At 71.4% G+C, this 111,511-nt stretch carries 108 protein-coding genes and 1 tRNA gene (2 of these 109 only partly in view); 51 read left to right on the top strand and 58 right to left on the bottom strand.

What is annotated here, in order from left to right; translation table 11 throughout:
* Together OG259_RS24260 and OG259_RS24255 are read left to right on the top strand one after the other, a co-directional pair.
* A protein-coding gene (locus tag OG259_RS24260; RefSeq protein WP_328944177.1) for a hypothetical protein crosses the window boundary here: on the top strand, positions 1 to 218 show its 3' end. The gene continues 568 nt to the left of window position 1, outside the view; the window shows 218 of its 786 coding nt (coding positions 569–786); its start codon lies off the left edge, out of view; it ends in the stop codon at positions 216 to 218.
* A 65-nt stretch (positions 219 to 283) separates the two neighbouring features.
* Positions 284 to 784: an AMIN-like domain-containing (lipo)protein gene (locus OG259_RS24255; protein ID WP_328944176.1), complete on the top strand. Its 501-nt coding sequence runs from the start codon at positions 284 to 286 to the stop codon at positions 782 to 784.
* Between the two features lie 153 nt (positions 785 to 937).
* On the opposite strand, the gene OG259_RS24250 is transcribed toward OG259_RS24255, so the two are convergent.
* The gene (locus tag OG259_RS24250; RefSeq protein WP_328944175.1) at positions 938 to 1,342 is read right to left on the bottom strand and encodes a peptidase inhibitor family I36 protein; all 405 of its coding nucleotides are present in this window, start codon (positions 1,340 to 1,342) and stop codon (positions 938 to 940) included.
* Positions 1,343 to 1,911: 569 nt separating this feature from the next.
* On the opposite strand from OG259_RS24250, the gene OG259_RS24245 reads away from it, so the two are divergent.
* Positions 1,912 to 1,984, top strand: a tRNA-Arg gene (locus OG259_RS24245).
* A 127-nt stretch (positions 1,985 to 2,111) separates the two neighbouring features.
* Here the strand turns inward: OG259_RS24245 and OG259_RS24240 are convergent.
* The 3 genes from OG259_RS24240 to OG259_RS24230 form a co-directional block, all read right to left on the bottom strand.
* Entirely contained in the window at positions 2,112 to 2,405 is a 294-nt protein-coding gene (locus tag OG259_RS24240; RefSeq protein WP_266892976.1) for a hypothetical protein, read from the bottom strand.
* 197 nt (positions 2,406 to 2,602) lie between these two features.
* Positions 2,603 to 4,288, bottom strand: coding sequence for an MFS transporter (locus OG259_RS24235; protein WP_328944174.1), 1,686 nt, complete (start codon positions 4,286 to 4,288; stop codon positions 2,603 to 2,605).
* A 386-nt stretch (positions 4,289 to 4,674) separates the two neighbouring features.
* On the bottom strand, positions 4,675 to 7,116 hold the full coding sequence (locus OG259_RS24230) for a D-alanyl-D-alanine carboxypeptidase family protein (protein ID WP_328944173.1): 2,442 nt from the start codon (positions 7,114 to 7,116) through the stop codon (positions 4,675 to 4,677).
* Positions 7,117 to 7,311: 195 nt separating this feature from the next.
* Between OG259_RS24230 and OG259_RS24225 the strand changes: the two genes are divergently transcribed.
* From OG259_RS24225 to OG259_RS24215, 3 genes are all read left to right on the top strand, one after another.
* Positions 7,312 to 8,010 carry a GOLPH3/VPS74 family protein gene (locus tag OG259_RS24225; protein WP_328944172.1) on the top strand — a complete coding sequence of 233 codons (699 nt, stop codon included), beginning with the start codon at positions 7,312 to 7,314 and terminating at the stop codon, positions 8,008 to 8,010.
* Between the two features lie 267 nt (positions 8,011 to 8,277).
* Positions 8,278 to 9,138, top strand: coding sequence for a helix-turn-helix domain-containing protein (locus tag OG259_RS24220; protein ID WP_328944171.1), 861 nt, complete (start codon positions 8,278 to 8,280; stop codon positions 9,136 to 9,138).
* Between the two features lie 200 nt (positions 9,139 to 9,338).
* Positions 9,339 to 9,539: a DUF397 domain-containing protein gene (locus OG259_RS24215; protein ID WP_266892984.1), complete on the top strand. Its 201-nt coding sequence runs from the start codon at positions 9,339 to 9,341 to the stop codon at positions 9,537 to 9,539.
* A gap of 162 nt (positions 9,540 to 9,701) precedes the next feature.
* Here OG259_RS24215 and OG259_RS24210 read toward each other — a convergent pair whose 3' ends face one another.
* The gene (locus OG259_RS24210) at positions 9,702 to 10,547 is read right to left on the bottom strand and encodes a hypothetical protein (RefSeq protein WP_328944170.1); all 846 of its coding nucleotides are present in this window, start codon (positions 10,545 to 10,547) and stop codon (positions 9,702 to 9,704) included.
* Positions 10,548 to 10,641: 94 nt separating this feature from the next.
* Here OG259_RS24210 and OG259_RS24205 point away from each other — a divergent pair, with 94 nt between their 5' ends.
* Positions 10,642 to 11,424: an SDR family oxidoreductase gene (locus OG259_RS24205; protein ID WP_328944169.1), complete on the top strand. Its 783-nt coding sequence runs from the start codon at positions 10,642 to 10,644 to the stop codon at positions 11,422 to 11,424.
* A 175-nt stretch (positions 11,425 to 11,599) separates the two neighbouring features.
* The gene (locus tag OG259_RS24200) at positions 11,600 to 13,156 is read left to right on the top strand and encodes a sodium:solute symporter family protein (RefSeq protein ID WP_328944168.1); all 1,557 of its coding nucleotides are present in this window, start codon (positions 11,600 to 11,602) and stop codon (positions 13,154 to 13,156) included.
* Here OG259_RS24200 and OG259_RS24195 read toward each other — a convergent pair.
* Positions 13,141 to 14,259, bottom strand: coding sequence for an ADP-ribosylglycohydrolase family protein (locus tag OG259_RS24195; protein ID WP_328944167.1), 1,119 nt, complete (start codon positions 14,257 to 14,259; stop codon positions 13,141 to 13,143). The two genes, OG259_RS24200 and OG259_RS24195, sit on opposite strands and share 16 nt — an antisense overlap.
* Before the next feature lie 266 nt (positions 14,260 to 14,525).
* Here OG259_RS24195 and OG259_RS24190 point away from each other — a divergent pair, with 266 nt between their 5' ends.
* Positions 14,526 to 15,149 carry a hypothetical protein gene (locus tag OG259_RS24190; protein ID WP_328944166.1) on the top strand — a complete coding sequence of 208 codons (624 nt, stop codon included), beginning with the start codon at positions 14,526 to 14,528 and terminating at the stop codon, positions 15,147 to 15,149.
* Positions 15,150 to 15,249: 100 nt separating this feature from the next.
* On the opposite strand, the gene OG259_RS24185 is transcribed toward OG259_RS24190, so the two are convergent.
* Together OG259_RS24185 and OG259_RS24180 are read right to left on the bottom strand one after the other, a co-directional pair.
* Positions 15,250 to 17,832 carry a bifunctional FO biosynthesis protein CofGH gene (locus OG259_RS24185; RefSeq protein ID WP_328944165.1) on the bottom strand — a complete coding sequence of 861 codons (2,583 nt, stop codon included), beginning with the start codon at positions 17,830 to 17,832 and terminating at the stop codon, positions 15,250 to 15,252.
* A 237-nt stretch (positions 17,833 to 18,069) separates the two neighbouring features.
* Positions 18,070 to 18,900: an LLM class F420-dependent oxidoreductase gene (locus OG259_RS24180; protein WP_328944164.1), complete on the bottom strand. Its 831-nt coding sequence runs from the start codon at positions 18,898 to 18,900 to the stop codon at positions 18,070 to 18,072.
* 163 nt (positions 18,901 to 19,063) lie between these two features.
* Here OG259_RS24180 and OG259_RS24175 point away from each other — a divergent pair, with 163 nt between their 5' ends.
* Positions 19,064 to 20,542, top strand: coding sequence for a CehA/McbA family metallohydrolase (locus OG259_RS24175; RefSeq protein ID WP_328944163.1), 1,479 nt, complete (start codon positions 19,064 to 19,066; stop codon positions 20,540 to 20,542).
* 13 nt (positions 20,543 to 20,555) lie between these two features.
* On the opposite strand, the gene OG259_RS24170 is transcribed toward OG259_RS24175, so the two are convergent.
* Positions 20,556 to 21,212: a hypothetical protein gene (locus OG259_RS24170; protein WP_328944162.1), complete on the bottom strand. Its 657-nt coding sequence runs from the start codon at positions 21,210 to 21,212 to the stop codon at positions 20,556 to 20,558.
* Positions 21,213 to 21,316: 104 nt separating this feature from the next.
* Between OG259_RS24170 and OG259_RS24165 the strand changes: the two genes are divergently transcribed.
* The gene (locus tag OG259_RS24165; RefSeq protein ID WP_328944161.1) at positions 21,317 to 22,066 is read left to right on the top strand and encodes a GNAT family N-acetyltransferase; all 750 of its coding nucleotides are present in this window, start codon (positions 21,317 to 21,319) and stop codon (positions 22,064 to 22,066) included.
* A 197-nt stretch (positions 22,067 to 22,263) separates the two neighbouring features.
* Positions 22,264 to 22,731 (top strand): carboxymuconolactone decarboxylase family protein, encoded by a 468-nt coding sequence (locus OG259_RS24160; protein WP_266893002.1) that lies wholly within the window; start codon positions 22,264 to 22,266, stop codon positions 22,729 to 22,731.
* On the opposite strand, the gene OG259_RS24155 is transcribed toward OG259_RS24160, so the two are convergent.
* Positions 22,697 to 23,209 carry a GNAT family N-acetyltransferase gene (locus OG259_RS24155; protein ID WP_328944160.1) on the bottom strand — a complete coding sequence of 171 codons (513 nt, stop codon included), beginning with the start codon at positions 23,207 to 23,209 and terminating at the stop codon, positions 22,697 to 22,699. The two genes, OG259_RS24160 and OG259_RS24155, sit on opposite strands and share 35 nt — an antisense overlap.
* 45 nt (positions 23,210 to 23,254) lie before the next feature.
* On the opposite strand from OG259_RS24155, the gene OG259_RS24150 reads away from it, so the two are divergent.
* Together OG259_RS24150 and OG259_RS24145 are read left to right on the top strand one after the other, a co-directional pair.
* Positions 23,255 to 23,701 carry a carboxymuconolactone decarboxylase family protein gene (locus tag OG259_RS24150; protein ID WP_328947161.1) on the top strand — a complete coding sequence of 149 codons (447 nt, stop codon included), beginning with the start codon at positions 23,255 to 23,257 and terminating at the stop codon, positions 23,699 to 23,701.
* Between the two features lie 96 nt (positions 23,702 to 23,797).
* A complete protein-coding gene (locus tag OG259_RS24145; protein WP_328944159.1) occupies positions 23,798 to 24,013 on the top strand; it encodes a hypothetical protein in 216 nt (71 codons plus the stop codon).
* A gap of 89 nt (positions 24,014 to 24,102) precedes the next feature.
* On the opposite strand, the gene OG259_RS24140 is transcribed toward OG259_RS24145, so the two are convergent.
* The 6 genes from OG259_RS24140 to OG259_RS24115 all read right to left on the bottom strand — a co-directional run bounded on the left by OG259_RS24140 (position 24,103) and on the right by OG259_RS24115 (position 32,168).
* Positions 24,103 to 25,668, bottom strand: a complete 1,566-nt coding sequence (locus OG259_RS24140) for an APC family permease (protein ID WP_328944158.1) — start codon at positions 25,666 to 25,668, stop codon at positions 24,103 to 24,105.
* A 238-nt stretch (positions 25,669 to 25,906) separates the two neighbouring features.
* Positions 25,907 to 27,358, bottom strand: coding sequence for an aldehyde dehydrogenase family protein (locus tag OG259_RS24135; protein WP_328944157.1), 1,452 nt, complete (start codon positions 27,356 to 27,358; stop codon positions 25,907 to 25,909).
* Entirely contained in the window at positions 27,355 to 29,082 is a 1,728-nt protein-coding gene (locus OG259_RS24130) for an N-acyl-D-amino-acid deacylase family protein (RefSeq protein ID WP_328944156.1), read from the bottom strand. Before OG259_RS24130 ends, OG259_RS24135 begins: the two co-directional genes overlap by 4 nt.
* Positions 29,083 to 29,231: 149 nt before the next feature.
* On the bottom strand, positions 29,232 to 30,356 hold the full coding sequence (locus OG259_RS24125) for an LLM class flavin-dependent oxidoreductase (RefSeq protein WP_328944155.1): 1,125 nt from the start codon (positions 30,354 to 30,356) through the stop codon (positions 29,232 to 29,234).
* Positions 30,357 to 30,477: 121 nt separating this feature from the next.
* Positions 30,478 to 31,239 (bottom strand): SDR family NAD(P)-dependent oxidoreductase, encoded by a 762-nt coding sequence (locus tag OG259_RS24120; RefSeq protein WP_328944154.1) that lies wholly within the window; start codon positions 31,237 to 31,239, stop codon positions 30,478 to 30,480.
* 11 nt (positions 31,240 to 31,250) lie between these two features.
* Positions 31,251 to 32,168 (bottom strand): LLM class F420-dependent oxidoreductase, encoded by a 918-nt coding sequence (locus tag OG259_RS24115; protein ID WP_328944153.1) that lies wholly within the window; start codon positions 32,166 to 32,168, stop codon positions 31,251 to 31,253.
* Between the two features lie 288 nt (positions 32,169 to 32,456).
* On the opposite strand from OG259_RS24115, the gene OG259_RS24110 reads away from it, so the two are divergent.
* A complete protein-coding gene (locus OG259_RS24110) occupies positions 32,457 to 32,996 on the top strand; it encodes an RICIN domain-containing protein (RefSeq protein ID WP_328944152.1) in 540 nt (179 codons plus the stop codon).
* A gap of 143 nt (positions 32,997 to 33,139) precedes the next feature.
* Here OG259_RS24110 and OG259_RS24105 read toward each other — a convergent pair whose 3' ends face one another.
* Positions 33,140 to 34,357, bottom strand: a complete 1,218-nt coding sequence (locus OG259_RS24105; protein WP_328944151.1) for an amidohydrolase family protein — start codon at positions 34,355 to 34,357, stop codon at positions 33,140 to 33,142.
* 184 nt (positions 34,358 to 34,541) lie between these two features.
* Between OG259_RS24105 and OG259_RS24100 the strand changes: the two genes are divergently transcribed.
* Complete coding sequence (locus OG259_RS24100; protein WP_328944150.1) at positions 34,542 to 37,730, top strand: AfsR/SARP family transcriptional regulator; 3,189 nt, start codon at positions 34,542 to 34,544, stop codon at positions 37,728 to 37,730.
* Positions 37,731 to 37,953: 223 nt separating this feature from the next.
* Entirely contained in the window at positions 37,954 to 38,142 is a 189-nt protein-coding gene (locus OG259_RS24095) for a hypothetical protein (protein ID WP_266893014.1), read from the top strand.
* A gap of 237 nt (positions 38,143 to 38,379) precedes the next feature.
* On the opposite strand, the gene OG259_RS24090 is transcribed toward OG259_RS24095, so the two are convergent.
* Together OG259_RS24090 and OG259_RS24085 are read right to left on the bottom strand one after the other, a co-directional pair.
* The gene (locus tag OG259_RS24090; protein WP_328944149.1) at positions 38,380 to 40,446 is read right to left on the bottom strand and encodes an ATP-binding protein; all 2,067 of its coding nucleotides are present in this window, start codon (positions 40,444 to 40,446) and stop codon (positions 38,380 to 38,382) included.
* On the bottom strand, positions 40,439 to 41,116 hold the full coding sequence (locus OG259_RS24085; RefSeq protein WP_328944148.1) for a response regulator transcription factor: 678 nt from the start codon (positions 41,114 to 41,116) through the stop codon (positions 40,439 to 40,441). The genes OG259_RS24090 and OG259_RS24085 overlap by 8 nt, the downstream gene beginning before the upstream one ends.
* Positions 41,117 to 41,210: 94 nt before the next feature.
* Here OG259_RS24085 and OG259_RS24080 point away from each other — a divergent pair, with 94 nt between their 5' ends.
* Positions 41,211 to 42,644, top strand: a complete 1,434-nt coding sequence (locus OG259_RS24080) for a DUF2079 domain-containing protein (protein ID WP_328944147.1) — start codon at positions 41,211 to 41,213, stop codon at positions 42,642 to 42,644.
* A gap of 175 nt (positions 42,645 to 42,819) precedes the next feature.
* Here the strand turns inward: OG259_RS24080 and OG259_RS24075 are convergent, their stop codons facing one another.
* On the bottom strand, positions 42,820 to 44,361 hold the full coding sequence (locus OG259_RS24075) for a FadD3 family acyl-CoA ligase (protein ID WP_328944146.1): 1,542 nt from the start codon (positions 44,359 to 44,361) through the stop codon (positions 42,820 to 42,822).
* 92 nt (positions 44,362 to 44,453) lie between these two features.
* On the opposite strand from OG259_RS24075, the gene OG259_RS24070 reads away from it, so the two are divergent.
* The 3 genes from OG259_RS24070 to OG259_RS24060 are packed head-to-tail and all read left to right on the top strand — an operon-like array spanning position 44,454 to position 46,800.
* Positions 44,454 to 45,596, top strand: coding sequence for a lipid-transfer protein (locus tag OG259_RS24070; protein WP_328944145.1), 1,143 nt, complete (start codon positions 44,454 to 44,456; stop codon positions 45,594 to 45,596).
* A 5-nt stretch (positions 45,597 to 45,601) separates the two neighbouring features.
* Positions 45,602 to 46,027, top strand: a complete 426-nt coding sequence (locus OG259_RS24065; RefSeq protein ID WP_328944144.1) for a Zn-ribbon domain-containing OB-fold protein — start codon at positions 45,602 to 45,604, stop codon at positions 46,025 to 46,027.
* On the top strand, positions 46,024 to 46,800 hold the full coding sequence (locus tag OG259_RS24060; protein WP_328944143.1) for an enoyl-CoA hydratase/isomerase family protein: 777 nt from the start codon (positions 46,024 to 46,026) through the stop codon (positions 46,798 to 46,800). The genes OG259_RS24065 and OG259_RS24060 overlap by 4 nt, the downstream gene beginning before the upstream one ends.
* Here OG259_RS24060 and OG259_RS24055 read toward each other — a convergent pair.
* Entirely contained in the window at positions 46,766 to 47,347 is a 582-nt protein-coding gene (locus tag OG259_RS24055) for a hypothetical protein (protein ID WP_328944142.1), read from the bottom strand. The genes OG259_RS24060 and OG259_RS24055 overlap by 35 nt on opposite strands.
* Positions 47,348 to 47,469: 122 nt before the next feature.
* Between OG259_RS24055 and OG259_RS24050 the strand changes: the two genes are divergently transcribed.
* On the top strand, positions 47,470 to 48,078 hold the full coding sequence (locus OG259_RS24050) for a hypothetical protein (protein ID WP_328944141.1): 609 nt from the start codon (positions 47,470 to 47,472) through the stop codon (positions 48,076 to 48,078).
* A 41-nt stretch (positions 48,079 to 48,119) separates the two neighbouring features.
* Here OG259_RS24050 and OG259_RS24045 read toward each other — a convergent pair whose 3' ends face one another.
* Both OG259_RS24045 and OG259_RS24040 read right to left on the bottom strand, forming a co-directional pair.
* Positions 48,120 to 50,540, bottom strand: coding sequence for an outer membrane protein assembly factor BamB family protein (locus tag OG259_RS24045; protein ID WP_328944140.1), 2,421 nt, complete (start codon positions 50,538 to 50,540; stop codon positions 48,120 to 48,122).
* Between the two features lie 137 nt (positions 50,541 to 50,677).
* Entirely contained in the window at positions 50,678 to 51,463 is a 786-nt protein-coding gene (locus tag OG259_RS24040; RefSeq protein ID WP_328944139.1) for a VOC family protein, read from the bottom strand.
* A gap of 319 nt (positions 51,464 to 51,782) precedes the next feature.
* On the opposite strand from OG259_RS24040, the gene OG259_RS24035 reads away from it, so the two are divergent.
* Complete coding sequence (locus tag OG259_RS24035) at positions 51,783 to 52,430, top strand: TetR family transcriptional regulator (protein WP_030315615.1); 648 nt, start codon at positions 51,783 to 51,785, stop codon at positions 52,428 to 52,430.
* Between the two features lie 104 nt (positions 52,431 to 52,534).
* Here OG259_RS24035 and OG259_RS24030 read toward each other — a convergent pair whose 3' ends face one another.
* The 3 genes from OG259_RS24030 to OG259_RS24020 form a co-directional block, all read right to left on the bottom strand.
* Positions 52,535 to 53,206 (bottom strand): DUF4097 family beta strand repeat-containing protein, encoded by a 672-nt coding sequence (locus OG259_RS24030; protein ID WP_328944138.1) that lies wholly within the window; start codon positions 53,204 to 53,206, stop codon positions 52,535 to 52,537.
* Positions 53,207 to 53,460: 254 nt separating this feature from the next.
* Entirely contained in the window at positions 53,461 to 53,931 is a 471-nt protein-coding gene (locus OG259_RS24025; protein WP_328944137.1) for a nitroreductase family deazaflavin-dependent oxidoreductase, read from the bottom strand.
* Positions 53,932 to 55,176, bottom strand: a complete 1,245-nt coding sequence (locus OG259_RS24020; RefSeq protein WP_328944136.1) for an acyl-CoA dehydrogenase family protein — start codon at positions 55,174 to 55,176, stop codon at positions 53,932 to 53,934.
* Positions 55,177 to 55,281: 105 nt separating this feature from the next.
* Between OG259_RS24020 and OG259_RS24015 the strand changes: the two genes are divergently transcribed.
* From OG259_RS24015 to OG259_RS24005, 3 genes are all read left to right on the top strand, one after another.
* Positions 55,282 to 56,457, top strand: a complete 1,176-nt coding sequence (locus tag OG259_RS24015) for a thiolase C-terminal domain-containing protein (RefSeq protein WP_328944135.1) — start codon at positions 55,282 to 55,284, stop codon at positions 56,455 to 56,457.
* Positions 56,458 to 56,566: 109 nt separating this feature from the next.
* Entirely contained in the window at positions 56,567 to 57,859 is a 1,293-nt protein-coding gene (locus tag OG259_RS24010) for an FAD-dependent monooxygenase (RefSeq protein WP_328944134.1), read from the top strand.
* On the top strand, positions 57,856 to 58,509 hold the full coding sequence (locus tag OG259_RS24005; RefSeq protein WP_328944133.1) for a pyridoxine/pyridoxamine 5'-phosphate oxidase: 654 nt from the start codon (positions 57,856 to 57,858) through the stop codon (positions 58,507 to 58,509). The genes OG259_RS24010 and OG259_RS24005 overlap by 4 nt, the downstream gene beginning before the upstream one ends.
* A 35-nt stretch (positions 58,510 to 58,544) precedes the next feature.
* On the opposite strand, the gene OG259_RS24000 is transcribed toward OG259_RS24005, so the two are convergent.
* The 5 genes from OG259_RS24000 to OG259_RS23980 all read right to left on the bottom strand — a co-directional run bounded on the left by OG259_RS24000 (position 58,545) and on the right by OG259_RS23980 (position 63,871).
* A complete protein-coding gene (locus OG259_RS24000; protein ID WP_328947160.1) occupies positions 58,545 to 60,422 on the bottom strand; it encodes an AMP-dependent synthetase/ligase in 1,878 nt (625 codons plus the stop codon).
* 162 nt (positions 60,423 to 60,584) lie between these two features.
* Entirely contained in the window at positions 60,585 to 61,229 is a 645-nt protein-coding gene (locus tag OG259_RS23995; protein ID WP_328944132.1) for a TetR/AcrR family transcriptional regulator, read from the bottom strand.
* A gap of 70 nt (positions 61,230 to 61,299) precedes the next feature.
* On the bottom strand, positions 61,300 to 61,698 hold the full coding sequence (locus OG259_RS23990) for a hypothetical protein (protein ID WP_328944131.1): 399 nt from the start codon (positions 61,696 to 61,698) through the stop codon (positions 61,300 to 61,302).
* 166 nt (positions 61,699 to 61,864) lie between these two features.
* Positions 61,865 to 63,184 (bottom strand): dicarboxylate/amino acid:cation symporter, encoded by a 1,320-nt coding sequence (locus OG259_RS23985; protein ID WP_443052003.1) that lies wholly within the window; start codon positions 63,182 to 63,184, stop codon positions 61,865 to 61,867.
* A gap of 420 nt (positions 63,185 to 63,604) precedes the next feature.
* The gene (locus tag OG259_RS23980; RefSeq protein WP_328944129.1) at positions 63,605 to 63,871 is read right to left on the bottom strand and encodes a DUF4229 domain-containing protein; all 267 of its coding nucleotides are present in this window, start codon (positions 63,869 to 63,871) and stop codon (positions 63,605 to 63,607) included.
* 144 nt (positions 63,872 to 64,015) lie between these two features.
* Between OG259_RS23980 and OG259_RS23975 the strand changes: the two genes are divergently transcribed.
* Positions 64,016 to 64,549: a GNAT family N-acetyltransferase gene (locus tag OG259_RS23975; protein WP_328944128.1), complete on the top strand. Its 534-nt coding sequence runs from the start codon at positions 64,016 to 64,018 to the stop codon at positions 64,547 to 64,549.
* Positions 64,550 to 64,630: 81 nt separating this feature from the next.
* Positions 64,631 to 65,512 carry an AraC family transcriptional regulator gene (locus OG259_RS23970; RefSeq protein ID WP_328944127.1) on the top strand — a complete coding sequence of 294 codons (882 nt, stop codon included), beginning with the start codon at positions 64,631 to 64,633 and terminating at the stop codon, positions 65,510 to 65,512.
* Between the two features lie 46 nt (positions 65,513 to 65,558).
* Here the strand turns inward: OG259_RS23970 and mqnE are convergent, their stop codons facing one another.
* Together mqnE and OG259_RS23960 are read right to left on the bottom strand one after the other, a co-directional pair.
* On the bottom strand, positions 65,559 to 66,737 hold the full coding sequence (mqnE, locus tag OG259_RS23965; RefSeq protein ID WP_266893045.1) for an aminofutalosine synthase MqnE: 1,179 nt from the start codon (positions 66,735 to 66,737) through the stop codon (positions 65,559 to 65,561).
* Between the two features lie 64 nt (positions 66,738 to 66,801).
* Positions 66,802 to 67,257, bottom strand: a complete 456-nt coding sequence (locus OG259_RS23960; RefSeq protein ID WP_266893047.1) for an Lrp/AsnC family transcriptional regulator — start codon at positions 67,255 to 67,257, stop codon at positions 66,802 to 66,804.
* Between the two features lie 125 nt (positions 67,258 to 67,382).
* On the opposite strand from OG259_RS23960, the gene OG259_RS23955 reads away from it, so the two are divergent.
* Positions 67,383 to 67,508: a hypothetical protein gene (locus tag OG259_RS23955; protein WP_327166736.1), complete on the top strand. Its 126-nt coding sequence runs from the start codon at positions 67,383 to 67,385 to the stop codon at positions 67,506 to 67,508.
* Here the strand turns inward: OG259_RS23955 and OG259_RS23950 are convergent.
* From OG259_RS23950 to OG259_RS23940, 3 genes are read right to left on the bottom strand one after another with little or no spacing between them, the layout of a single operon-like run.
* A complete protein-coding gene (locus tag OG259_RS23950; protein WP_328944126.1) occupies positions 67,505 to 68,182 on the bottom strand; it encodes a UbiX family flavin prenyltransferase in 678 nt (225 codons plus the stop codon). The two genes, OG259_RS23955 and OG259_RS23950, sit on opposite strands and share 4 nt — an antisense overlap.
* 31 nt (positions 68,183 to 68,213) lie before the next feature.
* Positions 68,214 to 69,116 carry a menaquinone biosynthesis prenyltransferase MqnP gene (gene mqnP / locus OG259_RS23945; RefSeq protein ID WP_328944125.1) on the bottom strand — a complete coding sequence of 301 codons (903 nt, stop codon included), beginning with the start codon at positions 69,114 to 69,116 and terminating at the stop codon, positions 68,214 to 68,216.
* Complete coding sequence (locus OG259_RS23940) at positions 69,113 to 70,570, bottom strand: menaquinone biosynthesis decarboxylase (protein ID WP_266893055.1); 1,458 nt, start codon at positions 70,568 to 70,570, stop codon at positions 69,113 to 69,115. The genes mqnP and OG259_RS23940 overlap by 4 nt, the downstream gene beginning before the upstream one ends.
* 90 nt (positions 70,571 to 70,660) lie before the next feature.
* Between OG259_RS23940 and OG259_RS23935 the strand changes: the two genes are divergently transcribed.
* Positions 70,661 to 71,044 carry a PLD nuclease N-terminal domain-containing protein gene (locus OG259_RS23935; RefSeq protein WP_328944124.1) on the top strand — a complete coding sequence of 128 codons (384 nt, stop codon included), beginning with the start codon at positions 70,661 to 70,663 and terminating at the stop codon, positions 71,042 to 71,044.
* A 1-nt stretch (position 71,045) separates the two neighbouring features.
* On the top strand, positions 71,046 to 71,930 hold the full coding sequence (locus OG259_RS23930) for a LysR family transcriptional regulator (protein WP_328944123.1): 885 nt from the start codon (positions 71,046 to 71,048) through the stop codon (positions 71,928 to 71,930).
* Here OG259_RS23930 and OG259_RS23925 read toward each other — a convergent pair.
* The 4 genes from OG259_RS23925 to OG259_RS23910 form a co-directional block, all read right to left on the bottom strand.
* Positions 71,833 to 72,762, bottom strand: a complete 930-nt coding sequence (locus OG259_RS23925) for a DMT family transporter (RefSeq protein WP_328944122.1) — start codon at positions 72,760 to 72,762, stop codon at positions 71,833 to 71,835. The two genes, OG259_RS23930 and OG259_RS23925, sit on opposite strands and share 98 nt — an antisense overlap.
* A gap of 140 nt (positions 72,763 to 72,902) precedes the next feature.
* Positions 72,903 to 73,094, bottom strand: coding sequence for a hypothetical protein (locus OG259_RS23920; RefSeq protein WP_266893061.1), 192 nt, complete (start codon positions 73,092 to 73,094; stop codon positions 72,903 to 72,905).
* A 158-nt stretch (positions 73,095 to 73,252) separates the two neighbouring features.
* Positions 73,253 to 73,597, bottom strand: coding sequence for a hypothetical protein (locus OG259_RS23915; RefSeq protein WP_328944121.1), 345 nt, complete (start codon positions 73,595 to 73,597; stop codon positions 73,253 to 73,255).
* Positions 73,594 to 73,929 carry a hypothetical protein gene (locus OG259_RS23910; RefSeq protein WP_328944120.1) on the bottom strand — a complete coding sequence of 112 codons (336 nt, stop codon included), beginning with the start codon at positions 73,927 to 73,929 and terminating at the stop codon, positions 73,594 to 73,596. Before OG259_RS23910 ends, OG259_RS23915 begins: the two co-directional genes overlap by 4 nt.
* Positions 73,930 to 74,091: 162 nt before the next feature.
* Between OG259_RS23910 and OG259_RS23905 the strand changes: the two genes are divergently transcribed.
* The 5 genes from OG259_RS23905 to OG259_RS23885 all read left to right on the top strand — a co-directional run bounded on the left by OG259_RS23905 (position 74,092) and on the right by OG259_RS23885 (position 79,565).
* Positions 74,092 to 74,355, top strand: coding sequence for a GntR family transcriptional regulator (locus tag OG259_RS23905; RefSeq protein WP_328944119.1), 264 nt, complete (start codon positions 74,092 to 74,094; stop codon positions 74,353 to 74,355).
* Positions 74,356 to 74,441: 86 nt separating this feature from the next.
* Entirely contained in the window at positions 74,442 to 74,894 is a 453-nt protein-coding gene (locus OG259_RS23900; protein ID WP_328944118.1) for a nucleoside deaminase, read from the top strand.
* On the top strand, positions 74,887 to 75,795 hold the full coding sequence (locus tag OG259_RS23895) for an isopenicillin N synthase family dioxygenase (RefSeq protein ID WP_328944117.1): 909 nt from the start codon (positions 74,887 to 74,889) through the stop codon (positions 75,793 to 75,795). The genes OG259_RS23900 and OG259_RS23895 overlap by 8 nt, the downstream gene beginning before the upstream one ends.
* A 134-nt stretch (positions 75,796 to 75,929) precedes the next feature.
* Complete coding sequence (locus OG259_RS23890; protein WP_328944116.1) at positions 75,930 to 77,990, top strand: hypothetical protein; 2,061 nt, start codon at positions 75,930 to 75,932, stop codon at positions 77,988 to 77,990.
* A gap of 3 nt (positions 77,991 to 77,993) precedes the next feature.
* Positions 77,994 to 79,565 carry an ABC transporter substrate-binding protein gene (locus tag OG259_RS23885; RefSeq protein ID WP_328944115.1) on the top strand — a complete coding sequence of 524 codons (1,572 nt, stop codon included), beginning with the start codon at positions 77,994 to 77,996 and terminating at the stop codon, positions 79,563 to 79,565.
* A 6-nt stretch (positions 79,566 to 79,571) separates the two neighbouring features.
* On the opposite strand, the gene OG259_RS23880 is transcribed toward OG259_RS23885, so the two are convergent.
* From OG259_RS23880 to hemL, 8 genes are all read right to left on the bottom strand, one after another.
* Positions 79,572 to 80,105 (bottom strand): SRPBCC domain-containing protein, encoded by a 534-nt coding sequence (locus tag OG259_RS23880; protein WP_328944114.1) that lies wholly within the window; start codon positions 80,103 to 80,105, stop codon positions 79,572 to 79,574.
* A 37-nt stretch (positions 80,106 to 80,142) separates the two neighbouring features.
* Positions 80,143 to 81,228: a c-type cytochrome biogenesis protein CcsB gene (ccsB, locus tag OG259_RS23875; RefSeq protein ID WP_328944113.1), complete on the bottom strand. Its 1,086-nt coding sequence runs from the start codon at positions 81,226 to 81,228 to the stop codon at positions 80,143 to 80,145.
* Complete coding sequence (gene resB / locus OG259_RS23870; protein ID WP_328944112.1) at positions 81,225 to 83,024, bottom strand: cytochrome c biogenesis protein ResB; 1,800 nt, start codon at positions 83,022 to 83,024, stop codon at positions 81,225 to 81,227. Before resB ends, ccsB begins: the two co-directional genes overlap by 4 nt.
* A 5-nt stretch (positions 83,025 to 83,029) precedes the next feature.
* A complete protein-coding gene (locus OG259_RS23865; RefSeq protein ID WP_328944111.1) occupies positions 83,030 to 83,767 on the bottom strand; it encodes a cytochrome c biogenesis CcdA family protein in 738 nt (245 codons plus the stop codon).
* Between the two features lie 4 nt (positions 83,768 to 83,771).
* Positions 83,772 to 84,377, bottom strand: a complete 606-nt coding sequence (locus OG259_RS23860) for a TlpA family protein disulfide reductase (RefSeq protein ID WP_328944110.1) — start codon at positions 84,375 to 84,377, stop codon at positions 83,772 to 83,774.
* A 77-nt stretch (positions 84,378 to 84,454) separates the two neighbouring features.
* Entirely contained in the window at positions 84,455 to 85,735 is a 1,281-nt protein-coding gene (locus OG259_RS23855) for a hypothetical protein (protein ID WP_328947159.1), read from the bottom strand.
* A 242-nt stretch (positions 85,736 to 85,977) separates the two neighbouring features.
* Positions 85,978 to 86,682 (bottom strand): histidine phosphatase family protein, encoded by a 705-nt coding sequence (locus OG259_RS23850; protein ID WP_328944109.1) that lies wholly within the window; start codon positions 86,680 to 86,682, stop codon positions 85,978 to 85,980.
* Complete coding sequence (gene hemL / locus OG259_RS23845; protein WP_328944108.1) at positions 86,679 to 88,025, bottom strand: glutamate-1-semialdehyde 2,1-aminomutase; 1,347 nt, start codon at positions 88,023 to 88,025, stop codon at positions 86,679 to 86,681. The genes OG259_RS23850 and hemL overlap by 4 nt, the downstream gene beginning before the upstream one ends.
* Positions 88,026 to 88,255: 230 nt before the next feature.
* Here hemL and OG259_RS23840 point away from each other — a divergent pair, with 230 nt between their 5' ends.
* Entirely contained in the window at positions 88,256 to 88,882 is a 627-nt protein-coding gene (locus tag OG259_RS23840; RefSeq protein ID WP_328944107.1) for a hypothetical protein, read from the top strand.
* A gap of 77 nt (positions 88,883 to 88,959) precedes the next feature.
* Here the strand turns inward: OG259_RS23840 and OG259_RS23835 are convergent, their stop codons facing one another.
* Positions 88,960 to 90,942, bottom strand: a complete 1,983-nt coding sequence (locus OG259_RS23835; protein WP_443052002.1) for an APC family permease — start codon at positions 90,940 to 90,942, stop codon at positions 88,960 to 88,962.
* Positions 90,943 to 91,078: 136 nt separating this feature from the next.
* Between OG259_RS23835 and OG259_RS23830 the strand changes: the two genes are divergently transcribed.
* Positions 91,079 to 91,498, top strand: a complete 420-nt coding sequence (locus OG259_RS23830; RefSeq protein ID WP_266893091.1) for a MerR family transcriptional regulator — start codon at positions 91,079 to 91,081, stop codon at positions 91,496 to 91,498.
* A 96-nt stretch (positions 91,499 to 91,594) separates the two neighbouring features.
* Here the strand turns inward: OG259_RS23830 and OG259_RS23825 are convergent, their stop codons facing one another.
* Entirely contained in the window at positions 91,595 to 92,491 is an 897-nt protein-coding gene (locus tag OG259_RS23825; RefSeq protein ID WP_328944105.1) for an ABC transporter substrate-binding protein, read from the bottom strand.
* Between the two features lie 270 nt (positions 92,492 to 92,761).
* Here OG259_RS23825 and OG259_RS23820 point away from each other — a divergent pair, with 270 nt between their 5' ends.
* Positions 92,762 to 93,010: a hypothetical protein gene (locus OG259_RS23820; protein ID WP_328944104.1), complete on the top strand. Its 249-nt coding sequence runs from the start codon at positions 92,762 to 92,764 to the stop codon at positions 93,008 to 93,010.
* 176 nt (positions 93,011 to 93,186) lie between these two features.
* On the opposite strand, the gene OG259_RS23815 is transcribed toward OG259_RS23820, so the two are convergent.
* Positions 93,187 to 93,780, bottom strand: coding sequence for a TIGR03086 family metal-binding protein (locus OG259_RS23815; protein WP_328944103.1), 594 nt, complete (start codon positions 93,778 to 93,780; stop codon positions 93,187 to 93,189).
* Positions 93,781 to 93,863: 83 nt separating this feature from the next.
* Between OG259_RS23815 and OG259_RS23810 the strand changes: the two genes are divergently transcribed.
* Positions 93,864 to 94,721 (top strand): helix-turn-helix domain-containing protein, encoded by an 858-nt coding sequence (locus OG259_RS23810; RefSeq protein ID WP_328944102.1) that lies wholly within the window; start codon positions 93,864 to 93,866, stop codon positions 94,719 to 94,721.
* 14 nt (positions 94,722 to 94,735) lie between these two features.
* Positions 94,736 to 95,278: a GNAT family N-acetyltransferase gene (locus OG259_RS23805; protein ID WP_328944101.1), complete on the top strand. Its 543-nt coding sequence runs from the start codon at positions 94,736 to 94,738 to the stop codon at positions 95,276 to 95,278.
* A 6-nt stretch (positions 95,279 to 95,284) separates the two neighbouring features.
* Here the strand turns inward: OG259_RS23805 and OG259_RS23800 are convergent, their stop codons facing one another.
* On the bottom strand, positions 95,285 to 95,734 hold the full coding sequence (locus OG259_RS23800; RefSeq protein WP_328944100.1) for a GNAT family N-acetyltransferase: 450 nt from the start codon (positions 95,732 to 95,734) through the stop codon (positions 95,285 to 95,287).
* 144 nt (positions 95,735 to 95,878) lie between these two features.
* On the opposite strand from OG259_RS23800, the gene OG259_RS23795 reads away from it, so the two are divergent.
* Together OG259_RS23795 and OG259_RS23790 are read left to right on the top strand one after the other, a co-directional pair.
* Positions 95,879 to 96,730: an NmrA family NAD(P)-binding protein gene (locus tag OG259_RS23795; RefSeq protein ID WP_328944099.1), complete on the top strand. Its 852-nt coding sequence runs from the start codon at positions 95,879 to 95,881 to the stop codon at positions 96,728 to 96,730.
* A 231-nt stretch (positions 96,731 to 96,961) separates the two neighbouring features.
* Positions 96,962 to 97,702, top strand: coding sequence for a Mut7-C RNAse domain-containing protein (locus tag OG259_RS23790; protein ID WP_328944098.1), 741 nt, complete (start codon positions 96,962 to 96,964; stop codon positions 97,700 to 97,702).
* A gap of 3 nt (positions 97,703 to 97,705) precedes the next feature.
* On the opposite strand, the gene OG259_RS23785 is transcribed toward OG259_RS23790, so the two are convergent.
* Together OG259_RS23785 and OG259_RS23780 are read right to left on the bottom strand one after the other, a co-directional pair.
* Positions 97,706 to 98,191, bottom strand: a complete 486-nt coding sequence (locus tag OG259_RS23785; protein ID WP_328944097.1) for a MarR family winged helix-turn-helix transcriptional regulator — start codon at positions 98,189 to 98,191, stop codon at positions 97,706 to 97,708.
* Between the two features lie 56 nt (positions 98,192 to 98,247).
* A complete protein-coding gene (locus OG259_RS23780; protein ID WP_328944096.1) occupies positions 98,248 to 98,808 on the bottom strand; it encodes a TetR/AcrR family transcriptional regulator in 561 nt (186 codons plus the stop codon).
* A 115-nt stretch (positions 98,809 to 98,923) separates the two neighbouring features.
* Between OG259_RS23780 and OG259_RS23775 the strand changes: the two genes are divergently transcribed.
* Positions 98,924 to 100,375 carry an FAD-dependent monooxygenase gene (locus OG259_RS23775; protein WP_328944095.1) on the top strand — a complete coding sequence of 484 codons (1,452 nt, stop codon included), beginning with the start codon at positions 98,924 to 98,926 and terminating at the stop codon, positions 100,373 to 100,375.
* A gap of 16 nt (positions 100,376 to 100,391) precedes the next feature.
* Here OG259_RS23775 and OG259_RS23770 read toward each other — a convergent pair whose 3' ends face one another.
* Positions 100,392 to 100,874, bottom strand: coding sequence for a hypothetical protein (locus tag OG259_RS23770; RefSeq protein WP_328944094.1), 483 nt, complete (start codon positions 100,872 to 100,874; stop codon positions 100,392 to 100,394).
* A 75-nt stretch (positions 100,875 to 100,949) separates the two neighbouring features.
* On the opposite strand from OG259_RS23770, the gene OG259_RS23765 reads away from it, so the two are divergent.
* Together OG259_RS23765 and OG259_RS23760 are read left to right on the top strand one after the other, a co-directional pair.
* On the top strand, positions 100,950 to 101,285 hold the full coding sequence (locus tag OG259_RS23765) for a YnfA family protein (protein WP_328944093.1): 336 nt from the start codon (positions 100,950 to 100,952) through the stop codon (positions 101,283 to 101,285).
* 65 nt (positions 101,286 to 101,350) lie between these two features.
* Positions 101,351 to 102,115, top strand: a complete 765-nt coding sequence (locus tag OG259_RS23760) for an SDR family NAD(P)-dependent oxidoreductase (protein ID WP_328944092.1) — start codon at positions 101,351 to 101,353, stop codon at positions 102,113 to 102,115.
* A 96-nt stretch (positions 102,116 to 102,211) separates the two neighbouring features.
* Here OG259_RS23760 and OG259_RS23755 read toward each other — a convergent pair whose 3' ends face one another.
* Entirely contained in the window at positions 102,212 to 103,405 is a 1,194-nt protein-coding gene (locus OG259_RS23755; protein WP_328944091.1) for an RtcB family protein, read from the bottom strand.
* Positions 103,406 to 103,579: 174 nt separating this feature from the next.
* Here OG259_RS23755 and OG259_RS23750 point away from each other — a divergent pair, with 174 nt between their 5' ends.
* The 3 genes from OG259_RS23750 to OG259_RS23740 all read left to right on the top strand — a co-directional run bounded on the left by OG259_RS23750 (position 103,580) and on the right by OG259_RS23740 (position 106,895).
* A complete protein-coding gene (locus OG259_RS23750; protein ID WP_328944090.1) occupies positions 103,580 to 104,533 on the top strand; it encodes a DUF3558 domain-containing protein in 954 nt (317 codons plus the stop codon).
* 131 nt (positions 104,534 to 104,664) lie between these two features.
* Complete coding sequence (locus OG259_RS23745) at positions 104,665 to 105,402, top strand: DUF3558 domain-containing protein (protein WP_328944089.1); 738 nt, start codon at positions 104,665 to 104,667, stop codon at positions 105,400 to 105,402.
* A 173-nt stretch (positions 105,403 to 105,575) separates the two neighbouring features.
* Positions 105,576 to 106,895 (top strand): DUF2637 domain-containing protein, encoded by a 1,320-nt coding sequence (locus OG259_RS23740; RefSeq protein WP_328944088.1) that lies wholly within the window; start codon positions 105,576 to 105,578, stop codon positions 106,893 to 106,895.
* A gap of 81 nt (positions 106,896 to 106,976) precedes the next feature.
* Here OG259_RS23740 and lysS read toward each other — a convergent pair whose 3' ends face one another.
* Positions 106,977 to 108,701, bottom strand: a complete 1,725-nt coding sequence (gene lysS, locus OG259_RS23735) for a lysine--tRNA ligase (RefSeq protein WP_328944087.1) — start codon at positions 108,699 to 108,701, stop codon at positions 106,977 to 106,979.
* A 183-nt stretch (positions 108,702 to 108,884) separates the two neighbouring features.
* Here lysS and argS point away from each other — a divergent pair, with 183 nt between their 5' ends.
* Positions 108,885 to 110,651 (top strand): arginine--tRNA ligase, encoded by a 1,767-nt coding sequence (gene argS, locus OG259_RS23730; RefSeq protein WP_328944086.1) that lies wholly within the window; start codon positions 108,885 to 108,887, stop codon positions 110,649 to 110,651.
* A gap of 51 nt (positions 110,652 to 110,702) precedes the next feature.
* Here argS and OG259_RS23725 read toward each other — a convergent pair whose 3' ends face one another.
* A complete protein-coding gene (locus OG259_RS23725; RefSeq protein WP_266900816.1) occupies positions 110,703 to 110,972 on the bottom strand; it encodes a DUF1876 domain-containing protein in 270 nt (89 codons plus the stop codon).
* Between the two features lie 111 nt (positions 110,973 to 111,083).
* Between OG259_RS23725 and OG259_RS23720 the strand changes: the two genes are divergently transcribed.
* Positions 111,084 to 111,511 carry the 5' portion of a DUF4253 domain-containing protein gene (locus tag OG259_RS23720; protein WP_328944085.1) on the top strand. 349 nt of this gene lie beyond the right edge of the window, so the window shows 428 of its 777 coding nt (coding positions 1–428); it begins with the start codon at positions 111,084 to 111,086; its stop codon lies off the right edge, out of view.

The following is a 111,511-nucleotide window of genomic DNA, read 5'->3' as shown; positions in this document are numbered from 1 at the left end:
GGATTCCGGGGTGGGACGAGAAGGGCGCCACCGCCTGGCTCGACAGGGCGAAGAAGCAGGTCGACGCCCTCTACACCAAGGAACGCCGCCAGGTCGTCAGCTCCCTGTACGTCTCCGGGAGCGCGCACGCGCTCCTGCTGAGGTCCGGCCCGACGCCCGAGTCGGTCGGTATGTACACGCTGTCGGTGGCAGGCGGAGGAATAGCCGAAAACTCCTGACCCACCGGACCGCGTGTCCCTCACTCACCCACGCACCCACCCACCACACCCCACCAGGAGTACTCATGCGCAAGACCGCACTCGGCGCCCTGACGGGCACCGCGGCCCTCGTCGCCACCCTTGTCGGCACCACATCGGCCGTGGCAGTGGCAGCGGCTCCGACCTGCGCCGACATCTGCGTCCTCGGCGTACGGACGGCCACCCACCCCACGTACGACCGCGTCGTGATCGACCTCGGCGAAGGCACCATCCCCGGGTGGACGACCAGCGAGCAGACCACCCCGCTCTACTGGGGCGAGGAGGGCTCGCAGACCCAGGTGCCGATCAAGGGCGACTCCTACCTGAAGCTCACCCTCATGCCGGCCGAGACGTTCGACGTGAACTACCAGTCCACGTACACGAGTCCGAGGTCGGAATCCTTCGCCTACCCGAGCCTCAAGGGCCAGGCCCTCGTCTACAGCTTCGAGGACAGCAACACCCTCGGCCTCGCCCTCGGCCCGCACACCTCTTACAGGGTCTTCAAGCTGACCGCCCCCAACCGGATCGTCATAGACATCAACCACTGATTTCATGCTGCCCTGAGGGCGCAAGCAGGACGAGCACACTGAATGCGGTGGCTCAGCGCCGAGAATTAACCGGAATTCACTCTTCGGTGAACGCGAAACGGCCGACAGGCGCCACGGAAGAAATTCCGTGGCGCCTGTCGGACTGGTGCGCTTCTAGCCGGGGCAAGCCGCGTTGCTCCAGAAGCAGTGGGAGGAGACCAGGTTGTCGGTCCACGACTCCAGGTCGTTGAGCGTGGCATTCGACCAGGCCGTCGTGTGGTCGCCGGTGTAGTTGCCGTTGGTGTAGAGCTCGGCGTTGGTGTCGGGGTCGAGGTTCTTGACCGACGTCACGCTGTCGTTGATGGAGATGCCGGTTCCGTAGTACGTGCCCGTATAAGAGGGTTTGCTGTAGAGCGTGTCGTATATGGGCCCGCTCGCATTGGCATCGCGGTAGAGGCATATTTCCCCGCCACCCGAAGAGTTGCAAACACCGTCGTAAGAGGCCGCCTGGGCCGGCGCCGCGAATGCCCCAATGCTGAGCACGGCTGCGGCAACGCCGAGAATGTGCAGATTGCGCATCGAAATCCCTTTGCTAGACCGTTCTGAATGTGTCGCGAAAGCGACCACGCGACGATAGGCGAAGATCAACCCGCCCCGTCAAGGATCATTGACCCATGCACCGTATAAATGGCTGGAATCATCAGCCGACGATGACTCAAAGCCGCCTCTCCAGAACTCCCCTGTTCTCGCGGTCGGCGAGCGAGGACCACGCGAGGCCAAGAACGGACGACAGCCGGGCACTCCGCCCCCGATGACGCAGGCCTACGACGCGGCCACACAACACGAAACGGATGAAGGCTCACCCCAGGGACACAAAGGTCGAGCAATCGCGCCAGGCTCAGGCAGCCCCCACCCCCAGATCTCGAAAGACCTGCTGGTCAGCGCGACTCTGCGCGCCCGCCCGGGAACGTTTGCCCCTGGCGGATGGTCATCCGCTACCCTGTTCTCTGGTCAGCCGTTGGCGCGGCCCCTGTCAGGCAGCGATGCCACCCAGCAGGGTCCACACGGCGTCTGACCAGCGGGCTTGGCTTCCTCGCCGAAGATCCACTCACCGGGTCTCCTCCAAGGTTCCCCCAAGCCCCCGCCACGCCTTCGTAGCTCAGGGGATAGAGCACCGCTCTCCTAAAGCGGGTGTCGCAGGTTCGAATCCTGCCGGGGGCACAAGCGCGAAGACCCCGGACCGATCACGGTCCGGGGTCTTCGGCGTCTGCGCGTGGTCGGCGTCCCTTGATGCGGCCCGACCGTCTGCGACTGGGCTCGGCGCCCCTTGGTGCGGCCCGAACCGCCCCTACCGGACGACGACGTTGTGCGCCGGGATGATCGTGGGCTGCAGGTCGGCATGGCCCAGGTCGGCGAGGACCGGGCCGAAGAGCTTCGCGTGGGTTTCCAGGGCCTCCGCGCTCTCCCAGACCTCGGTCACGCGGAAGCCTCCGTCGACCGGCCCCGCCGCGTGAGAGACGAGGCCCGTGTTCGGCAGGTCCGCGAACTGCGTGAAGCCCTTCCCGCCGGTCACGCGTTCGATGACCGTGTCGTAAAGGTCCTGTCCGGCGCCAGGGAGGTCGAAGGTGACGATGATGGCCATGGAGATGCCCCTATCTCGGTCCGCCGCGCGGCTGCGACAACGCCCGAGATCCTAGCGGTAAGTGATCGGACGGGTTCACACAGCGACCGTGCGCTCGGGGTGGCGGTCGTACGCGTGGCGGGGCGGGGTGGCGTACGCGCGGCTCTTCGGGGGCCGTTCCCGTGAGGCCTCCGGGGGTGGCTGCGTGCCGGGACCGGTCAGCGGAGTTCTTCCGGGCAGGCCGTGCCCCGGGAGAGTTTGTACGGGGCCGCCAGCCGGTAGACGCCCGGCTTCGGGGCCAGGAGTTCCGTCCACTCGTCGCCCTCCGCGTCCGCCTCCGCCTTGAAGAGGCAGCCCTCCTCGTTGGCGAAGACCTTGGGGAGCTCCGTGTCCGACTCCTCGCGGGCCAGTTTCGACGCTTCCGTCTCCTGCGGGGGTTCGATCTTGCCGCCGTTCTCGTCCACCAGGGCCAGCCACGGGGAGTACGGGACGCGGATGAGGACCCGGCCGGGGGTTCCGACGCGGATCACGACCTCGTTCTCCTCCGCGCTCTGCACTTCGGCCGGCGGGGTCGCGAGGGGGCTCGGGTTCTCGACCTCGTACAGGCGCCAGTTCTCGTCCGACCAGACCTGCTTCAGGTACGGCAGGCCCTCGCCGACCAGTTCGGCCTCCTGCTCGGCGCCCGAGTCGGGGGCACCCGTCGGCAGGACCACGTAGTGGACGGCCCAGCGGTCGAGCCACTCCTCGTAGTTCACGGCGTTCAGGGTGTCGTCGTAGAAGAGCGGGTTCCGCTCCATGTCCGCCTGCCGGTTCCAGCCCCGCGCCAGGTTGATGTACGGGCTCAGCGCCGAGGACTCGCGGTGGCTCGACGCCGGTACGACCTCCACCCGCGCCTTGCGCGCGTCCCGCACCTGGAGCTGGTTGATCAGCGGTGCCAGCTCGCGCGCCCAGGAGGCGTCCGGGGCCGTGCGGATGACGTCGTCGACGCCCTTGAAGCCGATCCAGAAGTTCAGGCCCGCGAAGGCGAGCAGCAGCGCGTACCAGCGGCGTGAGCGCGGCGCCGTGTACGGCAGGGCCGCGAGCAGCACGACACCCGCGAAGAGCATCGGGAGCCGCGAGATGTTCGAGCCGATCTGGGAGTCGATCAGCCAGGTCAGCAGGGTGCCGATCGTGTACACCGCCGCGGCGGTGCGGACCGTCCGCCAGTCCTTCGGGACGAGGAGGAAGGTCAGCACTCCGAACAGCAGCGGCAGCGCGGTCGACCCGAAGGCCATCGGCTGCGTGCCCGAGAAGGGGAACAGCCAGGAGGAGAGGGCGACGACCGCCACCGGGGCCAGGCCGAGCGCGTACGCGCCCGGGCGCCGGCGGTTCAGGAACAGCGCCGCCGCCGCCACTCCCAGGAACAGGCCCGCGACCGGGCTGCACGCCGTCGCCAGGCCCGCGAGCGGCGCGGCCACCGCCGCCTTCGCCCAGCGCTTGCGGCGCCAGCGGTGCGGCCAGCAGAACACGGCCGCCACCGCGCCGACCGCGAACATCATGCCGAGGCCGAAGGTCACCCGCCCCGACAGCGCGTTGCAGAGGAACGCGAAGACACCCGCGATCGAGCAGGCGAGGGGGTTGCGGACCGCACGCACCCGCACCAGGATCAGCGCGGTCAGTCCCGCCGACAGCGTCCCGGCGATCATCATCGTGCTGCGCACACCGAGCAGCGACATCAGATACGGCGACACGACGCTGTACGAGACCGGGTGCATCCCGCCGTACCAGGCCAGGTTGTACGCCGAGTCCGGGTGACGGCCGACGAACTCGGCCCACGCGTCCTGCGCCGCCAGATCGCCGCCGCTGTTCGCGAAGAAGAAGAACCACAGGATGTGGGTGACGGCCGCGAGCCCGGTCGCCGCCATGACCGTGTAGCGGCGCTTCCGCCGCCGGACCGGGGCCGGGGAAGTGGACGCCGGGGCCGGCCGCTGCGCCGGAAGCACTATTCGCGTGAGCGAATTACGAGACGTGTCGGCGTCGGAATCCGCATCCGCATCCGCATCCGTGCCGGGGTCGGCCTGGGCACCGGCGCCACCTTCGACAGCGGACTCTTCGGGGTCAGGGACGGAGTCCACGCGGTCGGACCGTGTCGGCTCGGCGCGTGTCGGCTCGGCGGTGGTCACTGCGGCCCTTTCCCGTGCTGCCCGTCTCACTTCTCTCGCGTGTGTCACGCGTCGTGCTCGTCCCCCCGAAAACGCTAACAGCTGGGCGCCCCGGAGAACCCGGGGAGCCCAGCCGAGCGGGTGGCCCGTCAGCCCACGCGGGTCAGCTTCTTGTCGAAGCCCGGCTCCACCAGGTCCGCCTGCAGGGCGACCGGGGAGCTGACCTTGCCGGCGCCGGTGCCGATCGACACCTGGCCGACGATGTCGCCCGCCTTGCCCGTGTGCGGGACGACCTTGCCGCCGTCCGACAGCTGCAGCTTCACCCGGAGGCCCGGCCAGCCGATCGCCTTGAGCTCCTTGGTGGCCACGACCGGCGTCCGGCCGCCGAGGCCGTCGTCGATGTAGCCGAGGACCTGGCCCTTGCGGACCACGGCCGCCGAGGTGACGTCCTTCTGCGCCTGCTGGATGATCTTGTAGCTGTTGTCGATGGCCAGCTTGAGCTTCTCGCCCAGCTGCTCGGCGTCCTTGGCCCCCATCACGATGCCGAGGATGCGCCGGTTCTTGCCGTCCACGACCGTGTTCGCCGACCAGAGCAGGTTGCCGCCGGCCGGGGTGGACGAGCCGGTCTTGATGCCGTTGACACCCGGCTTCAGCAGGATGGTGTTGTTGTTCTCGATCCGGCCGGGAAGGCCGTCCACCGTCACGTTCGGCATGTTCACGATCTCGCGGAACACGTCGTACTGCATGACCGCCTTCGCCAGCTTCAGCTGGTCCTGCGGCGTCGACACGGTGCTGTCGAGCAGACCCGACGGGTCGGTGTACGTGGACTGGCTCATGCCCAGGTCCTTCGCGGCGGCGTTCATCTTCTCGACGAACGCGGCCTCCGAACCGGCGTCCCAGCGGGCGAGCAGCCGGGCCACGTTGTTCGCGGAGGGGATCATGAGGAGCTCCAGGAGCTCCTTCTCCGTGTACGTCTGGCCCTGCTGGACCGCCGCCGTCGACTCGTGCTCCGCCTTGCCCTGCTCGGCGGCCTTCGCGTCGATCTCGATCTCGGGGCCCTTCTGGCTCCCCTTGAGCGGGTGGTCGCGGAGGATCACGTACGCCGTCATCGTCTTCGTGACGCTCGCGATCGGGGCCGGCTTCTGCGCCCCGTACGTGCCCATGGAACCGACGCCCTCGACCTCGACGGCGCCCTGCCCCTCGGTGGGCCACGGCAGCTTCAGCTCGCCGCCCTCGAAGGTGAAGGTCGGCGCGGCGGAGAGCGTCAACGCGGGTGCGGGCAGCGGACGGACCATCTGCACGATCGCAAACACGATCAGGAGCAGCAGGACCAGCGGGGTCCAGATCCGCAACCGGCGCATCGTCGTCCGCAGCGGGGTCGGCGGCGGGGGCGGGGTGTTCGTCAGCTCGGCAAGCAGGTCGAGCGGGGGCAGCGGCGGGAGCGGCTGCTGCCGCGTCCGCTCCGCCTCGACGAGCCCGGTCGCCGGCCTCGCGGCCGGCGTCGGCTTCGGCGTCGTCACGGGGACGGGGGCCGGGGTCGGGGCCGACGCGGCGGGCTTCGGCGCCTCGGGCGTCTTCGGGACCCGGGGGGCCTCCTGCGCCTTCTGTGCCTTCTGCTCGGCCGGGATGTCCGCCCGCAGCGGCAGGAAGGTGCTCGTGCGCTCGCTGTCGGAGTCCGCGGTCAGGGACGGCGGGAGCTTCAGCGCGGTGGTCGGCTGGTCCACGGCGGGCGCGGCCGGCAGCCGGACCGCCTTGAACATCGTCGTCGGCTGGTCGACCGGCTCGTCCTCGACGTCGTCGACGTCATCGACCTCATCGGCCGCATCGGCCGCATCGACGTCACCGGCCGAGTCGGCCGCGTCGGAGTGGGCAGGCGTCTCGGCCGCGGGCTGCTCGGCCTCCGTCGGCTTCCGCGCCGCGAACCAGGAGTCCGCGGAGGAAGCGGAGGAAGCGGAGGAATCAGAGGAATCGGAGGAAGGAGAAGCAGCGGAGGAATCCGTAGGGGCCTCCGCGGAGTCCGTCAAGGAGTCCTCGGCAGGTTCCTCATCCGCCTCGTCGTCCGCCTCGTCCTCGGGCTCGTCGTCCTCCGGCTCATCCGCGGGCTCGTCCTCGACGGACTCGTCCGGCTCCGAATCGCCCTCGTCGGGCTCGTCGAGCTCCTCGGACTCCTCGGACTCGTCCTCCGCCTCCGGCTCCTCCGCCGTCGCCACCCAGGCCGCCACCGCGGCCTTCAGACGGTCGCTCTCGGGCTCGGGAGCCGTCTCCGACCCCTGCTCCGACTCCGCGTCCGTCTCCGGCTCCGTAGCGGCCGACGGCGCGTCGTCCTCCGGGGTCCGGGGCGCGAGGGTCTTGAAGACGGCCGTCGGCTGGTCCACCTGAACCGACGACGCCGGGGACGACGCCTCCGAGGACGTGGACGAGGCCGAACGCGAAGACGAAGACGAAGACGAAGACGAAGAAACCGGAGCCGACGACGAGGCGTCTGACTCACGGAGTACGGAAAGCCGCGGATCCCGGCCGCCGCCGCCCGAGGCCGTCGTCTCCTGAGACGACCCCTGCTGCTCCGCCTTGTCGGGGGACTCGCCCGCCACCGTGCCTCCTCCATGCGTCGTGCGTACGTACGGACCATGTACCGGTCCGTGTACCAGTGTCCTGTGTGAACCCCTTGGCCCCCGTGCTAGACGAGAACGACATACCTACTGGTTCCCGGATGAACCACCCAGGCACTCTCGACAGATGAATGTGAGAGGGGTCACCCTGTCATTCATCCACGCGGGGAGGCATGGATGGGCAGGAGCCGCAGAACCATTCCGGAAGAGCTTCTACTGCTCGCTCTGGACCCGACCACGGGTACCACAGCGCAGCCGCAGTCGCTCGACCTCGGTCTGGCCGGAGCACAGCTAGTGGAGCTGGCGCTGGCAGGCCGGATAGCCCCTGACGGGGATCGTATCGCCGTGGTGATGCCACGGCCGACCGGAGATCCGACACTGGACTCCGCACTGGAGCTGCTGCGCAGGCGCGGCAGCCCGGTTCGGGCCGTCCACTGGATCGGCGGGCCCCGGCTGGGGCTCCGTCAGACGTATCTCTCGCATCTGGAGCGATGCGGCATGGTGCATGCCGTGGAGACCCAGATGTGCGGGGTGTTGCCGACGACTCGCTACCAGGCGACGGACACGGCGATCAGTCGGGAGATCCGTTCCCGGCTGGACAGTGCGATCCGCACCGGCGTACCGCCGGACCCGCGGACCGCGGCGCTTGCCGCGCTGGCCCACGCGGTCGGTCTCGGGAAGCACCTCTACCCCGGCAACGAAGGACGGTCGTCGCGGTCCCGGCTGCGCGATCTGATCCGGCACGACCCGATGGGCGGACTCGTGGCGCACGCCGTGATGGACGTCCAGAACGGCGCGGCGGCACAGCCGCGTCGGAGCGCCGCGGGTGTCCCGGCGCAGCCTCGCGGCAACATGGCCCGCGCGGCGGCGCACTGAGCACTCCGCACGTACCAAGGAACCAACCCGGGAGCCGCACAGGTGTGCGGGGCGGTCTGGACGGCCGCCCCGCACACGTACGGCGTTCCCCTCTTTCCCGGCGCACCGGGCTTCACCGGCGTTCCCGGCGGGCGCCATGACGGGGCACGGTCGTTCCCCGGCGCAGACGTTGTGGTCGTTTTCCAGCGCACACCTGGGCTTTGGTGGCAGTCTGCCAAGCGGTAGATACTCACAGCTACGCAGCAGACAGCCGGAGGTGCAGTTTCCGTGGCGTCCAACGTCAACCCCACCGTCAGGCGACGCCGATTGGGCCAGGAGCTGCGCAAGCTCCGGGAAGCGAAGAACATGACGGCCGAGCAGGTGGCCGAGCGTCTCCTCGTCTCCCAGTCCAAGATCAGCCGGCTGGAGAACGGCCGTCGCTCCATCAGTCAGCGCGATGTGCGCGATCTGTGCGGCGTGTACGAGGTCGAGGACGAGCGCATGGTCGACTCGCTCATGCAGATGGCCAAGGACTCGCGCCAGCAGGGCTGGTGGCACGCCTTCGGCGACATCCCGTACAGCGTCTACATCGGTCTGGAGACGGACGCGGAGAGTCTGCGGATGTACGAGCCGCAGATCATCCCGGGTCTGCTCCAGACGCACGCGTACGCGGAGGCCGTGATCTCCGGCGCGCTGCCGGAGTCGGCGCCCGCGGACATCGAGAAGCGGGTCACGGTCCGTACCCGCCGCCAGGAGCGGATCCGGGACGAGGAGCGTCCGCTGCGGCTGTGGGCGGTCATCGACGAGGGTGCGCTGCACCGGATCGTCGGCAGCAGGCAGCTGATGGTGGAGCAGCTGGAGCACCTCATCGAGCAGTCGCACCTGCCGCACGTGACCGTGCAGGTGATCCCGTTCGAGATGGGTGCGCATCCGGGGATCAGCGGCCAGTACTCGATCCTGGAGTTCCCGGACACGTCCGACTCCAGCGTCGTCTACATCGAGGGCGTGACGAGCGATCTGTACCTGGAGAAGGCGCAGGACGTCGGCAAGTACAGCGTCATGTACGAGCACCTCAGGGCACAGGCGCTGAACGTCGAGCAGACCCGCGACTTCATCTCGGAGATGGTGAAGAAGCACGCCAGGGGCTGAGCCGAACGGCCTCTCGCGCCGGCCCGAAAACAGCGGGGCGGGTACGGTACACCGCGTACTCGCTCCCACGGAAGCTCAGTTGGAATATGCCACTCGGACGTGTGAACGCTGGTCCCGCCGGGCGGGACCAGCAAGTAGCGTCGATCACGCCGGCAAGAACGTTGGCGCGACATCCACTGGCAGAACCGGAGCTGAGCAGCATGGCGATTATTCAGGGTGGCACCGACACCTGGACGAAGTCCTCGTACTCCGGAGGGAACGGGGCCTGCGTCGAAGTGAAGTCCCCCCTCGTGGCCGCGATCGCGGTGCGGGACTCCAAGGCCCCCGAGGGTCCCTCCCTTTCTTTCGGACCGGGATCGTGGAACGCCTTCGTCGGCGAGGTGAGCAACGGGGCTCTCTGAGCCCCGCTGCTCAAGCCGTCACCACCAGCAGTACGAAAGAGCCCTCTCGACCGGTCCGCCGTCCTGGCCGAGGGGGCTCGGCCTTTTCCCGGATTCGGCCGACCGGAAACGGCCTACCTGATTCGGCCGACCGGAAACGACCTACCGGATTCGGCCGACCGGTTACCTCAGTTGGTCCACGTACCGGTCCGTCCCCGGCACCGTCGGGATGAAGGGCGCCACCAGCTCCACCCGGCCGGGACCGCCGTCTCCCGCGCCGCCCAGCGTCTCCAGATCCGCGAAGTGATCCGTCCAGCACTCCCTGGGGTCCCGCTCCAGGAACCACAGCAGGGTCAGCCGGGTGTCGACGCCCTCGACCTGCTTCACGTACGTCATGCGGTCGCCGGGGAGCGGGGTCGGGCGGAAGAGCGTGACCATCGCCGCCGGTGAGCCGGCGAGGCGCCGGGGAAGATCCCGGGTCCGGAGTCGTTCGAGGAGTTCGGCGCGTTCCTCCGGGCCTTCGGAGTCGATCACCTGGAGGATCAGGCCCGCGTAGGGGTGGTCGAGGGCGTGGAAGTCGCGCGGGCCGGCCGCCCCGTCGCGGTAGACGGTCGCCTCGTGGTCCTGGAACGCGGTGAAGACGTGGGTCCGTTCCTGGTGGACGCGGGCGTCGCGGTTGAGGCGCTTGTTGATGCCGACGGTCCACTTCATGTGGTCGTCGTAGCGGCCCTCGGTGATCCAGTACGTGGAGAGGTAGCAGCCCGCGGTGACGGGCCGGGCGACGGCGGACTTCTCCGGGACGCGCAGGTCCTGGAGTTCGCGGGTGGCGACCCAGCGGCGGCCCGCGTACATCCAGGGCATGGCCATGGCGCCGGCGTAGTAGTGGTCGTCCTCGTACCAGCGGTTGTACGCGTACTCGTGGCCCGGGTGCGGCTCGACCATGGTGATCAGCGCATGGCCGGGCCGCACCCCGTACGGGCCGACGGACGCCAGCTCCGCGTACGTCTCGCTGCGGGTCTCCTCGCTCACTCTCGTACCTCTTCCCAAGTCGGTGACAGGGACCTACCCTGACGACCACTCTGACGGACCGTCAGATAGTTGGCCAGGCTTGAGAGGGGTCCGGATGCTGCTCCAGGGGAAGACGGTCGTGGTGTCGGGTGTCGGCGCCGGGCTCGGCCACCGCATCGCCGAGACGGTCGTACGGGACGGGGGCAACGCGGTCCTCGGGGCCCGCACCGAGGCCAACCTCGCCAAGTCCGCCGCCGCGATCGACCCGGAGGGGCGCCGTACCGCCTACCGGGCCACCGACATCACCGACGAGGAGCAGTGCGAGGCCCTCGCCGGCCTCGCGACCGAGCGCTTCGGCGGGATCGACGCGGTGGTCCACGTCGCCGCCTGGGACTCCTGCTTCGGCGGCCTCGAAGACGCCGACTTCGCGACCTGGCAGGGGGTGCTCGACGTCAATCTGCTCGGGACCCTCCGCATGACCCGCGCCTGCCTGCCGGCGCTCAAGGAGCGCGGGGGTTCGGTGGTCCTGATCGGTACGCAGTCGGCGGTGGCCGCGCCCACGCAGGTGCGGCAGGCGGCGTACGCGGCCTCGAAGGGGGCGCTGACCTCGGCGATGTACTCCCTCGCGCGCGAGCTCGGACCGCACCGCATCCGGGTCAACACCGTGCTGCCCGGCTGGATGTGGGGTCCGCCGGTGCAGGCCTTCGTCCAGTTCACCGCGCACACCGAGAAGGTCCCGGAGGCGGAGGTGCTCGCTCGGCTCACCGAGCGGATGGCGCTGCCGGAGCTGGCGACGGACGGGGACGTGGCGGAGGCGGCGGCCTTCCTCGCCTCGGACCGGGCGCGGGCGATCACGGGACAGTCGCTGCTGGTCAACGCGGGTGAGCTGATGCGATGAGGCCCAGCGGGGCCCCCTGAATCCACCCGAGACAAGTTCATAGACATGAACAAGGGTCAGTAAACAGAACGATTTTACTGTCCCTTGACCCTCCATTGCATTGTCCCTGCCTTGCAACTCGCCACACCATGAACGGCGTTCACAAGGCGGACCAGACCCCTGGAGGGGGCTCTCCATGAACAGTCTCGACTGGGCCGTGCTCATCGGCTACTTCGGCGTGATGGTCGCGATCGGCGTCTGGTCCCACAAGCGCGTGGACACCGTCTCCGACTTCTTCACCGCCGGCGGCCGGATGCCCTGGTGGCTCTCCGGCATCTCCCACCACATGTCGGGCTACAGCGCGGTGATGTTCACCGGATACGCGGGCATCGCCTTCACCTACGGCGTCACGTCCTACGTCACCTGGTCCTTCCCCATCGCGATCGGCATCGCCGTCGGCGCGCACCTCTTCGCGCCCCGGCTCAACCGGCTGCGCTCCCGCCTCAAGGTGGCCTCCCCGCTCGAATACCTCAAGGACCGCTACAACCTCCCCACCCAGCAGGCCCTCGCCTGGTCCGGCGTCCTGCTGAAGATCGTCGACGTCGGCGCCAAGTGGGCCGCCATCGCCACCCTGCTCTCCGTCTTCACCGGCATCTCCCTCAACCAGGGCATCCTCATCACCGGCGTCGTCACCGGCATCTACTGCACGGTCGGCGGGCTCTGGGCCGACGCCCTCACCGAACTCGGCCAGTTCGTCATCCAGCTCCTCGCCGGCGTCGCCATGCTCGTCGCCGTCCTCGGCAAGCTCGGCGGCTTCAGCGCCCTGTGGACCGTGTGGGACCGCCCCGAGCTCCAGGGCCACACCGCGCCGACGGCCGGCCCGTACACGCTGACCTTCCTCCTCGCGTACCTGTTCATCAAGACCTTCGAATACAGCGGCGGCATGTGGAACCAGGCCCAGCGCTACATGGCCACCCCCAACGCCCGCGAGGCCACCCGCTCCGGCCGGCTCTCCGCGGTGCTGTGGTTCGTCTGGCCGCTGGTCCTCTTCTTCCCCATGTGGGTCGCGCCGCTGCTCGTCGACCCCAAGAAGCCCGACGCCTCCGACTCGTACGCCCTGATGACCGAGCAGCTGCTGCCGCACGGCCTCCTCGGCCTCGTCGTCGTCGGCTTCTTCTCGCACACCATGGCCATGTGCTCCTCCGACGCCAACGCCATCGCGGCCGTCTTCACCCGGGACATCGCACCCGCCCTCAGCAAGGCCGCCCGCGGCTGGACGCAGAAGGCCGGTCTCGTCGCCGCGCGCTGGTCGACGATCGCGTTCCTCGCGCTGTCGATGGCGGTCGCCACCCAGGTCAACTCCCCCACCTTCAAGGACATCATCACCGTCGTCATCAAGTGGGTCGCCGGGCTCATGGGGCCGATCGCGATCCCCTTCATGCTCGGACTGCTCCGCGCCTTCCGGAAGTCGGGCCCGACCGCCGCGCTCGTCTCCTGGGCCGCCGGACTCTTCGTCTTCTGGCTCACCAACTACGGCCTCGACGGCGTCGAGCTCCAGATCCAGATCGTCTCGCCGCTCGCCACGTCCCTCGTCCTGTACGTCCTCATCGGCTTCGTCCGGCCCGAGGACACCCCGGAGCGGGACGCGCTGCTCGCGAAGATCGGCTCGGACGGCGACGGGGACGGGACCGGCGCCGCCCGGATCCCCGCCCAGACCGGGCCCGAGCGGGCCGCCGATCAGCCCCTCGGATAGCGCGCCAGCCAGCCCGGCGACGACTCCGCCGGGCCGTGCAGGGCCGCCCCCTGCGTCATCTCCATCGAGAAGTCGTCCGCGAGCTCCAGGACCGTCGCACGGCCCTCCAGTTCGGCCAGCCAGGCCGGCGGGAGGGCCGTCTCGCCGTGCAGGGCGCCGAGCAGCGCGCCCGTGAGCGCCCCCGTCACCGCCGAGGGCCCGTCGTGGTTCACCGCGAGCCGCAGACCGTGCCGCACGTCCTCGCCGACCAGGGCGCAGTACACGGCCGCCGCCAGCTGCCCCTCCGCCCGGTCCTCCCCCGCGCCGAGGGCGGCCACCCGCTCCGGGTCGGGAACCCCTTCCCGTACGGCTCCGAGGGCGTGGCCGAGTGCCTCGGTGACCGGCTCGTGGCCGGGGCGCACCGCCAGCTGCCCCAGGGCCCGGTCCACGGCCGCCTCGACGGAGCCGCCGCGCGCGAGGCCGTGGACGACGACCGCGAAGGCGCCCGCCGCCAGGCCGGCGGCCGGGGCGCCGTGGGTCTGTGCCGCGCACTCCACGGCGAGCTGGCAGACGAGCTGCGGCTCCCAGCCGACGAGCAGCCCGAAGGGGGCCGAGCGGACGAGGGCGCCCGAGTCGGCGGCGGTGGGGTTCTTGGGCTTGTCGAGGGTGCCGAGGATGTCGTCGCCGAGGCCGGTGAGGCAGGCGCGGGGCGGGTTGCGGCGGGCGTAGAGCCACTCCTCGTGGGCGAGCCAGCCGTTGTCCTTGCGGCGCTCGTCGGGGCCCCAGTCGCGCTGGGTGGCGGCCCAGCGCAGATGCGCCCGGTGGACGTCGGTGGGCGGGTGCCAGGCGCCGGTGTCGCGGCGGACCTGGGCGCGGATCAGTCCGTCGACGGTGAAGAGCCCCATCTGGGTCGCGGCGGTGACGGCGCCGCGGCGGCCGAACGCGGGCGCGGGCTCGCCGAGTCCGTCAGGTCCGTGGGCCTCGCGGACCTCGGCGAGGGTGAGTCCGTCGACGGCCGCGCCCAGGGCGTCGCCGAGGGCTCCGCCGAGCAGACAGCCCCGTACGCGGGCCCGGAAATCCTGCTGTTCGGCGCGGCCCCACACGGCCGCGGCTGTCGTGGCCACGACGTGCCCTCCCCCCGTAGACCGGTCTGCGCAGCACTGTAATCGACCGAGTACGTCCGTTCGGGGGCCGGAACGTTATGTGATCCGACGCCCTTCAGGCCGCTTTTGACCGCACTTCCGGCTGTCGGTCGGGCGGCCGTCCTCGCCCCGACCGCAGCGCTCTCCCCCGAGCGGCGGAGACGGACCCACCCCTCGACGGACGTCCGGGACCGGGAGGTCGGCGAGGCTCGTGGGGACGTACCGGACTCCTCGATCGGAGCATCACCGTGCTGAAGAACTCCCTGCGGGCCGCCGCCCTGCTCGCGCTGGTCGCCGCTGTCGCCACCCCCGTCGCCGTCGCGGCACCCGCCCCCGCCGAAGCCCCGGCGCCCCTGTCCGCGTCCGCGTACGGGTCCGCGCACGCGTCCGCTGAAGCATCCGCCTCGACCCTCCGGTCCTCCCTCAAGGGCGAGGGGCGGATGGAGTACCCCGAAACCGAGGAGGAGGTCCGGTTCAGCGTCGACGCCCGCGCCACCTACGCCGCGGGCTCCCTCCCCACCCGCTCGTGGGGCACCTTCCGCCTCTCCCACAGCTACCCGGCGAAGGACGGCGCGCCCGCCACGACCCACTGGGGCGAGTTCAAGGTCGACTGCCTGACCACCGGCGGTCCCACCGCGACCGTGACCGGCACGCTCGTCCGCACCAACCCCGGCAGCCCCTGGCAGGGGGTGCTGGACCCGCACTTCCGCATGGGCGTGAGCTTCCTCGTTCCCCCGAAGGGAGACGGACCGAGCCGCATCGGACTCTCCGGGGGAACGCTGGAGGGCGAGCCGCTGCTCACGAAGTGCATGGCCCCGGCCGCCGATGCCCGTGTGATCGAGGGCGGCTACACCCTCCGCGACCACCGCTAGAGGATGCCCGGCGGATCAGGGCCCGGCCACGACCCGCCGGACAGGGCCCAGGGGGTGTCTTGTCGATCAGGCCGGGCTCGCGGCGTGATCGACAAGACACCTAGTCGCCCAGCACGGGCAGCAGCTCCGGGAGGTGGCCGTCCGAGGCCCTCGCCGTGCGCTGCCGCTCCTCCGGGACCTCGCCGTAGAGCGTCGTCCGGGGCTTCGCCGGGCGGCCCGCCGCCTCCGCGATGGCCTCCAGGTCGCGGATCGAGCGGTACGAGCCGTAACTCGACCCGGCCATCCGGGAGATGGTCTCCTCCATCAGGGTGCCGCCCAGGTCGTTGGCGCCCGAGCGGAGCATCTCGGCGGCGCCCTCCGTGCCCAGCTTCACCCAGCTGGTCTGGATGTTGGGGATGTGCGGGTGGAGGAGGAGCCGGGCCATGGCGATGACCGCGCGGTTGTCACGGGCGGTCGGGCCGGGGCGGGCGATGCCCGCGAGGTAGACGGGCGCGTTGGTGTGGATGAAGGGGAGGGTCACGAACTCCGTGAAGCCACCGGTCTCCTGCTGGATCCGGGAGAGGGTGCGGAAGTGGCCGAGCCAGTGCCGGGGCTGGTCCACATGGCCGTACATCATCGTGGACGAGGACCGGATGCCCAGCTCGTGGGCGGTGGTGATCACCTCGATCCAGGTGGCCGTGGGCAGCTTGCCCTTGGTGAGGACCCAGCGGACCTCGTCGTCGAGGATCTCGGCGGCGGTGCCGGGGATCGAGTCGAGCCCGGCCTCCTTGGCGGCCGTGAGCCACTCGCGGATCGAGAGCCCGGTCCTGGTGGCGCCGTTGACGACCTCCATCGGCGAGAAGGCGTGCACGTGCATGCCGGGGACGCGCTTCTTCACCGCGCGCGCGATGTCGAAGTAGGCGGTGCCGGGCAGGTCGGGGTGGATGCCGCCCTGCATGCAGACCTCGACGGCGCCGACCTCCCAGGCCTGCTCGGCGCGGTCGGCGACCTGGTCGAGGGAGAGGGTGTACGCGTCGGCGTCGGTACGGCGCTGGGCGAAGGCGCAGAAACGGCAGCCGGTGTAGCAGACGTTGGTGAAGTTGATGTTCCGCGTGACGATGTACGTGACGTCGTCGCCGGACACGGACCTGCGGACGTCGTCCGCGATCCGGGTCAACGCGTCGAGCGCGGGCCCGTCGGCGTGCAGCAGGGCGAGCGCCTGGGCGTCGGTGAGCTTCGTCGGGTCGTCGGCGGCGACGGCGAGCGCCTCGCGGACGTCGGCGTCGACCCGCTCGGGGACCATCCCGGGGGCGGCCGCCTCGCGCAGTGCTTCCCAGTCGCCGTACACCTCGTCGAAGTCGTCGCGCCGGTCGTGGGTGCGGCCGGTGGTGTCGATGGTGGTGTGCAGATCGGTGCGGCCGGTGGCGGTGAACGCCTCGTCGGGCTCCTGCCAGGGCAGGCCGCGCACGGGCGCCTCGGGGTTCGCGAGCCCCGTCTCGGGGTCCGCGAGGGCGCGGACGTGCGGGAGGAGCCGGGGGTCGAGCCAGGGTTCGCCCCGGGTGACGAACTCGGGGTAGACGCAGAGGCGTTCGCGCAGCTCGAAGCCGGCGGCGCGGGACTTCTCGGCGAGCTCCTCGATCCGCGGCCAGGGCCGCTCCGGGTTCACATGGTCGATGGTGAGCGGGGAGACCCCGCCCCAGTCGTCGATGCCGGCCGCGATGAGCCGCTCGTACTCCGAGTCGACGAGGTTCGGCGGGGCCTGGAGGCAGGCGGAGGGGCCCATGATGTGCCGGGCGACGGCCACGGTGGCGACGAGGTCGTCGAGTTCGGCGTCCGGCATTCCGCGCATGGCCGTGTCCGGCTTGGCGCGGAAGTTCTGGATGATCAGCTCCTGGATCGAGTGGTACGCCCGGGAGACGCGGCGCAGCGCGAAGAGGGACTCGGCCCGCTCCTCAAGGGTCTCTCCGATCCCGAGGAGCAGCCCCGAGGTGAACGGCACGGACGACCGCCCGGCGTCCTCCAGGACCCGGAGGCGCACGGCCGGCTCCTTGTCGGGGGACCCGTGGTGGGGGCCGCCGGGCTCCGACCAGAGGCGGGTGGCGGTGGTCTCCAGCATCATTCCCATGGACGGGGCGACGGGCTTGAGCCGCTGGAAGTCGGTCCAGGAGAGCACGCCGGGATTGAGGTGGGGGAGAAGCCCGGTCTCCTCCAGGATCCGGATGGCCATGGCCCGTACGTACGCGATGGTGTCGTCGTACCCGTGGGCGTCGAGCCACTCCCGGGCCTCCGGCCAGCGGTCCTCGGGCTTGTCGCCCAGGGTGATCAGGGCCTCCTTGCAGCCCATCTCGGCCCCGCGCCGGGCGATGTCGAGGACCTCGTCCGGCGACATGAACATCCCGTGCCCGGCCCGGCGCAGCTTGCCGGGGACGGTGACGAAGGTGCAGTAGTGGCACTTGTCCCGGCAGAGCCGGGTGAGCGGTATGAACACGCTCTTCGAGTACGTGATGACCCCGGCCCGCCCGGCCGCGTCGAGCCCGGCGTCCCGCACGCGCCCGGCGGAGGCGACCAGATCCTCCAGGTCCTCCCCCCGCGCCCGCAACAGCACGGCCGCCTCACCGACATCGAGCGCGACTCCGTCTCTGGCCCGCTTGAGGGCGCGGCGCATGGCGTTCGCGGTGGGACGAGCTTCCTGGTCATCCGTCATGAAACGAGCATACGAGCGGGCGCGTGGGAGAAGGTTGGGGTCCCCACAGGAACCGGCCAGGCCCCGGCCGCGGTCGGTACCCGAAGCCGGGTCGGTTCCGCGCCCGGGTGGGTGCCAAGCCCGGGTCGGTTCCGCGCCCGGGTGGGTGCCGAACCCGGGTCGGTTCCGCGCCCGGGTCGGTTCCGCGCCCGGGTCGGTCGGCCGTTCCTCTGAGGTGCCGCGCGTACGCGCCGTTCCTCAGAGGTACTGCGCGTACGCGTCCAAGGTGCGCAGGACCTCCGTCTCGCCCGCCGGGGGCAGCTGGAGGACGACCTCCTCGCAGCCCAGTTCCGTGTAGTGCGCGAGTTTGCCCGGGGACGGGAGGACCGCGTACGGGACGAGCTCCAGGGTCTTCGGGTCGCGGCCCGCCTTCTCCCACTCCGCCTTCAGGAGCGGGAGCGACTCCGTCAGGCCCCGGCCGCCGATCGGCATCCAGCCGTCCGTCTGCGCGGCGATCTGGGCGAAGAGCTTCGGGCCCGCCGCGCCGCCCAGGAGGGTGCGGGGTGCGCCGCCCGCGGGTTTCGGCCAGGCCTCCGAGGCGCGGACCGAGTGGCCGAACTCGCCTTCGTACGCCGTGGGCTCCGGGGACCACAGCGCCCGCATCAGGTTCAGGCGGTCGCGGCCCAGGTCGCGGCGGGTCGGCCAGTCGACGCCGTGGTCGGCGGCTTCCTCCTTGTTCCAGCCGAAGCCGAGGCCGAGGGTGAAGCGGCCGCCGGAGAGGTGGTCGAGGGTGGCGATCTGCTTCGCGAGGGCGATCGGGTCGTGCTGGGCGATCAGTGTGATGCCGGTGCCGAGCACGAGGCGCTCGGTGACGGCGGCGGCCTGGCCGAGGGCCACGAACGGGTCGAGGGTGCGTCCGTACTCCCTCGGCAGCTCGCCGCCGGCCGGGTAGGCCGTGTCCCGGGCGACGGGGATGTGGGTGTGCTCGGGGAGGTAGAGCCCGCCGAAGCCGCGCTGTTCGAGCTCGCGCGCGAGCCGCACCGGGGTGATGGTCTCGTCGGTCAGGAAGATCGTGGTCGAGATCCGCATAGCGGCACGGTAGGGCGTACGGCCCGGATTTCCGAGGGGTGCGGTGGGGCGAGGTGGCAGGGGTGTCCGATCGACCGGTCGTCGGCCGGGGCGGGAGTCGACCGCAGCCCCCAGGGCATCTCCCGTTACCGCGGGGTTCACGCGCGGAGACCAGGGTGCCTCCATGAGCGAACCGAGCAGACGTGCACTCCTCGCGACAGGCATCACGACGGGCATCGCTTCGGCCCTGACCTTGGGTGGTGTGAGCTTCGCCCACGCCGAGGACGGCGAACGGACGGAGACCGTGACGGGCACCCTGCCGCCCGGCTCCCCCGACTACGTGTACCTCCCGGTCGAGCTGCCCCGCGGCGTGCGCGAACTCCATGTCGCGTACTCCTACGAGCGGCCCGCGGTCCCCGCCGGCACCCAGGGCAACGCCCTCGACATCGGCCTCTTCGACCAGCGCGGCACGGCACTCGGCGGCAACGGATTCCGCGGCTGGTCGGGCGGCGCGCGCAAGGAGTTCTTCGTTCGGGCGGACGAGGCGACGCCCGGTTACGTCGCCGGGCCGCTCAAGGCCGGGACCTGGTTCGTCGTCCTGGCCCCCTACACCGTGGCCCCGCGGGGACTCCCGTACACCGTCACCCTCACCCTCCGGTTCGGCGCCCCGGCGCCGACGCCCCGTCCCGTCTACCCGCCGGAGCGGGCCGCGGGCCGGGGCCGCGCCTGGTACCGCGGCGACTGCCACCTCCACACGGTGTACTCGGACGGGCGCCGCACCCCCGCCGAGGTCGCCGCCCTCGCGCGCGCCGCCGGGCTCGACTTCCTGACCGCCACCGAGCACAACACCCATGGCGGGCACGGCGCGTGGGCCGAGCACGCCGGGGACGACCTGCTGATCCTGCTCGGCGAGGAGGTCACCACCCGCAACGGGCACGTCCTCGCCGTCGGCACCGACCCGGGCACCTTCGTCGACTGGCGCTACCGGGCCCGCGACAACCGCTTCGGGCACTTCGCGCGCGAGATCCGCCGGGCCGGCGGCCTCGTCGTCCCCGCTCATCCGCACGCCACCTGCATCGGCTGCATGTGGAGGTTCGGCCTCGGCGACGCGGACGCCGTCGAGGTGTGGAACGGCCCCTTCACCCCCGATGACGAGGTGTCCCTGGCCGGTTGGGACGCAGCCCTCGCCCGGGGCCGCTGGACCCCGGCGATGGGCAACAGCGACGCCCACCGCGACCCGGACCGCGTCGGCACCCCGCAGACCGTGGTCCTCGCCGACGACCTGAGCCGGGCGGCGATCGTCGCGGGGCTGCGCGCGGGCCGCTCGTACGTCGCCGAGTCCTCCGCGGTCTCCCTGGACTTCTCGGTGACGGACGGCCGGGGGCGTACGGCGGGCATCGGCGAGCGGCTGCGGGTCGCCGGCGACGAGCCGGTGACGGTACGGCTGAAGGTGACGGGCGCCCCGGAGGGCGGCACGATCCGCTTCGTCACGGACCAGGGCGTGCTGCACACGTCTCCGGCGGCCGAGGGCTTCGCCGAGTGGTCGACGACGGCCGCGTACGCCACGTACGTACGCGCCGAGGTCCGCCACCCGGCGCTCCAGCCCCCGCTGCCCGGCGCCCTCGCGGCCTTCACGAACCCGGTGTTCCTGGACGCCCGCTGACGAGCGGGAGCCCTCAGCCTTCGAGCGCCGCCACCGCTCGCTGCTCGGCCGCCAGGTCTCCGTAGCCGCCGTGTTCCCAGACCCGTTCGCGGAACTGCTGGAGGGTGAGGGGGGCGCGGTCCTCGCCGGGGACGTCCTCGAAGTGGACCGTGCCGCAGCGGTGGCAGTACCAGCCGCGCGACCAGAGTTCCTCGGCGCGGTGGCGGCCGCGCGTCTGCCGTGTGAAGACGGTCTTGCGCCGGTACACCAGCGTGAACACCAGGACGGCCGCGAGCAGCGCGAAGGCCGAGATCCAGCCCAGGAACTCGTAGGCGGGCGGAGCCTCGGCGGCCACGTCCTGCGGGTACATGTGCCAGTCGCCCAGCTCGGGCGGCTCGTGAGCGGGCTCGTCCCGGAACCACTTCCCGGCCAGGACGCCGCCCAGGAAGGTGCCGATGGCCACAGCGGTGGCGAGGACCCCGAGACAGCCGATCGCGTACGACGGCGGCTCCGGCATCGGCGCCAGCGCCTTGGACAGCCCCGTGGTCGCCGTCCGCGTCACGTTCCGCATGTCGCCGTCCGAGTCCCGTTCCCGGGTCACGACGGAGTCCCGTCCCCCCAGGTACACGGCCGGCACGGCCTGCACCCGGTCGTCGCGCCCGCATCCCGGGCAGGTGTGCGTCCTGCTCATCGCCGTCTCCCCCAGTCGATCGTGATCTGAGTGACGGGATCATGCCATGCACGGTTCCCGTCCCGGCCGAAATCCCCGAGCGCTCTCCCGCCCCACCGCCTACCGTGGCCCGCGTGCTGAACCGACTTGAGTCGTACTACGACGCCGTCCCCCGATCCGCCGCCCGCGCCGAGGAGTTGGGGCCCCTGACCCTGTTCGTACGGGAGGGGGAGGGCTGGCCGTACTACGCGCGCCCCGCGCTCGGGTACGCCGGGGACGTGTCGGCCGCCGAGGTGGACCGGGTCCGGGCGCGGCAGCGGGAGTTGGGGGCGCCGGAGGCCTTCGAGTGGGTCGCCGAGACGACGCCGGGGCTGCGGGCGGCCGTGGAGGCGAGCGGGCTCACCGTGCACGAGCATCCGCTGATGGTCCTGGAGGGCGAAGGGCTCGCCGTACCGGAGCCCGAGGGCGTCACCGTACGGATGGTCGACGCCGGGGATCCCGTCCTGGCGAGCGCGGTCGCCGCCCCGTACGCGGCCTTCGGCGCCGAGCCCGCGCCGACGGCCTCCGACCAGGTCGCCGCCCGGCTCACGGCGGGCCTCACCCGCCTCGCCGCCGCTCTGGACGCTTCCGGCACCGCGCTCGCCGCCGGGCAGCACCAGCCCGTCGGGGCCGTCTCCGAGGTCGTCGGGGTCGGCACCCTCCCGGACGCCCGGCGCCGGGGCCTCGGGCTCGCGGTGACGGCGGCGCTGGTGGCCGACGCCCGGTCCCGTGGCGTGGAGCTGGTGTTCCTGTCGGCGACGGACGCGGACGTGGCCCGGCTCTACGGCCGGCTCGGCTTCCGCACGGTCGCCACCGCCCTCATCGCGGAGGCGTAGGGGCTCTCCGGCCAAGCCCTCCGGAGAGCCCGCCGGAAGGCTCTCCGAAAGTTCTCCGGAAAAAGTTCTCGGAAGGTGTCACACCCTCGGCGTCGGATCCGTCAGTTCATTGAAAGCGACGGAAGAACGACATCGCAGACATCGCGAGACATCGCGAGACACCGAGAAACACCGAGAGACGCTGAGGAGCGATCACCATGGCCCACGAGATCACCCCCCGGATGACCAACCCCGCCTACGTCCTCCCCGGCGCCGGTCCCGCCATCCAGAACCTGGTGAAGGCGACCCGTGAGGGCGGTGTCCCGGAGTCCACCCTGGAGCTGGTGCATCTGCGGGCCAGCCAGATCAACGGCTGCGGCTTCTGTGTCGACTACGGCGCGAAGAGCGCGAAGAAGAACGGCGTGAGCGACGAGAAGCTGTTCGCCGTCGCCGCCTGGCGCGAGGCCCCGTACTTCTCCGACGAGGAGCGCGCGGCCCTCGCCCTGGCCGAGGCGGCGACCCGGCTCGCCGACACGTCGGACGCCGTGCCGGACGACGTCTGGGACGCGGCCGCCGACCACTACGACGAGAAGCAGCTCGCGGCGATCGTCCTGATGGTGGCCGTCACGAACCTGTTCAACCGGATCAACGTCACCGTCCGCCAGCCGGCCGGAGTCGGCCTGTGAGGGGTGCGGCGACCGCCGGGACCTCGCGCACGAGGAGCACGTCCACCGGGTCCTCGGACACGTACGTGAAGCCCTCCCGCTCATAGAGTCGGCGGGCGGCGCTTCCCCGGAGCACGACCAGGCGGACCGGGACCGCGGCCTCGTCCGCCCGTGCGAGCAGCTCCCGCAGCACCGCCGTACCGAGACCCCGCCCCTGGACCCCGGGGTCCAGGTAGAAGTGCTCCAGGTAGAGCCCTTCACCGCCTTCGACCCCTTCGTACGGGCGCATCGTGACGCAGCCCGCGAAGCCGCCGTCCACCTCGACGACCGAGGTGTGCTCCGGCGAGAAGCCGTCGCGCAGCCGCTGACGCACCCGGTGTTCGTCGTAGCGGCCGAGGCGCACCAGGTCGTCCCGCATGACGACCGCCCTCAGTTCGGCGATGACCTCGACGTCGTCCGCCGTCCCGGGGCGCAGCGACCAGTTCGTTTCCCGATACATGCATGCATCCTAAGGAGCCCCGCCGTGCAGCTTCGCCCTGCCCGTATGGCCAACCCCGCCGCCCTCCTCCCCCAGGCCGGGCCCGCGATCCAGCAGCTCGTCAAGGCCGTCATGTCGGGCGGCGACGTGCCCGGCACCACCCTGGGTCTGGTCCACCTCCGGGCCAGTCAGATCAACGGCTGCGGGTACTGCGTGGTGGGCGGGGCCCTGATGTCGCAGAAGGAGGGCGAGACGGACGAGCGGCTGCACGCCGTGGCGGCCTGGCGGGAGGCCCCGTACTTCACGGAGGCGGAGCGGGCGGCGCTCGCCCTCGCCGAGTACGCGACCCGGCTCGCGGACCGTCCGGACGCCGTGCCGGACGCGGTGTGGGACGAGGCGGCCCGGCACTACGACGAGAAGCAGCTCGCGCAGATCGTGCTGTGGCTGGGGGTCACCAACCTCTTCAACCGGCTCAACGCGACGACCCGGCAGCCGGCGGGTGCGACCTGGTAGTCGTGACGGGGTCGCGAGGGGACCTGGTAGTCGCGACGGGTCCCGGCGCGACCTGGAGGTCGTAACCGGATCCATGCCGTCCGCGTTGGTGCGGGCATGAAGAAGATGCTCACCGCAGTCGCCCTGACCTGTTTCGCCGCGACCGGCGGCCTCGCCGCCGCCGGATCCGCCGCCGCCGACACCGGCGGCATGAACCTTCCCTCGGTGGTGCCGCTCAGCGGTGTCCTGACCCCGAAGGCCAAGCCGGCCGGCACCCCCGACCTGCCGCCCGCCAACGCGGCGGTGGAGCGGCTGCTCCCCGGACACCACTGAGCCGCACCCGAGGGACGCAGAACGAAGGTGGCGGGACCCCCCACGGGCCCGCCACCTTCGCGTCTCCGGGACTCAGGCGCGTACGACCGTCAGTCGGCCACCACCAGCGACGGCGTCTCCTTCGTCAGGACCTCGCCGCGGAAGAACGCGGGGCTCCGGCGCTGCATGACCAGCATGATCACCACGCCGATGAGCAGCAGTCCGACGCCGATCACGAAGACCGAGCCGACGCCGAAGACCGCGGAGCCGGAGCCGTACGCCGGGTCCCACATGTCGTACAGCGTCTTGCCGAAGACGGCCGTCAGCATCAGGCCGCCGAGCAGCGGCATGAGGCCCTTGTAGGCGAAGTCCCGGCCTGAGCGGAAGAGCTCGCCGCGGAAGTACCAGACGCAGGCGAAGGCCGTGAGCGCGTAGTAGAAGCAGATCATCAGGCCGAGCGCGTAGATGGTGTCGACCAGGACGTTCTCGCTGAGCAGGGTCATCACGGTGTAGAAGACGCCGGTGGCGACGCCGGCGACGACCGTGGCCTTGCCGGGGGTCTTGAAGACCGGGTGGACCTTGGTGAAGGACTTCGGCAGCGCCTCGTACGTGGACATCGCGAGCACCGTGCGGGCGACCGGGATGAACGTCGTCTGGAGGCTGGCGGCCGCCGAGGCGAGGACCGCGACGAAGAGCAGGATGCCGAGCGTCGGGCCCATGACCGGGCCGGCGAGGGCGGCGAAGACGTTGTCGGAGGTCTCGGGGTTGGCCAGGCCGAGGCCCTCCTCGCCGGAGCCGACGACCATCTGGGCGGCGATGCCGGTGGCCAGGTAGGAGCCGACCAGGACGACCATCGCGATGAGCGCGGCGCGGCCGGGGGTCTTGGCGCTGCCGGTGGTCTCCTCGTTGGTCGCCATGCAGGCGTCCCAGCCCCAGTACATGAAGATCGAGAGCGAGAGTCCGGCGGTGAAGGCGGCGAAGGACTGGACCGCGAAGGGGTTCATCCAGGACCAGGAGAAGTCGACCGAGGTCTCGAAGGAGCCGGCCTTCGACAGGGCCATGCCGACGAAGACGGCGAGGACGACGAGCTGGAGGCCGACGAGGGTGTACTGGACGCCCTTGGTGGCGGTCATGCCGCGGTAGCTGATCGCGGTGGCGGCGGCGATGAGCGCGAGGCAGGTGACGATGTGGACGGCTTTGTTGTCGTCCAGGGCGGCGATGGATTCGCTGCCGCTGATCTCACCCGCGAGGAGCCAGAAGTAGGAGGTCGCGACGCCCGCCAGGTTGGAGAGGACGATGATCGTCGCGATGACGAGGCCCCAGCCGCACATCCAGCCGATCTTGGGCCCGAAGGCCTTCACGGTCCAGGTGAACGAGGTGCCGCAGTCGGGCATGACCTTGTTGAGCTCCCGGTACGCGAAGGCGACGAGGAGCATCGGGAGGAAGCCCGCGAGGAAGACGGCGGGCATCTGCAGTCCGACCTCGCCGGCGGTGGAGCCGAGCGTCGAGGTCAGGCAGTAGACGGGGGCGACGGTCGAGATGCCGATGACGGCACTGCCGAGCAGGCCGACGGAGTTTCCGCCGAGGCCTTTGGTGCGTACGCCGTTGGCGTCGCCCGGGGCGTTGACGCCCCTTACCGTGTCTCCGGCCTGGGGCCGGGCTTCCACCTGAGTCATGAACAGGACGTTAAATGCTGCGGTTTCCATATCCGGAGGATCAAAATCCGCTCATCTGATCGATCATCGCCTTACATTGCGAGGGTCGAAGCGGACACCCGCCGATGATTGAAAGATCGATGACCACCACGGACCGACCAACTGGTAGGTCGGTCGATCCGTGTCCGTTATGCGGGAACCGCAGCGTGGACCGAAATGTCCGTTTTCAAATTTTCCCGAGGAACTTTCCCGCCGCTCCTCAGCCCGGCCACACCACCGCCTGCAGCTCGCTGTAGGCGTGCAGCGCGTACGAGCCCACGTCCCGTCCGACCCCGCTCCGCTTGAATCCGCCGAACGGCGCCTCCATGTTCCGGCCGATCGTGTTCACCCCCACCCCTCCGGCCCGCAGCCGGGCCGCGATCCGGAAGGCGCGGGCCACGTCGCCCGACCACACGTAGTCGAGGAGGCCGTAGTCGCTGTCGTTGGCGAGCGCGATCCCCTCCTCCTCGTCGTCGAAGGGGACGACCACGACGACCGGCCCGAAGATCTCCTCCCGCACCACCCGCATCTCGTTGGTGCAGTCGGCGAGCAGCGTCGGCGCCACGTAGAAGCCCTTCGGGAGGTCCGGGCGCTCGCCGCCCACCACGACCCGCGCCCCTTCCTTCCGCCCCAGCTCGACGTACGACTCCACCCGGTCGCGGTGGGCCGCCGAGATCACCGGGCCGACGATCGTCCCCTTCTCCGCCGGGTCCCCCACCTTCATGTAGGCGAGATAGGCGGTGAGCCTCTCGACCAGCTGCTCGTAGATCCCGCGCTGGGCGAGCACCCGGGTCGGCGCCGTACAGATCTGTCCGCTGTAGAAGGAGAACGTCGTCCCGATCCCCATCACCGCCGAGTCCAGGTCCGCGTCGTCGAAGACGAGCGCGGCCCCCTTCCCGCCCAGCTCCATCAGCTGCCGCTTGAGCGAGCGGCCGCAGACCTCGCCGATCGCCTGCCCGACCGCCGTGGAGCCGGTGAACGACACCATGTCGACGTCCGGGGAGTCCACGGCCGCCTGCCCGGACTCCACGGAGGAGCCGGTGACCACGTTGACGACACCCGGCGGGACGCCGGCCTCCTCCAGGGCGCGGGTCATCGCGTACACGGAGAGCGGGTCCTGCGGGGCCGGCTTCACCAGGACCGTGTTGCCCATCGCGAGCGCGGGGGCGATCTTGCCGGCCGGGTTGGCCCAGGGGTTGTTGTACGAGGTGATGCAGGTGACCACGCCGACCGGGCGCCGTACCGCCACCGCGCCGAAGACCCCGGCCCTCCCCATCGGGCCCGCCTCGTTGATCTGCGGGGGCAGCGGCTGCTCGACCGGCTCCATGGCCCCGCGCGCGTACCGCCGGAAACGGGCGGAGCCGACGGCGACCTGCATGCCGCGCGCGGTGCCGGTGGTGGCGCCCGTCTCGGCGCGGGCGAGGAGCGTGTTCGCCTCGGCGTCCCTGGCCATCAGGTCGGCGGCCCGGTCGAGGATCGCCGCCCGCTCCTCCGGCTTCGTACGGGACCAGGTGGCGAAGGCCTCGCGGGCGGCGGCGGCCGCCTCGTACACCTGGGCGCGGGAGGCCTCCGGCGCGAGACCGACGACCTCCTCCGTGGCGGGGTCGATCACCTCGTAGTGACCGCCGTCGGGCTCGACCCACGCGCCGCCGATGAAGAGCTTCTGGTTCACCTGGTCGCCACCGTCCTCGTGTCACGGCCGGAGCGCAGTACCTTCCCCGGGACCGCGCCGGTCACCTCGTCGTCCCGTACCGTCTCCACGCCGTTGACCCGCACCGACACGATGCCGACCGCGCGCGAGTCGAGCCGCGGGCTGTCCCCCGGCAGGTCGTGCACGAGGGTCGCCGGACCGGCGTCGATCCGCTCCGGATCGAAGAGGACCAGGTCGGCGTGGAAGCCCTCGGCGATCCGGCCGCGCTCGCGGAGCCCGAAGAGCCGGGCCGGGTCGTCGGTCAGCATCCGCACCGCCCGCTCCAGGGGGACGAGCTTCCGGCCGCGCAGACAGTCGCCGAGGAACCGCGTCGTGTAGGGCGCCCCGCACATCCGGTCCAGGTGGGCGCCCGCGTCGGAGCCGCCGAGCAGCACGTCCTCGTGGTCCCAGGTCTCGCGGCGCAGCGCCCAGGAGGCCGGGTCGTTGTCGCTGGGCATCGGCCACAGGACGGTCCGCAGCTCGTCGTTGGCGCAGATCTCGACGAGACACTGGAAGGCGTCCTGGCCGCGCTCGGCCGCGATGTCGTCGACGACGCGGCCGGTGAGGCCCTCGTTCTCGGGGCTGTACGTGTCCCCGATGACGTACCGCCCGAAGTGGGCGAGGCGCCGGAAGACCCCGGCCTCCTTGGAGTCGGCGCGCCGCAGCATCTCGGCCCGCACGTCCGGGTCGCGGAGCTTCGCGATCCGCTCGGGGAGGGGAAGTCCGAGGATCTCGCCCCACCCCGGGATGAGGTTGAGGGCGCAGAACGTCCCGAGCGACATGTTCATCGGGGTCAGGATCGGCATGGTGAGGGCGACGATCCGGCCGCCGGACTTCCGGGCCCGCTCGGAGGCGGTGAGCTGGCGCGGGACGCGTTCGGGGACGGCGGCGTCGATGGTGAGGACGTTCCAGTTGAGGGGTCGTCCGGCCGCCGCCGTCATCTCGACGAACAGCTCGATCTCGTCGTCGGAGAACTGGTCGAGACAGCCGGCCAGGATCGCTTCGAGCTGGGTGCCCTCGTGCTCGCCGACGGCGCGGGAGAGCGCGATGAGCTCCTCCGCGGTGGCGTGCCGGGAGGCGACGGGGGCGCCGTCACCGTCGGAGTGGGTGGACGACTGGGTGGTGGACAGCCCCCAGGCACCGGCCTCCATGGCCTCCTTGAGCAGGGCGACCATGTGCGCGAGCTGCTCGGGGGTGGGCTGCCCGCCGACGGCGTCGGCGCCCATCACGTACCGGCGCAGGGCGCAGTGGCCCACCATGAAACCGGCGTTGACGGCGATGCGGCCGTCGAGGGCGTCGAGGTACTCGGCGAAGGACGACCAGCTCCAGTCGACGCCCTCCTCCAGGGCCTTCAGGGCCATGCCCTCGACCTTGGACATCATGCGGCGGGTGTAGTCGGCGTCCTCGGGCCGGTCCGGGTGGAGCGGGGCGAGGGTGAAACCGCAGTTGCCGCCGGCGACGGTGGTGACGCCGTGGTTCATGGACGGGGTGGCGTACGGGTCCCAGAACAGCTGGGCGTCGTAGTGGGTGTGGGGGTCGACGAAGCCGGGCGTGAGGACGAGACCGGTGGCGTCCTCGGTCGTACGGGCGACCGCGCCGGGCCCGGCGAGGACGATCCGGCCGTCGCGGATGCCGATGTCGGCGACGTAGGCGGGGGCGCCGGTGCCGTCCACGACGGTGGCGCCCTTGATCAGGTGATCGAGCATGACGTTCCCTCCCTTGCTGGACGTGGACACGGGTGTGCCCCGGACCGGGGGCCGCCGCGGAACGGCCTCCGGCCGGGGCCGGTACGGGGCGGCGGTCCGGGAAGACACCACCCCGCGCTCGTCGTGCACCGCCCGTCGGCGTGGGTCCCTCAGGAGCCTGCGGACTGGCGGAAGCGGGTGGTGCGGTGGATCGGGTCCGTGTCGATCTCGGGGATCACGTGCTCACCGATCAGCTTGATCGAGTTCATCGTGTCCTCGTACGAGATCCCGATCGGGAGCCCGAAGGAGAGCTGGTCGGCCCCGGCCTGCTCCCACCGCTTGCACTGGGCGAGGACCTCCGAGGGGTCTCCGCAGATCATCAGCTCCTCCTGGATGAGGAGTTCGATGATCTCGGCCGAGTACTCGGGCAGGAGCTCCGGCCACTCCGGGATGCCCTCGGGCCGCGGGAAGGTGTCGTGGTAGCGGAACAGGAGGGACTGGAGGTAGTTCAGGCCGCCGCCCACCGCGATCTCGACCGCCTTGTCGTGGGTCTCGGCGCAGATCGCGGTCGAGGTGACCATGACGTTGTCGTTGACGAAGTCGCCGATCGCCTTGGCCTCCTTGATCGCGGTCTTGTAGGACTCGACGACCCACTCCATGTCGGAGACCTTCTGCACGCTGAAGCCGAGGACGCCGAGGCCCTTCTTGCCGGCCATGGCGTACGAGGAGGGGGACCCGGCCGCGTACCACATGGCGGGGTGGGACTTCCCGTACGGCTTGGGGAGGACCTTGCGGGGCGGCAGCGACCAGTGCTTGCCCTGGAAGCCGACGTACTCGTCCTGGAGCCACATCTTGGGGAACTCGGCGATGGTCTCCTCCCACAGCTCCTTCGTGTAGTTCATGTCGGTGATGCCCGGCATGAACCCGAGGATCTCGTGGGAGCCCGCGCCCCGGCCGGAGCCGAACTCGAAGCGTCCGCCGGAGAGGTGGTCGAGCATGGCGACCTTCTCGGCGACCTTCACCGGGTGGTTGACGGGGGCGAGGGGGTTGAAGATGCCGGAGCCGAGGTGGATCCGGTCGGTGGCGTGGGCGAGGTAGCCCAGGTAGACGTCGTTGGCGGAGAGGTGCGAGTACTCCTCCAGGAAGTGGTGCTCCGAGGCCCAGGCGTACTTGAAGCCGGACCTGTCCGCCTGGATGACGTACTCGGTCTCCTCCATGAGGGCCTTGTGCTCGGCTTCGGGATCGGTCTCGGCGCGCTTGCCGACGTATCCCTGTACGAAGATCCCGAATTCCAAGGGGGTTCACCGTCCTCGTGAGTTTCTGACGGAGTTTCTGACGTGCCGTCAGATTCGTGATGTGCCCGACTGTCGCACCGCGCGGCAGGTGCGTCAATACCTGACGAGTCGTCAGATAGGACTAGAAGAGACTGACCCCGGCCAGCCAGCCGCCGTCGATGACGAAGGGCTGCCCCGTGATGTACGCCGAGTCGTCCCCGGTCAGGAAGAGCGCGAGGGCCGCCACCTCGTCCGGGCGTCCGATCCGCCCGAGCGGCACGAGCTTCCGGTACAGCTCGGCCGTGGCCGCCGGGTCCACGCCCTCCGGGTTGCTCATGGGGGTGTCGATCGCCCCCGGGCAGACGGCGTTCACCCGGATCCCCTTCGCGGCCAGCTCCAGGGCGGCGACCCGGGTCAGCCCGAGGACGGCGTGCTTGGAGGCGGCGTAGGCGCCGACCCCGGCCATCCCCGTCAGCCCCGTGTACGAGGCGGTGTTGACGATCGTGCCGCCGCCGGCCGCCGCGATCTCGGGCGCGACGGTGCGTATGCCGAGGAAGCAGCCGGTCTGGTTGACGGAGACGATCGCCTGGAACTCCTCCAGGGGGGTGGAGAGCAGCTCGTTGAAGCGGAGGATGCCGGCGTTGTTGACCAGCCCGTCGATCTTCCCGAACCGCTCCTTGGCCAGCGCCACGGCCGCGGCCCAGTCGTCCTCGCTGGTCACGTCCAGATGGACGTAGACGGCCCGCTCCTCCCCCAGCTCCTTGGCCAGCGTCGCGCCGGCGTCGTCGAGGACGTCCGCGAGGACGACCCTGGCCCCTTCCCCGGCGAACAGCCGGGCCTCCTGCTCGCCCTGCCCGCGTGCCGCGCCGGTGACGAGGACGACCCGCCCGTCGAGCTTGCCCATGTCCGTACTCCCTAGAGGTGGGGGGCGACCTCCGTGCCGAAGGCCGCCATCTGGTCGGTGAGTTCGGTACGGCTCCGGGAGCGGAACCGGACCTGGATCTGATGCACGCCCATCTCCCCGTACGCGCGCAGGGAGGCGGCGATCTCCTCCGGGCGGCCGCTGAGGGTGCGCCGGCCGACGGGCCAGTCGGGAGTGCCGATGTACAGCGGCTCGGCGATCGCGCCGACGGTGATCGGCTCCGCGACCCCCGCCTCGGCGCGCAGCCGCAGCAGCTTCCGGATCTGTACGGCGAGCTGTTCGCGCGGGTCGCCCTGCGGGAGCCAGCCGTCGCCCTTGAGCGCGGCGCGGCGCACGGCGGCCGGGGAGGAGCCGCCGACCCAGAGCGGGACGCGCTCCTGTGCGGGCCGGGGCAGCTGGCCCAGCTCCTTGAAGGCGAACCGCTCCCCCGTGTGCTCGGGGTACTCCTCGGGCCCGAGCGCGGCCCGCAGCGCGTCCATGGTCTCGTCGAGCACGGCGCCCCGGCGCGCGAAGTCCACGCCGAGCGCCTCGAACTCCTCCGGTACGTGCCCGGCGCCGACCCCGAGGACGAGCCGGCCGCCGGAGAGGTGGTCGAGCGTCGCGTAGGCCTTGGCGGTGACGAGCGGGTGCCGCAGCCCGACGACGGCGACGTGCGAGAGCAGCCGGACGCGTTCGGTGGCGGCGGCGAGGAAGGAGAGGGTGGCGACCGGGTCGTACCAGACGGTGCTCATGGCCTCGGCGAGCCGTCGCGGGATGGCGACGTGGTCGCAGCTCGCGAGGTAGTCGAAGCCGTGCGCCTCGGCCGCGCGGGCGACGGCGAGGAGGTCGGCGGGGCCGGCGGCCGCCTCCCAGGGCTCGGCGTAGATCGCGCTCTGCGACTGGACCGGCAGCTGCATCCCGTAGACCACCATGAGGAACCCCCTTGAGCCCTGGCCCGGTGCGACCCGGATCTGACGAACCGTCAATTGAGCGGACGGTGGCCCATGCTCGTACCTGACAGTCCATCAGGCAAGGCTCTTGCGTCGTGGGTTGTCGGCCGTCCGGCTGTCCCGGCCGTCCCGGGACGGGCGGCGCACCGTCCCGGGACGGCGAACCGCCCTCTCCTCCGCCGCGGGGCGACGCGGCCCCCTAGGGTCGGCGAGGCACTCCGGCGCCGCACCGACATGTGGCGCCGACCGCACGGAACCCACGGGGACGACATGAAGACAGGCAAGACGACCACCGCGCTGCGCGCACTCGGGACGGCCGCGGCGGCCCTCGCGCTGGTGACCGGCGTCCAGGCGCCCTCCGCCAGTGCGCAGGACCTGGGCGGGAACGCCTACAAGAACCTCCACAGCGGGCGCTACCTGGAGGTCGGCGGCTGGTCGACCGCCAACGGCGCCCTCGTGAACCAGTGGGACTACCACGGGGGCTCGAACCAGGGCTGGGCCTCGACCGGCAGCTGGGTGAACGGCCGCTGGTGGGGGATCGAGAAGAACGCCAACAGCGGCAAGTGCCTGGAGGTCGCCGACTGGAGCACGACCAACGGCGCGACCGTCCGGCAGTGGGACTGCCACGGCGGTGCCAACCAGCAGTGGGACGAGCACTACATCAGCGACGACGTCTTCTACCTGATCAACCGGCACAGCGGGAAGTGCCTGGAGATCGGCGGCTGGTCCACCGTGAACGGGGCGCGGGCCCAGCAGTGGGACTGCACCGGGGGCACCAACCAGATGTGGACCGCCCAGTCACGGGGCTGACGGCGTCCGGCGGGCCGGGGGCGGGCAGGTCCTGACCGCCCCCGGGCCACCCGGGCCACCCCCGGCCCACCCGGGCCCCGGCAACCCCCGGCCCACGTCCCACCCGGGCCCCGGCCGCCCCCGGCGCCCGCCCGCGCACTACGTCACGGCCGCCACAGCCCTTCCGGCGTCAGGCCCAGCAGATCGATCGCGTTGCCGCGCACGATCCGCTCGACGACGTCCGCCGGCAGATGGCCCATCTGCGCCTCGCCCACCTCCCGCGACTTGGGCCACGTCGAGTCCGAGTGCGGGTAGTCCGTCTCGTAGAGGACGTTCCCCGCCCCGATCGCGTCGAGGTTGCGGAGCCCGAACGCGTCGTCGAAGAAGCAGCCGAAGACGTGTCCGGCGAACAGCTCGGACGGCGGACGCAGCACCTTCTCGGCGACCCCGCCCCAGCCCCGGTTCTCCTCCCAGACGACGTCGGCGCGCTCCAGGATGTACGGGATCCAGCCGATCTGTCCCTCCGCGTACATGATCTTCAGGTGGGGGAAGCGCTCGAACTTGCCGCTCATCAGCCAGTCGACCATCGAGAAGCAGCAGTTGGCGAAGGTGATGGTGGAGCCGACGGCCGGCGGGGCGTCGGCGGACGTCGACGGCATCCGGCTGGACGAGCCGATGTGCATCGCGATGACCGTGCCGGTCTCGTCGCACGCGCGGAAGAAGGGGTCCCAGTGGTCCGTGTGCACCGAGGGGAGCCCGAGGTGCGGGGGGATCTCGGAGAACGCGACGGCCCGCACCCCGCGCGCGGCGTTCCGGCGCACCTCGGCGGCGGCCAGCTCCGGGTCCCAGAGCGGGATGAGGGTGAGCGGGATGAGCCGCCCGTGGGCCTCGGGCCCGCACCACTCCTCCACCATCCAGTCGTTGTACGCCCGGACGCAGAGCAGCCCCAGCTCGCGGTCGCTCGCCTCGGTGAAGGTCTGCCCGCAGAAGCGCGGGAAGGTGGGGAAGCAGAGTGCGGACTGGACGTGGTTGACGTCCATGTCGGCGAGCCGCTCGGGCACGGAGTGGGAGCCGGGCCGCATCTGCTCGTAGGTGATGACTTCGAGCCGTATCTCGTCACGGTCGTAGCCGACGGCGGTGTCGAGCCGGGTGAGGGGCCGGTGCAGGTCCTCGTAGACCCACCAGTCGCCGATCGGGCCGTCGTCGCCCTTGGCCCCCATGACGGGGGCGAACTTTCCGCCGAGGAAGGTCATTTCCTTGAGCGGGGCGCGGACGATCCGGGGTCCGGTGTCGTGGTACCGGGACGGGAGCCGGTCCCGCCAGACGTGCGGGGGCTCCACGGTGTGGTCGTCCACCGAGATGATCTTCGGGAAGGTCTCCATGGCTTTCACGGTAGCGCCGATCTGACGACCCGTCAGCTATCGTGCGGCAGATCGACGGTGTGACAGCCGGACTACGGCCGCATCACGGCCCGGACTACGGCCGACCCGATGCTGACGGAGTCCCTCCGGACAAGGCAGACTGTCCAGGGCGAAACCAGCGGTGGCGGTACGGGCAGGGGGAGCGATGGACCGTGAGAACGGACCGCGAGTTCCGGTGCAACGGGCTCCGAGGACGCGCGCGGGCGCCGGCACGGGCCCGGGCACCGGCGAGGTCGACGACACGGGCACGACCGCGGGCACGGACCGCCCGAAGGGCGGCGAGGCGGCGGGTGCGGGTACGCATTCCAGCCATGCCGCCCCGAGCGGCACGCACGCCGCCGACCGGGGTGCGGACGCGGCTGCGACGGCCGCGGCGGACCCTGCCGCCGACACCCGGGCCGCCACCGGCCCCGCCGACGTCACCGACGTCACCGCCCCCGGACTCCTCCGCTTCGCCGTGCTCGGGCCCGTCCGCGCCTGGCGCGACGACGAACCCGTACCCACCGGGTCGCCCCAGCAGCGGGCCCTGCTCGCCGCCCTGCTCCTCCGCGGCGGGCGCACCGCCACCGCCTCCGAGCTGATCGACGCCCTCTGGGGCGAGGAGTCGCCCTCGCAGGCCCTCGCGGCCGTACGGACGTACGCCTCCCGGCTCCGCAAGGCACTCGGCCCCAAGGTCCTCGTCAGCGAGTCCGGCGGGTACGCCCTGCGCACCTCCGCCGCCGCCCTCGACGTCGCCACCGCCCAGGAACTCGGCGCCGAGGCCGAGAAGCTGCGCGCCGCCGGGGACCGGGCCGGTGCCCGCGACCGGCTCGCCGAGGCGCTCGACCTGTGGGACGGCGAGGTGCTGGCCTCCGTACCGGGGCCGTACGCCGAGACGCAGCGGACCCGCCTGGAGGAGTGGCGGCTCACGCTCCTGGAGACCCGCCTCGACATCGACCTGGAGGTCGGCGCGCACGCGGAGGCCGTGTCCGAGCTGACCGCGCTCACCGCCGCGCACCCGCTGCGCGAGCGGCTCCGCGAGCTGCTGATGCTCGCGCTGTACCGCAGCGGACGGCAGGCCGAGGCGCTCGCCGTGTACGCCGACACCCGCCGGCTGCTCGCCGACGAACTCGGCGTCGACCCCACCCCCGAACTCTCCCGGCTCCAGCAGCGCATCCTGCAGGCCGACGCCGAACTCGCCCGCCCGGTCGAGGAGGCCGCCCCGGCCGCCGCACCCGTCGCCCGCCCCGCCCAACTCCCCGCGACCGTCCCGGACTTCACGGGCCGCGCCGCCTTCGTACGGGAACTCGGCGACCGGCTCGCCACCGCCGAGGGCCACGTCATGGCCGTCTCGGCGCTCGCGGGCATCGGCGGGGTCGGCAAGACGACGCTGGCCGTTCACGTCGCGCACGAGGCGAGACGGCACTTCCCGGACGGGCAGCTGTACGTGGACCTCCAGGGCGCGGGCTCCCGCGCGGCGGCGACCGAGACCGTCCTGGGCTCCTTCCTCCGCGCGCTCGGCACCCCGGACTCGGCCATCCCCGACTCGCTCGACGACCGGGCGGCGCTGTACCGCTCCACTCTCGACGGACGCCGGGTCCTGGTCCTCCTGGACAACGCCCGTGACGCCGCCCAGATCCGCCCGCTGCTTCCCGGTACGGCGGGCTGCGCGGCCCTCGTCACCAGCCGGATCCGAATGGTGGACCTGGCCGGTGCGCACCTGGTGGACCTCGATGTGATGTCCCCGGAGGAGGCACTCCAGCTCTTCACCCGGATCGTCGGCGAGGAGCGGGTCCAGGCGGAACGGGAGGCGGCCCTCGACGTCGTCGCGGCCTGCGGTTTCCTGCCCCTGGCCATCCGCATCGCCGCGTCCCGGCTCGCGGCCCGCCGCACCTGGACGGTCTCGGTCCTGGCGGCGAAGCTGGCGGACTCGCGGCGGCGCCTGGACGAGCTCCAGGCGGGCGACCTCGCGGTGAAGGCGACGTTCGAACTCGGCTACGGGCAGCTGGAACCGGCGCAGGCGCGCGCGTTCCGTCTGCTCGGCCTCGCGGACGGCCCGGACATCTCCCTCGCGGCGGCCGCGGCCGTCCTGGACCTGTCGCTCTGGGACACGGAGGACCTCCTGGAGGCCCTCGTCGACACATCCCTCCTGGAGTCGGCGGCACCCGGCCGGTACCGGTACCACGACCTGGTCCGGCTCTACGCGCGTGCGTGCGCGGACCGCGACGAGCAGCCGCCGTCGGAGAAGGAGGCGGCGCTCTCCCGGCTCCTGGACTTCTACCTGTCGACGGCGGCGCGGGTCTACGCGATCGAACGCCCCGGCGACCGCCTCGTCGACCACCTGGAACCCACCACCCACGAGGGCCTCACCTTCACCGACCGCCACACGGCCCAGGACTGGCTCTACGCCGAGGCGAACTGCCTCCTGGCCTGCGTCCGCCAGTCCGCGGCGGCCCCGGGAACCCTCCGCCGAGCGGTGGACCTCCTGTGGGCGTCCCTGGACCTGGCGGAGTCGGGCGCGAACTCCCGCGAGTACGAGACGGTGGCCACGGTGCTGCGGGACGCGGCGAGCACGGCCGGCGATGTCCGCGCCGAGGGCCGCGCCGCCAACACGCTGGCGTACGTCCACCATTACCAGGGCCGCTTCGACCAGGCCGACCAGGAGGCCGACGAGGTCGTCCGCATGGCGCGCTCCGTCGACGACCCGCTGCCCATCTGCTGGGCCCTGAACGCCAGGGGCGCCATAGCGCACTACCAGGCGCGGTACGAGGACGCGGACAAGCACCTCAGCCTGGCCATCTCCGGGTTCCGCGACGCAGAGGACCGCGCCGGCGAGGCCGCCGCTCTCTGCAATCTGTCCCGCATCCATCTGGCCACGGGCCGCACGGCCGACGCCGTCCGCATGGCCCAGCAGGGAGCGGACATGTACGACGAGATGGGGCACGCCCTCAAGGGCGCCAACGGGCGCTACGCGCTCGGCCTCGCCCTCACCGAGAGCGGTCGACTGGAGGACGCCGGCGAACAACTCCGCGAGGCACTCGCCGTGTTCGTCGACAGCCGCCAGCGGCTGTGGGAGGGCATGACGCTGTTCCGCATCGCCGAGGTCGACATCGCGGCCCGTCGGTACGGGGCCGCGGCCGCGGGGGCGGAGAAGGCCCTCACCGTGCTCCGGGGCATCGGCGGCGACTGGCGACGCGGGAACGTCCTGACCGTCCTCGGGCGGGCGCTGCACGGCATAGGGCAGTCGGGGCGGGCCCAGGTCTGCTGGCGGGAAGCCCTGGACATCTACGAGGAGTTGTCGGTTCCGGAAGCATCCGAGGTCAGGGCCCTGCTGGCCCCCGTGGCCGCCGCCTGACCGCATACCCGTCCCGGCGGCGTTCAGCATTCGTTTATCGCCACCCGGCAGAGTTGTCCTCAACGATCCGCCGCGTCGGGGGGCAGACGGGTCGCCGGTGAGGTCGTCACCCCCACGCACTAGGGTGAGCGACCCTGAGGAGCCCGTTCGGCCGTCCACGGGGGAACAGCCGGACGGGCTCCACCCACCAGCACGCGAAGCCATCCACCACGAGGGGATCAGCATGGGCGACATCGACGCCACCAACCCGGTCGTCACGCCGGAGAACCTGCACATCACCGGCACGGAGACCGACAAGATCGGCACGAAGAACCTGCACATCACCTCCGAGCCGGCAGACGCGATCGCGGACAAGGTCCTCGGCGACGGACCCGCCGAGAACCTCCACATCACGTCCGAGCCGGCCAACTAGCCACTCCCGACGGGGAGCGGTCGCGGCGGCGACTTCGGGGGAGCCGCCGCGGCCCACCAGGGAGGTCCGGTCGACGGGGGGCACACGGAACCGGGGGCACCCGGGACGGAACCAGGGGGGATCCGTCCGGGCAGGTCCCGTGAGCAACGCGATCGGACCACCGCAAGTGAAGGGGCCGGGCAGCTGCCCGGCCCCTTCGGCGTGCGTCCGGGCCCTCGACCTCGACCGGACGGTCCCTCACATCGGGGCGTCGCACCGCGGGTCCCGTGGGGCCACCGCTCCCTCGGCCACGTACGACCTCCAGCGGGGCAGGGATGTGGCCGGTTCCTGTTTCGCGTAGCTCGTCCAGCCGACGCCGTCGACATCGGCTGGGTCCTGGTCGTAGCCGACGACATAGGTGCGGCCGGGAACGAGGACCGGGTTCAGAGGATCGCTGCTCGTGTACCCGCCCCGGGGATCCACGCCCACGCCCTGGGCGAGGGTGAGCGTCGTGGGGACCTCGCCCTTCAGCGGGTGCAGGACACGGAGGCGGACCCGTTGGATTCCGATGCCTCCGTCCGGCACGAAGCTGACGGGCTTCTCCACCTTCGCGTAGGCGAGGCGGCTCATCGCGGCGGGGACGTACTCCTCGTGGGCCAGGTCCGGTTCGCACGAGACGTCCCAGGGGCGGGTATCCCGCGCGGCCCAGGCGGTGAGACCGACGGTGAGCGCTGCCGAGAGGGCGAGCGCAAGGCCGATGGTCCGGTTCCGGGTCAAGGGCCGCCGCACGGGCTCCGGTTCGGGACCGGGGAGCGCGGCCCCCGCTTCGGATGCCGTCCGGCCGAGGGAGTGTCCCTCCGGGAAGCGGGCCACCAGGAGCGCCCCCCGTGCCGCGTCCTCGATGGTCAGGGTGCCCGCGTGGTCCGCGGCGATGTCGCGGGCGATGGGGAGGCCCAGGCCCGCGCCGCCCGATGTGCGGGTGCGGGAGGCGTCGAGGCGGGTGAAGCGGTCGAAGACGCGGGAGCGGTCGGCGGGCGGGATGCCGGGGCCGTCGTCCGCCACGGTCAGGGTGACGGTGGCGGGCGCCGTGACGGTGACGGTGACCGTCACCTCCGACTCCGCGTGACGGCAGGCGTTCGCCAGGAGGTTGCGGAGCAGGCGCTCCAGCCGGGTCGCGTTGCCGTCGACGAGCGCCGGGGCCGGGGCCTCGCAGGTCACCACGAGTCCGGTCGCGTCCGGCAGGTGCTGGTGTTCGCGGACCAGGTCCTCGGCGAGGGCCGCCAGGTCGACCGTCTCGCGGGGCGGCGCCGTGGCCCGGTGGCTCGCGAGGAGCAGCAGGTCGTCGGCGAGCGTCTGGAGCCGTACGACGTCGTCCGCCGCCTCGGCCATCGCCGTCGGCCAGTCGGCGACCCAGTCCGGGTGGCGCAGGGACGTCTCCAGCTGGGCGCGCAGGGCCGCGAGCGGGCTGCGGAGTTCGTGGGCGGCGTCGGCCACGAACTGCTGCTGCCGCGCCGAGGCCTGTTCGAGGCGGTCGAGGGTGTCGTTGGTGGTGATCGCGAGGCGGGCGATCACGTCGTCCGTCGGCGGGACGGGGACCCGCCGGTCGAGCGACTGGCCGGTGATGTCGGCGAGTTCGGCCCGGATCGCCTCGACGGGGCGGAGCGAGTGCGTCGCCGTGACGTGGACGAGTACGCCGGTGAGCAGCGCGACGAGGGGCGCACCCGTGGTCAGCATGATCCAGTACACGTCGTTGCCGGGTTCCTGGAACTCCGGCTGTGCCCGTCTCAGTACCTCGATGGCCACCGCGAACAGTCCGCCGGTCGTGGTCGCCGCCGCCAGGACCGTGCGGCTGCGGTACGGGAGCCGGCCCGCGCCGCTGCCGAGCGTCGTCCACACGACCGCCGCCGTCAGGAGGCCCGCGGAGGGTCCGATGAACATCAGGCCCCAGCGGAAGGCCTCCTCCGCGACGAGCCACGGCTTGACGGGGTTCTCCCGGGCGAGCCACGCGCAGTACGTCGCGAACAGGGCGCCCGAGGTCACGGCGGCGGCCCCGGTGGTGCGGAGCCGTACCGCCGTGCGCCGACCGGCCCCGGCCAGCCAGCAGGCCGCGGCGACGCACAGCATCCCGACCCACGGGCCGATGTCGGTGAGCAGTTCCACCTGCGGGCCGACGCGGTCGTCGCGGATGAGGACGGCGATGACCGGTGAGCGCGGGCCGGCCCTCCGGTCCGCGTACTCCAGTGCGCACACCGCCGCCGCGACGACGAGGGTGGCCACGAGTCCCGATGCCCAGACCGGCCGGTACCGTCTCCCGAGCTCAGCCACGTACACCCACCACCCGATACCCCGCACCCCGCACCGTCTCGATCGTCTCCGTCCCGAAGGGGGCGTCGATCTTCCTCCGTACCGCGCTGATGTAGACGTGCACGATGTTCGGGTCGCCGGTGAAGTCCGCCGACCACACCTCGTCGAGGACGTCGAGCGTCGGCACGACCTCGTCGAGCCTCAGCAGCAGGCAGTGCAGCACCGCGAACTCCTTCGGGGTCAGCGGGATCACGGTCGCTCCCCGGCCGCACGCCCTGCGGGCCGGGTCGAGCCACAGGTCGCCGCACTCCAGGACGGTACGGGTGCGGGCCCCGCCCCGGCGCAGCAGGGCGCGGAGCCGGGCCTCCAGGACGACGTACGAGAAGGGCTTGGCGAGGTAGTCGTCGGCGCCGGTGTCGAGGCCCTCGGCCTCGTCGTACTCGCCGTTCTTGGCGGTGAGCATCATCACCGGCACGTCGTTGTCCTCGGCGCGGAGCCGGGAGCAGACCTGGTAGCCGTTGAGGCCGGGCAGCATGATGTCGAGGAGGACGGCCGCGTAGCGGTGCTCCCGGGCCAGGTGCAGTCCGGTGACGCCGTCGTGGGCGACGTCGACCGTGTATCCGACGGCGGAGAGGCCGCGCCGCAGGGACGCGGCGATCCTCTCCTCGTCCTCGATCACCAGTACGCGCATGGCGTCGAGTATCGCCGGGCCGACGGCACCGGGGCTGAAGGAATCCTCAGGCTTCCTCAGGGCCCGCTCAGGGGTGATCACCGAGGGTCCCGTCATGGCTGTGATCACCACTCCCCCGACCGTCGTACGCCGCTCCACGGGCTTCCGTACCGCCCCCGCCGTCCTCTCCGCCGTCTTCTTCGTCCTGTACGCGGCCCTCGCCCTGCGCGAGCACGCCCGCTTCCGGACGACCGGCTACGACCTGGGGATCTTCGGGCAGGCGGTCCGCGCGTGGTCGGAGGGGCGGTTGCCGGCCTCGGAGATCCGGGCCGCGACGGCCCCGGCCGGGTTCGCGGGGGACGCGTATCCGCTGCTCGGCGACCACTTCCATCCGGTCCTGGCCCTCCTCGGACCGGTCTACCGCCTCGTCCCCCGCGTCGAGACGCTCCTGGTCGCGCAGGCCGCGCTGGTCGCCCTCGGGGTGTACGTGATCGCCCGCGCCGCCCGACGGCACCTGCCGGACCGCCGGTTCGCCCCGCTGGCGATCGGGACGGCGTGCGGGCTCGGCTGGGGGACGCAGGCGCTGCTCGGCTTCGACTTCCACGAGGTCGCCTTCGCCGTACCGCTGCTCGCCCTCGCCTGCCGCGCGTACCTCGACGGGCGGACCCGGGCCGCCGCCTGCTGGGCGGCCGCGCTGCTCCTGGTGAAGGAGGACCTGGGGGCGACGGCGGCCGTGTTCGGGCTGCTGCTCACGCGGCAGGACCGGCGCACGGGTCTCGTCCTCGCCGCCGGGTCCGTGCTCGGCATGTTCCTGATCGTGTACGGGGTGATCCCGGCGTTCGCGGCGGACGGGCGGTACGTGTACCTGAGCCAGGCCTCCGGGGCGTACGGGCTCCTCGACGGCTGGCCGGTGAAGTCGCTGACCGTGCTGGCGCTGCTCGCCGCGACCGGCGGGCTCGTGCTGCGCAGCCCGCTGGCCCTGCTGCTGTTGCCCACCCTGGCCTGGCGGTTCACCTCGGCCAATCCGGCGCACTGGGAGCCGGGGCTGCACTATTCGGCGGTGCTGGTGCCGATCGCCTTCGCGGCCCTGGTGGACGCGCTGAGGAGGGGCGCACGGCTGCGGATACGGCTGCCGCTCCCCCTCCCGGTGGCCGCACGGCTGCCGATGGCCGGCGTCCCCGTGGTCCTTCCGCTCGTCACCGCCCTCCTCATGCTTCCCTTCCAGCCCCTCGGCTCCCTCGCCACCCCCGGTTTCTGGCGCGACGGCCCCCGCGAGGCCGCCGCCCGGCAGGCCCTGGAGCTGGTGCCCGACGGGGCCCGGGTCGCGGCGAGCAACAGTCTCGCCCCGCATCTGACCGACCGGGCGACCGTGCACCTGGTCGCGGACGGGGTGCTCGACCGCCGTCCGGCGGTGGACTGGATCGTGGCGGACGTCCGGGACTCGTACCCCGCCGACGCGGTCGACCGTGTGGTGCGGCGGGCCGGGGAACGGGGGTGGCGGGTGGTGCGGGAGTCGGAGGGGATCGTGGTTCTGCTCAGAGGGTCCTGATCCGAGCGCCGGGCGGACAGAGCCGGCTCAGGTCGTCCTCGTCGGAGGAGTACATCGTCACCTGCCCCCTCTGCCGGCCCGCGATGACGGCGAGCGCCGCATCGATGGCGTACGTGTGACCGTGCGGACCGGCTGCCTCGGCAGACCGATCGCGGACTCCGCGACCTCCGGCACGTCAGCGGCCCCGCAGCTCCCCCTTCACCACCTTCCCGCTCGCGTTCCTCGGGAGTTCCGTCACGAACTCGACCTCCCTCGGCACCTTGTAGTTCGCCATCTCCCGTCGCGACCAGGCGATCAGGTCGTCCGCCGTGACCCTCGCCCCCGGCCTCCGTACCGCGAAGGCCTTTCCGACCTCGCCGAGCCTCGGGTCGGGGACGCCGATGACGGCGACGTCCGCGATGTCGGGGTGGAGGCCGAGGAGTTGCTCGATCTCGGCGGGGTAGGCGTTGAAGCCGCCCACGATGAACATGTCCTTGAGGCGGTCGGTGATGCGCAGGTTGCCCTTCTCGTCGAGGACGCCGATGTCCCCCGTGTGGAGCCAGCCGGCCTCGTCGATCGCCGCCGCCGTCTCCGCCTCGTCCTCGAAGTAACCGCTCATCACGTGGTGGCCGCGGACCAGGACCTCGCCCGTCGGCGAGACCCGGACCTCGGTGCCGGGGATCGCGCGGCCCGATGTGGTGGCCACCGTCTCGGCCGGGTCCTCGCGGCGGCACATGGTGACGATGCCGCTCGCCTCGGAGAGGCCGTACGCGGTGAGGACCGTGCCGACGCCCAGCTCCGTGCGGAGGCGCTCGACCAGGCGGAGGGGGACGACCGCCGCGCCCGTCACGACGAGGCGGAGCGAGGACAGGTCGTGGGCGGGGCGGGCGGGGTGGTCGAGGAGGGACTGGTGGAGGGTGGGCGGGCCGGGCAGCACGGTGACGCGTTCGGCGGCGATGTTGGCGAGGACGGTGTCGACGGTGAAGACGGACTGGGGGACGATCACCGCGCCCCGCATCAGACAGGCGAGGATGCCGGCCTTGTAGCCGAAGGTGTGGAAGAAGGGGTTGACCACGAGGTAGCGGTCGCCTTCGCGGAGGCCGGCGAGTGCGGACCAGACCGCGTAGCAGCGAAGGCTCTGGGCGTGGCTGATGACGGCGCCCTTGGGGCGGCCGGTGGTGCCGGAGGTGTAGATGATGTCGGAGGGGGCCGCGGGGTCGATGGCGGCGGCCCGCGCGCGGACCCGGTCGGCCGGGACCGCGTCGCCCTCCGCGAGGAACTCCTTCCAGGTGGTCCACTCCTCGGGCGCGGTGTCGCCGAGGACCACGACCTTCTCCAGGTCCGGCAGGTCGACCCCGGAGCGGCGCAGGGAGGCCACGTACGAGGTGCCGAGGAAGGTGCCGGTGACGAACAGCAGCCGGGCCCGGGAGCGCTGGAGGATGTGGGCGGCCTCGGTGCCCTTGAAGCGGGTGTTGAGGGGGACGAGGACGGCCCCGGCGGTGACCGCGCCGAGCGCGGAGACGATCCAGTCGAGCGTGTTGGGGGCCCAGATCGCGACCCGGTCCCCCGTTCGTATGCCGGTGGCGAGGCAGGCCGCCGCCGCCCGTTCGACGCGTTCGTCGAGTTCGGCGTACGTGACCCGGTTGCGGCCGTCGACGACCGCCTCCCGTGCGCCGTACCGCTCGGCCGCCGCCCGGACGAGACCGGGGATCGTGCCCCACTCCAGGTCGCCGCGCATCTCCACCTCCACCACTCCCCTTAGCTGACTATCCGTCAGATTAGTTGTAACCTGACGCGCTGTCAGTAGCGCTGCCACACGGGGAGGTTGTCTTGCTCAAGGACGCAACGGCCATCGTCGGGATAGGTCAGACCACCTTCGCCAAACAACTCCCCGAGACGGAGAAGACACTCGCCTGCCGGGCGATCCTCGCCGCCCTCGACGACGCCGGCATCGACCCCTCCGAGGTCGACGGCTTCGCCTCGTACACGATGGAGGAGACCGACGAGGTCGAGGTCGCCAAGGCCATCGGCGCCGGCGACGTCACCTTCTTCTCCAAGGTCGGCTACGGCGGCGGCGGTTCCTGCGCCACCGTCGGCCACCTCGCCGCCGCCGTCGCCACCGGACAGGCGAGCGTCGGCGTCGCCTGGCGGTCCCGGAAGCGGGGCAGCGGCCCCCGCCCCTGGAAGAACACCGCCGTCCAGCTGCCCACCCCCGGCCAGTGGACCCGCCCCTTCGGGCTGCTCCGCCCCGCCGACGAGATCGGCATGCTCGCCCGCCGCTACATGCACGAGTACGGCGCCACCCGCGACCACCTCTTCAACGTGGCCCTGGCCTGCCGCAACCGCGCCAACCAGAACCCGGCCGCGATCATGTACGAACGCCCGCTGACCCGCGAGATGTACATGACCTCCCGCTGGATCAGCGAACCCCTCTGCCTCTTCGACAACTGCCTGGAGACCGACGGCGCGCTGGCCTGCGTCATCGTCTCCGCCGAGCGGGCCCGCGACTGCCGGCAGAAGCCCGTGTACGTCCACTCCGCCGCCCAGGGCCTGCCCGCCCAGCACCACGGCATGGTCAACTACTGGAACGACGACCCGCTCTCCGGCCCCGCCTGGACCGCCGCCCGCCACCTCTGGAAGCAGGCCGACTTCGGCCCCCAGGACGTCGACGTCGCCCAGATCTACGACGCCTTCACCCCGCTCGTCCCGCTCTCCCTGGAGGGCTACGGCTTCTGCGGCCGCGGCGAGGGGGCCGCCTTCACCGAGGGCGGCGCCCTGGAGATCGGCGGCCGACTGCCCCTCAACACCGGCGGCGGCGGACTCAGCGAGGCGTACGTCCACGGCTTCAACCTCATCAACGAAGGCGTGAAGCAACTCCGCGGCACCTCCACCGCCCAGGTCCCCGACGCCGCCACCTGCCTGGTCACGGCGGGCGAGGGAGTCCCCACCTCCGCCATCCTCCTCAGGAGCTGATCCCGATGCTGACTCCCGTCACCGACGAGGACGGTGCCCCCTTCTGGGAGTACGCCGCCCGGGGCGAACTGCGCGTCCAGAGCTGCGCCGACTGCGGCGAGCTCCGCTTCCCGCCCCGCCCCTGCTGCCCGCACTGCCAGTCCTTCGCGAGCGAATGGCGCCTGATGTCCGGCCGCGGCCGCATCTGGTCGTACGTGCTCCCCCACCCGCCCCTCCTGCCCGAGTACGCCGCCCAGGCCCCGTACAACGCGGTGCTCGTCGAACTCGCCGACGCCCCCCGCGTCCGCCTCGTCGGCAACGTGGTCGCCGCCCCGGACGCCCCCCTGAACTCGGTCGACCCGAGCCGGCTCCGCATCGGCGCCCCGGTGAAGGTGGCGTTCGCCGAGATCGACGGCGTCACCGTCCCGCGCTGGCTCCTGGAGCGCGGATGAGCATCCGTGTCGAGCGGGACAAGGAGACCGGGGTCGCGGTCGTCACCCTCGACCGGGCCGAGAAGCACAACGCGATCACCCTGGAGATGGCCCGCGAGCTGAGCGCCGTCTGGCGGGGATTCCGGTACGAGGACGACGTCCGCGCGATCGTCGTCACCGGGGCCGGGGGGCGGGCCTTCTGCACCGGCATCGACCGGGCGGCCGTCGGGAACGTGCCGCAGCCCTCGTCCCCGTACACGATCGACGATCCGCTCCTCACGATCGGCCCCAAGGCCAACGACCTGTGGAAGCCGGTCGTCGCCGCCGTCGAGGGCATGGCCTGCGGCGGGGCGTTCTACCTGCTCGGCGAGTCCGAGTTCCTGGTCGCCGGCGAGGACGCCACCTTCTTCGACCCGCACACCACCTACGGCATGGTCAGCGCCTTCGAGACCGTTCACATGGCGCAGCGGATGCCGTACGGGGAAATCGCCCGGATGGCCCTGATGGGCAGCGCCGAACGGATCTCGGCCCGGCGGGCGCACGAGACGGGGCTCGTCTCCGAGTTGACCCCGCCCGGCGGTGCGCTGGCCGCCGCGCGCGAGGCGGCCGCCGTCATCGCGGGCCACCCGACGGAGGCGGTGCAGGGGACGGTCCGGGCGCTCTGGTCGGTGAAGGAGGCGGCCAGAGCCCAGGCGCTCGCGCACGCGCCGCATCTGGTCGCCCTGGGGAACCTGCCGCCGGAGCGTCAGACGGGCCTGTTCACGGGGCGGGGGAAGGGCTACCGGACGCGCTAGTCTCCTGCACGCGCACCTCGTCGATCCGGCAGTTCTTCACCCGGTCGACGAAGTGCGGGTTCTCCATCGCGACCTCGAAGGTCTTCGTCTCGTAGCCCGCGACGGCGACCGAGGCCTCGCCGAGGTCCACCTGCCGGCCCGTGGCGCCCTCGAACCGCAGGACGACCCGGAACGTCCCCGGGGACGCGTCGCGCGAGACGATCTTCAGGGTCGCCGTGGTGTCCGCCTTGCGGGCGGGCTTGCCCTTGCGCTTCTTCTGGGCGGACTTCACGCAGTCGACCACGACGACGTCGACCTTCGACGCCACCGAGGTGGGGCTGGGCGAGGCCGTGACCGTGGAGCCGCCCGAGCCGCTGTAGTCGTCGTTGCTCTTCTCGTCGCTGGAGCAGCCGCCGCCCGAGTCGTCGTCCGAATGGCCGCGGCTCTTGCCGCTCTTGCTCTTCCCGCTGCCGCCACCACTGCTGCTGCCGTGGCCGGTGTGGAAACCGGTCAGCGCCAGCACCACCACCGTGAGTGTCGCCGCGAGCTTCAGGCGTGTGCGTACCATCGCGCTCCCCGTCCTCCGTGTCGTGTCCGCGCCACTTTAGCGACGCCCCGGTGCCGCGTGGCGGGCCCCCCGCACCGGGCGTAGCGTCGGGAGCGAGAGCCGGACCCGAGGAGGCCGCATCGATGATTCGCAACATCGTCGGCTCGGTGCTGGCTCTCGCCGGAGCGACGGCCGCCGTCTGGAGCCCCTTCCGTGCCTGGTACGACGGCCGTCACGGTCGTGATTACGCGATCGACGAGCTGTTCACCGGCATCACCGACGACCGGGGCGAACTGCTCGGCTCGATCCTGGCGCCGTTCCTCGTCGCCGCCCTCCTGACCCTCCTCGGGGTGCTGCTGCGCTCCCGGCTGCTCGTCGCCCTCGCGGGGATCGTCGTCCTCGGCTTCACCGTTCTGTGGATGGTGCGGGTCGGGCAGGCCGAGGGCGGTCTCACGATCGGCGGCGACGGTGCGGGGCTCGGTGACGGGGTCGCGAACGCCTTCGGCGGCGGCATCCTGCTGCTGCTCGGCGCGCTCGTCATGTCGGGCAGGTCCCGTGCGCCGCACCGGGTGGACCAGCCGCCCCGGTTCACGCATCCCACGCTCGACGGGCCGCCGCCGGACGACCCGTCCACCCTGGAGGGGCCCCCGCCCCGTCCGCAGGCCTCGACGCCGTACGCCGCGACCCAGACGTTCGACGTACCGACCTGGGACCCGGACCGGGAACGGAAGAACCCGCCGCCGAACGGCTAGCGCCCTCCGGTCGACGGGTCCCCGTCCGTACGTCGTACGAGCTACCGCGCGGCGGCACCCCGGCCGGTGGCCGTGCCCTTGACCGCGTCGAGCGCGTACACACAGCGGTCCTTGCTGCAGGCGTACACGACCCCACCCCTGACCACCGGGGAGCCGGTGATCTCGCCGCCGGTCGCGAGCTTCCAGCGCAGCTGACCGCCGGTCGCGTCCAGGGTGTAGAGGACGTGGTCGGCCGAGCCGAAGTGCACCCTGCCGTCGGCGACGACCGGGGAGCCGACCAGCTCGCCGCCCGCCGCGAACCGCCACCGGGGCGTGCCGGTGACCGCGTCGAGCGTGTAGAGCGCGCTGCCGCTGCCGACGTGGATGTTGCCGTCGGCGACGAGCAGCGGTTCGGCCGACTGGCGCGGCTCGGTCGCGATGCGCCAGCGGTCCTGGCCGGTGGTGGCGTCGATCGCGTACACCGTGCCGAGGTGGTCGGCGAGGTACACCCCGCCGCCCGTGACCGCGGGGCCCTGGGCGAAGGCGGGCGGGGAGAGGAAGACGGCCGGTGCCTCGAAGTGCCAGCGGACGTGTCCGGCGGCGATGTCGATCGACAGGACCCGCGTCCCGGCGGAGACGTACACGCAGCCGTCCTCGGCCGGGGCGACCCGGACGGGCACGTTGGCGCAGGAGGCGGCGTCGCCGATCGGGTACGACCAGCGCTCCACGCCCGTGCGGGCGTCGAGGGCCTGGAGCCGGGCGTCCCGCCACACGTACACGGTGTCGCCGTGCACGGCGGGCCCCGCCTCCGGGGTCTCGAAGTCGCTCTGGGCGCCGGTGATCTCCCACAGCTTGGCGCCGTTGGAGGCCTCCCAGGCCTGCACCCCGCCGCCGCGCGTGCCGGTGACGACGGTGCCCCGGTCGACCCGGAGCGAGTAGACCCAGGCGTCCGTCCGCAGCCGCCAGCGCTCGCTGCCGTCGGTCGCGTCGAGGGCGTAGAGCGTGGGCCCGTCGGAGGCGTGGATACGGCCCGAGGCGACGGCCATGGACCAGGCCACGTCGCGGGTCTTGAACTGGCGCCGGCCGCTGCCCGTGTCCAGGGCGTGTACCTCGAAAGAGGTCACGTACAACAGGTCGCCGTCCACGACCGGCGTACCCCAGACGTCGTTCGACATCCGGAAGCGCCACGGGCGCCACGGGCCGGGCTCCGCCGGCGCGGCCTGGTCGGCGCCCTGTGCAGGGACGCCCACCGGGCGGGAGCCGGGCGGCGGGCCGGGCTCCCCGGCGTACGAGCCGTGGTCCGCGCCGTGCGGGCCGCCGCCGGGCGGACGGATCCAGCCGGTCGCCGGTCCGGCGTCGGCGCTCCGGCCGACGGCGAGCGCGGCGCGGGTGTCGGCGACCCGGGGGCCGGGGCCGATCGGCACGGTCGCGCCGCCGAGGCGTACGGGCCCGCCCGCGCTCTCGGCGGGCCCCGCGTGCCGGCCGCCGCCGACGGGCGCGGGCTCCGGGAAGCGCGGGTCGGCGCCCCGGTCGGCGGGCTGCCGGGGCGGGCGCGGCGGCATCGGCGGCGCGGTCGGCGCCGGGGCCGGGCGGCCGCCGCGGCGGGTCTCGATCATGTCGGTGGCGCTCCGCGGGAGCCAGGCCGAGGCCGTGCCGCTGTCGTCGCTGCCGGGGCCGAAGAGGTGCGGGGCCAGCTGGGCCTGGAGGTCGGCCGGGGTGGGCCGGCGGGTGACGTCCATCTGCATGCAGGAGTCGATGAGGGGCCGCAGCTCGTCGGGCAGGCCCTCCAGGTCGGGGCCCTCGCGGAGCAGCATGAAGACGGTCTCGACCGGGTTGGCGCCGTGGAACGGCGCGTGGCCGGTGGCGGCGAAGACCAGCATCGAGCCCAGCGAGAAGACATCGCTCGCGCCGGTGACGCTGCGCGAGTCGCGGGCCTGCTCGGGCGACATGTAGGCCGGGGTGCCGACGGCGACGTTGGTCATGGTCAGGCGCGTGTTGGAGACGCCCGACGCGATGCCGAAGTCGATCACCCGGGGGCCGTCCTCGACGACGAGGACGTTGGAGGGCTTGAGGTCACGGTGGACCAGGCCCGCTCCGTGGATGGACTGCAGGGCCTCGGCGACACCGGCTGCCAGCCAGCGCACGGCCTGGGCCGGGAGCGGTCCGCACTCGTTCACTATCTCTTCGAGCGAGGGTGCCGGGACGTACGCGGTCGCCAGCCAGGGCACGGCTGCCCGCGGGTCGGCGTCCACGACGGCGGCCGTGTAGAAGCCGGAGACCGCCCGCGCGGCCTCCACCTCTCGGGTGAAACGGACCCGGAACAGCTGGTCCTCGGCGAGCTCCGTGCGCACGGTCTTGATCGCCACGCGCCGGCCCGAGGCCGAGCGCGCGAGATAGACCAGGCCCATTCCGCCCGCGCCGAGCCGGCCCAGCACCTCGAAGGGCCCGATGCGTCTCGGGTCGTGCTGCGTCAGCTGTTCCACTTGCCTGCCACCTCCCCGTACGGGCCATGAGGGTACGGCCCCGTGGCCCTGATTCTTCCTGTCCGAGGGCCCGGTTGCGAACCCGGGGGCGGATCGGGGTGTCACAGGTCATATCGGAGCCATCCGGAGGGGAAGCCTCACGTCGTGCCGGACGGCTCCGAGAGGACCGCGAAGCGCGCGCCCTGGTTGTCGTGCAGGACGGCGATGCGGCCGTGGGGGGTGTCGAAGGCCGGGGTGGCGACCCGGCCGCCGAGCCGGACGGTGGTCTCGCAGGCCTCGTCGCAGTCGTGGACGGCGAAGTAGACGAGGACGTGGCCGGGCATCTCGGCGGGGAAGTCGTCGCTGATGACGGCGCGCCCTCCGAAGGCGCTGTCGTCGCCGGGCCGGGAGCCGGGGGGTGACCAGACGCGGTAGTCGAAGCCGGGGTCCCTGCCCTCCTCGTCGGGGGCGGCCTGGCGGCCGAGGTAGCCGAAGACGGTGGCGTAGAAGGTGTCCACGGCGTCGGGACGGCGGGTGTACACCTCCATCCAGCAGAAGGAGCCCGGTTCGTTGACGGTCTGGAAGCCGTTGTCGTCGCCCGACTGGCGGAGGCCGAAGACGGCGCCGCCGGGGTCGGCGGCGAGCGCGAGGACGCCGAAGGGGCCGACGGGGTAGGGCTCCATGACCATCTGGCCGCCGGCGTCCTTGATCCGGGCGGCGAGGGTGCCGGCGTTCTCGGTGGCGAGGTAGACGGTCCAGGTGGTGGGCATGCGGCCGTCGCGCTTGGGGAGGAGTCCGGCGACGCGTCGCCCGTCGAGGAGGGCTTCGTCGCGATCGGGGTCGAAGGTCCAGCCGAAGAGCTCGCCGTAGAAGCGCTTGCCCGCTTCGAGGTCGGGGAGCTGTGCGTCCACCCAGCAGGGGGTGCCCTCAGTGCGTGCCGCCATGTGTCCACGCTAGAACGGCGTGGACGGACCCGCATACCCCAAGATGGGAACAAATAGGCGATTTATCGGGTGGAATCCCTTGGGGCACTTGAGTTGTCCACCGAAGTTGTCCACAGGCTGTTCATAAGCCTATTCGGGTACGGGGATCCCGAGGTCGTCCGCCCCACGCACCAGGAGTGGCGCGATCCCGCCCCTCCCCGTCCGTGCCGCTCCCACGGAGACACGCGTGCCGACCTCGCAGAACACGGGTGGCCGGGGGGTGCACCCCATTTGCAGTCGGCCGAATCGCGCGCCGACACCCCCTCGGTAAGCTGACGGCATGACAGGACAAGTACGCACCGTCGACGGCCGCGTGGCCGGACGACGCGGCCAGGCGACGCGGCAGAAGCTGCTCGACTGCCTCGGTGAGATGCTCAGCTCCTCGCCCTACCGGGACGTCAAGGTCATCGATGTGGCCCGGAAGGCGGGTACTTCACCCGCGACGTTCTATCAGTACTTCCCGGACGTCGAGGGAGCGGTTCTCGAGATCGCGGAGGAAATGGCCAAGGAGGGCGCCGGGTTGACCGAGCTGGTCTCCGGCCGCTCCTGGGTCGGCAAGGCCGGTTGGCAGACCTCCGAGGAACTCGTCGAAGGTTTCCTGGACTTCTGGCGGAAGCACGACGCCATCCTCCGGGTCGTGGACCTCGGCGCCGCCGAGGGCGACAAGCGGTTCTACAAGATCCGCATGAAGATCCTGAACTCGGTCACCAACTCCCTCACGGACGCGGTGAAGGAGCTCCAGGCCAAGGGCAAGGTCGACAAGGAGGTCAGCCCCGCCGCCATGGCCGGCTCGCTCGTGGCGATGCTGGCCGCGGTCGCCGGCCACCAGAAGGGCTTCACGACCTGGGGCGTGAAGCAGGCCGAACTCAAGCCGAACCTCGCCCTGTTGGTGCATCTGGGCATCACCGGCAAGAAGCCGACCAGATAGCCCCACCCCCTCCTCCACCCGTCCTGTCGTCGACGCCGACGGCGGCCCGCCCCCACGGACCGCCGTCGGCGTCGCCGTGTCCGGGCGAGCTTCGCGACGGCACGTCACAGGCTGCGGGCGGTGATGTCGCCGTAGGAGGTGGTGGCGTGGATGTTCAGGCCTGCGGCGGGGCCGTCGGTGTTGGTGAGGGTGTTGTGGACGCGGCCGTAGGCGGTGCCGGCGTCGAGGGTGGCGGAGACGCCGCGGGCGGCGCCGACCGTGATCCCGCCGGACTCGGTGTGCAGGACGACGGAGCCGGTGACGGCTTCGGTGATGCGGAGGTCGCCCTTCTGGGTGCTGATCTCGGCGGCGCCGCCGAGGCGGCCGACGGTGATGTCGCCGGCGAGGAGGGTGAGGCGGGCGGTGGCGGTCTCGTCGAGGGTGACGGTGCCCTGTGCGCCTTCGAAGGTGACGTCGCCGAGGCGTCCGACGCCGCGGAGGTCGCCGGCGGCGGTCTTCGCCTCGATCCGGGAGCCGGCGGGCAGCTGGACGGTCACCTCGACCGCTCCGGAGTCGCCCAGGAGCCGGTTCCCGGCCGGGGCGGCGGTGATCCGCAGGACCCCGTCGGCGTACTCGACCGAGACCTGCTCGGCGGCCTTCTGGTCGGCGGACTTGGCGGCGTTCGCGGGCCGGATGTCGACGGTGGCGTCGTCACGGTCGGCGGCGATGAGCTGGATGCGCCCGGCGGGGATGTCGAGGACGGTGATGATCGCGGCGGTGGCGGCGAACTTCTGCAAGGTTCTTCTCCTTCATGGGGCGGGCCCACTCCCGGGCCCGCCGTTTCCGATGAGGGAAAAGCTACGTTGCATTCATTGATCCGACAACACATTCATTGCTCCTGATCGACGTCATTGCAGGTCAGAGCGAGGATTTCATTGCAGTGATCCTGGAGGCTAATGCAACAACCCCTCTCCTGAGAGTTGCAATGAAATGAGAGTGAACGCTCTTCGGTGCCGGTTCGGCACCCGATCAACGCCTAGTCGGCGCCTCGTCAGCGCCTCGTCAGCCGGAAGAGCCGGATCTCGCGGTCGATCCGCGCCTGGTACGTGGCGTACGGCGGCCAGAACTCCAGGGCCGCCCGCCAGGCCTCCGCCCGCTCCTCCCCGGTGAGCAACTCCGCCCGTACGGGCACGTCCTCCCCCTTCCAGTTCACCTCGACGTCCGGATGGGCGAGCAGGTTCGCCGTCCACGCCGGGTGCCCGGGGCGGCCGAAGTTGGAGCCGATGAGCAGCCAGCGCCCGTCCGTCTCCGGCATGCAGGCCAGCGGGGTGACCCGGGGCAGCCCGCTCTTCGCACCCCGGGCGGTGAGCACCACCCCGGGCAGCATCTGGGCGCTGAGCAGCACCTTTCCCCTGGTCAGCCGGTGCACGGCCTTGTCCATGGCGGGCACGACGTGCGGGCCGATCCGGGCGAACGTCCGGGTCGAGGACATCTTCTGCATCAGCTTGCGTCCGACGGGCATCTACGCCGCCACCTCTCCGAAGAGTCCGGTCCGTTCCGCCGCCCGTGCGCGCAGCCGCCGCACGGGCCCGAAGAGCAGTTCGTCGGAGGCGGCCCGTTTGAAGGAGAGGTGCGCCTCGTGCTCCCAGGTGAATCCGATGCCGCCGTGGAGCTGGATGGACTCCCCCGCGGTGGCGCGGAGCGCCTCCAGGGCGTGGGCGAGGGCGAGCGGCCCGCTGTCGGGTCCGGGTCCTGGCTCCCGCGCCGCGCAGTAGGTGAGGGAGCGGGCGGCCTCGACCTGGACGTAGAGGTCGGCGAGCCGGTGTTTGACCGCCTGGAACGAGCCGACGGGCCGGCCGAACTGCTCGCGCGCGGCGACGTGGGCGACGGTCCGTTCGAGGGCCTCGCGGGCGGCGCCGACGGCCTCGGCGGCCAGCATGACGGCGGCGGTGCGGCCGGTGACGGCGAGCGCGCCGAGGACATCGACCGGTTCCTCGCCGAGGAGTTCGGCCTCGGTGTCCCTGAACTGGACGGTCGCCTGGGTGCGGGTGAGGTCGAGGGTGGGCTGCCGGGTGCGGACGAGCCCCGGAACCGCGTCTCCCGCCTGTTCCGTCCGGACGAGGAAGAGCAGGGTGCGGCTGCGGGCGAAGCCGCCGGCGTGGGCGGCGACGAGCAGCAGGCCGGCGCTGTGTCCGTCGAGGACCTGGGCGGCCTCCCCGTACAGCCGCCAGCCTCCGTCGACGGCGCGTGCCTGCACGCCGCCCGCGCGGCCGCCGCCGGACCATTCCTCGCCGGTGTTGTCGCCGGTGAGGCCGAGGGCGAGGGCGAGCGAGCCGCCGGGGACGACGAGGGCGCAGGTGAGGCTTCCGTCGGCGAGCCGCGGGAGGAGCGCGGCGCGCTGCGCGGGGGTGCCGAGGGCGGCGAGGAGCGGGGCGGCGAGGACGCTGGTGGCGAGGAGCGGGCAGGGGGCGAGGGCGCGGCCGGTCTCCTCGCAGGCGAGGGCGAGTTCGGCGGGCCCGCAGCCGACTCCTCCGTACTCCTCGGGGAGGGCGAGCCCGGCGACGCCGAGGGTGCCGGACATCCGGGCCCAGAGCTCGGGGTCGTATCCCTGGGGGGTGGTGGTGGCGGCCCGGTTCTCCTGCGGCCCGGCCCGTTCGGCGAGCAGGTCGCGCAGGGTGCGGCGGATCTCCTGCTGCTCCTCGGTGAGCGGGGCGGTGAGCGAGGCGGTTCCGGCGGCGGCGAGCGCTGCGCTGTCGGCGGCGTCCATGGGGCTCCCTCCGTTTCTGACGGTGCGTCATGCTAGGCCCGTGCCGGGCCGGTTGCCAGAGCCGCGCCGGTCCCGATCGAATGAATCTGATGTACCGTCAGATTCATGCCGACCACCGCACCCACCACCGCACGCAGCCCCCGCCGCGTCGCCGTCGCCGGCGTCGCCCTCGCCGACTGCGGCCGGGTCGACGAGGCCACCCCGTACGCCCTGCACGCCCAGGCCGCCCGGCGCGCCCTCGCGGACAGCGGCCTGGACCGCTCGCTGATCGACGGCCTCGCCTCGGCGGGCCTCGGCACCCTGGCCCCGGTCGAGGTCGCCGAGTACCTGGGGCTCCGGCCCCGCTGGGTGGACTCGACCGCCGTCGGCGGCGCCACCTGGGAGGTCATGGCCGCGCACGCCGCCGACGCGATCGCCGCCGGCCACGCGAACGCCGTCCTCCTCGTGTACGGCTCCACCGCGCGCGCCGACATCCGCGCCCGGCGCCGCACCGCGAACCTCTCCTTCGGGTCGCGCGGCCCGCTCCAGTTCGAGGTGCCGTACGGGCACACCCTGATCGCCAAGTACGCGATGGCCGCCCGCCGTCACATGCACGAGTACGGGACGACCCTGGAGCAGCTCGCCGAAGTGGCCGTCCAGGCGCGGGCGAACGCGGCGCTCAACCCGGAGGCGATGTTCCGCGAGCCGATCACCGTCGACGACGTCCTGTCCGGCCCGATGATCGCGGACCCCTTCACCAAGCTGCACTGCTGCCTGCGCTCCGACGGCGGCTGCGCGGTGCTGCTGGTGGCCGAGGAGTACGTGCAGGACTGCCGTACGGCCCCGGTCTGGGTGCTCGGCACGGGCGAGCACGTCTCCCACACCACGATGTCGGAGTGGGAGGACTTCACGGTCTCCCCGGCGGCGGTCAGCGGCCGGCTCGCCTTCGAGCGGGCGGGCGTGACCCCGGCGGACGTCGACCTCGCGGAGGTCTACGACGCCTTCACCTACATGACCCTGGTGACCCTGGAGGACCTGGGCTTCTGCGCGAAGGGCGAGGGAGGGGCGTTCTTCCGGGAGAAGGACCGGCTGCCGGTGAACACGGACGGCGGCGGGCTCTCGGCCTGCCACCCGGGGATGCGCGGGCTCTTCCTGCTGGTGGAGGCGGTACGGCAGTTGCGCGGGGAGGCGCCGGGGCTCCAGGTGCGGCGGCCGGACGGGAGCCTGCCGGAGGTGGCGGTGGCGTCGGGTACGGGGGGCTGGTTCTGCTCGTCGGGGACGGTGGTCCTGGGCCGCTCGTGACCCACGGCCAGGAATCTATACAACCGTCATAGACAAGCGTGTAGGACATCCGTATAGTCATGTCTGCGGGCAGGGGAACGGCCCGCGGCCACCGACAAGGAGTCCTGCCATGAACAGCACCGCGAACACCGCCGCGCGCACCTCCGCGAAGACCGTCCTCATCTCGGGCGCCTCGGTCGCCGGCCCCGCCCTCGCCCTCTGGCTGCACCGCTACGGCTTCACCCCCACCGTCGTCGAGCGCGCCCCCGAACTCCGCACCGGCGGCTACAAGGTGGACATCCGCGGCACCGCGATCGAGGTCTGCCGCCGGATGGGGATCCTGGACGAGATCCGCGCCAACTCCACCGACATGCGCGGCGGTTCCTACGTCGACGACCGCGGCCGCACCATCGGCGAACTGTCCGCCGACATCTTCGGCGGACGCGTCGAGGAGGACGACGAGATCATGCGCGGCGAGCTCGCCCGCATCCTCTACGAGCGGACCCGCGACGACGTCGAGTACCTCTTCGACGACTCGATCGCCACCCTCGACGAGGACGCGGACGGCGTCACCGTCACCTTCGAGAGCGGCACCGTCCGCCGCTTCGACCTGGTCGTCGGCGCCGACGGGCTGCACTCCCACACCCGGCGCCTGGCCTTCGGCGAGGAGAGCCGCTTCAAGCGCCACCTCGGCGCGTACGTCTCCATCTTCACCGCCCCCAACCACCTGGGCCTCGACCGCTGGGAGACGTACCACGCCCTGCCCGGGAAGCTGGTCTGCGTCTACAGCTCGGCCGGCGAGACCGACGCGAAGAACCTCTTCATCTTCTCCTCGCCCGAGGAACTCCCCTACCACCACCGGGACGTCACCGCCCAGCGGCGCCACCTCACCGAGGCCTTCGCCGGCGACGGCTGGGAGATCCCCCGGCTCCTCGGCCACGCCGCCGACGCCGACGACCTCTACTTCGACTCCATCTCCCTCATCGAGATGGACCGCTGGTCGAAGGGGCGCGTCGTCCTCCTCGGCGACGCCGCCCACTGCTCCTCCCCGGCCTCCGGCCAGGGCACCGGACTCGCCCTCACCGGCGCGTACGTCCTGGCGGGCGAACTGGCCCGGGCCGCCGGCGACCACACCGTCGCCTTCGCACGCTACGAGGCCCACATGCGGCCCGGCGTGGAACGGAACCAGAAGATGGCGGAGAGCTTCGTCAAGGAGATGACCGTGGACTCGAAGTGGAAGATCGCGCTGCGGATGTTCATGGTACGGACGCTGCCGAAGACGCCGTGGAAGAACCTCATCGCGAAGAAGATCCGCGACGAGATCCAGGCGGCGGCGAACGCGGTCCCGCTCGTGGACTACCGGGCGCCGATCACGAGCGGGACCCCCGCCGCCTCCGCCCCGCGCTCTACCGTGGCCTCATGACCGACTTCCACCACGCCCTGCGCTCCCTGAAGGTCTGGGACACCGAGCTGCCCGCCTTCGACCCGGCGGGCGCTCCGCCCGAGCCGCTGCCGCTCTTCCACGACTGGTTCACGGCGGCGGTCGCGGCCGGCCAGACCGAGCCGCACACCCTCTCCCTGGCCACCGTGGACGAGGACGGCAGGCCCGACGTCCGCACGGTGATGCTGCACGACGCCGACGCGCGCGGCTGGCACTTCGCCTCGCACGCCACCAGCGCCAAGGGCCGCCAGCTCGCCGCCCGCCCCGAGGCCGCGCTCGGCTTCTACTGGCCGGTCCAGGGCCGCCAGGTCCGGATCCGGGGCCGCGTCACCGTCGGCACCCCGGAGGAGGCGTACGAGGACCTCCACGCCCGCAGCACGGGGGCCCTCGCCTCGGCACTGGTGGGGCGGCAGAGCGAGGTCCTGGACTCCCCGGAGGTCCTGGCGGAGGCGAGCGCGAAGGCCTGGCTCCGCGCCCAGGAGGAGCCGGACGCCCACGCCCCCACCTGGACGCTGTACATCGTCGAACCGGCCGAGGTCGAGTTCTTCCAGGGCGACGGGCAGCGCCGCCACCTCCGCCTCCGCTACCGCCGCACCGGCGACGGCTGGACCCGCGAACTCCTCTGGCCCTAGCGCCCGTTCGGGCCGGGGAGGTGCCTGGGACGCGCCTAGGCGGTGTCCTGGTCGGCCGCCCCGGAGCCGTACATCTCCTCGATCTCCCGCGCGAAGTCCCGGAGCACCGCCCGTCGTTTGAGCTTCAGGGACGGGGTCAGATGGCCGGAGCTCTCGGAGAACTCGGCGGTCAGGACCCGGAAGCCGCGGATCGACTCCGCCCGGGAGACGAGCCGGTTGGCATCGTCCACCGCACGCTGGAGGGCGGCGAGCAGCTCCTCGTCCCGGGTCAGCTCCCAGAGCGCGAGGTGGTCCTTGTGCCGCATCCGCCGCCAGTGCGTCAGGCCCTCGTGGTCCAGGGTGATCAGGGCGGTGACGTACGGGCGGTTGTCGCCGAGGACCACGCACTGGGCGACCAGCGGGTGGGCGCGCAGCCAGTCCTCCAGGGGGGCCGGAGCGATGTTCTTCCCGGTCGAGGTGATGACGATGTCCTTCTTGCGGCCGGTGATCTTCAGATAGCCGTCGGCGTCGAGGGAGCCGAGGTCGCCGGTGGGGAACCAGCCGTCGTCGGTGTACGGCACGGCCGCCCCGCGCTGGGCGTCCCAGTACCCGGCGAAGACATGACCGCCCTTGAGCCAGACCTCGCCGTCGTCGGCGATCCGGACGAACGTGCCGGGCAGCGGCCAGCCGACGGTGCCGGTGCGGGGCCGCCGTGGCGGGGTGACCGTCGACGCGGCGGTGGTCTCCGTCAGGCCGTACCCCTCGAAGACCTCGACGCCCGCGCCGGTGAAGAACTCGGCGAGCTGCGCGCCGAGCGGGGAGCCGCCGGAGATCACGTACTTCACCCGGCCGCCGAGCGCGGCCCGGATACGGCGGTAGACGAGCGGGTCGTACAGGGCCCGCGCGGCCCGCAGGGAGAGCGAGGGCGCGGCCTCCTGCCCGTACCGGCGGGCGACCCGGGCGGCCCGGTCGAAGGAGGCGGCCTTGCCGCCGCGTTCGGCGGTGGCACGGGCGGAGTTGAAGACCTTCTCCAGGACGTACGGGATGGCGAGCAGGAAGGTGGGCCGGAACCCGGCGAGGTCGCCGAGGAGTTCCTGGCCCTCGACCGAGGGGGCGTGCCCGACGCGGACCCGGGCCCGCATGCAGCCGATGGCCACCATCCGTCCGAAGACATGGGCGAGCGGCAGGAAGAGCAGGGTGGCGGCGGGCTCTTTGCTCTCGGAGACGAACACCGGGTGGAGGAGCCGGACGGCGTTGTCGACCTCGGCGAAGAAGTTGGCGTGGGTGAGGGCGCAGCCCTTGGGCCGGCCGGTGGTGCCGGAGGTGTAGATGAGGGTGGCGAGGGTCTCGGGGGTGAGCAGCCCGCGCCGGGCGGTGACGGCCTCGTCCGCGACCCGGGCGCCCGCCTTGCGGAGCTGGTCGACGGCGCCGGTTTCCAGGACCCAGAGGTGGGCGAGGCCGGGCAGCTGCATCCGTTCGGCGGAGACGAGGCGGGCCTGCGCCGGGTCCTCGACGACGCAGGCGGCGGCGCCGGAGTCCTGGAGGATCCAGCGGGTCTGGAACGCGGAGGACGTCGGGTAGACGGGGACGGTGACGAGCCCGGCGGCCCAGGCGGCGAAGTCGAGCAGGGTCCACTCGTAGGTGGTCCTGGCCATCAGGGCGAGCCGGTCGCCGGGCCGCAGGCCGTGGGCGATGAGGCCCTTGGCGACGGAGTGGACCTGGGCGGCGAAGGCGGAGGCGGTGACGTCGTTCCACTCGCCCTGCGGTCCCTTGCGGGAGAAGAGCACGGCCTCGGGATCCTGCCGGGCGTTGTCGTACGGCAGGTCGGCGAGGGAGCCGCGGCGGATCACGGGGACGAGGGCGGGCAGGGAGACCTCCCGCACCACCCCGTCGACCAGGGTCTTGTACGGCTCGACCGGTTCGCTCTCGGACAGTGCGGTGACGACGGACACGTGCGGCTCCTCGGTCTTCGCGATGAACTGAGGTCGTGCGTCGGTGAACTGCTGCCGCGCGACGGCGAACTGCCGCCGTACGCCGGTACGTTGCCTACCCTGCAACTGCCTTGACTAGCCGGTAACCTTACTGCGAAGTAAGAGTCAACGGGGAGACCAGCGCTCGCTTTTCATGAGGTTCCCGAGCCCGGACCACGCGAAGTTCATCAGCGTCGCGGCCGCCTCCTTCGCCGTCACCCCCGGAGTCTCGTTGGCCCAGCTCGCCAGCGACTCGGCGGAGCCGACGAGCGCCTGCGCGAGCGCCGCCACGTCCCGCTCGGTGATGTCCGCGCCGCCCCGCGCCTCCCGCGCCGCCTCCCCGATCAGATCCGCCACGAACGCCGTGATCTCGTCGCGCATCCGGGCCGCCTCCCCGGCGAACGGCTCCCCTTGCGTCCGCGCCTGCCGGCTGAGCACCGCCCAGGAGTCCGGATGCCCGGCGGCGTACGCGAAGAAGGCCATCAGACCGGCCCACAACCGCTCGTCGGGCGGCGCGCTCCGGTCGACGACGGCCTCCGCCACCACCCCGAGCAGCGCCTGCGCCTCCCGCCGGATCACGGCGGTGAAGAGCTCTTCCTTGGAGTTCAGATACAGATAGACGAGCGGCTTGGAGACCCCCGCGAGCTCGGCGATCTCGTCCATGGAGGCCGCCTGGTAACCGTGCCGCGCGAAGCACCGCACGGCCGCGTCCAGCATCTGCCGCTCCCGCACGGCCCGCGGCAGCCTCCGCGCCTTCGCACCGTCGCCCATGGCGACCCACCCCTGATTCCGAGATCCGCCGGATGCCCCCGCGAAGCCTATGCGCCGCGGGGGGAGCCGATCAGAGCTGGCTGGACGTGTAACAGGGGAACCAGTTGCTGGTCTGCGTTTCCGGCACGTCGCAGGTGGCCGTCCGCCAGGGGCTCTCACCGGCCGGTGCGTCGTTCCGGTAGCCGGTGATCTTCACACGCCCGTGGAACCACCAGCCGGAGAAGTAGGTCCACGTCTCCGGGCTGTCCGTCCAGGGAGTGCAGACGTTCTCGCCGTTCTGGTTGAACCCGCACACGTAGATCATGTCCGAGTACGTGGTGCCGACGGCCACTTGCTGCCCGAAGCTGCCGGCGGCGGCCGGCGAGGCACTGGCCGCCAGGCCGGTGCCCGCCATGGCGAACGCCGCGGCGATGGAGGCCACCTTCCTCCTCAGGCCGGTGGACGTGGCGCTGCTCTTGAACGCGAGCATGATTCCCCCTCGTTGTCCCCGCGCTCCGCGAACTCGGAGCGCACGCTGAGTCATTAAATATGATCATGCAGCCTGAGCAACCGACTTCCCGCTTCCCCGCCCGCACGACGAAGCGCCCCGGACCGTCGAGGGTCCGGGGCGCTTCGTCGAACTCGACGGGCGGGTCCTAGGCGGCGACGGCCACCGACTCGCGGTCGTCGACGGGCGAGGAGGACGCCCCGTTGTACTTGTCGATGTCGAGGATCTTCTCCTTGGCGGAGACGATCACCGGGACCAGCGCCTGGCCGGCGACGTTGGTGGCGGTCCGCATCATGTCGAGGATCGGGTCGATCGCCATGAGCAGGCCGACGCCCTCCAGGGGCAGGCCCAGGGTGGAGAGGGTCAGGGTCAGCATGACCGTCGCACCCGTCAGACCGGCGGTGGCCGCCGAGCCGATGACCGAGACGAAGGCGATGAGCAGGTAGTCGCCGATGCCGAGCTGCACGTCGAAGATCTGCGCGATGAAGATCGCGGCGAGCGCCGGGTAGATCGCGGCGCAGCCGTCCATCTTGGTGGTGGCGCCGAACGGGACGGAGAAGGAGGCGTACTCCTTCGGGACGCCGAGGCGCTCGGTGACCTTCTGGGTGACCGGCATGGTGCCGACCGAGGAGCGGGAGACGAAGGCCAGCTGGATGGCCGGCCAGGCGCCCTTGTAGAACTGGACCGGGTTGACCTTGGCGACCGTCGCGAGGAGCAGCGGGTAGACGCCGAACATGACCAGAGCGCAGCCGATGTAGACGTCGGCGGTGAAGGTCGCGTACTTGCCGATCAGGTCCCAGCCGTAGTCCGCGATGGCGAAGCCGATGAGGCCGACGGTGCCGATCGGGGCGAGGCGGATGACCCACCACAGGGCCTTCTGGAGCAGCTCCAGGATCGACTCGGAGAGGGTGAGGATCGGCTTCGCCTTGTCGCCCAGCTGGAGGGCGGCGATGCCCGCAACCGCAGCCATGAAGACGATCTGAAGGACGTTCAGCTCGGTGAACGGCGTGATGACGTCCGACGGGATGATGCCGGTCAGGAAGTCGATCCAGGAACCCTCGCGCTTCGGCAGCTTGCCGTCCTGCGGGGTGAGGCCGGTACCGGCGCCCGGGTTGGTGATCAGGCCGATGGCGAGGCCGATGGCCACCGCGATCAGCGAGGTGATCATGAACCAGAGCAGGGTGCGGGTGGCGAGCCGGGCGGCGTTGTTCACCTTCCGCAGGTTGGTGATCGAGACCAGGATCGCGAAGAAGACGAGCGGGGCGACGGCCAGCTTGAGCAGCTGGACGAAGATGTCGCCGACCTGGCCGAGGGTCTCCTTCAGCCAGGAGACGTCCTGGCTGCGGGCGATCCAGCCGAGCAGGGCACCGAGGACCAGACCGGCGATGATCTGGGCCCAGAAGGGAACCTTCGGTATGCGCGAGGAAGCCGGGGACTGCTTCTCGGGCGTGGTCGCGGACGCGGACACAGACACACTCCACAGGTGCGTATCGGGAAATACGGGACGGGGGTGCGGCACACACGCGCTTTCACGCGGGCCGCTGCATGATGCCGGGTCAGAGCTCGCGGCAACAGACCGCGGACATGCTGGGGGTCCCCCCTGCACGAGCGCAGCGAAGCGTTTGGGGGAGGCAGAGATCGACGTGCAGGCGCGCCACGAGCGGGGTGCTCACGGCATGAGAGGGGCGCACTGCTGTCGTCATGTCGAACACGTTAACACTTGAACTTTGAGAAGCTCAAAGCCCTTCTTTGAGGTGTACGGAGGCCTCTCCGCCTCCGAAACGCAGAACACCCCAGGCGGGAGCCTTGGAAGCTCCGGCTGGGGTGTCCGGGGTTGTACGGGTCTGTGACGAAGCTTACGCAGCCTTTACGAGGCCGCGACGGCTTCTCACAGCGCGTCCTCCTGGGACTGGTTCGCGGCGAGGCGGCCCTTGGCGCGGTCGACCCTCGCCACGACCTCGGCGCTCGCCTCGTCGCGCACCTTGCGCAGCAGGACGAAGCTCAGCGGGGCGGAGATGACGATGGAGAGGAGGAGGACCCAGAGCAGGTTCGAGTCGCCGAGTCCGCGCGGCAGCACACCGACGTAGACGAGGCCCCACAGGGCCAGGAAGCATCCGGCGAAGATGCCGAGACGCATCAGCGTGTAGCGGAGCATGTCAGCCCACTCTTCCGTTCCGACGTTCCGAAAAGTTCCCAAGATCCCATACGGGACAAGCGCGCCTCCAGTGAAGCACGGGGCGCCGGGCACCCCGGGCCCGGGCCCCTTGAGTGCCTCGAAAGTAATGGATACCCTACGCTCATGACCCTTACTTTCGAGGTGGATCCGGCGATCGACCCCGCCCTGCGCGACGGCGTGCTCTCCCTCTGGGCCGATGTCTCCAACGCCGGTGGCGCGGTCGGCTTCGTCCCGCCCGTCACCCCCGACGAGATCCGCCCCGCGCTGCTCAAGCACTTCGTCGCGATGAGCGAGGGCGGCACGCGCCTGCTCGTCGGCCGCGACGAGGACGGCGAGATCGCCGCCACGGCGTTCTTCACCTTCAACACCCACCCCCTGATGACGCACTGGGTGTGGGTCTACACGGTGATGGTCGACCCCCGGCACCAGGGCAAGGGGTACGGCCGTGACCTCATGGCGGCGGTCGAGCACACCGCCCGTACCGCCGAGGGCTTCGAGGCGATCGAGGCGATCCGGCTGGGCTGCCGGGGCGGCACCGGCGTCGACGGCTTCTACGCCAAGTCCGGCTACAAGGAGGTCGGCCGCGTCCCCGACGCGATCCGGGTCGCCCCCGGCGACGACCGCGACGACATCATCATGCTGCTGCCGCTGACCTGACCGGAACGGGCACAGGATGTCGGGTTCGCGACCGCCCGCCCTTCCTACGGTGAGGACAAGGAAAAGGGAAGGACGGACCACGTGCTGGAGCGGCTCAACGAGGCACTCGGCCACATCGAGGAGCACCTCGTCACCGAGCTCCACGGCGACCTCGACGCGGCCGAGCTGGCCCGGATCGCCGCGACCTCGGAGTACCACTTCCGGCGGCTCTTCTCGGCGCTGGCGGGGATGCCCCTGTCGGAGTACGTACGCCGCCGGCGGCTCACCGTCGCGGGCGCCGAGGTGCTCGCCGGGGAGCGGACGCTCCTGGAGATCGCGGTCCGGTACGGCTACGGCTCCGGGGAGGCCTTCGCCCGCGCGTTCCGCGCGGTGCACGGGGTCGGCCCCGGGGAGGCCCGCCGCACCGGAGCGGCGCTGCGCTCCCAGCCGCGGATGTCCTTCCGCCTCGTCGTCGAAGGGAACAGCAGCATGAAGTACCGCACCGTGGCCAAGGACGCCTTCCGGATCGTCGGCAGCAGGGCCCGGGTCCCGCTCGTGTACGAGGGCGAGAACCCGGCGATCGCCGCCCAGATCCGAGACCTCGGCCAGGAGACCCTGGACCGGCTCGCGGGCCTGTCGGCCGGGGCGCCCGCCGGGCTCGTCTCGGCCGTCGTCCACCTCACCTGCAGTCGCGAGGAGGGCGCCGAGCTCGACCACTGGTACGGCGTGACCGGCGCGCCGGACGCCGCCCCGGAGGGCTTCGAGACCCTCGACCTCCCGGCCGGGACCTGGGCGGTCTTCGAGAACGAGGGCCCCTACCCGCAGGCGCTCCAGTACCTGTGGCGGGACGTCTTCACCCAGTGGTTCCCGTCCAACCCGTACGAGAGCCGCCCCGGCCCGGAGATCCTCTCGGTCCGGCCCTCGGCGGACTGGACGACGGCAGCGGCGGAGCTGTGGATCCCGGTGGAGCACACGGCGGAATGAGAGAAGGGCCGGTGGGTGATCCCACCGGCCCTTCCTCCGCCCGTACTCAGAACCGCATCGCCTGCGGCGTCTCGCGCCGCTCCGCGTCCGGACCCGGGTACTCGCGGATGATCTCGTACCGCGTGTTCCGCTCGACCGGCCGGAAGCCGGCGTCACGGATCAGTTCGAGGAGATCCTCGCGGCCCAGCTTGTTCGGCGTGCCGTAGTTGTCGGCGTCGTGCGTGATCTTGTACTCGACGACCGAGCCGTCCATGTCGTCGGCGCCGTGCTGCAGGGCGAGCTGCGCGGTCTGGACGCCGTGCATGACCCAGAAGACCTTGACGTGCGGCACGTTGTCGAAGAGCAGCCGGGAGACCGCGAAGGTCTTCAGGGCCTCGGCGCCGGTCGCCATCGTGGTGCGCGCCTGGAGCTTGTTGCGGACCTTGCCGTCCTGCATGTCCACGAAGTCGTGCTGGTAGCGCAGCGGGATGAAGACCTGGAAGCCGCCGGTCTCGTCCTGGAGCTCACGCAGCCGCAGCACGTGGTCCACGCGGTGACGGGGCTCCTCGATGTGCCCGTACAGCATGGTCGAGGGGGTCTTGAGCCCCTTCTCGTGGGCGAGCCGGTGGATCCGGGACCAATCCTCCCAGTGGGTGCGGTGGTCCACGATGTGCTGCCGGACCTCCCAGTCGAAGATCTCGGCGCCGCCGCCGGTCAGCGACTCCAGACCGGCCTCGATCAGCTCGTCGAGGATGTCGGAGGCGGACATCCCGGAGATCGTCTCGAAGTGGTGGATCTCGGTGGCCGTGAAGGCCTTGAGGGAGACGTTCGGCAGGGCCTTCTTGAGCTCGGAGAGGGAGCGCGGGTAGTACCGCCAGGGCAGGTTGGGGTGCAGCCCGTTGACGATGTGCAGCTCGGTGAGGTTCTCGTTCTCCATCGCCTTCGCGAGGCGCACGGCCTCCTCGATGCGCATGGTGTACGCGTCCTTCTCGCCCGGCTTGCGCTGGAAGGAGCAGTAGGCGCAGGAGGCGGTGCAGACGTTGGTCATGTTCAGATGCCGGTTGACATTGAAATGGACCACGTCGCCGTTCTTGCGGGTCCGGACCTCGTGGGCCAGACCGCCGAGCCAGGCGAGGTCGTCGGACTCGTACAGGGCGATGCCGTCCTCACGGCTCAGCCGCTCACCGTCCCGGACCTTCTGCTCCAGCTCGCGCTTGAGCCCCACATCGTTGATGGATGCAGTCATCTCCGGGCGCCTCCCTTTTCTCCGAATTCAGACTTCGTCGTTCACCGTACTCTCAGCCGTTCGGTCAGCCTTCTTCGGGCAGCTCTCCGACCCGGTTCTCCCACTTGGTGGAGAGCACGATCGTCGTACGGGTGCGGGAGACGCCCTTGGTGCCGCTGAGGCGGCGGATCGTCTTCTCCAGGCCGTCGACGTCGCCGACGCGCACCTTGAGCATGAAGGAGTCGTCGCCGGCGATGAACCAGCAGTCCTCGATCTCGGCGAGGTCCTTGAGGCGGCGGGCCACGTCCTCGTGGTCGGCGGCGTCGGAGAGGGAGATGCCGATGAGGGCGGTGACGCCCAGGCCGAGCGAGGCGGCGTCGACGGTGGCCCGGTAGCCGGTGATGACTCCGGCCGCCTCAAGACGGTTGATGCGGTCGGTGACGGAGGGGCCGGAGAGCCCGACGAGCCGGCCGAGCTCGGCGTACGAGGCACGACCGTTCTCGCGCAGAGCCTGGATGAGCTGCCTGTCCACGGCGTCCATAGGTATGAAGCCTTCCATTGTCCAGCGATCCTGCGAGTTTAGGTATAGAATCTAAGGTACACAGGGGCGACACCCTGTGAATCTTTCAGCTGATCAAAGACGATCTTTCAGGAGTGGTGTTCACCGTGTACACGATCGAGATGGCCTACGCACGCATGCGCGAGCTGCAGGACCTGGCCAACCGCTCGCGTGCCCACCAGCCGACCGCCGCTTCGAAGCGTGCCGACAAGAAGCACGCCAAGAAGCGCTAATCCGACCGGAGGGTCGCTCCACCGAGCTCTCCCTCCCACCGGCGGTACAGCCGATGCGGCACCCCTGCCGCGTCGAGCACCCGCCCGGCGACGAAGTCCACCAGATCCTGGATGTGCGTCGCCCCCGCGTAGAACGCCGGAGAGGCGGGCAGCACCACGGCTCCCGCCTCGTCCAGCGCCACCATGTGCTTGAGCGTCTGACCGTTCAGCGGGGTCTCCCGCACGGCGACCACCAGCGGCCGCCGCTCCTTCAGCGTCACGCTCGCGACCCGCTGCAGCAGGTCCTTCGAGAGCCCCAGCGCCACTCCCGCCACTGCGGCGGTCGAGGCCGGCACCACCAGCATCCCCTTCGCCGGGTACGAACCCGAGGACGGGCCGGCGGCCAGATCGCCGGCCGCCCAGTACCGCACGTCGTCGAGAGCACCGGACACGTCGAACGTGTCGGGCTTCCCGTCGGCGCCCCGCGCCAGCCAGGCCGCCAGGTCCTCGCGCCAGTGCGCGTCCCGGAACGAGATCCCCGTCTCGTCGAGCAGCGTGAGTCGCGAGGCCCGCGACACGACGAGGTCGACGCTCTCCCCCGCGGCGAGGAGCCCCCTCAACACGGCGGCGGCGTACGGCGTACCCGACGCCCCGGAGACCCCCACGATCCAGGGGATGCGCTTGCCGTCGTTCATGCCGTCGAGCCTATCCGTCATCGGGCCGGGGCTACGGGGTGAGCCCGCGGACCAGCAGGTCGAGGAGGGCGCACACGAACAGGGTGATCCCGATGAAGCCGTTCGTCGTGAAGAACGCCCGGTTCAGACGGGACAGGTCGTGCGGCTTCACGATCGAGTGCTCGTAGCAGAACGCCGCCACCACGATCACCAGACCGACCCAGAAGAAGACCCCGGCGTCGGTGGCCAGCGCGTACCAGACGAGCAGTCCGGTGGTGACGACCGCCGAGGCGCGGGCGCCCCACAGCGCGGCCGGGATCCCGAAGCGCGCCGGGACCGACATGACGCCGTGCGCCCGGTCCGCCTGCACGTCCTGGCAGGCGAAGATCAGGTCGAAGCCGCCGATCCAGACACCCACCGCGAGACCGAGGATCACCGCGTCCCAGGACCACTCGCCGGTGACCGCGAGCCAGGCGCCGATCGGCCCTATGGCCTGGGCCAGCCCGAGGATGGCGTGCGGGAAGTTCGTGAACCGCTTGCCGTACGGATAGACGACCATCGGGATGACGGCGAGCGGCGCGAGCGCCAGACAGAGCGGGTTGAGCAGGGCGGCGGCGCCGAGGAAGACGACGACGGCGATCCCGGCCCCGGTCCACGCCGAGCGCACGGACACCGCGCCGGTCACCAGCTCGCGGCCGGCGGTGCGCGGATTACGCGCGTCGATCTCGCGGTCGATGATCCGGTTGCAGGCCATGGCGAAGGTCCGCAGACCCACCATGCAGACCGTGACGAGGAAGAGCGTCCACCAGTGGATGTTCTTGTCCGTCTCGTACATCGCGGTGAGCGCGGCGGTGTACGCGAAGGGCAGCGCGAAGACCGAGTGCTCGATCATCACGAGGCGCAGGAACGCCTTCGTACGTCCCGGCTGGGCGCCGGGTACGGCCGCGGTGGTCACAGCCCGTACTCCTTCCAGCGGCGGTCCACGAGGGCGGCCGTCGCCGGGTCCGACTCGACCATGTCCGGCCAGCCGCCGTCCCGGGTGTAGCCCTCCTCGGGCAGCTTCTTCGTGGCGTCGATGCCCGCCTTGCCGCCCCAGAACTGCTGGTAGGAGGCGTGGTCGAGATGGTCGACCGGCCCCTCCACGACCGTGAGGTCACGGGCGTAGTCGGTGTTGCCGAGGGCCCGCCAGGACACCTCGTGCAGGTCGTGGACGTCGCAGTCCTTGTCCACGACGATGATCAGCTTCGTCAGCGACATCATGTGCGCGCCCCAGATGGCGTGCATGACCTTCTGCGCGTGCTTCGGGTACTTCTTGTCGATCGAGACGATCGCGCAGTTGTGGAAGCCGCCCGACTCCGGCAGGTGGTAGTCGACGATGTCCGGCACGATGATCTTGAGGAGCGGCAGGAAGAAGCGCTCCGTCGCGCGGCCCAGCGGACCGTCCTCGGTCGGCGGCCGGCCGACGACGATCGACTGCAGCAGCGGACGCTTCCGCATGGTGATGCAGTCGATCTTCAGCGCGGGGAAGGGCTCCTGCGGCGTGTAGAAGCCGGTGTGGTCGCCGAAGGGACCCTCCGGCAGCATCTCGCCCGGCTCCAGCCAGCCCTCGACGACGACCTCGGCCTGCGCGGGGACCTGGAGCGGGACGGTCTTGCAGTCGACCATCTCGATCCGCTTGCCCTGCACGAAGCCGGCGAAGAGGTACTCGTCGATGTCACCGGGCAGCGGGGCGGTCGAGGCGTACGTGACGGCCGGCGGGCAGCCGAAGGCGATGGCGACCGGCAGTCGCTCGCCCTTCGCCGCCGCGACGGCGTAGTGGTTGCGGCTGTCCTTGTGGATCTGCCAGTGCATGCCGATGGTGCGCTTGTCGTGGCGCTGGAGGCGGTAGAGACCGAGGTTCCGGACCCCCGTCTCGGGGTGCTTGGTGTGCGTGAGCCCGAGATTGAAGAAGGAGCCGCCGTCCTTCGGCCAGGTGAAGAGCGCGGGAAGCAGGTCGAGATCGACGTCGTCCCCGGTGAGCACGACCTCCTGCACGGGCGCGGCGTCCGACTTCACCTTCTTCGGCGGCACGTGGACCATGGAGCCGAGCTTGCCGAACGCCTCGCGGACACCGACGAAACCGTGCGGAAGCTCGGGCTTGAGCAGCCCGCCGATCTTCTCGCTGATCTCGCCGTACGACTTCAGGCCGAGGGCCTTGAGCAGCCGGCGGTCGGTCCCGAAGACGTTCATCGCGAGCGGCATCGAGGAGCCCTTGACGTTCTCGAAGAGAAGCGCCGGGCCCCCCGCCTTGTTCACCCGGTCGACGATCTCCCCGACCTCCAGGTACGGGTCGACTTCGGCCTTGATGCGCTTGAGGTCGCCTTCGCGCTCTAGGGCCCTGAGCAGCGAGCGGAGATCGTCGTAAGCCATAGGGGTCAGTATCGGTCACCGGCTACCCTTGACCTGTCACCGGGGCCGCCGAAACGCGCCCCCGCCATTGCTTCCAGGGGGCTGTCCCACATGCTCAGGGCGCTGCTTTTCATCCTGCCTCTGGCGCTGATGATCTACGCCTTCATCGACTGCCTGAACACCCCGGAAGAAGAGGTCAAGCACCTTCCGAAGCCGGTCTGGGCCATCGTCGTCCTGCTGTTCTCCGTGGTCGGCGCGATCGGCTGGATCGTCGCCGGCAAGGACCGGCGGCCGCGGACCCGGGGCGGCGCGGGCGCCGGTGGCTGGGTGGCCCCCGACGACAACCCCGAGTTCCTGAAGTCCCTCAAGGACGAGAAGACGACCGGTGAGCCGGACGACGACGCCGCCCTCAAGGAGTGGGAGGCCGACCTCCGCCGCCGCGAGGAAGAGCTGAAGAAGCGCGAGCAGGGCGGCGACGAGCCCGAGAAGCCCTGACATGGAGCTCCGGCTCCTGGCCACCTTCGAGAAGGTCGCGACGGTCCTCTCCTTCACCCGGGCCGCCGCGGAGCTGGGCTACGCCCAGTCCAGCGTCACGGGCCAGATCCGCTCGCTCGAATCCTCGCTCGGGGTGGAACTCTTCGAGCGCCTCGGCAGCCGCATCCGGCTCACCGAGGCCGGGGAGCGACTCCTGCCGTACGCCCGCCGGATGGCGGAGCTCGCGGAGGAGGCCCGTACGGCGGTGGCGAGCGCGGCCGAACCGACCGGCACCATCGCGGTGGGCACGATGGAGTCCCTGACCTCCTACCGGCTGCCGCCGCTCCTGGAGTACTTCCACCACCGCTACCCCGGCGTGCGGCTCACCCTGCGCCCCACCCTCGGCGACGAGACCCGGCAGGCACTGCGCCAGGGCACGTACGACGTCGGCTTCCTGATGGAACCGGACACGGAGCACGAGGGCCTGGAGTCGGAGGTCCTGGCCCCCGAACCCCTAGTCCTGGTGGCGGGCCCCGACCACCCTCTGGTCGGCCGTACGGGCCTGACGGCCGCGGACCTGGCGGGGGCACGCCTCGTGGGCACCGAGCCGGGCTGCCCGTACCGCGACCTGTTCGAGGCGGAGCTACGGGAGTGGGCGCCGCCGTTCATGGAGTTCGGCACGATCGAGGCGACGAAACGCGGGGTGGCCGCCGGCCTGGGGGTGGCGCTCCTCCCCCAGGTCGCGGTGGCCGAGGAACTGGCATCGGGGACCTTGCTCCCCCTGGACTGGGAGGCCCCGTTCACCCTCTTCACGCAGCTCGCGTGGCGACGGGGGAAGCGGCTTCCGGCTCATGTCCGGCTGTTCGTGGAGCAGGCGCGGCGACTGGTGTCCGAGCAGCGAGGGTGACCTTGAGGCTGGCCAGCACGATCAGCGGCACGCCGAGCGCCTGGACGAGCCCGATGTGATGCCCGTACACGGCCCAGTCGACGCCCATCGCGACGGCCGGGTAGGTGAAGGCGAGCACGGCGATCTTGGCGGTGGGCAGCTTGGCGTAGGCGGAGTACATGAGCACGTACATCAGCCCGGTGTGGATGAGCCCGAGTCCGAGCAGCCAGAGCCACCCGGAGCCGAGCGAGGCGGTGGCGCCGAAGTCGACGAACGGCAGCAGCAGCGGAAGCCCGACGAGCACCTGCACGAGGGCGATGAGATGGGGCCGCACGCCGGTGATCCGCTTGGTGACGAAGGTCGCGAGGGCGTAGAGCACGGCGGCGGCGAGGGCGAACCCGAGCCCCTTGAGGGAGCCGGTGTCCCCCGGCCGCACCCCGGAGACGAGCACCAGCCCGACGAAGGCGAGCGCCAGCCACCCGAGCTTTCCGGCGGAGATCCGCTCCCTCATGAACACCGCCCCGAGCAGCACCAGGAAGAACGGCTGCGTGTGGTAGACGACGGTGGCGAGGGAGATCGAGGCGGCTTCGTAAGCCTCGAACAGGAAGACCCAGTTGAAGACGATGAACACCCCACCGAGCGCGGCGAGCCCCAGCTTCCTGCCGGTGAACCCGTGCCCGGTGAAGAACCCCCGCAGCAGGCTGTACGCCCCGAGCGCGAGCGCCCCGAAGAGGCACCGGAAGAACACCACCTCGAAGGGCGAGGCCCCGGACTCGACGACGAAGACGCCGAGCGTGCCGGAAAGCACCATGGCGAGGGTGAGTTCGACGGTTCCCCTGGTCTCGTTTCTCATGGGGACGACGCTACGAGCGCCCCGGATCCGGGTCCACGAGCCAGTGGGGAGACCTGCCGATGGCCCCGATCGGCGGAACCGATGACCCCTCCGGGCCGCTACCCGCGCGGTGGCCGCGGCAGGCAGCGGAACGGGAGACGTCAGTTGTCGGAGCCGACGGTGTTGTCGTGACCGGCGTTGAAGACGTCGTCGTGGGCGAACTGGAGCCAGTCGCCGAACACGATGGTGTGCGAGGCCTCCGGCTCGAAGTCGACGTAGACGTCGGCGCTCGCGACACCGGCGGCGCCGAGGACGAGGACACCGGTGGCGAGGGCGGTCAGCAGGGAACGCATGGAAGACCTCTCGGTAGAACGACGGAACACTCCGCGGAACAGCGGAGCGCCCCGCCAGCTAAGGCCACCCGTCGCCCGTCCTCCCCGCACCTGGCCGGTGCGGGGCCCAGCCTCAGTCGATCGGCGGCAGCGGACGCGGACCCTGCCCGTCCGGGACGTCAGGGCACGGCAGGCGGCGCCGCATGGCAAGGACACCCGCACACGAGATAACGGACTCCCTGTACGCCGCTGTCGCGGGGGACGTGGTCCCGGCAGTGGTCATGGCGGCCGACGATGCAGCGCGGTGAGCGGAACTCCGGCTCGGGCGCGACCCTGAGGGCGTCCGCCAGCAGGGACACGCTCACCGCGTCGGCGATCTCCGGCGTGACCCACCAGCCGTCGCCCGCACGGTCGCGGTGCAGACCGTCGTGCCCCACGGCCAGCACGCAGACCGAGCCGCCCCACACCGGCCGCACCACCTCCGCGACGGCGAACACGGACCGCCGCGCCCCGCAGCGGCTCATCGAGCGGTCCCGGCGTGGATGTTCCTCTGGTCGACGTCCACCCCGACCGTCGCCAGCCACAGCGCCCTTCGCCGCCGTCGTTGCGCGCCCCGCGCCGAGGGCGGCGCCAGGTAGGGCCGCTCCAGGGGCGACCGGGCGCCGTCGAGGGGCATCGCCTGCTCCCGGGCGTACGGGGACCGACGGGTCGGCACGCGGTGACGCGGCGCCGCCGGGTGGCGGTGGGTCACGGGGCGGGGGCGGTGCCTGCCGGTGGGCGGCAGGGTCAGCATGAGCAGCCAGAGGAGGAGCGGGATCCAGGCCCGGCCCAGTACGCGCGCGATAGGGTTCCGCACGTCATCAACTCCGTTGGTAGTTGGTGGCCATGCCCCGGGACCGTTCCAGCGGTCGCCGGGGTCTTGCGTTCGCGTCACCGTAGCGCGTGCTACACAGTGATGCATCACTGTGTAGCTAGACCCATCCGAACGTGTCTTTGTATGACTATCTAGCGTTGGCCTATGACCCTTGACCCGAAGTCGGGACGCCCGCTGTACATGCAGCTGGCCGACGTGATCGCAGCGAAGATCGCAACCGGGGAATTCGCCCCTGACCGGATGATCCCCACGCCTGCCCGGCTCGCCGATGAACACGGCATCGCCGTGCTGACCGCCCGCCGGGCCATGCGTGAACTCCGTGAGCGCGGCCTGATCGTCACCGTGCCCGGCAAGGGCTCCTACGTCACACCCACCGCCGGACAGACCGCCCCCTCGGCGGAGGAGTAGCCCCTCCGCGGCGCAGATCCGTGGAGTGTCACACGCGGAGCCGAGCGGGCGTGATGTCGACGCCCCGCCGGGGAAGAGTCCCCTCCATGGACAAGGAACAGGCACGGCAGTGGCTGGCCACCGCCCTCGCAGAAGCCCGCGCCGGGCTCGCCGAGGGCGGTATCCCGATCGGCGCCGCGCTCTACGGGGCCGACGGGACACTGCTCGGGCGCGGCCACAACCGGCGCGTGCAGGACGGGGACCCGTCGACGCACGCGGAGACCGCCGCCTTCCGGGCGGCCGGACGGCAGCGCTCGTACCGGGGCACGACCATGGTGACGACCCTCTCGCCCTGCTGGTACTGCTCAGGGCTGGTGCGGCAGTTCGGGATCTCGCGCCTGGTCGTCGGGGAGGCGGAGACCTTCCACGGCGGGCACGACTGGCTGGCCGAGCACGGGGTCGAGGTGCTCGTGCTCGAAGACCCCGAATGCGTCTCCCTGATGCGGGAGTTCATCGCTGCCCACCCCGCTCTCTGGAACGAGGACATCGGCCATGAGTGAGGCGTCCCTCCCCACCATCGACCTCGCCCGCGATCCCGCCCCGCAGTTGCCCGCCGTCGACCGCGCCCTGCGCGAGGCCGGGTTCCTGCTCGTCACCGGGCACGGAGTGGACCCCGGGATTCGGGCGGAGATCCGGGCCGTCGCCCGGCGCTTCTTCCATCTCCCGCCCGCCGTCAAGGAGCCGTACGCGGTGCGGGTCGGCGGCCGGGGCTGGCTCGGGCCCGGCGCCGAGGCCAACGGGTACGCGGAGGGCACGGCGACCCCGCCCGATCTGAAGGAGTCGCTGTCCTTCGCGGCGGACGAGCCGACCGGGGACCCGGCCGTGGACGCCGAGTGGTTCCTGCCGAACACCTGGCCGGCCGAGGTTCCCGAACTGAAGCCGCTGGTGGAGACGTATCTGGCGCAGATGAAGGCGCTCTCGGACCGGGTGCTGGACCTGCTCGGCGAGGCGCTCGGCGAGGAGCGGGACTTCTTCACCCGGCACACCGGGCACCCCACCTTCGGTTTCAACATCAACTGGTATCCGGGGCAGGAGCGGACGGGCGAGCCGGAGCCGGGCCAGTTCCGGATCGGCCCGCACACGGACTTCGGCACGGTCACCGTCCTGGACCGGGAGGCGGGCAAGGGCGGGCTGCAGGTCTTCACCGACGCCGACGGCTGGCGGGACGCCCCGTACGATCCGGCGGCCTTCACCGTCAACATCGGTGACCTGATGGCGGGTTGGACCGGTGGACGGTGGCGTTCGGGCCGGCACCGGGTGCTGCCGCCGCCGGCCGACGTCCCCACGGAGGAGCTGATGTCGCTCGTGTACTTCTACGAGTGCACGCCCGGGACGACGATCCACGGCATCGAGTCGCACGGCTATCTGCGGGCCCAGCTCGACGCGATCGCCACGGACTGACGGCGCCACGAACCGGCAACGCCTCCGCAACGACTCGAAAGCAGAGTCGAAAAGCCCACCGCTTTCCCAACACGCCGTCGATATCCTGGAGTTGGATGTGACGGGGGTAACGGGGGCAACGGGGGTGGCGGGTCGTGGACAGGGAGCTGTACGGCCGCGAGGCGGCCTTGCACGATGCCGGACTGGTCGCGCGCCTCAGCGGCCTCACCAGGCACGGCGCCTCGCGGGTGCCGTTCGAGCACGGGGACGATCCGCCGGTCACCGTCTTCACCGGCGGGCGCGGAACGGGCAAGACCGCCCTGCTCAAGGAGGTCCGCAACCGCTACAAGGGGTACACACCGCTCGCGCTCCTCGACTGCGCGCACATCGAGCCGCCCGCCGACCACGGCCCCGGCTGGACCCCGCTCACCGGGGCCCTCGCCGAGCTCGCCGTACAGCTGTCGCCGAAGGTGCTCGGCGCGCGGCCGGTGAAGTTCCCCCGGGTCTCGCTCGGGCTCGTCGCGGTCGCCTCGCTCGGCTGGTCGCAGGAGGACGACGAGCGGGCCCGGCGGGACCTCCAGCGGCTCGGACCGCTGCTCGCGACCGTCGACCCGACCAGGGGCGCCGCCACCCACTGGGTCGGCAAGGTCCTCGCCAAGCTGGCCGCCACCTTCGCCGAGGCCACCGTGCCGCTCGCCGGACTGCTGGCCGAGGCCACCGTGGAGACCGTCCTGGAGGAGGTCTTCGGCCGCCTCCAGCGCACCTCGGAGAGCTGGTACGGCGCCTATCGCAACGCGGGCGGACGCGGCAAGGCCGGGCTCCAGCAGCTCGCGATCGACTTCGAGCAGGGCGGCCGGCGCCGCGCAGAGGCCGAGGGCTTCCTCGTCGGCGCCCTGACCGAGGACCTGCTCCACCCGTACGTCGGGATCCGGCGCGGCGGCCGCATCGGCCGCCCGCTCGTCCTCCTCGACAACGCCCACGAACCCCTCGGCCGGCAGCTCGTCGAACCGATGCTGCGCGCCCGCGCCGAGGGCCGCCGCGACCGGGTCGTCGTCCTCGCCACCTCCCGGGTCCGCGAGCACGAGGGGCTGCGGCACGCCACCCGCACCCGGCTGCCGGAGACCTCGCACCGGGCGCCCAGCCCGCGCGACGCCCGGGTGGGCTCCGGCATCCTCGCCGTGGAGCTCACGCCCCTCTCCCCGTCGCAGACCCGCTCCGCCTTCGACCACCACGACCCCTCGGGCCGTACGCCCACCGAACTCGCCCGCGCCGTCCACCGGTTGACCGGCGGACGCCCCCTCGGCGTGGCGCTCCTCGGCCGCGCCGCCGGAGAGGCCCCGGACCACCTGCGGGCCGGGCTCACCCCGGGCGGACTGCTCGACCTGATGGTCGAACTGCGCGAGGACGCCCCACCGGTGCCCGTCGCCCCCACCCTCCTCGCCGAACTCCTCCCGGTGCGGCGGCCCGGCCCGTACACCGTGCTCGCCGCCGCCCACGACGAGGAGTCCGCCCGGATGCTCGCCCACGCCCGGCTCCAGGGCGAGTCCCTGGACGGGGACGTGGCGCTGCGCGTCCGCGACCAACTGCGCGCCGAGGACTGGGTCGAGAGCCCCCGGCACTTCGTCGGGGATCCGCTGCTCCGCGCCCTGCTCCTGCACCGCCTCCGCTTCGAGGACGGCGATCACCCCCGGTACGCGGCCTGGCGCGCCGTCCACGAGACCCTGCACCGGCACTACGGCCCCGAGCCGGGCCCGTACCGGCTCCATCACGACCTGGCCCTCGGCCGCACCGAAGAGGCCGTCACTCGGTTACGGGTCACCTTCCCGGAGCAGGACGTCCTCGGCTGGCTCGGGCGGCTGCGGTTCATCGGCGCCGCCCCGTACCCCCGCGAACGCGACCGGACCGGCCCCGACCCGCGCCGGGCGATCGCCCTCGGCCAGGGACCGACCGGAGACCTCCCGCCGGGACTGGACGCCGACACCATCGAACTCCACCTGTCCGTACGGCGGTTGCTGCACGCCGTATGGCTGCTCACCGATCCGCTCGCACTGCCCGACGACGAGGTGGCGGACCGCCTCGCGCACGAGTTGCGCCGGCTCTCCGGCCGTCATCTGACGGGCAGCGGTTCGCTCTGGGACGCGGCCACCCACTGGCCGCGCGACATCCGTGCCTGGCGGGAGCTGTCGCTGCCGCCGGGCCGCGAGGACGGAGTCTGAGGCATGCCCGACCGCCCGACCGACCCACGCATCGGCCGACCGCTCGACCGGCTGCGGCGCCGCGTCCGCACCCCCCGCCAGAAGCTCGTCGCGACCCTCGTCACCGCAGCCGTCGTCATCGGCCTGGGCGGCTACGGCATCGCCCGGCTCACCACCCCGGAGGACCGTTCCTGCGCCGCGGGCGTCGAGAGACCGGAGGGCAGCGGCGAGTGCGTCGGCGTCAACGGCGACGGCCACGCCTTCGGCATGCCCGACCTCGCCGAGGTCGCCCGGGCCATCGGCGCCGAGAACGCCACCCTCAAGGCCGACGAGTACGCCACCGTCGCCGTCCTCCTGCCGCTGACCTCCACCGACAGCGGCATGCGGGTCAAGGTGCTGCACGAGGTCCAGGGCGCGTACGCCCACCAGTACCGGGCCAACCACGAGTCCAACAGCGAGACCCCGAAGATCCGCCTCGTCCTCGCCAACACCGGCAAGGGCAACGCCCACTGGCGCGGCACCGTCGACCGGCTCATCGCCATGACCGGCGCCCCCGACCGGCTGCGGGCCGTCTCCGGCGTCGCCACCTCCTCCACCGAGATGCGCGAGTCGGTGACCGCCCTCACCGGCGCCGGGATCGCCGTCGTCGGCACCACCATCACCGCCGACGACATCGCCAACGGCCCGGGCCCCGGACACAACCGCTACCCCGGCCTCGCCCGCGTCTCCCCCACCAACAACGACGAGGCCAAGGCCCTGGCGAACTTCGGCCGCGTCGACGCCGCCAAGGCGCTCCTCGTCCAGGACACCCGCAGCGGCGACCACTACACCGACACCCTCAAGGCCGCCTTCGCCGCGTCGCTGAAGGGCGCGCCCCACGAGCCGCAGCTCTTCACCTCGCCCGCCGACCCCACCGACGAGGGCACCACCGCCAACACCTTCCGTCAGATCACCCATCTGATCTGCGACACCCGCGCCGAGACGGTCTTCTTCGCCGGCCGCCACACCCAGCTGCGCCAGTTCATCAACGCGCTCGGCGCCCGCGGCTGCGTCGAGCGCTCCTTCACGATCCTGACCGGCGACGAGGGCTCGTACCTGGGCGCGGACAAGAAGCTCGACCGGAACGCCCTGAAGGCGAAGCTGACCGTGCGGTACGCCGCGCTCGCCCACCCGGACGCCTGGAAGCCGGCGAAGGGGCGGCCGGTCCCGTCGACCGGCGGTTCGGTGGTGGCGTACTCGACCTTCGTGACGGACATCGCCCGCGCCTCGAAGGAACCGGTGCCGCTCGCCGACGGCCAGGCGATCGTGGCGTACGACGCGATGGCGCTCGCGGTCCACGCGATCCGCCAGGCCACCCCGCAGGGCTCCCAGTACCCGGAGCTCGCGGACGTGGTCACCCAGTGGCCGCAGGTCAAGGGCTCGCTCCGGGTCCAGGGCGCGAGCGGCTGGATCTGCCTGGACAACTACGGCAACCCGTACAACAAGGCGGTCCCGATCGTGGAACTCGCCCAGGACGGCACCCAGCGCTTCGTCCAGATCGCCTGGCCGGAGATCCACCCACCGACGACGTCCTGCCTGCCGCCGAAGAAGGGTTAGTCGGGCCTACGGCACCCACTTGGGCCAGGGCGCTTCGTCCCGCTCGTACAGCGCCCGCAGCTGCCGCCACCGCTCGGACGACCACGCGGCCCAGTCCGACGGGTCACCGTCGAGCGCGGCGGCCAGCAGCTCGAAGTGATCGTGCCACCCGGCAAGACGGTCCAGCCGGGCCTCCCGTCCCGCCCGCAACTCGTTCGTGAAACGCAGCACGGTCGACCCGCCGCCCCCGGGCGCCCCCGGTTCCAGATGGAACCGGATGCGTCCGTGCGTCGGATCGACCGTGTACTCGGCCACGTAGCCGGGATCCCAGGCGGTCACCTGCCCCGAGACCACCGTGTCGCCGTTCAGCCAGCGGAGGGTGACCCGGCCGCCGAGCCGGGGTTCCAGCGGGTCCGCCGCGCAGAGCCAGCCCTCCAGGCCCCCGGGGGTGGAGACGGCCTCCCAGACCGCCGCCGGCGGGTGGGACAGCTCGACGGCGAACCGCAGCAGGTGCGTGTCGCCGTCGTGGGCCTCGCACCTGCCCCGGGGTATCTCGCTCATACCTCAAGCGTGGCCCCGGGGCCCGCCACCCGCGAGCTCAGACGCCCGCGTACGAGTGCTTGCTGGTGACGAAGATGTTGACGCCGTAGTAGTTGAACAGGAAGCAGGCGAAGGCGATGAGCGCGATGTACGCGGCCTTCCGCCCCTTCCAGCCGGCCGTCGCGCGCGCGTGCAGGTACGCGGCGTAACCGACCCAGGTGATGAAGGACCAGACCTCCTTGGCGTCCCAGCCCCAGTAGCGGCCCCACGCGTCGCCGGCCCAGATCGCGCCCGCGATGATCGTGAAGGTCCACAGCGGGAAGACGGCCGCGTTGACCCGGTACGAGAACTTGTCGAGCGAGGCCGCCGAGGGCAGCCGCTCCATGACGGAGCGGGCGAAGGCGCCCGGGTTCCCGCCGGTCGCGAGCTTGTTCTCGTACGAGTCGCGGAAGAGGTACAGCAGGGTGGCGGTGGCGCCCAGGTAGAAGACCGCGCCGCAGAAGATCGCGGTGGAGACGTGGATCCACAGCCAGTACGAGTCGAGCGCGGGGACCAGCTGGTCGCTCGGGGTCTTCAGCCAGGTGGTGGCCATGCCCAGGTCGAGCAGGACCGTGGTGACCAGCGGGAGGCCGAGCCAGCGCACGTTCTTCTTGGCGACGAGGAAGCCGAGGTACGCGCCGACCGCCACCGTCGAGAAGGTGGTGGAGAACTCGTACATGTTGCCCCAGGGGGCCCGCTGCACGGAGAGCGCCCGGGTGACCACGCCCGTGGCCTCGACCAGGAAGGCGAGGACGGTGAGCGAGACGGCGATACGGCCGTACAGATCGCCCTTGACGGTGCCGCCGGCGGCGCCGGGACCGTCCGGTACGTCACGGGTGCCGGCCGCGGACCGGGTGACGACCTTCGGCTTCGCCAGGACGGCGGTGCCCCCGCCCGCCTGCTTGACCTGGACGGTCACGGCGGACGTGGCCGCCGAGGCCCGCGAGGTGAGCGCGGCGGCGGTACGGCCGACCTTGCTGCGGCTGCCCAGCACCCACTCGGCGATGTGGGCGAAGAAGGCCAGGGTGTAGACGGCCATCGAGGAGTAGATGAGCAGGTCGCTCATCCGCGCCAGGCTCTCGTTGGTCGTGGCGGCGAGGATCACTTGTCGGCCTCTCCAGAAGGGGCGGGGTCTTCTGCGGGTTCTTCCGCGGGTTCCGGTACGTCTTCCGGATCGGCTTGCTTCACAGCCCCGGACGGCACGTCGTCGCGTCCGTCCCGGGGTACGGCCTCGGGATCGGCGTCGGGCGCCGGGGGCGCGTCCGCCGTGAGCGCGACCGCGAGGTCGCCCAGCTCCTCCGGCAGCTTCGCGGACTCGCTGCGGCCCAGGCCCGCCATCTCGACGACGGTCACACCGTCCTCACCGCGCACGGCCCGGACCCAGACCCGGCGCCGCTGGATGAAGAGCGAACCGGTCAGACCGGCGATCGCGGCGATCGCGCCCGCGAGGGCGAGCCCGTTGCCCGGCTGCTGCGAGATCTGGAAGCTCGCCCACTCCTTGATGTCCTTCTCGAAGGTGATCGAGCCGGCTCCGTCGGGGAGCTTCATGGGCTCGCCGGGCAGCAGCCGCTTGGCGAGCTTGTTGCCGGACGCGTCCTCGAACTGCTTCATCTTGGACTTGTCGAGCTGGTACACGTTCTGCGGCAGCCCCGAGTTGACCCGCAGGTCGCCGTGGAAGCCGGTGAGCGCCATGACCGGGAAGTCGAGCGCCGGGAACTGCGAGAACATCGTGCCCGCACCGGCGCCCGCGAAGGTCGGCACGAAGAAGGCCTGGAAGCCCAGCTGCTCCTTCTTGCCGTTCTTGTCGCGGTAGCCGTCCAGCACCTTGATGGCGCCGGTGGACGTGATGTTGTTGTCGATGGGCAGCAGCGGTACGGCGCCGTGGAAGACGGTCTTGCCGCGGCCGTCCCTGACGGTGACGACGGGCGCGTAGCCGTGGGCGATCAGATAGACCTTGGAGTCGCCGACCTTCAGCGGCTCGTTGACCCGGATGACCGCCTTCTTGTCGGCGCCGCCCTGGGAGTAGGAGACCTTCGCCTCGAACGTGCGGGGGGTGCCGCGCTGGGGGCCGTTCTTCTCGTACGTGCCGTTGAAGGCGTCGAGCTTGAAGCTGAACGGTTCCAGCTCGTCGATGCCGAACTGGGAGCCGGACTTGAAGTCGTCGTACTGCGTGAGCGTGTTGGAGAAGCCGTCGCCCTCGACGATCAGCTTCCCGCCCTCGGACTTGAAGAGCTGGCCCCAGGCGAAGGCGACGAGCATGACGATGAGGGCGACGTGGAAGGCCAGGTTCCCGGCCTCGCGCAGATAGCCCTTCTCGGCGGCGATCGCGCCGTCGACCGTGTGGGCGCGGAAGCGGCGTCCCTTGAGCAGGGTGAGCGCGGCCTCGCGGACCTGCTCGGGCTCGGCCTCGGTGCGCCAGGTGGTGGAGGCGGGGAGCCGGTCGAGGCGCTTGGGCGCGCCCGGCGGGCGACTGCGGAGCTGGCCGACGAACTGCCAGCTGCGGGGCACGATGCAGCCGATGAGGGAGACGAACAGCAGTATGTAGATCGCGGAGAACCACACCGAGCTGTAGACGTCGAAGAACTGGAGCTTCTCGTAGAGCGGAGTGAGCGTCTCGTGGGCGTCCTTGAAGGCCTGCACCTTCAGCTCGTCCGCGCTGGTCTGCGGGATGAGGGAGCCGGGGACCGCGCCGAGGGAGAGCATGAAGAGCAGGATCAGCGCGACCCGCATGGAGGTCAGCTGCCGCCAGAACCAGCGGACCCAGCCGACGACCCCGAGCGTGGGGCCGCCGATGACGGGCTCGCTCCGGTCCTCGATGGGGGCGGTGGAGAGCTGGGCGCCGGCCGCCTCGTCGGCGCCCTGCTCGGTCTCCGTCGTACCGGAAGTGTCGGTCGTGCTCATGGAACTCAGATCCCCACCGTGAAACCGCTGGACCAGCCCTGCATCGTGGCGACCATGTCGTCCCACGTGCCCGTGAGCAGCAGGACACCGGTGGCGATCATCATGCCGCCGCCGATCCGCATCACCCACACGTAGTGCTTCTTGACCCACCCGAACGCGCCGAGCGCCTTGCGGAAGGCGATGGCGGCGAGCACGAACGGTACGCCGAGGCCGAGGCAGTACGCGAAGGCGAGTATCGCGCCGCGTCCCGCACTGGCCTGCTCCAGGGCGAGGGCGTTGACCGAGGCGAGCGTCGGGCCGATGCACGGGGCCCAGCCGATGCCGAAGAGCGCGCCGAGGATCGGCGCGCCGACCAGACCGGCGACGGGCTTCTTGTGGAAGCGGAACTCGCGCTGGGTGAACCAGGGCATCAGGCCGAGGAAGAACACGCCCATGAGGATCATCAGCACGCCGAGGATCATGTTGAGCGTGTCGCTGTACGCCTGGAGGTACGTCCCGAAGTAGCCGAAGAGGGCACCACCGGAGACGAACACGGCGCTGAAGCCGAGGACGAAGAGGAGGGCGCCGGCGGTCATCCGGCCGCGGCGGCGCTCGGCGAGGTCGGTGCCGGTGACCCCGGTCACGTACGACAGGTAGCCCGGGACCAGCGGGAGCACGCACGGCGAGAAGAAGGAGACCAGGCCGCCGAGGACCGCGATGGGCACGGCGAGCAGCAGGGCTCCGCTGGTGACCGTCTCGTTCACCGGCTCACTTCTCCTTGAGGAGGGGCTCGATCATCGACCGGAGCTTCTCCTCGTTGAGCGCCATGAGCGAACGGGCTGCGATCTTGCCCTCCTTGTCGAGGACGACGGTGGAGGGGATGCCCTGGAGGCTGAGGGTGCCCTTGGGGAAGCCGAAGAGGATCAGCTTGCCCTGCGGGTCGTAGAGACTCGGGTAGGGCACCCCGTAGTCCTCTTCGAAGGCGAGGGCGGGCTGCTTGTTGGGGTCGCGGGTGTTGAGGCCGACGAATTCGACGCCCTTGCCCTGGAGGTCCTTGGCGACCTTCGCGAAGTGCGGGGCCTCGGCGCGGCACGGGCTGCACCAGGAGCCCCACGCGTTGAGGACGACGACCTTGCCCTTGAGGTCGGCGACGTCGAGCTGCTTGCCGTCGAGGGTCTCGCCCGCCAGCTTTCCGGTGGAGGCGCGCTCGCCCTTGGCCGCGGTGGAGATACCACCCGTGTTGGTCACGAAGTTGGTGTTGCCACCGCCGCCGGACTTGCCGTTGCTGTCGCCGCTGCAGGCCGAGAGCGTGAGGGCGGCGGACAGCACTCCGACGGCGAGCAGAGTGCGTCGAGGGGCACGGCTAAGGCTCATGTGAAAAGTTTCGCATGGGCGTTTGGGGGATCTTGGGCACCCCCCTACGTGCCCGTAAAGCCCCTTGTCAAGATCGCCTAAGCGGACGGGGTGGACGAGGGGGTCGACGACGCGGGCTTGAGGAAGGTATTCCAGCCGCCGGCCGGCTTCTGTCCCACTTCCAGCGAGCGCAGCCGCTGGAGGATCTTCGGGTCCTGGACGTCGAGCCAGTCGACGAACTGCTTGAAGGAGACGAGCCGCACGTCCTTCTTTCCGGCCATTCCCTTGAGCGCGTCCTCGACGGCGTCCATGTAGATGCCGCCGTTCCACTGCTCGAAGTGGTTGCCGATGAAGAAAGGCGCGCGATTCGACTCGTACGCGCGCGTGAAGCCGCCGAGAAGGGCTTCGGTCGCCTGCTTGCGCCAGCCCGGGTAGCGGGAGGGCATGCCCTTCGTCGTGTTCTTCGACTGGTTGGCGAGCATGTTGTAGTCCATCGACAGGACCTCGAAGGAGTGCCCGGGGAAGGGCACGGCCTGCAGCGGGAGGTCCCAGATGCCCTGGCGCTTGGTGGGCCAGATCTGCCGGCCGCCGGGCGAGCTGGCGTCGTAGCGCCAGTTGAGCCGCTTGGCGGTGGGCAGCAGGTTGTCCTGGCCGAGGAGGCAGGGGGTACGGCCGCCGACGAGCTCCTTGGAGTAGTCGAAGGGCAGCGGGTCGAGGTCGGTCCAGCCGGAGTTCGTCTTCCACTCGGTGACGAACTTCATGGCCTGGTCGATCTCGCTCTGCCACTGGGCCGGGGTCCAGTTGCCGACGGAGCCGGAGCCGCCGCAGAAGTGCCCGTTGAAGTGGGTGCCGATCTCGTGGCCTTCGAGCCAGGCCTGCCGGACGTACTTCAGCGTGTCCTTGATGTGGTCGTCGGTGAGGTAGCCGATGTCCGAGGCGCCGACGCGGTTGTTCGGCGGGCGGTAGAGGTTCTTCTTCGACTCGGGGAGGACGTAGATCCCGGAGAGGAAGAAGGTCATCGCCGCGTCGTGGTTCTTGGCGAGTTCGAGGAAGCGCGGGAAGAGGCCGTTGCCGACCTCTCCGGCTCCGTCCCAGGAGAAGATCACGAACTGGGGCGGGGTCTGGCCGGGTTCGAGCGGGACGGGGGCGTCGGGCTGGTGCGGCTGCTTTCCGGTGTCGGCGGTGGAACCGTCACCGATGAGGCGGGCGTCGTCCTTGGTCGGGGTGGCCGTGCTCGGGTCCGCCGAGGTGTCGCCCCCCTTGCCCGGTCCGGAACGCCCGGGCTTGTCCTGGTTACCGGTGCTGCACGCGGCGATACCCATCGCCGCCGCGGCGCCAACGCCTGCCCCGAGCAGCCCCCTTCGACTGATCCCGCTGATCCCGCGCATGACATCCCCATTCGCGCTGACGTATGAACTGAACGTCATCCAAACCGACAATGAGTGAGATGCCGGGAGGAACACGTAGGTTCCGGGAATTCGCACATAAATTTCAGGGCGGTCGGTTGGCATGAACACCACCCGACCGCCCTGCACTGTGGACCGTGCGCTCCCGCGCTGTCCAGCGGGGCCGTAGTCCTTCACCGAAGGACTACACCTCGCCCCGGAAGAACCCGGAAGAACTACGCCCCGAAGGCCTTCGACTTCCCCTTCACCGGCTTCGCACCGGCGAGCAGATGCGCCGGGACGAGGTCCCGGGCCGGCTCGCTGTACCCGACCGAGACGATCTTGTCGCCCTTGTACGTGAACGAGGTCAGCGAGGCGAGCGTGCACTGCCGCCGCCGCGGGTCGTGCCACAGCCGGCGCTTCTCCACGAAACTGCGGACGATCCAGATCGGCAGCTGATGGCTGACCAGGACCGCCTCGTGCCCGCGGGCCGCGTCCTTCGCCGCGTCGAGCGCGCCCATCATGCGGACGACCTGCTCGACGTACGGCTCGCCCCAGGACGGCTGGAACGGGTTCGTCAGGTGCTTCCAGTTCGCCGGCTTGCGCAGCGCCCCGTCACCGACGCCGAAGGTCTTGCCCTCGAAGACGTTCGCCGCCTCGATGAGCCGCTCGTCGCTCGCCAGATCCAGACCGTGCGCCTTGGCGACCGGCGTCGCCGTCTCCTGCGCCCGCTCCAGCGGGGAGGCGACGACGTACGTGATGTCCCGGTCGGCCAGGTGCTCGGCGACCCGGTCCGCCATCTGCCGGCCCAGCTCGGAGAGGTGGTAGCCGGGGCGACGCCCGTAGAGGACACCGTCGGGGTTGTGCACCTCACCGTGCCGCATCAGATGGACGACGGTGACGTCCTGGTCGCTCTTCGGGGAGCTCGTCACGTCGCTCATGCCGTCGCCTCCGCGGCGGCACGCGCGGCGGCCGGCAGGGCGGCGGCGATCCGCTCGATCGCCCGCTCGTCGTGGGCGGCCGACACGAACCAGGACTCGAACGCGGACGGCGGCAGGTAGACGCCGTCGGCCAGCATCGAGTGGAAGAAGGCGTTGAAGCGGAAAGCCTCCTGCCGCTTCGCCTCGTCGTAGTTCCGCACCTCGTCCGCGGTGAAGAAGACCGAGAACATGTTGGACGCGGTCTGCAGCCGGTGCGCCACGCCCTCCTTGGCGAGCGCGCCCGTGACCAGGCCCTGGATCTCCGCCGAGACCGCGTCCACCGTGGCGTACGCCGCGTCGTCGAGCAGCCGCAGCTGCGCGAGCCCGGCGGCCGTCGCGATCGGGTTACCGGAGAGGGTGCCCGCCTGGTAGACCGGCCCGGCCGGGGCGAGGTGCCCCATGACGTCGGCGCGGCCACCGAACGCGGCGGCCGGGAAACCGCCGCCCATGACCTTGCCGAAGGTCAGCAGGTCGGCCTTGACGCCGTCGACGCCGTACCAGCCCGCCTTCGAGGTACGGAAACCGGTCATCACCTCGTCGGAGATGTACAGCGCGCCGTTCTCCCGGCACAGGTCCGCGAGGCCCTGGTTGAAGCCGGCGGCCGGCGGCACGACGCCCATGTTGCCGGGCGAGGCCTCGGTGATGACACAGGCGATCTCGCCCGGGTGCGCGGCGAACGCGGCCCGCACGGCCTCCAGGTCGTTGTAGGGGAGCACGATCGTGTCCCCGGCCTGGGCGCCCGTCACACCGGGCGTGTCGGGAAGCCCCAGGGTGGCGACACCCGAACCGGCCGCGGCGAGCAGCGCGTCCACGTGACCGTGGTAGCAGCCCGCGAACTTCACGACCTTCGCGCGCCCGGTGAACCCGCGGGCGAGCCGGATCGCGGACATCGTGGCCTCGGTGCCGGAGGAGACGAGCCGCACCTGCTCGACGGGCTCGACGCGCGCCACGATCTCCTCGGCGAGCGCGACCTCGCCCTCGCCCGGCGTGCCGAAGGAGGTGCCGCGGGCGACGGCCTGCTGCACCGCGGCGGTGACCTCGGGGTGCGCGTGGCCGAGGATCATCGGCCCCCACGAGCACACCAGGTCGACGTACTCACGACCGTCCGCGTCGGTGAGGTAGGGACCGGAACCGGACACCATGAACCGGGGCGTTCCGCCCACGGCCCGGAAGGCACGCACCGGTGAGTTCACGCCGCCGGGCGTCACGAGGGAAGCGCGGTCGAAAAGCGTCTGTGAGACTGGGGCTTCGTATGAATACGGCACTGTGATCCTGACCTGCGAGAACGACTTCGGGCACGACATCGGGAACGGAGGGACGGTGTGAACATCCTGGGTATTACGCCGGGGCGTTCGCCCTCCGCGTCTGCGAAACTGGGGCGTCATAGGGATGACTCACGGAATCCATGGTGTCAGAGGCCACGGCGTTCTTGCGGACAGGTGTTTCACCGTACGAACGCGGGGGAGGTCACTGACACGATGATCGGGTTGCGCGGCGGGGTCGTGTTGCCGAGAAAAAGCAGTCGGGTGGAGATATGCATCGCGGTGGCGGACCGGGCGAGGGGACGGACGATCTGGGTCCGGAGTCTGCCCGCCGGGGGAGGCACCGGCGCCGGCGGAGCGAGGACCCGAGCTCGGGAACCCAGGGCACTCCAGGCATTCCAGGCATCCCGGGGACATCGGGCCCTCCGGGAGAACCGGTCACCGGAAGCGGGAGTGGCCGGTTGGGGGTGACGTACAAGTACTTCGGCGCGCCCGACGGCGCCACGGCGGCCCGCGTCCCGATCTCGATGCGCCCCGAGGAGCTCGGCGGCGACGAGCTCGGCATGGGCGGCATGTTCACCAAGATCAAGCCGGAGACCATAGCGGCCATGGTCCTGACCGGCATCCAGGGCATGCCCCTCAACAAGGTGCCGCCGCTGGAGCTGGTCGTCCTCCACCCGGACTACGCGGTGGTGAAGCTGCCGATGACCGTCGTCGACCCGCTCCGTGCCATCGGCGAGGAATCGGTCGGCGCCGCGGCCTTCATCTGGTCCACGGTCCCCGACCGCGGCGGCCCGCGCGACGCCTTCGACGTCTACCAGCTGCTCCACGAGTGGCAGGACTTCTCGGTCCGCCTCCACGAGGCGGGCCACCAGCCCTACTGCCTGGTGTGGCCGTAGGGGCACGGTAGGCACCAGGCCGGCTTCCCGCGCCGAAGGGGCGCGGTAGGGCCGCGCCGTACGAACGCTGTAGGGCGTCAGGACCGCTTCTCGCCGTCCCGCGCCGCTTCCGCGGCCTTCGCCGCCTTCGCGCGCTCGGCGGCCAGCTCGCGGGCGGAGGCCAGCCGGTACGGCACGTCGATGACGACGACGTTCTTCATGAACAGCAGCCGGGTCTTGAGCCGCAGCGCGCTCTGGTTGTGCAGCGGCTGCTCCCACCAGTGCCCCACCACGTACTCGGGGATGACCACCGAGATCACCGCGTCCCCCGTCCGCTCGGGCGCCTCCCGGACGTGCCGCAGGATCGGCTGGACGATCGAGCGGTACGGGGAGCTGAGCACCCGCAGCGGTACGTCGATGCCGCGGGCCGCCCAGGTCGCGCGGAGCACCTCCGCCTCCGCCGGGTCCTCGGCGACGGTGACGGCCGTGAGCGAGGTGGGCCGCAGGGTCTTCGCGTACGACAGGGCCCGGAGGCTGGGCGCGTTGACCGAGGCCACCAGGACGAGGACGTGGTTCTCGGCGAGGGCGCGGGGCCGCTCGTGGGGTCCGACGGTGACCTCGGCGGCCACGGCGTCGTAGTGCCGCCGCACCCCCTTCATCCCGGCGAAGAGCACCGGCATCGCGATGACGACGAGCCAGGCGCCGTGGGTGAACTTGGTGATGAGGACGATGACGAGGACGACCGCCGTCAGACAGGCGCCGAAGGCGTTGATCGTGAGCCGGCGGTGGATGTTGTGACGGTCGGCGCGCCCGGCGGGTGTGGCGAGTTCTCGCCGCCAGTGCTTGACCATCCCGGCCTGGGAAAGGGTGAAGGAGACGAAGACGCCGAGGATGTAGAGCTGGATGAGGCGGGTCAGCTCCGCGTCGAAGGCGACGATCAGGACGATCGCGGCGAGCGCGAGGAGGACGATGCCGTTGGAGTAGACGAGCCGGTCGCCGCGGTGGAAGAGCTGTCGCGGCGCGTAGCGGTCACGGCCGAGCACGGAGGCGAGCATCGGGAAGCCGTTGAAGGCGGTGTTGGCCGCCAGGATCAGGACGCCCGCGGTGACGGCCTGGAGGACGTAGAAGAGGACGTGCCAGTCCCCGAAGGTGGCCCGTCCGATCTGGGCGAGCGCGGTGGACATCGGGGTGCCGGGCGCGAGTCCGAGTTCGGTGGGGTCCTCGGCGACATGGACCTCGTAGACCATCGCGAGCACGGTGATCCCGAAGAACATGGTCACGGACAGCCCGCCCATGATCGCGAGCGTCATCGCAGCGTTGCGGCTCTTGGGCTTGGCGAACGCCGGTACGCCGTTGCTCACGGCCTCGACACCGGTCAGCGCGGTGCAGCCGGAGGCGAAGGCACGCAGGGCGAGCAGCACGAGCGCGATCCCCGAGTAGGTGGAGACCGCCTCGACGGGCAGATCGGCGGACTCGGCGCGGATCGTCGAACCGGTCGCCATCCGTACCGCGGCCACCGCGAACATCAGGTAGATGACCGCGACGAAGGCGTACGTGGGGACGGCGAACCAGCGCCCCGACTCACGTACCCCGCGCAGGTTCATCCAGGCGAGCAGGGCCACGAAGAACACCGACATCGCCACGGCGTGCCCGTCGAGCGAGGGGACGGCCGAGGTGATGGCGGCGACCCCGGACACGACGGAGACGGCGACGGTCATCACGTAGTCGATGAGCAGCGCGGAGGCGGCGGTGAGCGCGGCGGTCTGCCCGAGGTTCTCGGCGGAGACGACATAGGCCCCGCCGCCGCCCGGATAGGCGTAACAGGTCTGCCGGTAGGAGGCGACGACGACCAGGAGCAGGATCACGATGCCGACCGCCGCGTACCAGGCCAGATGGAGGACGGCGAGGCCGCCCAGGGCCAGGATCAGCAGGATCTCCTCGGTGGCGTACGCGACCGAGGAGAGCGGGTCGGAGCAGAAGATCGGCAGGGCGACCCGCTTCGGCAACAGGGTCTCCCCGAGCCGGCCGCTGTCCAACGGACGACCTACGAGCAGGCGTTTCGCCGCACTTCCAGCTCTCATAAGTGCTGAAGTTAGGACGAATGGTATGTAATGCGCGGAAGCCGCGCCCTGTGGGGACCCCGTACGCCCGGTGGGAGCCCCGTACGAGGAAGGACCCTGACGCGTGAGCGGAGTACGAGGCGTGCGAGGAGTACGAATGGCCGGCGAGCCCATGCAGATCGGCGAGGTCGCCGCACGGACCGAACTGTCCCTGCGCACCATCCGGCAGTACGAGGACAGCGGCCTGGTGGTCCCGTCCGCGGCCTCGCCGGGCGGCTTCCCGCTCTACACGGACGCGGACGTGTCCCGGCTGATGGTGGTCCGCCGGATGAAGCCGCTCGGCTTCACCCTCGACGAGACGCGCGAACTCCTCACGGCCGTGGACCTGCTCGCCGCCGAGCGCGCGGGCACGGACACCGAGCTCGACCCGGACGAGCGGGCCGTGCTCGTGGCCCGCGTCCGCGGCTACGAGCAGGCCGCCGCGGAGCGGGTCGCCGAACTGCGGGCCCAGCTCTCCCGCGCGGAGGAGTTCGCCGACTCCCTCCGCCGCACCCGCCTCACCGCGACCCCGGCCTGACGGCGACCCCCGGCGGACGGCGACCCGGGGCGGACGGCGACCCCGGGCGGACGGCGACCCCGGGCGGGCGGACGGGCGGACGGCTCCTGCGTCGGGTCAGCCCGCGAGCGCCTCGGCCAGGGCGCGGAAGAAGCGCGCGTAGGCGGCCGGGCTGGGCGGGGTCTCCGGGTTCCAGGGCGTGAGCCGGGCTCCGGACAGGGCCCCGTCCGGCGCCGTGGCGTGGGCCCGGCTGTCGAAGAGGACCAGGTCGGGACGGAGATCGGCGGCGCGGTCCCAGTCCCCGGTGAGCCAGTTCGCCCCGGGCCCGGGACCCGGGTCGACGAGCCGGACGCCCAGCTCGGCGAGTCTCGCCAGCTCGGGCCAGGCGAGCGGCCGGGCCAGATGCACCTGGTCGGGCCCGGCCCCGGAGAGCGCGAGCACGGCGAACCCGGACCGGGCGGCCACCTCCCGGAGCGCGTCCTCGGCGGCCCGGAGCTCGGCCGGGGAACCCTCGGCGGGGGTTTCGACGGGCGGCGCGGCGGGCGACTCGGCCGGCGACGCTGCGGGCGTCTCGGCGGGCGGCGCGGCCCCCAGGCTCACCGCCAGCGCGCCGAAGCGGTCGAGGATCGCCGGCAGGGTGAGCTCGTTGCCGACCGAGAGTGCGACGAGCGGCACCCCCAGCCGTTCGGCGACGGCCTCGTCGAGCGCGTAGGGGCTCTTCCCGTCATAGGTCACGTCGACGATCACGTCCGGCCGGAGCTCGCGCAGCAGTCCCTCGTCCAGGACCCGGCCCGGCCCGAGGTACGTCACCGCGGCCGCCCGCAGCCCGCCCTCCTTCGCCGGATCGAGGACCTCGCCGTCGTGGCCCGAGCCGTACACGGCGACCGGCGTCACGCCCAGGTCACACAGGGCGGCTCCGGCCCGTACGTACGCGATCACCCGCCGCGGCACCCGGGCCGCCCCCAGCTCCGTACCCCTGTCGTCCGTGAATCCCCATGCCTGTGCCCCGGACATACGGCTGCTCCCTCCCCGGCCGGAATGTGCCTCTTCCGGTCACCTTGGAGCGGTTCCACGGCCCGCACAAGAGGGCCTGCCGGCCGCGCGCGCCACCGGGGCCCGCCCGGTCCGGGACCAAGGTCCCGGACCCCCTGCCGAAAGGCCCCCAGGTTGGTGTTAACTGAACACGTCGGGAGGAAGCAGTAGGAATCGTCGACGCCCTCGTGCCCGCGCGCCACCTGCCCGGGCGCGCCGCGTACGGGCGGCCCTCACGCCCTGGAGTGAGTCATGTCCTTGCCCGGCCAGTTCTCCGACCCCCGTGTGATCACGCTCTTCGGCCTGCTCGCCGTCTCGACGGTGGTGTGGCTGTCGCTCGGTCTGCGCGCCCGCGCCCGCGACCGCCGTGACCGGGCGCGCACCCCGCTGGAGCGGGTCTGGCATCCGCAGGAGTCGATAGAGCTGACGCCCGCGGAGGAACACGCCTTCGGCCAGGTCGTCTCGCGGCTCTCCCTGGGCGCGGCGGGCCGTCTGCGCTGAGCGGCGGCGGTCCCCCGAGCCTCGGCCGACCGCCTGCGCCGAGCCACACCCCTCCAGGGATCTGCGCGGCCGACCGCTCTCAGACCCCTCAGGCCTCTCAGACCGCTCGGGCCCCCAGGCCTCTCAGACCGCTCGGGCCCCTCAGACCGTCAGGACCCCCAGCCCCCTCAGCCCCCTCAGACCTCTCGGGTCTCCCAGGCGCGCGGGTCACGGCCCGTCGTCGCGAGCAGCCGCTCGAAGGCGGTGGCGTCGGCGGGCAGGTCGACGGCCTCCCCGAAGACGCTCATCTTCCGGGCCATGGGCGCCATCCGCTCCACCTCCTCGACGAGCCCCTCGACCACGGCCGGGTCGGGTGCGAAGCTCCGCCCGGTGGCACGGGCCAGGTCCCAGGCGTGCACGGTCAGGTCGAGCAGCACCATGGATCCGACGGTCCGCGCGGGCATCCCCATGCCCCCGGTGGTGCCCTCCTCGGCACCGGGCACCGACCAGGCCTCGACGAGCTTCCCGGCCTCGATCTCGAAGCGGTCCCGCCATGCGGCCTCGGCGAGCCAGTCCTTGGTGGAGTCGAGATCGGCGGCCTGCTTGGCGGCGAGCGCCTGGAAGTGCACGACGACGCCGAGGAGATGATTCAGCAGGGCGCGGACGTCGTACTCGGCGCAGGGCGTGGGCGCACCCAGCGAGGCGTCGTCGATGTCCCTGACCAGCGGCGTGGCACGGCTGGCGGCACTGCGGAGCAGATCACCGATGCGGGGCGGGTCCTGGTTCGTCATGGGGGCGACGCTAGGACAGCCTGCCCACCCCCGTCTTGAAGAAACACGCCAGGGCGAAAACGAGTCCGCCCTAGCATCGGAGCATGTCGGACTCCGCTCCCCGCCGGGACACCCGCGGCATCGTCGACCCCGCCGAACTGCTCACCCACGTCCGCTTCCGCCGCCACACCCCGGCGCCGGAGCTGCGGCCCTATCTGGAGCACTACTGGCTGATCGACTGGGAGCTGCCGGAGCCGTACGCGACCCATGTCGTCCCCCACCCGTCGGTGAACATCGTCTTCCAGCGGTACGGGGCGATCGGCGCCCCGTCGGCGGAGGCGAACGCCTCCGCCGAGGTCGCCGGGGTCGGGCTCGGCCTGTTCACCCAGAAGCTGACGGAGGCGGGCCGGGTCTGCGGGGTGCAGTTCCGGCCCGGCGGCTTCCGCCCCTTCGCGCCCGCGTGGCCGGTGTCGAACTGGACGGGCCGCCGGGTCCCCCTGGCCGAGGTCTTCCCGGACCGGGACGACGACGACCCGCTGTCCGCCGTCCTCTCCCCCGCCACCGACCACGCGCGCGTGGCGGCACTCGACGCCTTCCTCCTCGCCCACGGCCCCGCCCCCGACCCGGCCGCCCACCGGGCCATGGAACTCGTGGACCTGGTCCGGGGCGACCGCACGATCCGCAAGGTGGCCCAGCTGTCCTCTGCGACGGGCCTGTCGGCGCGCTCGCTCCAGCGCCTCTTCGCGACCCAGGTCGGCGTCGGCCCGAAATGGGTGATCCTGCGCTACCGCATCCACGAGGCCCTGGAGCGCGCCGAGGCCGCGGAGAGCACGGACACCCCGGACTGGGCGGCACTGGCGGCGGAGCTTGGCTACAGCGACCAGGCGCATCTCGTACGGGACTTCACGGCGACCGTCGGGGTGCCGCCGACGGCGTACGCCCGTGGACTGTCGGTGCCCTGACCTACCGTACGGCCATGGACACCGACACCACCTCGCCCGTACGGCTCGAACCCTGGTCCGAGGCCGACGCCGGCCTGCTGCGCGCCCTGAACGCACCGGAGCTGATGGAGCACCTGGGCGGCCCGGAGAGCGAGGAGCAGCTCGTCCGGCGCCACCGGCGGTACGTGGACCTGAGCGCCGACGACACGGGCGCGGGGCGGATGTTCCGGATCGTGCTGCTGCCGGAGGAGGCCGTGGTGGGCAGCATCGGCTTCTGGGTGCGGACCGGCGACGGCGAGCCGGTGTACGAGACCGGGTGGGCCGTGCTGCCGGGCTTCCAGGGCCGGGGCGTGGCGAGCGCCGCCACGCGCGCGGTGGCCGAGGAGGCCCGGGCGGCGGGCCTCCATCGCCATCTGCACGCGTTCCCGTCGACGGAGAACGCCGCTTCGAACGCGGTGTGCCGCAAGGCGGGTTTCGAGCTGCTCGGTGAGCGGGACTTCGAGTACCCGCCGGGGCACACGATGGTCTGCAACGACTGGCACCTCGACCTGGAGAAGCCGGGCCGGGAGGCGCCCTAGGGGCGCTTAGGAAGCGTCTTCCGGTGCGGTGAGCGGCCGGGTGAAGTGGAAGGCCACGATGTCGAAGCGCTCGCGCAGGTAGAAGCGGTGGGCTCCGGTGCGGTGGGTGCCGGAGTCCAGGTTGAGCTCGTGGCAGCCGGCGGCGCGGGCGTGCTCCTCCAGATGACCAATGAGCGCGTGGCCGACCCCGGTGGAGCGGGTGGCGGCGGCGGTCACGAGATCGTCGACGTAGAGCTTGCGCAGGGAGCTGGTGTTGATGACGATCCGCCAGCCGGCCGCGCCGACGCAGCGGCCCTCGTCCGAGTAGGCGGCGCTGAAGCGCAGCCCCTGGGGGTGTCCGGCCTCGTAGACCTCGCGGAAGAGTTCCGGGGTGAGGTGGGGGCGGAGCTCGGCGAGAACGGGCAGGAGGTCGTTCTCCAGCCGGGGGTCGCCGGGTTCGAGGTCGATGATCTTCATGCGGGGACGGTACCTCAGGGTTTTATCCGGGTTGACGCACAGGGCACGACCCTGGATATTTATCTGCGTGACGCAGATGATGCGCCACGAAGACATATGACTCACCCTGACTCGCCCTGACTCGCCCTTGGAAGGACACTCCTCATGACCGTTCTCGTCACCGGTAGCCGCGGCCGCGTCGCCTCCACCCTGCTCGGACTCCTCGACGCCGCCGGGATCAAGGCGAAAGCCGCCTCCAAGAACCCCACGGACCTCTCCCCACCCCCCGGCGTCGACACAGTGCGCTGCGATCTCACCGATCCGGCCACCTTCGACACCGCCCTGACCGGCGTCGACTCCGTCTTCCTCTACGCCGAGGCGACCCACGCCGAGGCCTTCGCCGACCGCGCCCGCGCCGCGGGCGTGGAGCACGTCGTCCTTCTCTCCTCCAGCTCCGTCCTCGCGCCGGACGCCGCCGAGAACCCGATCGCCGCCTCCCACCTCGCCGCCGAGCGCGCCCTCTCCGCAGCCGCGGACGCAGGAGCCTTCGAGGCCACCCACCTCCAGCCGGGCGCCTTCGCCACCAACACCCTGCAGTGGGCCCGCGCACTCCGGGACGGGCGTGGCCCCGCCCTGCCCCACCCGCACTCGTACGGCGATCCGATCCATGAGCGCGATGTCGCCGAGGCGGCCTTCGCGGTGCTCACCGAGCCCCGACTGCGCGGTTCCTCGTATCTGCTGACGGGCCCCGAGTCGCTGACCTTCGTCGAGCAGCTGGCGATACTCGCCGAGGTGACGGGACGACCCGCACCCCACACCGTCGTGACCCCCGAGGAGTGGAAGCGGTCGGTCGCCGGCTTCATGCCGGAGACGTTCGCCGAAGCCCTCCTCTCCTACTGGGCCACGAACGACGGCCGACCGACACCACTGACCACCACGGTCGAGGAACTGACCGGCCACCCGGCCCGCACCTTCGCCACCTGGATCGCCGACCACGAGGAAGCCTTCCGCCCCTGACGGGCCGACAACCCGGACCGACGGGCGACGGGCGACGGGTGACAAGTGAAAGGCGCCCCGACTCGCCCCACCAGGCTCCACCGGGCTCCACCGGCTCTCCGGCTCCTGCTCCTGCTCCTGCTCCTGCTCCTGCTCCTGCTCCTGCTCGGCTCTCCGGCTCCGGCCCGGCTCCGGCTCCACCGACGGCGAATTCCCTGGCCGCCCCTCCCACCCCGATGCGATCCTGTCCCCGTGAACGGACCGGAGATCCACATCAGCTTCGCCCCCGGCCTGGGGCTCTTCGTCTCGGCGGACCGCCGCTCGGGCCTGACACCCGTGACCACCGACGGGGCCTCCTCGCTCGGCCACGTCGTGGAGTCGCTCGGCGTGCCCCTCACCGAGGCCGGCCGGCTTCTGGTCGACGGGCGGCCCGTCGACGCCTCGCACGTCCCCGCGGCGGGCGAGACCGTCGAGGTGGAGGGCGTCACCCGCCCGCAGCCGGTACCGCCGGGCGCGCCCCTCCGGTTCCTGCTCGACGTGCACCTCGGCACGCTGGCCCGGCGGCTTCGGCTGCTCGGGGTGGACGCGGCATACGAGAGCGAGGACATCGGCGACCCCGCCCTGGCCACCCTCTCCGCGCGCGAACGGCGCGTCATGCTCTCGCGGGACCGCGGGCTGCTGCGCCGCCGTGAACTGTGGGCGGGGGCCTACATCTACAGCGACCGCCCGGACGACCAGCTCCGGGACGTCCTTGAGCGCTTCGCGCCGCCACTCGCGCCCTGGACGCGGTGCACGGCGTGCAACGGGGAACTGAGCGACGCCGACAAGGACGCGGTGCGCGAGCGCCTGGAGCGGGGCACGGAGAAGTCGTACGACGTGTTCGCCGAGTGTGTGGAGTGCGGCCGGGTCTACTGGCGCGGCGCCCACCACGCCCGCCTGGAGGCGATCGTCTCCGACGCGGTACGGGAGTTCGGCGGCGCGACGGCCGGCTGACGGTCAGTCCAGGTCGCCGCCGCGCAGCCGTTCGATCTGCGCGGCGCTGACCTCGGCGGTGCGCCGCATATGGGCGATGAGCAGGGCGACCTCGGCGTCGCTGTAGACGTCGAACATCGTGCCCCAGGTGCTGTTGAGCTTGCGCCACAGGGCGCCGAGTTCCGCGATCCGCTCGGGCACGAGAGCCACGAGAACCCGGCGCCGGTCCTCGGTGTCCCGTTCGCGCGTCACGTACCCGGACCGCTCCAGACGGTCGACGAGGCGGGTCGCGGAGCCGGTGGTGAGCCCGGTCAGCTCGGCGACCCGTCCGGTGGTCACCGGCGCCTCTTCCAGGCTGAGCAGGTTCAGACACTGCACATCGGTCGGGTGGAGCCCCAGATGATCGGCGACGGCCTGGTTGAACAAGGCGTATGCCGCCATGTAGCGGCGGGCCTCCCCCTGCAGCTCGGTCATCAGGGCCTCGCGCCGAGCGGAACTCTTCTGCGTCATGCAGAGATTGTACGAAGCAGGCACCGCCCCGCCCCGATCCGCACCCTTGGGCACCCTCAGGGCGCCTCGGCGGTCAGATAGCGCTGCACGGTCGGGCCGAGCCAGGCCACGATCTCCTCGGGGGACATCTCGACGACCGGCGGCAGCCTCAGCACATAGCGGGTGAGCGCCATGCCGAGGATCTGGGACGCGACGAGCCCCGCCCGCCGCGGGGCCTCGGCGGGGTCGGGGCAGACGCCCCGGGTCACGGGCCCGAGCTGCTCGGCGAAGATCGCCTGCATCCGTTCGGCCCCGGCCTCGTTGGTGACCCCCACCCGCAGGAGCCCGGTGAGGACGTCGTCCCGCTCCCAGCGCTCCAGGAAGTGGCTGACCAGGACGGCCCCGATGTGCCGCGCGGGCAGGCCGCCCAACTCGGGCAGGTCCAGCTCGATCGCCGAGGCGGCGGCGAACAGGCCCTCCTTGTTGCCGTAGTAGCGCATGACCATCGACGGGTCGATCCCGGCGTCCCGGGCGATGGCCCGGATGGTGGCGCGGTCGTATCCGTCGGAGGCGAAGCGCTCGCGGGCGGCCTCCAGGATGGCGGCTCTGGTGGCGTCGGAACGGCGGGCGGTCGTCATACCAACGACTGTAGGCCAACAAGCGTTGACATTCCATCCGAGCCGCCCCTACAGTTGCCAACAAGCGTTGACCAACAGATGTTGGCCAACGGTCGTGGGCACCCTGGAGGCAGCCATGAGCACCACGAAGACCACGGAAGCAGCGGAGACGACAGGGACGACGGACACACAGGTCCTCGTCATCGGCGCGGGCCCCACCGGCCTGCTCCTCGCAGGCGACCTCGCCGCCGCCGGCATCGCCGTCACCCTCGTCGAGCGCCGCCCTCCCGGCCTCGCCAACATGACCCGCGCCTTCGGCGTCCACGCCCGCACCCTGGAGCAGCTCGACGCCCGCGACCTCGCGGACGAGCTCCTCACCACGGGCACGACCCTCGGCAGCGCCCGGCTCTTCGGCCGGCTCGACCTCGACCTCACCCGGCTGCCCAGCCGCTTCAACCACCTGCTCGTCACCCCGCAGTACGAGGTGGAGCGCCTCCTGGAGCGTCGGGCGGTCACCGCGGGGGTCACCTTCCGGTACGGGACGGAGCTGCGCGGACTGCGCCAGGACGCCGACACGGTCACGGCGGAATTCACCGACGCCGACGGAGCCCCGCTCACCCTCACCGCCCGCCACCTCGTCGGCACGGACGGCGTCCGCAGCACGGTCCGCACCGCCCTGGGCCTGCCCTTCCCCGGCGGCTCCGTGATCCGCTCCCTCGTCCTCGCGGACGTCCGCCTCGCGGAGGAGCCCGCCGACTCGTTCAGCGTCAGCGGCTCCGGCGACACCTTCGCCTTCCTCGCTCCCTTCGGCGACGGCTGGTACCGGGTGATGGGCTGGAGCCGCACCCGTCAGGTCGCCGACACCGAGCCCGTCGACCTCGACGAGGTCCGCGAGATCACCCGCCGCGCCCTCGGCACCGACCTCGGCATGCACGACGCCCGCTGGATCTCCCGCTTCCACAGCGACGAGCGCCAGACCCCGGCCTACCGGGTGGGCCGGGTCTTCCTCGCCGGCGACGCCGCCCACGTCCACTCCCCCGCCGGCGGCCAGGGCATGAACACCGGCCTCCAGGACGCCGCCAACCTCTCCTGGAAGCTCACCGCCGTCCTGCGCGGCGACGCGCCCGCCCCCGAGGCCCTCCTCGACAGCTACCAGTCCGAGCGGCACCCCGTCGGCGCCACCGTGCTGCGCACCAGCGGCGCGCTGGTACGCCTCGCGATGGCCCACACCCCGCTGACCCGCACCGCCCGCTCCCTCGCCGCCCGCTTCCTGGGCGCGGTGCGACCCGCCTCCGCCCGCGCGATGAGCATGATCAGCGGAATCGGCATCGCGTACGCGCCCCCGACGGGCTCCAGGCGCCCCGCGGGCCGCCGCGCACCGGACCTGAGACTGCGCGAAGGCCGCCTGTACGAACTGCTGCGCGCGGGCGAGTTCGTGCTGATCGCCCCGGAGGGCAAGCCCCCGACCCTCCCCGAGACCGCCCCGGTCTCACCCGAGCACCTCGTACGAGCCACCTGGACGGACCCGACACGCAGGACCGCGGTGCTGGTCCGCCCCGACGGCTACGTCCACTGGACGAGCCGCTGAGCCACCCTCGGAGGGCTCAGAAGACGTACGGATCGCCGGTGGCGAGCACAAGCACGCGATGCCGGTCGTTCCGCGGATTCCGGTCGGCCACCCCGTCCCGCCAGGCCGTGGTGATGTCCACGGTCAACTCGTCCGGAAGGCCCGCGGTCCGCAGATCGAGCGCCAGCTCCCCGACGCCCCCCGTGGCCCGCAGCTCGCCCGTGCGGCAGGAGACCACCCGGTCGCTGCTCCACAGACAGGCCGGCGGCAGCTCCTGGCCACCCGCCATCGGCACGGAGAAGGCGAGCCGGACCGTCGCCTGGGAGAGATCGGTGGGCCCGAAGTTCTCGCTGACCAGCCAGACGCCGACCCGCCCGTCCCAGAGGGAGACATGACCGTGATGGGCCAGATCCGCCTCCGACCCGGCCACCGGCCCCACGGCACCGGCTCCCGCACCCGCGCCCATCACCGCCGTGACCGCGAGAGCGACCCCGAGCACAGCCTTCCGCAATCCACGCATAGGCCCAAAATAACCACAGATCATCCGACCTTCTGACAACTCATCCGTCAGCGTGTCTCATGGCACGCTTCCCGCATGCTCACCGCCCGCTCCATCGCCCTCTTCATCCTCGCGGCGCTCTTCGAGATCGGCGGCGCCTGGCTCGTCTGGCAAGGCGTCCGGGAGCACCGCGGCTGGATCTGGATCGGCGGCGGCGTCCTGGCCCTCGGCATCTACGGCTTCGTCGCCACCCTCCAGCCCGACGCCGAGTTCGGCCGCGTCCTCGCCGCCTACGGCGGAGTGTTCGTCGCCGGATCCATCGCCTGGGGAATGGCGGCCGACGGCTACCGGCCCGACCGCTGGGACGTCATCGGCGCCCTCGTCTGCCTCGCGGGCATGGCCGTGATCATGTACGCCCCGCGAGGCCGCTGACCGGTCCCGCCTATCCTGGCCGGGCGATCGACGTAATCGACCACCTGCGCGAGGAGCACCACGTCATGACTGCCCCCGGTACCCCCATCGCCGTCATCACCGGAGCGAGCAGCGGAATCGGCGCCGCCACGGCCAGGCAGCTGGCCGCCGCCGGCTACCGCGTGGTCCTCACCGCCCGGCGCAAGGACCGCATCGAGGAACTGGCCGCCGAGATCAACGAGGCCGGCCACCAGGCCACCGCCTACGCCCTCGACGTCACCGACCGCACGGCCGTCGACGAGTTCGCCACCGCCTTCGGCACCCTCGCCGTCCTGGTCAACAACGCGGGCGGCGCCCTCGGCGCCGACTCCGTCGCCACCGGCGACCCCGCCGACTGGCGCCAGATGTACGAGGTCAACGTCATCGGCACGCTGAACATGACCCAGGCCCTGCTCCCGGCCCTGACCGCGAGCGGCGACGGCACGGTCGTCGTCCTCTCCTCGACCGCCGGCCACTCCACCTACGAGGGCGGCGCCGGCTACGTGGCCGCCAAGAACGGCGCCCGCGTCATCGCCGAGACCCTCCGCCTGGAGATCGTCGGCACCCCGGTCCGCGTCATCGAGATCGCCCCCGGCATGGTCAAGACCGACGAGTTCGCCACCACCCGCTTCCGCGGCGACACCGACAAGGCCGCCAAGGTCTACGCGGGCGTGGCCGACCCCCTGACGGCGGACGACGTGGCCGACACCATCACCTGGGCCTGCACCCGCCCCCCGCACGTCAACATCGACCTCCTGGTCGTCCGCCCCCGAGCCCAGGCCTCCAACACCAAGGTCCACCGCGAGCTCTGAGCACACGGGTCCGCGCACACGGGTCCGAGCACACGAGAGGGGCCGGCGCACCGCACCGGCCCCTCTCCCCTGCTCGCACCCCCGTGAACGAGCGACTCAACCCTTCACACAGATGACCTGCTTCAGCTTGGCGACGACCTCCACCAGGTCCCGCTGCTGATCGATGACCTTCTCGATCGACTTGTACGCGCCCGGGATCTCGTCCACGACGCCGGAGTCCTTACGGCACTCCACACCCCGCGTCTGCTCCTCCAGGTCCTGCGTCGAGAAGCGCCGCTTCGCCGCGCTCCGGCTCATCTTCCGGCCGGCACCGTGCGAGGCCGAGTTGAACGACGCCGCGTTGCCCAGACCCTTCACGATGTACGAACCCGTCCCCATCGAGCCCGGGATGATCCCGAACTCCCCGGAGCCGGCCCGGATCGCACCCTTCCGCGTGACCAGCAGGTCCATCCCCTCGTACTGCTCCTCCGCCACATAGTTGTGATGGCAGGAGATGACCTGGTCGAAGGTCACCCGGGCCTTGCGGAACTCCCGGCGGACGACCTCCTGGAACAGCGCCATCATGATCGCGCGGTTGTACTTCGCGTACTCCTGCGCCCAGAACAAGTCGTGCCGGTAGGCCGCCATCTGCGGCGTGTCCGCGACGAACACCGCCAGGTCACGGTCGATGAGACCCTGATTGTGGGGCAGCTTTTGAGCTTCACCAATGTGAAACTCTGCAAGTTCCTTACCGATGTTCCGCGAGCCCGAGTGCAGCATGAGCCATACTGAATCGGATGTATCGACACAGAGCTCCACAAAATGGTTGCCCGATCCAAGCGTTCCCATTTGCAAAGCGGCGCGTTCGCGACGGAACTTGACCGCATCCGCCACCCCGTCGAACCGCGACCAGAAGTCGTCCCAGCCCGACGTCGAGAACTGGTAGAGCCGCCCCGGCTCCACCTCCGACCGGTGCAGGCCCCGGCCCACCGGGATCGCCTGCTCGATCTTCGACCGGAGCCTCGACAGATCGCCCGGCAGGTCGTTCGCCGTCAGCGAGGACTTGACCGCCGACATGCCGCAGCCGATGTCCACCCCCACCGCCGCCGGACAGACCGCGCCCTGCATCGCGATCACCGAGCCGACCGTCGCGCCCTTGCCGTAGTGCACGTCCGGCATCACGGCGAGGCCCTTGATCCACGGCAGCGTCGCCACGTTCTGCAGCTGCTGCATGGCACCGCCCTCCACCGTGGCGGGGTCGGCCCACATCCTGATGGGTACTTTCGCCCCAGGCACCTCTACGTACGACATACTTCCTCGATTCCCCCGAAAAGTCTGATAACGCAAAAACCGGCGCCAAAGCCCGTACAGGTGACAGCGGACCGGCATCAACAGCTGCGTGTGCGATAGACATTGTGTCCATCGGCCGGGTTCGCGCGGCAAACAGTTTTCGGGAAAGACCTCGGGAGAAGGGAGCCTGGGAGCGTGCAGCGAAAGAGGTACACCCCCGGCCGCACCGGGTCCACGGCTCGTACCGCCGTCGTCCTCACACTCGGCCTCGGCCTCGGAATCGGCCTCACCGGCTGCTCGGCAGGCACCCCGGCCGACGACATCACCGTCGACGCCAAGGCCGGCCCCGCCGCGCCCGTCGCGCCCCCGGGCCGCTACCGCACGCTCTTCGAGCCCTGCGGCGCCGTGCCCCAGGCCACGCTCAAGGACCTGCTCCCGGGCGCCGCCGCCCTGGCCGACCCCGAGCGCGACAAGGCGTACCGCGGCGTCGCCGCCGTGACGTACGACACCGACCGGCGCGTCGGCTGCACGTGGAAGGCCGACACCCCGGACCTCTCGCACCGGCTCGTGCTCGACATCGAGCGGGTGGTCTCGTACGACACCGCCGTCAGCGACGACGACCGGGCGCAGGAGGTCTACGTCCGCAAGCAGCTCGCGGCGGGCATCCCGCTGCCCCCGACCGCCCCGCCGACGACCGCCCCGCCGACCGCGACGCCGACACCCCCGGGCACCGCCCCGGCGACCGGGCAGGCCCCGGGCAAGACCCCGTCGGGCACCGCCCCGGCAGGCAGCGCGCCGACGGGCAAGCCCCCGGCGGACGCCACCACCGGCACCACTCCCCCGGCCGGCGGCGGCAGCGCCACCGCGCCCGCCACCGGAGCCACCCCCGCCGGCCCCACCTCGACCGGCCTCGAACCCCGCGTCCTCGACAGCCTCGGGGACATCGCGTACCTCGACGACGCGCTGAGCACGGTCGGCGCGAACGGCCACCAGCGCGCGATCAGCGTGGTGTTCCGCACATCCAACGTCATCGTGACCGTCTCCTACCAGGAACAGACCACCGGTTCGGCCGAGGCCCCCGACAGCGGGGAGCTGCAGGAAAAGGCCCGGAACCTGGCCCGGTTGCTCGCCGAGCGCCTGGAGGAGTAGCCGCCCGCATCCGCTCCGTGAGCGGACGGACACCACGTAACGTGTCGGCGTACCCGTGGCCCCACGCCGTGGCCGTACCCGTGGCCGCCGGACCCACCGGCCGGACCGTACGACAAGCGACTGAAGGAACCATGCAGCGAACAGCTCCGCGACTCACCCGCATACTCGCCTGCGCCGCCGTCCCGGTGATGCTCGTCGTCGCCGGCTGCTCCTCGGACTCCGGCGACGGCGGCTCCGGCGCGACGGGATCGAAGGACAAGGCCGGCGCGTCGACGTCCGTCACCCCTTCGCCCTCGCAGACGACGAAGACGGTCGAGCCGGCGAAGTTCGCGAAGCTGCCCGAGGCCTGCAAGGCGATCGTCGCGAAGACGACGTCCTCGCTCGTGCCCAAGGCGAAGACCAAGAAGGGCACGCCGGCCGCCTCCAGCGACCTCACCAGCCGTAGCGGCTGCTCGTGGAACGGTCTCGACGACAAGGGCGTGAAGGGCTCGCAGTACCGCTGGCTCGACGTGTCCTTCTACCGGTACGAGTCGGACGCCTCGCTCGGCAGCGGCCAGGAGCGCGCGCAGGAGAACTTCGCGAAGGAACTCGCCAAGATCGAGGAGACTCCGGGCGCGAAGAAGCTCCGCACGACGACGGCCGCGGGCGTCGGCGACGAGGCGAAGTCCGTCGCGTACCAGCTGCGCAAGACGAACGAGGACTTCGTCTACAACTCCGTCGTGGCGCGGACGGGCAACGTACTGGTGCTGCTCTCGTACAACGGCGCCGGGTACGCGGGCGCGTCCACCCCGTCGGAGAAGACGGTCATGAGCGGCGCGCTGAAGGCGGCCAAGGAAGCGGTGGCCGCGGTCGCCGCCGCCAACAAGTAGTCCCACCAGCGGTCCCGGCAATTGACCGGGGCAATTTAGTCCCACCAACTAGTCACAAACCAGCACAGAGTGGCACGTCTGCGCGGAGCCCGTCCCTCCCCCGAGGGCCGGGCTCCGTATGCATGTGCCAGTCTGTGCGCGCGAGATGTCGAATGACGGGGAGGGGATCGCGGGTGGCCGCGATGCAGCTGACACGCACACACCGGATACTCATCGGCCTCGTCATCGCCGGTGCGTTGATCATCGCGGGGATCGGTTTCGCGGGTTCGTACGCCGCCGTGCGCGAGCTCGCGATGAACAAGGGCTTCGGCACCTTCTCCTACTTCTTCCCGATCGGCATCGACGCAGGCATCTGTGTGCTGCTCGCCCTCGACCTGCTGCTGACGTGGCTGCGGATCCCGTTCCCGCTGCTGCGGCAGACCGCCTGGGTGCTGACCGCGGCGACGATCGCGTTCAACGGCGCGGCCGCCTGGCCCGACCCCCTGGGCGTCGGGATGCACGCGGTGATCCCGATCCTGTTCGTCGTGGCCGTCGAGGCCGCGCGGCACGCCGTGGGCCGGATCGCGGACATCACGGCGGACAAGCACATGGAGGGCGTCCGGCTGACCCGCTGGCTGCTCTCCCCCGTGCCGACGTTCCGGCTGTGGCGGCGCATGAAGCTGTGGGAGCTCCGCTCGTACGAGCAGGTCATCAAGCTGGAGCAGGAGCGACTGATCTACCAGGCGCGTCTCCAGGCCCGCTACGGCCGGAACTGGCGCCGCAAGGCGCCCGTGGAGGCGCTGATGCCGTTGCGGCTCGCGCGCTACGGGGTGCCGCTGGCGGAGACGGCCGCGGCGGGCCTCGCGGCGGCCGGCATCGAACCGGCCGTCCTGCCCCCGCAGCCCCAGGGCGCCGCGCAGCAGCTCCCTCAGCAGATGTCGCAGCAGCCCCAGCTGCAGTCGGCGGCGCAGGCACCCCTGCCGCAGCAGCTGCCGCAGCCGGGACAGCCGCAGCCCCAGCAGCAGCTGCCCCAGGGCCAGGGCCCGATGCAGAGCCGGCAGGTGCAGGGCCAAGGCCAGCTGCAGGCCCCCGGCGAGCCCCCGAATCACGACAGCCCGTGGTTCCAGTCGCCGCAGCTTCCGTCGGAGGCGCACGAGACGGCCTTCGCCCCCCAGTACGTCGAGGGTCTGGAGCCGACCGCGGTCGCCGTCCCGCTCGGCCCGGAGGACCTCCCGCTCCCCGGCCTCGGGCAGGAGCAGGGCGTCGAGAGCTTCGAGGAGTACCCGGAGTACGTCGACCCCGAGCCGGTCGACGACTTCGAGGAGACGGTCTACAAGCTCGCGTGGGGCTACTCCCACGAGAACAAGGCGTTCCCCGCCGAGGGCGAGCTCCAGCGGCTGGTGGCGGACCACTACGGCCTCCAGGAGTTCCCGGACACCGATCTGCTGCGCCGGCTGGCCCCCAGGATCGAGCAGCGCATCCAGCAGGAGATGGCCGACTTCGACACCCCCTGACACACCCGAAGCCATGGGAAAGGGCCGCCACCCGGCATCCGGGTGGCGGCCCTTTCACACACTCGACTCACCGACGCACGCTCACGCGCCGAGCAGCTTCCTCACCCGGTCCGCGCCCACGGCGAGCAGTAGCGTGGGCAGTCGCGGCCCGGTCTCCCGGCTGACCAGGAGCTTGTACAGCAGGGCGAAGAACGCGCGCTGCGCGAGCTTCAACTCGGGCGTCGGCTTGGCCTCGGGGTCGAGACCGGCCATGACCTTCGGGACGCCGTAGACGAGCGTGGTGAGCCCGTCGAGCGACCAGTGGCTGTCGAGGCCCTCCAGGAGCAGGCGGAGCGACTCGCGGCCCTCGTCGTCCAGGGAGCCGAGGAGCTCGGCGTCGGGCGCCTCGCGGACGATGGTGCGCTGGTCGGCCGGGACCTGGCTGGTGATCCAGTTCTCGGCGCGGTCGAGTCGCGGCCGGACCTCGTCGAGGGAGGTGACCGGGTTCTCGGGGTCGAGTTCGGTCAGGATCCGCAGGGTCTGCTCGTCGTGGCCGGCGGTGATGTCCATGACCGAGGCGAGCGTGCGGTACGGGAGCGGGCGCGGGGTCCGCGGCAGCTCACCGGCGGCCGTCCGGGCGGCGCGGGTGTGGGCGGCGGCGTCGGCGGGCAGCACGGAGCCGTCGGCGACCTTGGCCTCCAGCTTGTCCCACTCGTCGTAGAGCCGCTGGATCTCCTGGTCGAAGGCGATCTTGAAGGACTGGTTGGGCTTGCGGCGCGCGTACAGCCAGCGCAGCAGCGGCGCTTCCATGATCTTCAGGGCGTCGGCGGCGGTGGGGACGCCACCGCGCGACGAGGACATCTTGGCCATGCCGCTGATGCCGACGAAGGCGTACATCGGGCCGATCGGCTGGACGCCGTCGAAGATGTCGCGGACGATCTGGCCGCCGACGACGAACGACGAACCGGGCGAGGAGTGGTCGACGCCCGAGGGCTCGAAGATGACGCCCTCGAAGGCCCAGCGCATCGGCCAGTCGACCTTCCAGACCAGCTTGCCGCGGTTGAACTCGCTCAGCTTCACGGTCTCGCCGAAGCCGCAGTTGGTGCAGGTGTAGGCCAGCTCGGTGGTGTCGTCGTCGTACGAGGTGACCGTGGTCAGGTCCTTCTCGCACTGCCCGCAGTACGGCTTGTACGGGAAGTAGCCCGAGGAGCCGCCGGAGCCGTCGTCCTCGCTCGCCGCGCCGGAGCCCTCCTCGGCCTCCAGCTCGGCCTCGTCGACCGGCTTCTGCGACTGCTTCTTCGGCGCCTTCTTCGTCCGGTACTGGTCGAGGATGGCGTCGATGTCGCCGCGGTGCTTCATGGCGTGCAGGACCTGCTCGCGGTAGGTGCCCGCGGTGTACTGCTCGGTCTGGCTGATCGGGTCGTACTCGACGCCCAGCTCGGCCAGCGCCTCGACCATGGCGGCCTTGAAGTGCTCGGCCCAGTTCGGGTGGGGCGAGCCGGCGGGGGCCGGAACCGAGGTCAGCGGCTTGCCGATGTGCTCGGCCCAGGACGCGTCGATGCCGTCGATGCCGTTGGGCACCTTGCGGTAGCGGTCGTAGTCGTCCCAGGAGATCAGGTGCCTGACCTCGTGCCCGCGGCGGCGGATCTCGTCGGCGACCAGATGCGGGGTCATGACCTCGCGGAGGTTGCCGAGGTGGATCGGGCCGGACGGAGAGAGGCCGGAGGCGACGACGACCGGTTTGCCAGGCGCACGTCGCTCCGACTCGGCGATGACCTCGTCCGCGAAACGGGAGACCCAGTCGGTCTCTGTGCTGCTCTGAGCCACGGTCGGTACGTCCTTCTTCCTGGTGGGGTTCTGCCTGAGGGCCCTACGTGAGCCATTCTCCCAGACGGAAGAGCACTCTCCGAGGTTGTCCACAGGCGGGGAAATCACGTTGCGCGCCCATGGGACACTTGACAAGCGATTTAGACGCGCAGAACTCCCCGAACTCAACAGGAACGGAAGCTCATGGCCTCGGTCCCTTCCCTCGCTTCGACCGTGCAGCAGCGCCTCGCGGACGGCCTCTCGGCAGCCCTGCCGGACGCCGCGTCCGCCGACCCGCTGCTGCGACGAAGCGACCGGGCCGACTTCCAGGCCAACGGCATCCTGGCACTGGCCAAGCAGCTCAAGGGCAACCCGCGTGAGCTGGCGACCCGGGTCGTCGCCGCGATCCCGGAGAACGACGTCCTGGCGGAGATCGAGGTGTCGGGCCCCGGCTTCCTGAACATCACGGTCACGGACGCGGCGATCGTGCGGACCCTCGCGGCCCGCGCGGCCGACGCCCGGCTCGGCGTGCCGTTCAACGAGTCGGCGGGCACGACGGTCATCGACTACGCCCAGCCGAACGTGGCGAAGGAGATGCACGTCGGTCACCTGCGCTCCGCCGTGATCGGCGCCGCGATGGTCGAGATCCTGGAGTTCACCGGCGAGAGCGTCGTCCGCCGCCACCACATCGGCGACTGGGGCACCCAGTTCGGCATGCTCATCCAGTACCTGATCGAGCACCCGCACGAGCTGGACCACAAGGCCGAGGACGGCGCCGAGGTCTCCGGTGAGGAGGCCATGTCGAACCTGAACCGGCTCTACAAGGCCTCGCGCGCCCTCTTCGACTCCGACGAGGAGTTCAAGACCCGGGCCCGCGCCCGCGTGGTGGACCTGCAGGCCGGCGACGAGGAGACGCTCGCGCTCTGGCAGCGGTTCGTCGACGAGTCGAAGATCTACTTCTACTCGGTCTTCGACAAGCTCGACATGGACATCCGGGACGGCGACGTCGTCGGCGAGTCCGGCTACAACGACATGCTGGTGGAGACCTGCCGCATCCTGGAGGAGTCGGGCGTCGCCGTCCGCTCCGAGGGCGCGCTGTGCGTGTTCTTCGACGACGTGAAGGGCCCGGACGGCAATCCGACCCCGCTGATCGTCCAGAAGTCCGACGGCGGCTTCGGCTACGCGGCGACGGACCTGTCCGCGATCCGCGACCGGGTGCAGAACCTGAAGGCGACGTCCCTGCTGTACGTGGTCGACGCCCGTCAGTCGCTGCACTTCAAGATGGTCTTCGAGACGGCCCGCCGGGCCGGCTGGCTGAACGAGGACGTGAAGGCCGTCCAGCTGGCCTTCGGCACGGTCCTCGGCAAGGACGGCAAGCCGTTCAAGACCCGTGAGGGCGAGACGGTCCGGCTGGTGGACCTGCTGGACGAGGCGATCGACCGGGCCTCGGCCGTCGTCCGCGAGAAGGCCCTGGACCTCACGGAGGAGGAGATCTCCGAGCGCGGTACCCAGGTGGGCATCGGCGCGGTGAAGTACGCGGACCTGTCGACCTCGGCAGCCCGCGACTACAAGTTCGACCTGGACCAGATGGTCTCGCTGAACGGCGACACCTCGGTGTACCTGCAGTACGCGTACGCCCGTATCCAGTCGATCCTCCGCAAGGCGGGCGACGCCAAGCCGGCCGCCCACCCCGAGCTGGCCCTGGCTCCCTCCGAGCGCGCTCTCGGCCTGCACCTGGACGCCTTCGGCGAGCTGATCGCCGAGACGGCCGCGGAGTACGCCCCGCACAAGCTGGCCGCGTACCTCTACCAGCTGGCCTCGCACTACACGACGTTCTACTCGGAGTGCCCCGTCCTCAAGGCGGACACCCCGGAGCAGGTGGAGAACCGCCTCTTCCTGTGCGAGCTGACCGCCCGCACCCTGCACCAGGGCATGGCGCTCCTGGGCATCAGGACGCCCGAGCGCCTCTGACGCTCCGAGGCGAAGCCCCTGGTACGGATCACCGTGCCGGGGGCTTCGTCGTCAACGGATGGTGTGCGAGGTCCGGCCCGACACCTCGTCGATCTCCGTGTGGGCCTTCTGGAGCAGCTGGGAGGCGAGGTCCATCAGCGCGCGTGCGCCGGCGATCTCCTCGCCCACCCTCAGCTGGTCCGGGTCGGAAGGGTGACGGTTGGCGGTGCCGTGGGCCCGGAACTCGGTCCCGTCGGTGAGCCGGACCATGGCCGCGGCCCGCGTCCGGTCGCCTTCTTCCTTGAACTCCATCTCCACATGCCATCCGACAAGCGTGTGCATCATGAGGACCACCTCCAGCGAGGTACCTGTCGGCTACCTCTCCAGGGTGCGCCGCCCCGTGCCGCAACACCACTCGCTCCGGTTGTCAGTGGTGCCCCGTACGTTCTCCGCATGGCGATGATCCCGAACCAGCTGCCCAAGCTCGTCTCCGATCCGACCGGCCGTTCCCTCGGCCTCGACCTGCCGCCCGGCGCCCTCACCGGCCCGGCGGGCGCCCCGTACCTCTGGTCGGGACACGGCGCGGCGGGGCCCGCGGCCTGGAGCGCGCTGCGGCCCGCGGCCCGCACGGCGGGGCTGCTGCCCGTGCTGCTCGGCGGTGACTGGGGCCTGGACCGGTGGGAGCTGATGCCGGAGCGGATGAGCGACCCGGCCGACCACGACGCCGCCGAGGTCCTCGCCGAGTTCTGGGAGGCGAACGCGTCCGACGAGATACCCGGGAGCTCCGGCTGGCCGGGCCTGGCCCCGGAGCCGCCCCACGACTCGGACCCCGACAGGACGGCGGCCACCGTCGCCGAGATGCTGACGGAGCCGGGCTTCTG

Origin of the sequence: Streptomyces sp. NBC_00250 (genome assembly GCF_036192275.1) — a bacterium.
Lineage (GTDB): Bacteria > Actinomycetota > Actinomycetes > Streptomycetales > Streptomycetaceae > Streptomyces.
This window is presented reverse-complemented; position numbering and strand designations above follow the sequence as displayed.

Coding starts and splice junctions, on each gene's coding strand:
- OG259_RS23815 (WP_328944103.1), bottom strand. CDS start 93,780: ATGACGAACCAGGACCCGCCCCGCATCGGTGATCTGCTCCGCAGTGCC.
- OG259_RS23915 (WP_328944121.1), bottom strand. CDS start 73,597: ATGAGCCGCTGCGGGGCGCGGCGGTCCGTGTTCGCCGTCGCGGAGGTG.
- OG259_RS24010 (WP_328944134.1), top strand. CDS start 56,567: ATGAACAGCACCGCGAACACCGCCGCGCGCACCTCCGCGAAGACCGTC.
- OG259_RS23780 (WP_328944096.1), bottom strand. CDS start 98,808: ATGACGACCGCCCGCCGTTCCGACGCCACCAGAGCCGCCATCCTGGAG.
- OG259_RS24225 (WP_328944172.1), top strand. CDS start 7,312: ATGGGCAGGAGCCGCAGAACCATTCCGGAAGAGCTTCTACTGCTCGCT.
- OG259_RS23960 (WP_266893047.1), bottom strand. CDS start 67,257: ATGGACGCCGTGGACAGGCAGCTCATCCAGGCTCTGCGCGAGAACGGT.
- OG259_RS24020 (WP_328944136.1), bottom strand. CDS start 55,176: ATGGACGCCGCCGACAGCGCAGCGCTCGCCGCCGCCGGAACCGCCTCG.
- OG259_RS23765 (WP_328944093.1), top strand. CDS start 100,950: ATGCTCACCGCCCGCTCCATCGCCCTCTTCATCCTCGCGGCGCTCTTC.
- OG259_RS23825 (WP_328944105.1), bottom strand. CDS start 92,491: ATGTCCGGGGCACAGGCATGGGGATTCACGGACGACAGGGGTACGGAG.
- OG259_RS23975 (WP_328944128.1), top strand. CDS start 64,016: ATGACCCTTACTTTCGAGGTGGATCCGGCGATCGACCCCGCCCTGCGC.
- OG259_RS24170 (WP_328944162.1), bottom strand. CDS start 21,212: ATGAGCAGGACGCACACCTGCCCGGGATGCGGGCGCGACGACCGGGTG.
- OG259_RS23840 (WP_328944107.1), top strand. CDS start 88,256: ATGCATCGCGGTGGCGGACCGGGCGAGGGGACGGACGATCTGGGTCCG.
- OG259_RS23880 (WP_328944114.1), bottom strand. CDS start 80,105: ATGAGCGAGATACCCCGGGGCAGGTGCGAGGCCCACGACGGCGACACG.
- OG259_RS23980 (WP_328944129.1), bottom strand. CDS start 63,871: ATGCTCCGCTACACGCTGATGCGTCTCGGCATCTTCGCCGGATGCTTC.
- resB (WP_328944112.1), bottom strand. CDS start 83,024: ATGAGCACGACCGACACTTCCGGTACGACGGAGACCGAGCAGGGCGCC.
- OG259_RS23830 (WP_266893091.1), top strand. CDS start 91,079: ATGGCCGGCGAGCCCATGCAGATCGGCGAGGTCGCCGCACGGACCGAA.
- OG259_RS23775 (WP_328944095.1), top strand. CDS start 98,924: ATGAGCACCACGAAGACCACGGAAGCAGCGGAGACGACAGGGACGACG.
- OG259_RS23920 (WP_266893061.1), bottom strand. CDS start 73,094: ATGCGTTCCCTGCTGACCGCCCTCGCCACCGGTGTCCTCGTCCTCGGC.
- OG259_RS23795 (WP_328944099.1), top strand. CDS start 95,879: ATGACCGTTCTCGTCACCGGTAGCCGCGGCCGCGTCGCCTCCACCCTG.
- OG259_RS24080 (WP_328944147.1), top strand. CDS start 41,211: ATGGCTGTGATCACCACTCCCCCGACCGTCGTACGCCGCTCCACGGGC.
- OG259_RS24050 (WP_328944141.1), top strand. CDS start 47,470: ATGATTCGCAACATCGTCGGCTCGGTGCTGGCTCTCGCCGGAGCGACG.
- OG259_RS24180 (WP_328944164.1), bottom strand. CDS start 18,900: ATGCGGATCTCGACCACGATCTTCCTGACCGACGAGACCATCACCCCG.
- OG259_RS24095 (WP_266893014.1), top strand. CDS start 37,954: ATGGGCGACATCGACGCCACCAACCCGGTCGTCACGCCGGAGAACCTG.
- OG259_RS24155 (WP_328944160.1), bottom strand. CDS start 23,209: ATGTATCGGGAAACGAACTGGTCGCTGCGCCCCGGGACGGCGGACGAC.
- OG259_RS24205 (WP_328944169.1), top strand. CDS start 10,642: ATGCTGCTCCAGGGGAAGACGGTCGTGGTGTCGGGTGTCGGCGCCGGG.
- OG259_RS24235 (WP_328944174.1), bottom strand. CDS start 4,288: ATGGCGGCGACCGGGCTCGCGGCCGTCACCCACATCCTGTGGTTCTTC.
- OG259_RS23940 (WP_266893055.1), bottom strand. CDS start 70,570: ATGGCTTACGACGATCTCCGCTCGCTGCTCAGGGCCCTAGAGCGCGAA.
- OG259_RS23805 (WP_328944101.1), top strand. CDS start 94,736: ATGGACACCGACACCACCTCGCCCGTACGGCTCGAACCCTGGTCCGAG.
- mqnE (WP_266893045.1), bottom strand. CDS start 66,737: ATGACTGCATCCATCAACGATGTGGGGCTCAAGCGCGAGCTGGAGCAG.
- OG259_RS23800 (WP_328944100.1), bottom strand. CDS start 95,734: ATGAAGATCATCGACCTCGAACCCGGCGACCCCCGGCTGGAGAACGAC.
- OG259_RS23785 (WP_328944097.1), bottom strand. CDS start 98,191: ATGACGCAGAAGAGTTCCGCTCGGCGCGAGGCCCTGATGACCGAGCTG.
- OG259_RS24240 (WP_266892976.1), bottom strand. CDS start 2,405: ATGGCCATCATCGTCACCTTCGACCTCCCTGGCGCCGGACAGGACCTT.
- OG259_RS24215 (WP_266892984.1), top strand. CDS start 9,339: ATGGCGATTATTCAGGGTGGCACCGACACCTGGACGAAGTCCTCGTAC.
- OG259_RS24200 (WP_328944168.1), top strand. CDS start 11,600: ATGAACAGTCTCGACTGGGCCGTGCTCATCGGCTACTTCGGCGTGATG.
- argS (WP_328944086.1), top strand. CDS start 108,885: ATGGCCTCGGTCCCTTCCCTCGCTTCGACCGTGCAGCAGCGCCTCGCG.
- OG259_RS23995 (WP_328944132.1), bottom strand. CDS start 61,229: ATGGGCGACGGTGCGAAGGCGCGGAGGCTGCCGCGGGCCGTGCGGGAG.
- OG259_RS24145 (WP_328944159.1), top strand. CDS start 23,798: ATGAAGAAGATGCTCACCGCAGTCGCCCTGACCTGTTTCGCCGCGACC.
- OG259_RS23895 (WP_328944117.1), top strand. CDS start 74,887: ATGAGTGAGGCGTCCCTCCCCACCATCGACCTCGCCCGCGATCCCGCC.
- OG259_RS24075 (WP_328944146.1), bottom strand. CDS start 44,361: ATGCGCGGCGACCTGGAGTGGGGCACGATCCCCGGTCTCGTCCGGGCG.
- OG259_RS24150 (WP_328947161.1), top strand. CDS start 23,255: ATGGCCAACCCCGCCGCCCTCCTCCCCCAGGCCGGGCCCGCGATCCAG.
- OG259_RS23885 (WP_328944115.1), top strand. CDS start 77,994: ATGCCCGACCGCCCGACCGACCCACGCATCGGCCGACCGCTCGACCGG.
- OG259_RS23760 (WP_328944092.1), top strand. CDS start 101,351: ATGACTGCCCCCGGTACCCCCATCGCCGTCATCACCGGAGCGAGCAGC.
- OG259_RS24025 (WP_328944137.1), bottom strand. CDS start 53,931: ATGCCCGTCGGACGCAAGCTGATGCAGAAGATGTCCTCGACCCGGACG.
- OG259_RS24255 (WP_328944176.1), top strand. CDS start 284: ATGCGCAAGACCGCACTCGGCGCCCTGACGGGCACCGCGGCCCTCGTC.
- OG259_RS24035 (WP_030315615.1), top strand. CDS start 51,783: ATGACAGGACAAGTACGCACCGTCGACGGCCGCGTGGCCGGACGACGC.
- OG259_RS23835 (WP_443052002.1), bottom strand. CDS start 90,942: ATGAGAGCTGGAAGTGCGGCGAAACGCCTGCTCGTAGGTCGTCCGTTG.
- OG259_RS24005 (WP_328944133.1), top strand. CDS start 57,856: ATGACCGACTTCCACCACGCCCTGCGCTCCCTGAAGGTCTGGGACACC.
- OG259_RS23935 (WP_328944124.1), top strand. CDS start 70,661: ATGCTCAGGGCGCTGCTTTTCATCCTGCCTCTGGCGCTGATGATCTAC.
- OG259_RS23850 (WP_328944109.1), bottom strand. CDS start 86,682: ATGAGCGACGTGACGAGCTCCCCGAAGAGCGACCAGGACGTCACCGTC.
- OG259_RS23745 (WP_328944089.1), top strand. CDS start 104,665: ATGCAGCGAACAGCTCCGCGACTCACCCGCATACTCGCCTGCGCCGCC.
- OG259_RS24055 (WP_328944142.1), bottom strand. CDS start 47,347: ATGGTACGCACACGCCTGAAGCTCGCGGCGACACTCACGGTGGTGGTG.
- OG259_RS24015 (WP_328944135.1), top strand. CDS start 55,282: ATGCCGACCACCGCACCCACCACCGCACGCAGCCCCCGCCGCGTCGCC.
- OG259_RS23755 (WP_328944091.1), bottom strand. CDS start 103,405: ATGTCGTACGTAGAGGTGCCTGGGGCGAAAGTACCCATCAGGATGTGG.
- OG259_RS24100 (WP_328944150.1), top strand. CDS start 34,542: ATGGACCGTGAGAACGGACCGCGAGTTCCGGTGCAACGGGCTCCGAGG.
- OG259_RS24185 (WP_328944165.1), bottom strand. CDS start 17,832: ATGACGGATGACCAGGAAGCTCGTCCCACCGCGAACGCCATGCGCCGC.
- OG259_RS24085 (WP_328944148.1), bottom strand. CDS start 41,116: ATGCGCGTACTGGTGATCGAGGACGAGGAGAGGATCGCCGCGTCCCTG.
- OG259_RS24060 (WP_328944143.1), top strand. CDS start 46,024: ATGAGCATCCGTGTCGAGCGGGACAAGGAGACCGGGGTCGCGGTCGTC.
- OG259_RS24140 (WP_328944158.1), bottom strand. CDS start 25,668: ATGACTCAGGTGGAAGCCCGGCCCCAGGCCGGAGACACGGTAAGGGGC.
- OG259_RS24160 (WP_266893002.1), top strand. CDS start 22,264: ATGGCCCACGAGATCACCCCCCGGATGACCAACCCCGCCTACGTCCTC.
- OG259_RS23950 (WP_328944126.1), bottom strand. CDS start 68,182: ATGAACGACGGCAAGCGCATCCCCTGGATCGTGGGGGTCTCCGGGGCG.
- OG259_RS23820 (WP_328944104.1), top strand. CDS start 92,762: ATGTCCTTGCCCGGCCAGTTCTCCGACCCCCGTGTGATCACGCTCTTC.
- OG259_RS24115 (WP_328944153.1), bottom strand. CDS start 32,168: ATGGTGGTCTACGGGATGCAGCTGCCGGTCCAGTCGCAGAGCGCGATC.
- OG259_RS24120 (WP_328944154.1), bottom strand. CDS start 31,239: ATGGGCAAGCTCGACGGGCGGGTCGTCCTCGTCACCGGCGCGGCACGC.
- OG259_RS23930 (WP_328944123.1), top strand. CDS start 71,046: ATGGAGCTCCGGCTCCTGGCCACCTTCGAGAAGGTCGCGACGGTCCTC.
- OG259_RS24175 (WP_328944163.1), top strand. CDS start 19,064: ATGAGCGAACCGAGCAGACGTGCACTCCTCGCGACAGGCATCACGACG.
- OG259_RS23725 (WP_266900816.1), bottom strand. CDS start 110,972: ATGCACACGCTTGTCGGATGGCATGTGGAGATGGAGTTCAAGGAAGAA.
- OG259_RS24040 (WP_328944139.1), bottom strand. CDS start 51,463: ATGGCGGCACGCACTGAGGGCACCCCCTGCTGGGTGGACGCACAGCTC.
- OG259_RS23810 (WP_328944102.1), top strand. CDS start 93,864: ATGTCGGACTCCGCTCCCCGCCGGGACACCCGCGGCATCGTCGACCCC.
- OG259_RS23860 (WP_328944110.1), bottom strand. CDS start 84,377: ATGAGCCTTAGCCGTGCCCCTCGACGCACTCTGCTCGCCGTCGGAGTG.
- OG259_RS23905 (WP_328944119.1), top strand. CDS start 74,092: ATGACCCTTGACCCGAAGTCGGGACGCCCGCTGTACATGCAGCTGGCC.
- OG259_RS23900 (WP_328944118.1), top strand. CDS start 74,442: ATGGACAAGGAACAGGCACGGCAGTGGCTGGCCACCGCCCTCGCAGAA.
- OG259_RS23990 (WP_328944131.1), bottom strand. CDS start 61,698: ATGCTCGCGTTCAAGAGCAGCGCCACGTCCACCGGCCTGAGGAGGAAG.
- OG259_RS24105 (WP_328944151.1), bottom strand. CDS start 34,357: ATGGAGACCTTCCCGAAGATCATCTCGGTGGACGACCACACCGTGGAG.
- OG259_RS23925 (WP_328944122.1), bottom strand. CDS start 72,762: ATGAGAAACGAGACCAGGGGAACCGTCGAACTCACCCTCGCCATGGTG.
- OG259_RS24065 (WP_328944144.1), top strand. CDS start 45,602: ATGCTGACTCCCGTCACCGACGAGGACGGTGCCCCCTTCTGGGAGTAC.
- OG259_RS24110 (WP_328944152.1), top strand. CDS start 32,457: ATGAAGACAGGCAAGACGACCACCGCGCTGCGCGCACTCGGGACGGCC.
- OG259_RS24130 (WP_328944156.1), bottom strand. CDS start 29,082: ATGCTCGATCACCTGATCAAGGGCGCCACCGTCGTGGACGGCACCGGC.
- OG259_RS24250 (WP_328944175.1), bottom strand. CDS start 1,342: ATGCGCAATCTGCACATTCTCGGCGTTGCCGCAGCCGTGCTCAGCATT.
- OG259_RS23770 (WP_328944094.1), bottom strand. CDS start 100,874: ATGCGTGGATTGCGGAAGGCTGTGCTCGGGGTCGCTCTCGCGGTCACG.
- hemL (WP_328944108.1), bottom strand. CDS start 88,025: ATGTCGTGCCCGAAGTCGTTCTCGCAGGTCAGGATCACAGTGCCGTAT.